We start from the raw sequence: 115,343 nt of genomic DNA on the forward strand, positions 1-115,343 counted from the left end.
AAGTCGAGTAATACTGAGTTTAGGCTTTGGATTATTGCCATTTGCTACTCATCTATTATTAATGATGCCTGTAGGAACAACAGTAAAAGTATTACTGTGTGATATTGGTCTTGCCGTTTTGAGTTTGACAGTTGCAGTACGTATTATCTTTTATCGTTCTCCACAGTCAGATCATCACACTTATATGCTATTTACCTACTGGTTTTGTCTAACCCTAGTTAGTGCAATCTTGATTTTGTAACCTTACTCTCTTAGTACTAGTAGTCTGCCAACCCAAAATTGCTAGGTTTGGACCGGGAAAAGGGGACTGGGGTCGGGGGAAGGAATTAAAACCTTTTCCCTTTTCCCCTTACCCTTTACCCCGCCAAGTTTCCTTGGCGAACTACTAGTAATACTTCAAAAGAAAGAAACAAAACATTTAGCAAAATTTCTGGATAACATTAAATGCAACTACCTAATCGTCTGAAAACTCCCTCTATTTTACAAAAGCTTCAATGGATTATTGATCCTGTTAAGTATATGGAAAGCGCCGTCCAAAAATATCCTGATATTTTCACTGGTGAAGTGATTGGTTTCGGCGATACCTTGGTATTCATAAATGATCCCCAAGCAATAAAAGAAATTTTAACCAACGATAAAAAGAAGTTTGTAGCCTCCAGTAAAGAGAATGGAATTTTGCAACCCATAGTAGGTGACCATTCACTAATGATGTTGGATGGTGAGTATCATAAACAGCGACGACAATTGTTGATGCCCTGTTTTCATGGAGAACGGATGCGGGCTTATGGTCAGCTAATTATTCATCTGACAGAAAATATCTTTAGTCCGTTACCCTTAAACAAGCCCTTGTCTGCACATTCTGCAATGCAAGAAATTTCCTTGCAAGTTATATTACAGGCTGTTTTTGGTTTTTATGAAGGAGAACGTTGTCAACAACTCAAGTATTTAATACCAAACTTAGTTATGGAGTTGTTTCGATCTCCATTGATTTCTAGCTTTCTGTTTTTTCGCTTCCTGCAACAGGATTTAGGATCTTTGACACCTTGGGGAAAATTTCTACGCTTAAGAGAGCAAGTTGATGAATTGCTTTATGCAGAAATTGCTGAACGTCGGCAGAATCTTCTTCCAGATCGGATTGATCTTCTTTCCTTGCTGATGTCAGCAAAGGATGCAACTGCTGAAGGAATGACAGATCCGGAGTTGCGCGATGAATTGATTAACTTAATGGTTTCCGGGCATGAAACTACAGCAACAGCAATTGCTTGGGGATTATATTGGATTCTCAAAAAGCCAAAAGTCTATGAAAGAGTTCTCGACGAACTCGATAGCTTGGGTGATTCTCCAGACCCCATGAAAATTTTCCAGTTACCTTATCTCACGGCTGTCTGTAATGAAACTATGCGGATTTATCCTATAGGGATAATGACACTTCCCAGGGTTGTGCAAGAACCAGTTGAAATACTAGGACATCAGTTAGAACCTGGTACAAAAGTTATTGGCTGTATTTATCTTGCTCATCAACGTCCAGATTTATATCCGCAACCTAAGGAGTTTAAACCAGAGCGCTTTCTAGAACGGCAATTTTCTCCCTATGAATTTCTGCCCTTTGGTGGTGGCGCCCGTGGTTGTATTGGTCAGGCTTTAGCTACATTAGAAATAAAGTTAGTATTAGCAACAATAATCTCTAAGTATCAAATGGTACTGGCAGATCAACACCCAGAGAAACCTAAACGTAGAGGTGTTGTGGTTGGACCTGGAAATGGTGTCAAGATAGTAATTACAGGGCAGCGGATACGTCAACAGTCTCCAACTGCTATGGTAACTACACCAAACTTATTAGTCTGAGACTTTTTCACCAAAATAGTAAACTTGTCTTTGTTCGTGTAGCATCTCCAAGAGTGATGGAAGAGCGATATCGATCGCAAATTGAAGGTTAAAAAACCCAGCTTTTACATCAAAACCGGATTTTTTAGTAATGGTTAATTTATTTCTGAACAGTACAACAGGGTAACAAAGGCTTGTTTGCAACTTGTTTAATGTCTACTGAATTTAACAAATCTTCCCAATATTTCTCCACTTCGGGATCGTTAGGACGTTGACGCCTTAAAATAGCTAAAGTTCTCAGAGCATCTTCCCAAAATCCAGCGGTGGCAAACAAAACTGCCCGATCTAAGTCTGTGTTTGGTTGTTGTAGCTGAAGGGATAGATTTTCGTCTTGCGATCGCACTATTGTACCTTCTACATATGAGTCTTTATCGGGGTTAAGAGGATCGCAACTCATTGAAAAAACCCAACTATATTCTTTGCCGATTTGGAGAGATGACTGATCGGTAGGTACAGTCACACTAACAATACCATTTTGTCCAATAGGTTTGAAAGTTGCTTTATACAATGGGTCAATACTCTTATCATCCCGCAAAACAAATTTTAGTGCTTGTAGTGTTGCAGAAGTTTGAGGAATGTAGAAGAAAAATGTAGGATGTTCTGCTGTAGTTCGTTGAGCTTCCTCATCTGTCGGTGTCAGAGGAATGATAGATTCTTCAATTTTTTTAAAGCAACTTCCCCGTGTTCCTGCCGATCTCACTCTACCAGGTTTACCAGGGACGAAGGCGATACGATTTCTGCTACTGCCACGTTGAATGTAACTTGTAACATTTCTAATTGCAGCAGTGGCATACCTATCTCCAGGACGTAATCGTTCTGCTTGCTGAAAATATCCTAAAGCTTTTCGATAGTTTCTTCGTTTGGTTTCATTATAACCAAGTTGCATATATTGAGTATAAGCAGCTTTAGATTGTGCCAGTTGATAAACTGATTCTGTTGCTAAGACCTGAGTCATACTTACAGTTTCTAAGGGCAGAAATGCTAAAGCAGCAAGTAGATAACTTGCCCAAAATCGATGTTTCATGATATCCATATCCAGTTGTAGTACATTGGTTGGGTTTATATAATACAATAGCCTAAGCTTGACAGCGAGAAAGCTTTATGTGTGCTACTTTGTGGGCGGACTGAAGTAGCTTTCTAAGGAAATATCAAAAAATGATGAAAAAGCGATACCTGCGGAAAGCTACGCTAACGCACCTTTCAGTTCTAACTTTACAGGTTTAAGCGATCGCTCCATGAAACTCAATTCTGACGACTGACGCCAATATTGCTATTTTGATAAATTAAACTTGCTATCAGAATCATTAATTGGTCAGCACGCAATACTTTTCGGGTTAAGGGGGAAAGGGGAAAGGGAAAGGGTTTGAATTTCCCTTTCCCCATTACCCTTTAACCTTTCCCCAGACCAAAAGAGACATTATTGGGTTTAACCGAAAAGTATTGGGTCAGCACAGACAAATAATTAGTTAATTGACGATATTACTGTACATTAACTAATTATTTGTCAATTTAACAAAATATTGTCATAAAATTAAAAATACCTAAACCCCTGATATAGCAAGGATTATATCAGGAGTTTTGCTATTGAAGACCCTAATACCCCTCCAAGTCAGTATTAACAAACTAGATGTCAAATAGCTGAAATTTCGCATTTTAATTGTCACTTCCCAGAAACCTGAAAAATATGGTTTTGCATAAATTAACAAATTATTTGTCACCAAACTAGTATAGTACAACTATGTTTTAATAAAACATAGTATGCAAAATACAGAATCTTCTACAAGTTGGGCAAGCTCCGCAGATGTTAATAACAATCTTGCTGAAGCAAACGTTATTGTTTCTAAACTTTCAGATGAAGCTTTGCTGAAAATGGAGGTGATTCAAAATCTTTTAGACAATAGCGATCGCACTACATATACTCAAAAGCTCAAGGAAGCGGCAGAAAAGCTTGGTAAATCAGTACGTACAGTGCGACGGCTGGTAGATAAATGGGAACAGGAAGGTTTGGCTGGACTGGCGCAGAATCAACGGATGGATAAAGGGAAGCATCGAGTTGATGAAGACTGGCAAGAGTTTGTATTGAAAACTTATAAGGAGGGTAATAAGGGAAGTAAAAGGATGACTCGCCAGCAGGTATTTATTAGAGTGAAGGCGAGAGCAGACGAACTGGGAGTTAAGCCTCCTTCCCACATGACGGTTTACCGGATTTTGCAACCGTTAATAGATAAAATTGAGCAAGCTAAAAGTATTCGTAGTCCGGGTTGGGGTGGTTCGCGGCTATCAGTTCAAACCCGTGATGGAAAAGATTTACAAATAGAACACAGTAACCAAGTTTGGCAGTGCGACCACACCCTTGTTGATGTTTTATTAGTAGACCAGCATGGCAAAATTCTAAGTCGTCCTTGGTTAACAACGGTTATTGATAGCTATTCGCGTTGCATTATGGGGATTAACTTGGGCTACGATGCACCAAGTTCTCAAGTTGTAGCTTTAGCGTTACGTCATGCAATTTTGCCCAAGCAATATGGTTCAGAATATGGGCTTAATGAACAATGGGGTACTTCTGGTTTACCGCAACACTTTTATACAGATGGGGGTAAAGATTTTCGTTCCAACCATTTGCAGCAAATAGGAGTGCAGTTAGGGTTTGTTTGTCATTTGCGCGATCGCCCATCTGAAGGTGGTAGTGTTGAGCGCCCGTTTAAAACTCTAAATACAGAATTATTCTCAACTTTACAAGGATATACAGGTTCAAACGTTCAAGAGCGACCAGAGGAAGCGGAGAAAGAAGCTTGCTTAACGTTGCGGCAGTTAGAGCAAATGTTGGTGCGTTACATCGTTGATAACTATAACCAGCGACTTGATGCTCGAATGGGCGACCAGACAAGATTTAAACGCTGGGAATCTGGTTTAATTGCTGCACCCGATTTACTTTCCGAGAGGGATTTGGATATTTGCTTAATGAAGCAAACACGGCGACAAATTCAACGCGGGGGATATCTGCAATTTGAAAACTTGATGTATAGAGGTGAACTCTTAGCGGGTTATGCGGGGGAAAGTGTTGTGTTGCGATATGACCCCAGAGACATCACAACGGTTTTGGTTTATCGCATAGAAGGGGATAAAGAAGTATTTATTGCTCGTGCTTATGCTCAAGATTTGGAGACAGAGGAACTATCTCTAGATGAAGCAAAAGCTAGTAGCCGTAAGGTCAGAGAAGCGGGTAAGGCTGTGAGCAATCGCTCAATTTTGGCTGAAGTTAGAGAACGCGAAACATTCCAAACTCAAAAGAAAACTAAAAAAGAGCGTCAGAAAGTAGAACAGGCTGAGGTCAAAAAATCTAAACAACTTATACCTGTTGAGTCAGAGTCATCAGTAGAAGCGGTATCTATTGATAGCGAACCTGAGCCAGAGATGCCGGAAGTTTTTGATTACGAACAAATGCGTGAAGATTACGGATTTTAGAAAATGACTTTACAAGAAGCGCAAGCAATCGCCCAACAATTGGGTGATATTCCCGTTAATAGTGAAAAATTACAGGCGGAGATTCAACGATTAAATCGTAAAGGTTTTGTCCCGCTTGAACAAGTGCAAATTCTTCATGATTGGTTGGAAGGAAAGCGCCAATCAAGACAATCTGGGCGTGTTGTAGGTGAGTCGAGAACGGGAAAAACAATGGGTTGTGATGCCTATAGACTTAGGAATAAACCCTCTCAAGTTGCAGGAAAACCCCCAACTGTACCTGTAGCTTATATCCAAATTCCCTAGGAGTGTGGTGCTAAAGAATTCTTTGGGGTAATTATGGAGCATTTAAAATATCAAGTAACTAAAGGAACAGTGGCAGAAATTCGAGATAGAACACTGCGGGTTCTTAAAGGTTGCGGCGTGGAGATGTTGATTATTGATGAAGCTGACCGCTTTAAGCCGACGTGAGTTCGACGGGCTGAATTGACCATAGTTACTGGTTAGGGCTTCAATAAAAGAGGTGGCGATCGTGTAATACTGTTATGGCGTATCTACAATCTCGCTTGGATATCACAAACGTTTTTTGCGACTTAGACGACTTCTGCCAAATTTTTGAATCAGGATGGAAGGAAGCACACCTACCGCAGATGGCAGGAGAGAAATTAAGCAAGTGTCGAATGTGTTTGAGCGAGATCATGACTATCGTCATTGCATTTCATGGATCTGGGTATCGCACATTTAAAGATTTTTATACATTGCAAGTTCTACCTCATTGGAAGAATGCCTTCCCGAATCTAGTCAGCTACAACCGATTTGTTGAAATCATGCCTTGGAGTCTAATGGCATTGTGTTGTTATCTACACAGCCGTCGAGGAAATACTACTGGGATTAGTTTCATTGATTCAACTCCGATTAGTGTTTGCCATAAGTGTCGTGCAACCTCACACAAGGTATTTAAGGAATATGCTCATTGGGGTAAGAATTCTGTTGATTGGTATTTTGGTTTCAAATTACACCTAATTATCAATGAACAGGGGGAATTAATCGCTTTTAAACTGACCTCAGCTAATGTTGACGACCGTGCGCCAGTTCCAGATATGACACAAAATATTGTTGGTAAATTGTTCGGTGATCGAGGTTATATTTCACACAAACTTTTTGAGGAGCTTTACGAGCGAGGTTTACAGCTAATCACAAAGCTCAAAAAAAATATGAAAAATAAGTTGGTTCCCTTGATGGATAAAATCTTGCTCCGTAAGCGGGCTGTAATTGAGTCGGTCAATGACCAACTTAAGAACATTTGCCAAGTCGAACACTCAAGACACCGCAGTGTACTCAATTTTATGGTTAACCTTTTAGCTGGACTGGTCGCTTACACCTACCAAGAGAAAAAACCTTCTTTAGATATTAACCCTAAAGGTTTACCTGCTTTGCCTGCTGCGGCTTTTTAGGTTCGTCGAACTCACGTTAAGCCGAAAACTTTTGCGGAAGTGCGTGATATCTTTGACAGGTTAGAAATAGCAGTGATTTTGGTAGGAACTGATCGCTTAGATGCAGTGATTAAGCGGGATGAGCAGGTTTACAACCGTTTTCGGTCTTGTCACCGTTTTGGAAAGATGTCAGGGGAAGATTTTAAGCGAACGGTGGATATTTGGGAGAAACAAATACTGAGATTGCCAGTTGCTTCCAACCTTTCCAGTAAAACGATGTTGAAGACGTTAGGGGAAGCAACTGGAGGTTATATCGGTTTGATGGATATGATTCTCCGAGAGACTGCAATTCGGGCTTTAAAAAAAGGACTGCAAAAAATTGACTTGGAAACTTTGAAGGAAGTAGCTGCTGAGTACAAGTAATGGAAGTGGAAAATATTAAGCCTTGGCTGTTTAGAGTTCAACCATATCAAGGAGAAAGCCTAAGTCATTTTTTGGGACGCTTTCGACGGGCAAATGATTTAACCCCTACTGGGTTAGGTAAAGCCGCAGGGCTTGGAGGTAGGGTGTTGACTTTGTGAGAAATTAGCCCAAAAATTTTCATGCAATTTCTGTGTCGTTATTTGGCATAGATTGACCGAAAACTTGATCGGACCAAGCTTCAAGATCAATATACCGAACTGTTTCCAAGGCAAGTTTTACAACAGATCCTGTCAACTTCATAGTAGATAAAGAAATGCTCAAAATCATCTGACCTATCTGTTTAAGAGGACATCGAGAAGAAAACTGTTTATATTTGCCAAAAAGCGATTCAATTACATCAGAAGTAGCAAGGATTGTCTGTTCTGAATGAATTTTAGAACTTTCAATTGTCAAATAATCTATAATTTTTAGTTGGAAATTAACTAGAGAATTGGCTCCTATAGTTAATTGCTGTAACTTCAAGACGCTGCTTAATTTTTGATTCAGCCCACAAGTTTTAAGGTGAGTCTCTACAGTTCGAGTCATTTGAACCATTTGGCTCCAAATACTAAGCGGCTCTTGATAATTGATTAACCATCCTAATTTGGATTTTAATTTTTGCCTCAAAATGGCAGGTTCAATATTTGGTACCAGTTCTACCCTGTATGTCTATTGGAGAATCTAAAAGTTTAATAGCCCAATTAATTAGCCTTTCGATATTGAAATAACGACATTGAGAACGTTGAGATGGTGGAGATAAAAAAGATAGCTCTGTTTGTTGTAGTTGTTGTCGGCATCGTGTACATTGCTCGATGAAAGACTGATATTTTTCATCGGCTACTAGCTCATGCTTGAGCAGTAAAGCCATTGCATGAGTCACATCATACGTGTAAATCACTTCTGGATAATTCTCTTGGTACAGCTTGATACCTTTTTGGATATCACTGCCGCGATCAGCTATTATTTGTAATGGACGACCAACTTTTGAAGTTAGCTCAGAGAGCTTCTGCGATATGTATTCTCCCTTAGTGGAGTACATAATTTCCAATGCAAGAAGTTCTATATCTTGATGTCCTAATCCTCGTTTTAAAGGAAAAATTTCTGATTCAAGTAGTTGTTGTGGAACCCCCAAAATTACCAGAGCTTTTTCTGCCCCTAGTTCTACAGTCAAATCTACAATAAAGATCCAATCACTTCGATATTCTTTTTCTCTATTGAGTTCGTACAGACCAATTCGCCCTAACCATTTTCTAATACTACTAAAGCTTGGAGTACCCTGGTTACAAAAATCAGCGTACAATTCAAAAGTCTTTTCGACTCCTCGCAAACTACTACCGCACTTGATAACTTGTTCTAATGATATTTGAATTGTTTCGACTGAATAATGATGTCCCTTCGCTACCTTGTTAAGAGCCTGTCCACTTGTTTGCAACTTAGTTAGAGTGTTTGAAATTAACTCAACTCTTTTTTTTTCCCTCGCTCGTCTCGATGTTCTGTTTGAGTAGCTTTGATTCAGCAATTTTTGCTCTGCTTTTCCAATAGTCTCGTGAGGTTGATAAATCTCTGACTTTTATTTCTAATGCTCTGAGTTTTTTCTGTTTTTCCAAAGCTCTCTCTTTCCAATTGTCTCGACCATTGCGAAACAATCTTGCTAATCGGCTGGTTGGGCTTTTAAACTCTTGCATTAACTTCTATGCAGCTACGTACTTCTTGCATGAAAATTTACCACTTTAAAACCCTCAGAGTCAACACCCTAGCTTGGAGGTGCGATCGCTCGTTGGGAAAAGTTTCGCTTTAATCCCCCACCGTCTCGGCAGCAGTTGGAAGCATTGGCTGTTGTAGTGGGGGTTGATGTCGATAGCTTAGTGCAGATGTTGCCACCTGTTGGGGTGGGAATGAAAATGGAGCCGATTCGGTTATGTGCTGCTTGTTATATCGAGTCGCCTTGTCACAAAATTGAGTGGCAGTTTAAAGTGACTCAAGGGTGTCCGCATCATAATTTAAGTCTGCTGTCTGAATGTCCTAATTGCGGAGCTAGGTTTAAAGTCCCGGCGTTTTGGGTTGATGCTTGGTGTCAAAGGTGTTTTACGCCGTTTGGGAAAATGGTAGAACGTCAGAAAATAATTTAGGATATCGAGAGTGATCGCCCTACGAACATTATCTATAGCAAAAATGCTATAACCCTTTACTAACAATTGTTTTACCTTGTATACATATCTATAAAGTAAAGCCCTTCTCAGCTATTCGACAAATTAAATATACAAATAACATTGACCACTATCTACCTGTAAAAATTCGTAGTAAATAGTGTCTATGCAGATTTATTAATAAATTTACATTTCTTTATCAGAATGTTTTACACTAAAACAGGAAACCTTCTTGCGTCCAATCAATTTATTGATTAATATAAAAGGTTTTGCCTTTTACGAGACTTCAGTTTTACATAGAGTCTTAAACAGGCTGGCACAGTTCTTCTCTGCGCCACCTCTTGATTTGAGTACAAGATATTCAAAAAAAGGGGCAGCCATCACCCAAGATAAAGTTCCAGAATGTTAAGTTATTGCTGAACAGGCAAAAATTTTAAGAAAAAGTATCTTGAGCTAATATTTGTGTCAAGAATATTTACCTTTGGAGGCTATTAGTGGAGTCAAATTAGATTAGTACTATTTTATACAATAATTTTACTTCGGTCAGGGCATTTTGTGCAGATAGGTGTGTAATTATGTTAAATGCAGTTAACATTGCTCAATACTTTCTTGAGAAAGGTGAAGGATCTGTAACTCAGCTTAAGTTACAGAAACTTGTTTATTATGCTCAAGGTTTTTACTTAGCAAAAATTGGTAATCCTTTATTCCCTGAAGTTATTTATGCTTGGGATATGGGGCCTGTTTTAGTGGAACTCCGTCGAGAATATGGAGCCTATGGTAATAGACCTATTCCTACTGCCAGCATATTACCCCTAGACTTTTCAATAGAAAAAAATACGGTCAGATACTTAGATAATATATGGATATGTTTTGGTCGCTATACAGCAATTCAGCTAGTAAAAATGACTCATCGGGAACAACCTTGGATTGAAGCATACCAAGGAAAAAGAAGCAGCGCAATCATTAGCCAAGAAACCATGAAAAACTACTTCTCTATGCGCTTAAATGAACTAGAAGAAGTTGCTGCCTCTAATAGCATTTTTTGTGAAGATAGTGATATTTTAGACCTTAGTGATTTAGAAGAAGTAATTAACTGCATTGAAAATACAGAAAAATCTTTTGATAGCCAGTATTCACCAGAATTTATTGAGTTTTCCAAAGATATTGCTGAAAAAGTAAAGGCTCAAATGAATCAAGAAGCTTCCGAAGATTATCTGAGTAAATTAGCTAAATATTTAGCGAGTCATACAGATTAAGGAATTGGAATTTGTTGCAAAATATACTTATGCAATGATTCTTTATCTCCATTTTCATATAACCTAATTAAGGTCGTGTAGGGTGGATCTAATGGTCTTGGGTGTATAGTCCAATTTTTTGGCTTGTAACCATAGTTTATTAAGCTAGATATTAGTAAAAATCTACCCATGTGACCATTGCCGTTAGCGTAGGGGTGTATATTTGTTAGCTTAATAAATGCTGCACATGAAAAACTAACTGTTTGAATTAATTTTTTATGTAAAGGTTCTTCTGATTCATGTAAAACATCCAAAGCATTTAACGCTCTATCAATAGAATTGCCAAACTGAACCATATATTTTGGAACATTTTTAGATGGACATCCTACACTTAAATTTCCAGGAATGCCAACCTCGTAATTGTAAAGAAGAGGATAATTTTCACCTCTATAATTTCCTGCAAAATATTCATGCCCAAAAGGAGTTAAATCCTTGAAAAAATGCCGATGTATGTCCCTGGTGTCAATCAAAGATTTTTTGATATCAATGGTTCTACTCCACAATTGTTTTAGCAATTCATAACTTTGTTCCTCTAAAATTACTGAATATTGAGGATAGTCCTTGTATTCCCAATTAAAACTTTGTGGGATTTTCTGAGTTAACATAAATTTCCTGAACTCTCCTCAACTGCTAAGAATAGAACTAGCCACTAGGTAACGGGAAATACTTTGTAGTTTTAGTTGGTACACAACAACCTATTGGATTTTGGTTAAAATCTTACCTATTGCCGCCTTTGAGCGCATAAGCCAAGCAGATATATGCTACTGCTATGTTTAGATTTAGCCAAATGATTATTGGTTGATAATCAACATATATTCTTAAGAATCTGTCTTATTAATTTAATGGCATTAATTTCAGCAACCTTTTTTCATTCCGGCATTAATACCATCTAAATAATCGCTGCGTTTTATCAGATATTAAGCCTGACACTTGACTTTTACGTTCTTTTTCATCTAACATAGAACTATTCATGAAAAAAATGTCTTCCTACTGTGAAGTGGATGATAACTAGTTCAAAACATTAAACAAACGAAATAACTGCCTGTGTTTACATAGCTTGCACTCTGAAGCATAGTTCCCCAACTTTTCAGATAGCTAATAGGCTAAACACAGACTTAATTGAAATTAGAGGTAGCAAAAAAGTAGCTACCTTTTTTATTTTAGAAGAACTTTTCTTAACAAGCAAGATATTCATTTTTTTCCATAGATTTAATATCTGTATTATCCCCAGTATTTGTTGCATTTTGCGTTATCAATAGTAGCATTATTAACTCAGTCAGAAAGTAGCTTAAGTATTTTAACGTATGGCAGGTATTTATCCTTTTACTTAAAATTCGTTGTGTCTTATGATGAAGATATTGTGGACGGCAGGGGATATCGAACCCCTCAGCACTGAGTTTAGGAGACCCGTCTGGCACCAAGCGCCGCCCATAAGCTAAAGCGGTGAGAGTAATATCTCGCCGCTTTTAGTTAAAGGTTGTCAGAATACAAAGTAGTTATCAACGCTTCAGCTTGTTCGCCGCCTATATCTCTGAGACTGTCTGCAATATTTTTTTGCTTCTGGGCAATCATGCTAGCTTGTTGACGTAAAATCAAAAATTCTGTAACCATTGCCATGACTTCTAAATTTCCGTTAGATTCAATCTGAAGTTTAGTTTCTTGCTCAGAAGATTCTTTTTTCATAGAATCGGATTTATTATCTTTCAAAGTTTCGTGATTAACAAAACCATTGCTGGTTGTAAAGTCTTTTGAGTCCGGTTTTGACTTAAATATTGACTCTTGTTGAGATTGGTTGAAAACTGCATTAATCAAACCAGGTGTCAGAGGATCGTTCAAGAAATAAATGTATCCACTCCTACCAGCCTTATCAGATGATACTTTTGGCTTGCGATTCAAAATACCTAAGTCATAAAGCTTTTTAAGAGGTTTATGAGCCGTTGTTTGGCTACACTTCAACTCTTGAGCAGCATTTGAAGATGTAGTTTCCGGTTTTTTGGCAAATAATCTTAAAGCTCTTTGTTCATTCGGCGCAAGTCTCTTTATATCTTTCTGAAAACGTGCAAGCTTTAATACGTAGCCATTTTCATCTTTGCCATCGATAGAATCTGTTTTAGGAAGATTCATTGGTGTAAATTGTTCTATCTTTGCTGAATTAATGGGAATATAATTTCCCTGTGCTTGATATTCAATTGCCAGCTTAATCAAATCTTTTTCAAGAAAAAGCCAATCTGAAAGTCGGAATAAGTATGTTGGCTTTATTCCGGTTTTGGCGCTTGCGATTTCTTCGCAAGATAAGCAATCTATTGCAACTGATTTCTTGCAATACTCCAAAACAGACCACCTTGATAGATGAATTCTTTCACCTATAAGTTTTGCGCTTATACCTGTATCATTTTCAACAGACGCGGCTTGCCAAATTTGCAAGTATATGCGGGGGAATCCTGCAAGCGCAATTATCTTTGCGCTTTTATCTGTTTTTCTTTGGAATAAATCCCTCAAAACGGCTGCTTGACTTTGCAAGACAGACTCCTCTAGACTTAAGCTAGTAAGTCTAGACATAGTAAACCTCCCAATACATCGGGGTTTATCTTCTTCTACTCAAGGTAGACAAAGTGCGTGAGTCCGCGAAAACTTAACATCACTTGTCTACTTAAAGTAGAGTTTTTAGTTTTACAGGAAAAGACCCTCTTATATCTAAGTAGGGTCTTTTTCCTATTACATTAATATCACACATCAATCTAAAATAGATCGTGAAAATTTTTAAAAACTAAGGTAAGTTTTGTTTACTTTGTCTCGTTTTCGCCTCAAAACCAGATTTATCTTTGCTTGGGTATTTTTGAACGCAAATACCGAAGTGTCCATTTTGACGAGAATTCCTCAAAGGGGAACCACTGACCAGTATTTTCTTGAACCGAGATAGAGCCGTTGTCTTCTTTGCGACTACCAATTACAATCCCAAACTCTCTAGCCAAATCATACCATTCACTAAATAAGTCTGCTGGATGGCTTTTTTGTCCAAGGGGTTGATTAGGTCGCCACGCACCTTCAATTGCTTTTTTCAGCCAACCCCCAGGTTTTGGAATCGCTTTATGTCGTAATTGCTCTTTTAATGCCTCAATAGCAGTTAAAACTACTTCTTCGTCAGTGTTCTTTATCGTAGGAGCAAGGGTGGTGTTCAATTCAACACCTAAAGCATCTAGTTCATCTTTAATAGTATCGCTAATCCCATCTTGGATTTTTTTGTTTGAAAGAGATGGAACATTAGATTTTTTTGACACAGAAGGCTTAGGTGAGTGAGAAAGACATTCCTCCAATTCTTTCTTTAACCTTGTGTTTTCTGCCTCCAGTCTCTCCAATTGATTTTAGTGTACGCACATAATTTAATACTTCTTGTGCATCTCCTTCGGGTGGAGCAGGGAGAACACCGGGGAGTGAGAGTTGTCCTGTTTCATAAGCATAAAGATTGGCTATATTTGTTTGCGTTCCTTCAATCCGTGAGGAAAGAACGGCTTCTCGGCGAATAAATAGACGTATGAGCAGAGTCGGATTTGGCATAGTGCGCCCTAATCCAGCAAGTTCGCCTAAAGCGCGATCGGCATCTGAAAGAGTACGCCAAATTTCTATATCTAGTTCAATTACTGGTGGTAGGGGGTTAGGAACAAAAGCATAACAAGGGTTTTTACCTTCTTCTATTTGTACTAATCTACCTGTAGGACTATTTTGAAAGTCTTCAGCGTTCATACTAGGTTTTGATGTTTCTCTAAAATCTGGACATTAAAACTAAGTTTCTGGAAAATAAAAATTTCAATGTAATAACACTGAAAGCTTATCCCTTAATTCTTGTCCACCACCAATAACAGACAAAATAAGATGTAAATCATCGGGATACTTGGATATTTGAATACCTTTTTTCGGAATACTTTTTTTATCAGCTAGGCGATATCTTGGGCAACTCTCCAGAATTTCATTAACTTTGGAAATTATAGACGGATTACCATAAGATTTTAGGTCTAAACGCAATAAAATCGCTAAAGTTCCTAAAGTCCGCTCTGCTGATAGTGCATCTTGCCACTTTGATTGAAACAAGAGTTCCCCGTAATCTAAAAGATCGCAAAAAGCTTCGATGCAGTCACTTTGAGCAATACTAAGTCTAAGTAACTTTGCAGAGTGAAAAAAGTCGTTTCTTAATTCACGCCGTGCTTTCATCCGACTGTGTAGATTGTCAACTATCGAAACTTCAGTACTACGTTTATTATTAAAAACATCGTGAACATCTTGTAGGACACGATGATAATTTTTAAAACGATCTCGCCCTGCACCTTTAACCAATTTCTTTAGATCGTCGGTGATCGGAACTGCACTACTTTTGATAGCGGTATCAACTCTTGTTTTTGCATCTTCAAATTTTTTCATTTCGGTTTCATCGGTATCTGACCAGGTAGGATCATCTTCGATTAAGAAAAGTTTAGAAAGTAATTCGGTGTAGTTATCACAGAGAACAAAAGCAGATTTGATGAATTGTCCAGTTGTTTTACTGCTATAGAAGATTTCTACCCCCGCTCCAATTTCGCGCATTAGGTAAGTTAGCTGGCTCATATTTTAAGCCTCCTCACCCAATAGTTTGCGTTCAAAGCGAGTTTTGGCAGCTTCCCATTCTGTTTCAGCTTCCTGTCGCAGTCTCTTCATTGTTAGTCTTGTATGATCTACCTGCTCTATTACTGAGCATTGTATTTCCAAAGGAGGAATCAAAATTAAAATTTCACCAATTTCTTCTAAGTTGATATTTGCTCTTGCGACTGGGCGTTTGAGATAGTCAAGGATAGCTTGCCCTATTGGAGATGATAAAAACCATCTTACAAAATCAGGTAAAACTCGGCTATTATCTAACCTGACGGCTGCAATTGCTTGATTAATATTCGCACTGGTTGGAAGATTATACACGCCTACTGAACCTATCGTTGCACCAACAATAGCAATCAATAAATCACCTTGTTGTAATTGAGAGCGACGCATTAAACCTTGATGAATTTTTGGCTTAATAAAAATAGCATTATCTTCTGTAACTCTCCCATCTTTCGTAATTTCACCACTGCGTATAAAAGGAATACCTTCTAATTTATTATCGGTATATGCGTCACCGCCAGATTTTGGAGTAGTACCAGAAAATATGTCAGTAGCTAAAGAGCTAAGTTTTAAAACAGGAAATCTATGGGATTGTAAAAGCTGAATTAATTTACGAAAACGTGGTTGATTAGAATGTGAATCTAGTCTTGATTTTATCTGGTCTAAGCGAATTGCAAATACTTGTCGATCAATCTCTCCTGGAATATTTAACCCAAGTTGATCAAGTAAGTACACATCAAGACGAGAAAGTAATTCATCTGCTTGTGCTAGTTTTTGTTTTCGGGTTTGTCGGGCTGCTTCGATTTCGGCAACAAGCAATATTTGAATTTCAAGTGGTGGTAAAGGTATCTTTATTTGAGATATTTCTTCATTATTAAGATTGTTTTGTGCTGCTCCTTTACCAATAAATTGAATTTGTCTCCGTGCAACATTTAAGTCAAAAAAGTAACAAAAAAAGTCTTTATTTACTTTATTTGTATCTAAATCAAGCCTTACTAAAGCCGAATTGAGGTTAGCTTCTTGTATAAAATCAGGAATTATAGAAACTGTCCCTAAATTATCCTTTGTACCGCTAATTGCAAAAATAACATCTCCTCGCGTTACTTTGGTTCTCTGTAAAGTTTTTTCATGTACTTCTCTATGGATATACTTAACATCTAATAAATCAATACTATGTTCTTTTAAGTTATTAACTCTCAAAAAATAAACACCGTTAACTTCATCATCTGTGTAGAAACCTGTTCTTGGGCCATCTCCTCGATTCCATGAAACTATCAAACTGCCCACAGAAACACTTTTCCCTTCTAGGCATTCATTTAAGGCTATAAATTCTGGATTGTAAAAGTATGGATCAAACCTTCTTTTATCAAGGTTGCCCCGTCGAATTGCAAAGCAGTAAGCCTCACTTTCAACGGGGCTTAGACGAAAAAAGGTTGAGGATTCTGCTGAAATTTACGGTACTGTGCCAGAATTCCCGAATCTGGTATAACGCTATCTGGTTCTGAAATCCATTGATCGCCCTCTTTGTGATACGGTACTCGACGATCAAACAAATCACATCGCTGAATCTCCGTTTTTTTGTCGCCCTCCTCCTGAGTTTCCACCACCTTCATAGTTTTCCGTCCAGTCGCGTCATAACCAATATTTTCCGCTACTGCCATAAATATCGCTTCTTCATCGCTGGCTTTCTCACTCGGCTTTCGCTTTCGCAAAAACACCAAACTGGCTTTTACTCCTGCCCCAAAGTGAGAAAATGCTGTCTGTGGCAAACTCACCACTGCCAACAGTTGAAAATTTTCTAACAGCCAATCCCGCACACCCTGAAGCGAAGAATTGGTGAGAATACCATCAGGTAAGACAATAGCAGCACGACCATCAGGTTTGAGAAACCGATGCACTCGCTCACAAAATAAAATCTCTGTCTTTACTGAAGTTTTTGCTTTTACTGCTTTTTTACCTGTCTTAAAGTCAGATTTTGTAGATTTTTTAACTGTATAGGCAATGTTCGCTATCTCATAATCTTCGAGGTAGGGTTTTTCCTCCTGTTTAATCATTGAGCCAAAGGGCGGATTAGTCAGCACCAAAGTAAAGCGGTTTTCAGCAAAGCCTTTGTTATGAGCCGTTAATTTTTCAATTGGTTCGAGGGCATCCCAGCCAATTACATTTGTATGTCCGTCATCGTGTAAGATCATGTTCATCTTGGCGACACGGGTAATCTCTTCGTTAATTTCAATCCCAAACAACCGCCTTTCAGCAAAATCATGCCAGTGCTTGTAATGCTCCTTGCTATCTGGTGCATAATACTCACTTGCCTCTCGCCGCACCGCATCCAGCGCATACAGCAAAAATCCCCCAGAGCCACACGCTGGATCAAGCACAATATCTTCGTGAGTTGGTTCCATCATGGCAACCGCAAACTCAATAATTTCTCGTGGTGTGAAATATTGCCCAAAATCTCCCTTAAAAAAACCATCCATGAACTGCTCAAAGGCGAGTCCTTTTGTATCCAGATCGGTTTTGTTCAGGTTGATGCTTTCCAAGTGCAGCACTATTGTCCGAATGATGCTGTCATCTACTTTGATATTTTCAGTAAAAACCTCTGGATCTTTTGCCTGTTGAGTTTCATACAGTGCGCGAATCCTTTCAGCTAAACGGCGGCTTTCCTCATGGGTTTTAATCTGAAACTCGTAGGGTTCCCCTTTCTTACGTGGGGCTTGCTCATCACTAATTTTAACGAAAATAAGCTTACACAATTCCCCAAAAGCTGTTGGAGGCGATAACCGACCACCACCCCACAAAGTTTGATGACACTTGCGAATTGCCAGAATTAATGCTTCCTTAGTAACAGGCTGAATATCTAGCTGGCTACCCTTTTTGTATTTGTATTCTTCTGGCTTACCGTACTTGATAGGCAAGTCTGCAACGATGTTTTTATCTCGCTCCAGTGCGCCATACTTATCCGTACAATCTAAAACGCGCCGAGTTGACCCCGCCACCACCATCACATAATCTGCCCGGAACTTTGCCCAAGTACCGTTTCCATAAGCCTGTTCAACCGCTTGGTTAAACTCTGCGTCTGTGATTCCATCCCGTTTACACTCAATCACAGCATAGGGACGCTTGCGTTCATCATCCTGAAATACAACTATATCAGCCCGATCTGATGGAGTGCGATCTGGGACAATTATTTCAATTCCTACTCGCTGCGGCTCGTACTGATATCGGTAAACTAATTCTGCCCAAAATTCAGCCCGGACTTGTTCTTCTGGATCGGCATAACGCTCTGTATGATCGACAGCTTTGTAAATAATCTTCTGTTGTTTACCTTCACCTACAATTTCAGCGTGTCCGTCTTTTATAGCGCGTTCAATATAAGTCACGTTAAGGATTCCTTTAATACCAATAATTCTTATGATTTTGGGTGCATAAACCCTACTGCGTCAACTTACTCGATAACCGTTGGTAAATTTCGTCTAACCATACGGGAATCACGGGTTTACCTGCATCTAAAGATGCGATCGCCTTTTTTCTGTCAAACTCCACAAGCTCAAGCGAGCGCTCCTGTGCTTGGGACAACAACATAAACCGCTTACCTTTACCTGAAGTAAATAACTCCGGCTCTTGGTCTTTCAGCTTTTTAAGCGTGGTACTGGCTATGTCAAAACTTAACCCCACAGATAGCCAATATGACATTGCAGCCAGTTCCAACAAATTAGACTTTGAGTAATAAATACTACGTCCTGTCCCAGTATCACTGATTACAGGAACAATCACCCCCCTCTCTCGCCAATACTGTAGCTGACGAAGGGTGCAGCCTGTGATTTCAGCAGCTTCCTTGCTTGTAAAAAATGTCTCCTGCATACAATTTATTTTACAGAAGACTTGTTTAATACAATTGTGTTAGTATTAAACAATATTGTTTTAAAACAATGAGCCAAATCACTATTCAGTGTCGTCTTGTAGCCTCAGAATCATCACGCCACCACCTATGGAAGTTGATGGCAGAGCTAAATACGGCACTGATTAATGAACTATTACATCAGGTAAGTCAACACCCAGAGTTTGAGAGTTGGCGACAAAAGGGCAAACACCCGACTAGTGTTGTCAAAGAACTCTGCGAACCTTTGAAAACTGACCCTCGCTTTATTGGTCAGCCTGGACGGTTTTATACGAGTGCGATCGCATTGGTGAACTACATATATAAATCATGGTTTGCGCTAATGAAGCGATCGCAGTTCCAACTAGAAGGCAAAATTCGCTGGTTGGAAATGCTCAATAGTGATGTTGAATTAGTAGAAATTAGTGGTGTCAGCTTAGATAGCCTTCGCACTAAAGCTGCTGAAATTTTGGCTCAATTTGCTCCTCTCAATACTGCTGAAACTCAATCAACGAATGGGAAAAAAGCTAAAAAGCGCAAAAAATCTCAAAATTCAGATAGCGATCGTAGTTTATCAAAGAATTTATTTGAGACTTACCGCAACACAGAAGATAACTTGACTCGTTGCGCCATCAGCTATTTACTCAAAAATGGTTGCAAAATCACTGATAAAGAGGAAGACACTAAAAAATTTGCTCAACGCCGCCGTAAACTTGAAATTCAGATTGAACGCCTCAGAGAACAGCTAGAAACAAGAATTCCCAAAGGTCGAGATTTAACATCTGCCAAATGGTTAGAAACCCTTGTCGTTACCACTCACAACGTTCCAACAAATGAAGCCGAGGCCAAATCTTGGCAAGACAGCCTTTTAAGACAATCTAGCAAAGTACCTTTCCCAGTAGCTTACGAAACTAACGAAGACATGACTTGGTTTAAAAACCAGTTTGGGCGCATCTGTGTAAAATTCAACGGTTTGAGTGAGCATAGTTTTCAAGTGTATTGTGATTCTCGCCAACTTCACTGGTTTCAACGCTTCCTAGAAGATCAACAAATTAAGAAAAATAGCAAAAATCAACACTCTAGCAGCCTGTTTACCCTCCGTAGTGGGCGTATTGCTTGGCAAGAAGAGGAAGGCAAAGGCGATCCTTGGAATGTTAATCGTGTAACCCTCTACTGTTCTGTAGATACCCGCCTATGGACTAGTGAAGGAACTAATCAAGTAAGGGAAGAGAAAGCTGAAGAAATCGCTAAAATTATCACTAATACAAAAGCCAAAGGCGACCTTAATGAAAAACAGCAAGCCCACATAAAACGGAAAAACTCCACCTTAGACAGAATTAATAACCCTTTTCCTCGCCCCACTAAAACTTTATATAAAGGACAATCTCATATTCTTGTTGGAGTTAGCCTCGGCTTAGAAAAGCCTACAACGCTAGCGGTAGTAGACGGTACTACAGGTCAAATAATTACCTATCGCAGCATCAGACAACTACTGGGTGATAATTACAAACTGCTAAATCGACAGCGACAGCAAAAGCATTTTTTATCCCACCAACGCCAAATAGCTCAAACGCTTGCTGCACCAAATCAGTTTGGAGAATCGGAGTTAGGGGAATATATAGACAGATTACTAGCGAAAGAGATTATTGCGATCGCTCAAACTTACTCTGCTGGAAGTATTGTTCTACCTAAGTTGGACAATATGCGAGAGCAAGTTCAGAGTGAGATTCAAGTCAAAGCCGAGCAAAAATCAGAATTACTAGAAGTCCAAAAACAATATGCCAAACAATATCGAGTTAGCGTCCATCAATGGAGCTACGGTAGATTGATCTCTATCGTTCAAAGTCAAGCGGCTAAAACCGGAATTGTCATAGAGGAGTCAAAACAGCCGATTCGAGGTAGTCCACAGGAGAAAGCGAAAGAATTAGCGATCACAGCTTACCATTCCCGCAAAATAAACTGATTGAAAAAACACCGAACCTTGACAATAAAATAAGAAAATTCAACAGCGCCGCAGTTCATGCTTGTTACAAGCCTCTGTGCTGTGTAAATTTGGGTTAGTTTGACTGCTGTTAAACAGTCTTGCTTTCTGACCCTGGTAGCTGCCCACCTTGATGCTGCTATCCCTTGTGGATAGGAATTAGGTGCGCCCCCAGTAATAGAGGTGCGGGTTTACCGCAGTGGTGGCTACTGAATCACCTCCGACCAAGGAGGAACCCACCTTAATTATTTTTTGGCATGGTAAAGCGGGGGCGATTTCCCTGGGACTCCTGCCAAAACTTTAAATCGCTTGTTTAATAAGGTTTATAGCCTTTAGTGTGTCAGTTGATTTCTTTTTTAAGTATTAACTGACGGGCGATTTTGGGAGACGTGACAAAAATGCCTTCATAACTATTGGTAAATCAAGGGTTTGAAGCGCAGAGTTTCAACACCCCTCCCAGCTAGAGGTGGGTTGAAAGCGACTCCCATCATTTCCTGCCACTTGGCTTTGAGTTTCAACACCCCTCCCAGCTAGAGGTGGGTTGAAAGACTATCTCTTCACCTCGCTTCTTTACTTGGCTGCTAGTTTCAACACCCCTCCCAGCTAGAGGTGGGTTGAAAGTTGCATAACTGGCACGCATGACCTGCCCTTTCAATTGTTTCAACACTCCTCCCAGCTAGAGGCGAGTTGAAAGAGTCGAGTTAGTCAATTAATCAATCAATTAAATTTGATTTTCAAAAGCAATGTCAGAGTAGGGTGGGTTGAAAGATGGGGCAAATTGAGAATAGAAAAGTTAAACACAACGTGAGCTTTAAAAGCTATGTTATTGTGTGCCAAGTTTTATACATCACACAACACATCACGCTGAAAAGTTTAATAAGATTATTTTATTAATAGTTAGCCAACACAATTTGAAGACAAAAAGTTTGTTAACGTGGACATTAATTAGTTAAAAATGACATTATTTTGTTAACAGTGACAAATAATTAGTTAATGTACAATTACCCATCCAGATTTTGCAAACCCATCGCAATCTTACTATGTTTCTCAATTTGCCCCATCACTTGTTTTGCTCTTTGAATCACGACTGCCGGTAAACCTGCTAATCTTCCCGCTTCAATTCCGTAGGATTTATCAGCGCCTCCTGGTTGAACTTGGTGTAAAAAGATAATTTGATCGGGTAATTCTTTCACTGTCACCTGATAATTAGCTACATTCGGCAAAATGCTAGCTAGTTCATTTAACTCGTGGTAATGAGTAGCAAAAATCGTCCGGGCGCGAATATCTACAGCAATATATTCTGCCACTGCCCAAGCTATAGAAAGACCATCAAAAGTTGCCGTTCCCCGGCCAATTTCATCTAACAATACCAGCGACCTAGATGTGGCATGGTTGAGAATATTTGCCGTTTCATTCATTTCCACCATAAACGTAGATTGACCAGTTGCTAAATCATCAACTGCACCGACACGGGTGAAAATGCGATCGCATGTTCCCAACTTAGCAAATCTCGCTGGTACAAAACTCCCAATTTGCGCCATTAACTGAATCAATCCCACCTGACGCAAATAACAACTTTTGCCACTGGCGTTTGGACCGGTGAGAATGATTAAATCGGGATTGTCACTGGTCATTTGTTCTTGGTCATTTGTCCTTTGTCCTTTGTCCTTGGTTATTTGTCCTTGGTCATCTGCTAATGACAAATGATTAATGACTAATGACTCTTGCCCCAATTGTGTGGAATTCGGCACAAAGAATCCCGCAGGTAAAGACTGTTCCACCACTGGATGACGACCATCAACAATGTTAATTTCCCTACCTAGTAACATTTCTGGACGACAGTAACCTTGCTGCACTGCCAATTCAGCCAAACCACACAACACATCAGCCGCCGCTACTGCACGAGATAGATTGCGAATTACCTCCGCCTGTTCTGCGACTTCTTCCCGCAACGCCGTAAAAATCTCATATTCTAACTGATTTAAATCATCCCGCGCCGTGAGAATTCGGGCTTCCCGTTCCTTCAAATCTGGGGTGATGTAACGTTCCTCATTGGTCAAGGTTTGCTTGCGGATGTAATTAGCGGGTACTTGGTCAGCTTTGCTACGGGAAATACTAATGTAGTAACCAAAGGTTTTGTTAAATCCTACCTTCAACGTGGAAATTCCCGTCTTTGCCCTTTCGTCAACTTCTAAATTGGCAATCCATTGCTGATCTCCTTCTACAGTAGCCTTCCTCTCATCTAACAGGGTATTAATACCAGGGCGAATTAATCCGCCTTCCTTAATATATATTGGTGGTGACTCTACAAGATGAGCGTGTAATTTTTGTGCCAATTCTTCCAAAATGGATGGCACTTTTTGCAAAGCTTTCAAGAATGGAGAACGAGTCTGAGCAACTAAATGGGATAATTCCGGTAAGCGTGAGAGGGAATCTGCCAAAGCTACTAAATCTCTAGCATTTGCAGTACCGGAACCCGCCCTTCCCGTCAGTCGTTCCAAGTCATAAATTTGCCGCAATAACTGCCGCAAATCCTGACGTAGGGGTGTATTTTCCATCAATTCTTGGATGGTATCTTGCCGCGCCCGAATGCCTTTAATATCGAGTAATGGTTGCAATAACCACCGCCGCAAAGCACGGCCACCCATTGCTGTATTCGTTCTATCTAATGCCCAGAGTAGAGAACCGTGAAAAGTACCATCCCGGACAGTTTGAGTAATTTCCAGATTGCGGCGAGTTTGATTATCTACAATCAAATAGTCAGTGACGGTATAAGTGCGGAGTCTTTGCAGAGAGACTGGGTTTTCTTTTTGGGTATCTTCCACATATTCTAGAAGACCGCCAGCCGCACGCACAGCTAGGGGAAGATGATCGCAACCGAGTCCTTCGAGCGATCGCACTTTAAATTTCTGCAATAATTTAGGTCTAGCTTCGCCTTGAGAAAATGGTACTTGCGATCGCAAACTATAACAAAATGATGGTGGCAAACACTCTGGCAGATGTGGCGAAGTTTCTCCTGGACGCAGTAAACTACCTAAATCCGGCGCATTTGTGGGAACTAGCACCTCCGAAGGCTGCAAGCGCATTAATTCTTGTGTCAAATGTTCTAAATCACTGCCTTGAGTAGTCAAGAATTCCCCTGTGGAGATGTCTGCATAAGCTAACCCCCAATGATTTGCGGCAATTACTACTGCTGCCAGGTAATTATTGCGACTTGATTTGAGCATTCCCTCTTCTAGCAAAGTGCCAGGAGTGAGGATGCGCGTTACTTCCCGCCGCACCAATCTACCAGTAGCTTCGGCTGCATCTTCTACTTGGTCGCAAATTACGACTGCATAGCCTTTTTCTACTAACATCGTCGCGTAGCGTTCCCAAGCGTGGTGCGGAACACCAGACATCGCCACTCGTCCCTGTTCCCCAGCTTGCTTGCTAGTGAGAACTAATTCCAATTCTTGGGCTAGTTTGACAGCATCTTGGAAATAGCATTCAAAGAAATCTCCTACCCGATACAGCAATACCGCGTGGGGATATTTATCCTTCGTCTCGACATAATGCAGGTACATTTGACTTAGTTTACTGCGATCGACCTGTTGATGGTCAGAAATAAATGTACTTGCATCAGGCTTGGTAGATGGAGTTTCAGAGTGAGAGGCGGTCATAGATGCTATCGATTTACGCACGGAAATTCCACAATACCCGATGATAACGTGATGTGAAAGTTGAATGGCGATCGCTCAAGGATATTTTACGATTTTTGGCGATCGCTTCGACGCGTAGGTGCTGGGGTAGCTGGCTCATAAGCCTTGAGTCCCCCATCGCCCGTAAAAATTTCCACTTGAAATGTGCTACTGGTTTTGGCGTAATATTCAGCCACAGTTTTAATTGTCGCATCTCCGATAGAAATCTTTCTAGATGCTAGAGTAGGCCATTCAGTCGCTAACTGTTTCAATTGTTCTGAATTCCAAAGTTCACCCACTTGAGTTTCAAAAACTCCCCAAGGTATAACTCCATCTGCTACTTTCACTAAAATATTACCGAAAGCTTGAGCAATTTCATATCGCTTAGAGTTAGCTTGTGAAATGTGATTACCAGTGACGATCGCTCAAGCATTTTTACCCTTTTGTTGCGATCGCTTTTCCACGTAAGCTAGAGCTTTCTATATCCTCATCAACCAGAAAATACCAAAGCCAGTTAGATAGAGTAAAAAACTGCGTAATCACTCTATCTAACTGGCTATATTGGACTAATACCAATTTGAAATTCACCACCCAGTTTCTCTAATGGTTAAAATAGAGAATGGTTGAATCACAAATAAAATTTTCTGATTTGGTGCGGGTTTTTGTTTACGGCACGCTTAAACCAGGTGAAGTTAACTATAAAAGATTCTGTGCTGACAAAGTTGTAGATGTTAAAAGAGCTTTTGTCCAAGGCAAATTGTTTGCTTTGCCAATGGGCAACCCAGCAATGACGCTAGGGTATACCCAAGTTCACGGATATTTACTTTCCTTTCCCAACCCAACGATTTTAAATCACCTAGATGCGTTAGAAGATTACCAACCCGCTAGACCAATGTCAGAAAACCTCTATAATCGGAAAACTATCGAGGTTTACGAAGGACAGTCGCTTTCTCTGGGTTGGGCTTGGGTTTACTTGATGAGTCTAGAGCGAGTTGAGGAATTAGGAGGTTTTCTTCAACCTGATGGTTGCTGGAGTGGCTCCGGTTTAACCCCAAACTAGAGTTATAATTTCTCAACTATTAACTTTGCAATTAATTTATGTTGTCTCTGGGGTTTTGGGATTGGGGCTGTATCTGATAAATTGAATTATCGGGAGAGGCTACTGCCGCTTTCGGAATTTCAATTACCGGGTTATTTAGTCCCACCATCAGCGAGGAAGGAGGTACTATAGACGCCGAAGACGTTTGTGCCGGTTCTATTTCTGGTCGTTGTGCCAATTGTGGTACCTTTGTACCACCAGGTAATAAACCAGATACTGCGCCAATCACACAAGCCGCTGCGGCTGCGCTTCCAACCATCCAGTTTAAGCGAGAACGGCGGCGCAAACGCGTTAATACTTGCTCAACTGTCGCTTCTGGGCACTCTTGGACTGTTGGCACTGGGAGAGTCCGCAAGCCTTGTCTGAGCTTTAATAGTCGGGCATACAAACATTGAACGGAGGCATCATTTGCCAGCCATTCTTCTACTTGCTTGCGTTCGGCTGCTGTGACTTCACCATCAAGATAAGCACTCAGTAACTCGAAGCGATCGCGCTTCACCATATCCATAAAACCCGTTGATTCATTGGTATACTCAACCACTCCATCCGACAAATCTTCAGGAAGTTGCAAGGGGGAATGATCATAAAACTGAGAATCAGTAGTCATCTTAACATTATTACCAATTCATACACGGGTAAAGTGAACATAAAATTTGGACAAATTAGTCAATTTTCCTCCTAAAGACAGAAATAATGTACATCTTGCTAGCAATTCTTAATCAATGCTTAAATTAGGCCATTGGGTAGAAGCAAAGTACTGTAAATTAGGAGTCTAGATAATTTTGCAACTGAGCTTGTAGCCTGGATCTCGCTCTGGCAATTCTTGACTTAACAGTTCCCAAGGAAACTCCAGTGATTTCAGCAATTTCTTCGTATGCCATACCTTCAATTTCTCTCAGGACAATAGTAGTACGAAAAACTTCTGGTAAATCAGCGATCGCTTCCCGCAATTGCTCGTAAAATTCTCTGGTGGTCAATTCTTCTTCAGGCCCTGGGGTATCGCCAGCAATTTCCCAATCCATCTCACCATCCTCTACTGAGCGGGGAGCATCAAGTGACAAAGGACTCACAACCCGCTTGCGTTTTCGCAACTCATCGTAAAACAAGTTAGTAGCAATCCGGCTTAACCAGCCCCGAAATTTAGCAGGCTCTTGTAATCGGTTAATATTCCGATATACTCGAATCCAAACTTCTTGAGCTAAATCAGCCCTGTCCGGCCAATCTGGGGCTAAATGGTATAGAACTCTATCAACTTGACTTTGATAGCGGCGTAACAATTCTGCAAACGCAGCACGATCTGGGCGCAGTCCGGCTTGACAGCGTAAAATTAAATCGTGGTTAGGAAGTTTGTCAACTTGCACTGATGCTTCTGGATACTTTGCATCAACCGTTGACCAGGATACAGTAATCGACTGACTCATAGATCGAACTGGCTCTAAATCATCCCTATCTATTAGACCTGGTAATGAGGCACAAGTTCCTTGGCAAGGTGACGGATTTATGACTGGAACACTGAAGCACAGAATTTTAGATAAATTTCTAGCAATCAGAAGAGTCTATTTCTGCTTATACTTTGCATATTTCTCTTTTAGCCATCTGCAAACAAAGGCGCATTAATTATGCACATTTTGTTACTTTTAGCAACTGGGTATATACGCTTGATCGAGATAATTAAATTTGGTTATAAGGATGAAAATGGGAATTTTGTAATTCTGACTTCTTGATACCTTTACAATTTAGGCAATAATTCTGGAAGTTGGGTTGCTCTGGTTAGGATGATGATGATTTATTTTTTGGATTCTGTTACCAGAATGGTTGCTGATTGTTCTGGTTGTAGCCCGTAAGTAGCACCAGAGTTATTTTGCTCTGGAAGGTGAACTTGAAAAAAGAAATTGAGGGAAAATGTAATCGTGGCTGCTAGCAATAGTTTTTCAAACATGGTTTTTCTCCCACCCACACCATTAATGATTGATTGCTGCATTTCAAAAGTTCCACAAGAAAGTCCAACTAGAGGCTTTCGACCTCCTGAACTTTGGAGGAATATTCCTCACTTGGAGTTTTGCTGCTGGGACAATCCGTATAGCCTTAGTTTGCCCAGAGCTATTGGCAGATTTATATCAGAAATGATAAGTATTGATAAATTTTTGATGATCGGATGATGAACCCATCCAATTTTTCAGTTGGATATGTCAGGGATAAACAATAGGCGATAGCAATGGTAAGAAACGAATCTGTAGGGCGTATGGTAATGTTGCTTTGTTTTGGCACAGCATTTTTGTCTTTAGCTGTGCATTGGCGCATTACTACGGCGGGACGGCAGTTTGAAAAGTCGGCATCTGCTTCGATGCGGCGAGGTTCTAGCCTAACCAACCCTCAGGGAAGCCGCCGAGAGGAAGTCTATAAGAATTTCTCACCAGTGAGTTTGGGAGAAATTGCCCTGGGTGCATCTGCTTCTCCTGGTGAAAACACCCAAGGCTCAACTACAAAAATGACGTTGACACCAAAATCTTCGGCTATTGGGTCTGGTACTAAGTCGAAAATAATTAAGAAGAATCTAGCGAAAGGAACAGTTCGGAAGTCTTCTCGGCTCAATCCTCAAACGCAGTCAAAAATAATTAAGAAGAATGTAGTTAAATTAACTCAGAAGGCTTCTACGCTCAACTCTTCTGCTGTGAAGTCTGAAAGTAAGTCCCAAACAATTAAGAACAATATAGCTAATCCTACAGAGCTACCAACGAAAACGCGGTTGGTGGCGCAAACAGAAACACAAAATCCAATTGTGAACAATTGGCCAAAAACTCTATGGTCTCAAGCTTCAGCCCAACAAATACCATCTAATAAGCTTGTATCTGCCAAAACACAAGTGATAGTTGATTTAAGCGATCGCCGCACATACGTATACGCAGGAGACGAGGTGATAGCAAGCTACCCGATTGCTGTCGGTAAGAAAGGTTGGGAAACGCCCACGGGTTCTTTTCAGGTGATACATATGCGACATTATCCAGTCTGGCGTCACCCGATTACTGGTCAAGTATTTAAGTCCGGTACGGATAGTCCTTTAGGAGACAGATGGATTGGCTTTTGGTCAGATGGACGCAATGAAATTGGCTTTCATGGCACACCAGATATTGACCTTGTAGGAACGGCTGTATCTCACGGGTGTTTAAGAATGCGTAATGCTGATGTCAGATTGTTGTATGAGCAAGTGACTATAGGGACAACAGTGTTAGTGCGTGATTAATTAGGTGAATTCTAGTAATAAATTTACCATAGCGTTGGTTTCGACTTCTCTGCGAGACGCTTTGCGAACGCTCAACCAACTGACTGGTCGAGAGTTGAGCGAAGTCTAAACTCGTCAACACAGGTATTTTTTTATGAGAAATCACTTTAAGAGTCGTTTGTTTGCAGGAGTTAGAAGGTAGTCCCGATGAAACAAGTTTCACACGCAAGAATAGACATCTCCGAAAAAGATTTAGATACCACAAATTTGCACCCAGACCTAACCCCCCTTCCCCCCTTCCCTACGTTCGCGTAGCGGCACGAAGTGCGGGAAGGGGGGTTTTAAAGCCTCTCTCCGTTTCGGGGAGAGGTTTGGAGAGGGGTCTTTTTTCTTTTCTGGAGATGTCTAATGAAAGAATAACTGGAGACTGGTATTTTTACTCAGCACTCAGGACTCAGCACTTTTAAGGCAGAAGGTTTTATTTGAGTTGGGGATTCAGACCCTTCCTGAATAAGAACCACCAAATTTTTAATAATGAGCGTCTGGCAGTTTTCTTCGTGCCTCCTGCCTCCTGCCTTCCTCAAACAAATGACTAATGACTAACGCTGTTTTTTGACCAAGCTACAGTCTAATTTTCTCAGTTATAGATAGTTAGGTTGGGTTTCGTAAAGTATTAACCCAACCTACACCTAGATTCACAAAAACCTATAAAAATAAAGGTTTCTAATTTTTATTTAATGAGAGTAATAGAAAAGGCCTAATGACCAATGACCAAATTAGAATTTTTGCTCAAAATTAGGTGCAGATGCTCTAAGTAAAGCACCAAGTTGGTCAAGAACTTCATTCCCAGTGCTTTTGCCCAAAGCTTGTCTTTCTGGGAAGAAATTAGGTCTATCTAGGTAACGATCGATCGCTTCATTTACTTGCTGGGAAATTAGTTCTTGGAGTTCTGCTTGAGCGCGTTGGCGCTGGTAGTTAGCTCCTTCTTCTGTAGTCGCATACAAGGGTGGTAGACGATTGAGAGCGTAGGCTGCAATATCGCCAACATCTAGGGAACTTTCACTGGTGGCTTCAATTTCTGCGACTCGGGCGATCGCTTCGGTTAGTACCAATTCTTCCATGACGTTAATGAATTGTTTACGAGGTACCGCCACTACCTCACCAGTTAAGAGCGCCCCCATTAGGCGATCGAGCGCCATGTACTCTTCAATTGAGAGCTCCGAAGCATTGTCACAGATTCTACCAACTTCTGCTTCCATTGCTGGTGTTAAATAACCATCTTGGAGAGCTTGTTCTACAATTTTTTCGATACTCATAATGCTTATCATCATTTATGTTAGCAAAGCTTGGTAGGGACGGTATCAATCCAACTTATTTTGCCTAATTCTCAGCAAAAAAAACACAAATTATGCACAGACGCGATCAATTCCGCCTCTACTAGTTAACAACCTTAGTTCGCCAGAGTGTTGGATCAACAGATTGTCCGTTGACGTACAAACCCCAGTGTAAATGCGGTCCTGTGGCGGCACCTGTTGAACCTACTGCACCAATTAGTTGACCAGCTTTCACAAAATCACCTTCTTTGACGTTAATACGACTCAGGTGCATGAATATACTGGTTACTCCTTGACCGTGGTCAATGCCAACTACGTTACCGTGAATCCGAAACCCTTGGGATACCCTACCTACCAAAGCAACTCGCCCAGCGGCTGGAGCAATTACGGCTGAACCGGCAGCGCCAGCATAGTCAAGGCCACGATGATAGTAGTCTTTTGCAAATGTACCATTATAGTAGCGACGTACACCATAGTTTGTACTCATCCGCCCAGCATTGGGCTTGAGAAATACTCCACTCCAGTATTTTTCTGGGGTTTGCAGTGCCTTAAAAGCTGCAACGCGCTTGAGTTCATACTCTGTGGCGTCTACTCCAGCTTTGCCTGGTGGTAAAGTAATGCGTTGTATGGGGAACTTACGATTTTGCACATTCACCGCTAAGTTTTGCACCTGTCCATCTCCGGTAACCTGAAGTGCCCTAGTTCCAGCTTTTTCAAGTGGAGTTGTGGGAACAAAAGCCCGATACTGATTTGGTGAAACTTCAAATGCTGGGTATGTGTTTTTACCAGTAGCTACGGTTGGATTTGTACCATTCTGAGGATTATCTAAATTAATTTCTACCGAGAGTGTATCTCCTAATCTAGGATTAGTTGGAATAACTTTCACTTGCAAAGCATCTACAGGCAATGCCAAGGTGATGGGGAGAATAGCAAACATTCCCTTTAACAAATTTACTGCACGGCGATTAAATGTCAACTTTTTGACATTAAAACCAAGCAGGTTCTTGTTTGAATTAATAGTGCGATTCTCAGTAATCATAAAGCTGGAAAATTCCCTTGGTTGTGTTGGAAAATAGACTAGCTCACTACTACTAGTGTTTCATTTTTACACCAGATGTGTTGAAAGCCATAAATTTAGCACCCGCTTTAGGTGCTAATGGACACAAAGGAAACGAGGAACGGGGGCTAAAGAAGAATGATTTGTAACTGTAATTTTGTGAATTTGTATTAACTGTAATAACCAAGCCGTATCACATTGTGATTGTTCGTAAAATTTCACTTGATTTATGGTAAAAACGCTCCTACGGGCTTTCATAGCGATCAATTGTTAGGCAATAAAAGAAACCTTTGATAGTTAAAGTCACTACATAATAGTACTTGAAGAAAATCTTGGAATCAACTGGACACTTATTCAACTGGACACTCATATGACACTATGAGGTTGAAGTCAGTTTGCGTAAATCAGGCAAATTTAGCTAAGTCAGAGGCAAAGTGCCAGAAATAACCCAAAAAAAATGAAGGAGATTAAGATTTTACACAAACCTGGTTTTGTCTATGTAATCCCGAATCTCTATCTACAGAGTGATAACAACAGTGATAACAGATTTTATTACTGTTGGTAAAATATATAAAATTTCAGTAATTTTACTGAGTTTTTTGTTTTGGTATTTAAGCTTGAAGTTTTGAGTTCTCAAGTTGTAGTGATGGAGTCCTAAATTCTAATTTTGGTCAGCGATCAAAATTTAGATCAATTTCAGCAGATTAACTTTAGGTAGAGAGTTTCTCTTTTGACTTGAGCTTACCATCTTCCATGTGAACGATGCGATTGGCAATGTCTAGGATACGGTTGTCATGGGTAACCATTAAAATGGTGCAGCCTTGTTCTTTTGCCAGTTTTTGCATAAGATTGACTACATCTCGTCCAGATTGACTGTCAAGGGCAGCAGTAGGTTCATCTGCTAGGATAATTTGAGGATGACTGACTAAAGCGCGAGCGATCGCAACTCGTTGTTTTTGTCCTCCAGACAGGCGATCGGGATGGTAATGCAGGTGATTTCCTAATCCTACCTGTTCTAGCATTTGGGCTGAGCGAATTCGCATCTTTTTTAACCCAAGATTATGTAATTCCAAAGCCATTTTGACGTTTTGGAGTGCCGTTAAACTACCATGCAAGTTATGCGCTTGAAAAATATAACCATTACGGCGTCGCGCCTGGACTAGTTGTTGGGCATCAGCACCACACAGTTCTCGTCCCAACACGCGCAAACTACCAGATTGGGTAGAACGCAACCCACCCACTAAAGTTAGCAAAGTAGTTTTTCCAGAACCAGATGGTCCGGTCATAATAATAATTTCACCAGCATTAATCTCTAAATTGATATTACATAAAACTTGCTTGCGGAGTGAGCCGTGACCAAAGTGGTGGTCAAGATTTTTAATAGAGATAACGGGAAGCATAAGGGGATTGGGAAAAAGGAGGCAGGATAGCGCAGCCTTAGCGAGTCGGCTTACTCTGTAAGAGTTGCAAGCTACGCTTTTAGCGTCTTGTAGAGAGCGTCATTTTGAATTTTGAATTGATTTGCCCCATGCCCATTTTCTAGAACATGTCAGCGGGATCGGTAGCTTGGAGTTTGCGGGTGGCGATCGCCCCGGAAATTGCACACATAATTATGGTCAGTACTAATACCTGTAATGCCCGAATTGCAGTTATGTACATGGGTAAATTTGTCGCAGTGCGAGTCAGTTGGTAAAGTACTAAGGACACTCCCAATCCGGGAAAGAAACCCAGCGCTGCCAATATCAATGACTCTTCAAACACCACACCTAGAAGGTAGTAATTGCGATATCCCATTGCTTTGAAGGTTGCGTATTCCCGAACATGGGCATTAACATCGGTGGAAAGGACTTGATAGACGATGATCACGCCCACTACAAACCCCATCGATACACCCAGGCTAAAAATAAATCCAATTGGGGAATTTGTTCTCCAGAAGTTATTCTCAAATTCAATAAATTCTGCGTGAGTTAACACTCTGACATCATCTCTCATGTAGGCTTTGAGCATTGCTGCTACTTTTTTTGAGTCATAACCTGGTTTTACCTGAATCAAACCTAAACTGACACTACCGGACTGTCGCCCCGAAAATAGCCGCAAAAAATTTTGATCGCTGGTAATTAAGTTGCCTTCGGCACCAAAAGAAGCCCCAACTTGGAATAAACCACCAATAATAATTGTGCGGCGTTCTATTTCTGCAGTGACGATTTTACCTTGGTCAATTTGGGCGATCGCTTTTTGATAATCTCCTCTGGCGCCACGGTCGAATAAGGCAACACCTGGTAGCTTGATTACTTGCAATTGCTGATTAACATCTGGTAAATCAAAAGCTGGCTTGTCTGGGTTGAAGCCGATAACTAATACCCCCGCCTCACAGTGTGTTTGGGGATTTTTCCAGATTGTATTGTTGAAATACATCGGTTCTGCTGATTTCACCCCTGGTATATCCATCGCTTGGTAAAGTCGCCGTCGAGAAAACGTAGACAAGCTTGGCAAGTTACGGGCTTGGGGACTGGTTAAAACAATGTCTGCTTGTAAACTCCGATGTAGTCTAGTGTTACTGTCATACAGCGCAGTCTGAAAGCCTAGCTGCATGAACATCAGCAGATCCGCAAAGGCAATGCCTGACAAAGCCACCAATAGACGGCTTTTTTCATGACTCAGTTGCAGCCATCCTAGAGGAGTTCGCCGTCGCAGTTGTTCGATCAATCCCATAATTAGGTACTGGGGGTTGAGGACTGGAGACTGGGTACTGGGAATTAGGGATTGGGGGTTGGGATTATTCTTCCTCAGTCCCCAATCCCTGATTTTTTACAATTCAATAACTGTTTTAACTTGCATATTGGTTAGGTTTGCAGCTTTTTGGCTGGAGGCTTGATCTAGTCGGATATGGACTTCTACGACTCTGTTATCGATATTGCTGGCCGGATCGGTGTTAATGACATTTTGCCGCCGCACTTGCAAGCCTTTACGATCTACGATTCCTTGCAGTTCAATGGCTAGGAAATCGCCAAAGATTCGGACTTTTTGCCCTGAATGTACTTTGCCGATGTCACTTTCATAAACTTCGGCAATGACATACATCTGGTTAGTTTGCCCGATATCAGCAATGCCATTATTTGATACTATTTCTCCAGGATGGGTATGAATCTCGAATATCTGTCCATTTTGGGGCGATCGCACTTCAGCTTGTTGTAAATTGGCTTTCGCTAAATTCATGGCTGCTATGGCACGATTGACTTCTGCTTGGGCAGCTGCTAGATCTACACCTCGCACTTCGCTGATTTGATCGAGTGTTCCTGTGGCTTCTTTGATTTGTTGTTGGCTAGTTAATTGGGTGCGATTTAACTGTGCTTGGGCTTCTTGCAGATTTTTTTGGGCTGTTTCCAAATTTAAACGCTTGGTGTCTCGTTGGGATGCCGAAATTGCCCCTTGTTGATATAGTTCCTGATAACGTTGGTTTTCGACTTGGGCATTTTGCACTTCGGCTTGGAATTTGGCAATTGTCGCTGTTTGCGAATCAATATCGCCAAGGCGTTCTGCGTTGAGACGGGCGATGGCAGCTTTTTGGGCGCTAATTTCACCGCGTTTGGCACCGGCTTGGGTGCGGTTTAGGTTTGCCTGGGCTACTTTAACTTGTTCCTGCGCCTCTTTTAGTGCTGCTTGTAGGCGATCGCGGCTGTTCAAAATGGCGATCGTTTGTCCTGCTTTTACCCTATCTCCCTCCTTCACCAACAACTTTTCTACTCGACTTCCTTCCGCAGACACCGCAGCAGACAGTTTAATTACCTCTCCTTGTGGTTCGATCCTTCCTAAAGCTGTTACCGTTTTTAACTGTGGCAATTGTGTTGCTGACACTTGTGCTTCTTGAGTTACAGAATTTTGCCAGCGTTTTACTGTATAAAAACTTATTCCGCCAACCAATAAAGATGCAATTATACTTATAGCAACAGATGGACGCAGAATAAACTTAGGGAACATTCTGTACCCTAGCTTTGAGTTTCGCACCATAGATTACCTCTTAACTAGTGGCGCAGAAAAATGTCAGACTTCTGAAGTCCGAATAATTAAAAATTCAGGAAAAAAATAACAAATTGAAGAATAAGTCAAAATTCAGATATTGTTCATTTATCACTTGAAATTCCTTCACAAAATTGGTAATTTTTGAGATTTTACTGAGATCGGATGATTTAGACAGATAGGAGAACAAGAAAATTCTCTACTAAATCTGAGGTTTATGTTCTGACTTAACTACTTTTGTTTTATGAAAGTACCAAGGTATAGTAAACGTTTTTAAAATTACGCGTTGTAACAGCGCCAACAATCAGATATAAATTAAGTAAAGTATCTCGAATACAGTTCGATTAAAGGCGAAAGGTTTTGAATACATCCTTGACCCTTTATCCCTTCCGTTTTCGCCAGATTGCAAGAAAAGTGAAAAATACTTATCCAAACCGTATTGATAGTGTCTCTAAAAGAGCGTCCGCAATTCTGACTTCTCTTTTAATTATTTGCAGATTTTATAGGTTTGGTATCCCTGAATACTTGATTTAAGGACATAAGCCATAGAAGACTAATTGTGTCTTTAAATACTAAAAACATGAAAAAAACTAGGCTTTTTAAATTTCTGCTGCCTTGTGTAGCTGTAGCACTACTTGTAGTCTTGATTGGATATTTACGCCCAACTAACGCACAATCATCAAGTGTGCATTTAACCTTAGGTAATCCAAGTAACGCAACAACAAATGTCTCATATCCAAACAACTATTTATTAGTAAAACCCCAGTATGCAATGAGTTACAGTCGTGACAGAGGGACTCCAAATTGGGTGTCTTGGCAGTTAAACTCCTCGTGGCTTGGTTCGACACCAAGACAAGACGATTTCCGCGCTGATACGACCCTCCCTACAGGATGGTATCAAGTAGGTGGTTCTGACTATTCTGGTAGCGGGTTTGATAGAGGACACATGACACCTTCCGCTGACAGAACAAAAACAGTAACGGACAACTCTGCAACTTTCCTGATGACAAATATGGTGCCACAGTCACCAGATAATAATCAGGGGCCATGGGCTTCATTAGAAAACTACTTAAGAAGCTTAGTAACTGGGGGAAAAGAACTATATATTATTTCTGGTGGCTACGGTAGTGGTGGAACTGGCTCCAATGGAACAAAATATACAATTACTAATGGTAGAGTTCAAGTTCCTAGTAGAGTTTGGAAAGTGATTGTAGTAAATAATCCTGGTGCTGGGGCATCTGGAGTTACCACTAGCACAAGAGTTATAACTGTTAATATGCCTAACATACAAGGCATAAGAAACAATGATTGGAAAACATATAGAGTTTCTGTTGACTCAGTTGAAGCGTTAACAGGCTTCGATTTCTTATCTAATGTGTCAACATCTGTTCAATCTGTGATTGAAGCTAGAGTTGACAATTTGTAGTTAAATCAAAACCACACAATCTAGTGAATAATCTGTAATTCGTAATTGGTAATTCGTACTTCAAGTAGCTAGGAGTAAATAAATTAAGGCGTTTAGTCAGGAATTTATTCCTGATAAGCATTGCAGGACTACTAACTACTATGTACCTCATGTAATTACGAATTGCTACAAGTGGCTCATGAATTCCCTGTAACTAAAACAAAGAATAAATTTGTTATTCCTAATCAAGAAAATGAATTCATCCGCCAATTAATTACGAATTACGAATTATTCGCTAGGTTTCTATAAGTTTAGTCGAAAGCCCTGCTAAATCTCCAGATGGTGTCTTGCCGATAATATAGACATCAATATTTATCGTACCTATGCGATAAACTTTGATTTCATTGAGGTTATTTTTCAGCGTCTCTAGAAGTGTTTGAAATTTTGTAACATTCTGTTTCTGCTGTTCGTCGTGCCAGTCTTTTTCATAAGCACAATTCCGAAATAAATAATCTAACTCGACTTCCTCAACCTGAGAATCTTGGGGATGATTTGTTAGCTGGAGTAATTTTTGAGTTGTCAGGTTGTGAGCTTCACTAGTCCAACAAATAACCTCAAAAGGGTAGTCTGACTCACTCATCATTAACAAATTAACAGAAGACTGTTTTAATTTCTCAGTTATTTCATTAGTCATTAGCTATTAGTTTTTGATAACTTTTGATTGGAAATTGATTTAGAACTGGGAATCTCTTTTTTCGTGCCTATTGGCTTATCCCAACTATAAATATTAATGCTAAGTAAGTAGTGCAACGGCACGATCGTTTACTAGTTTGCCATCTTCCATGTGAACAATGCGATCGGCAATATCTAAAATGCGGTTGTCATGAGTCACTAAAAGAATTGTACAACCTTGTTCTTTTGCCAGTTTTTGCATCAGGTTGACTACATCTCGTCCCGATTTACTATCAAGGGCGGCGGTTGGTTCATCTGCTAAGACAATTTTAGGACGACTGACCAACGCACGAGCGATCGCTACTCTTTGTTTTTGTCCCCCCGACAAGTCATCAGGATAGTAATTGATGCGATGTCCTAATCCTACCTCTTCTAACATTTGGGCTGACCGGGTTTTCATTTCTGCCGGTGAAATATTATTATGCACTTCTAAGCCCATTCTGACGTTCTGGAGTACTGTCAGGCTACCGTGCAAGTTGTGCGCTTGGAAAATATAACCGTTATTACGTCGCACTTGGGTAAGTTGTGCTGTACTAGCACCACAAAGTTCTTGTCCCAATATCTGCAAACTACCAGATTGAGCAGAACGCAAGCCGCCTGATAAGGTGAGAAGTGTAGTTTTACCAGAACCAGAAGGCCCAGTCATAATAATTATTTCGCCAGCGTTAATATCCAGGTTGATATCAAAAAGAACTTGCTTACGAAGTTGACCATTACCAAAATAGTGGTCGAGATTTTTTACAGAGATTACAGGAGGCATACTAATTTTAGATTTTGAATTGGTGATTAGGGACTGGGAACTAGGAATTAAAAGTTAATATTCAACACCCAGTACCCAGTCCCCATTTTTTAAAACATATCTGCGGGGTCAGCGGATTGTAATTTCCGAGTAGCGATCGCACCAGAAATAATACACATAATCATAGTTAGTATTAGCACTGTGGTGGCTCGTGCTACGGTCATATAAAGTGGTAAATTGGTGGCGTTGCGAGTTAAAGCATAAAGTCCTAAAGGTGCGATCGCTCCTGGGATAAAGCCCAAGATTGCCAAAATTATCGCCTCTTCAAACACCACACCTAATAAGTAGACATTGTTATATCCCATTGCTTTAAAGGTGGCATATTCTTTCATGTGGGAATTCACATCTGTAGAAAGAACTTGATAGACAATAATCACGCCTACCATAAATCCCATTGCTACACCGAGGCTGAAGATAAACCCGATGGCTGTATTTTTTTTCCAATAATCTGTTTCAAATTCGATAAATTCTGTTTTGGTTAAAACTTTAACATCATTATCTAGATGAGATTCTAAAGCTGCTTTTACTTGTTTTGCATCATAGCCTGATTCTAATTGAACCAAACCGATACTGACACTGCTGGCTTCTCGTTTAGGAAATAGCCGCAAGAAATTCTGGTCGCTGGTAATCAGGTTACCATCAGCCGCAAAGGAAGCACCGATTGAAAATAAGCCGCTAATGGTAATCGTCCGACGGTCAATTTCAGTCGTTACAGGTTTGCCTCCATCAACTTGGGCGATCGCTTCTTGATAATCTCCTCTAGAAGCGCGATCGAACAACAGGGTATCTGGTAGCTTCACCCGATCTATCTGGTTGTTTACATCTGATAAGTTGAAAGCTGGCTTTTCCGGATTAATCCCAATAACTAATACAGATGTCTTTTGCCGTGTTTTAGGATTCTTCCAATCGACAATGTTGACATACATTGGTTCTGCTGACTTCACCCCTTGTACATCCATTGCCTGATACAATCGCCGCCGTGTAAAGGTGGACGCATTTAACAAGTTACGGGCTTGAGGACTAACTAGTAAAATGTCGGCCTGTATACTCTTGTGCAGTTTAGTATTACTGTCAAACAAGGCGGTTTGAAATCCTAACTGCATGAACATAAGAACATCTGCGAAAGCAATGCCTGACAATGCCACCAAGAGACGGCTTTTTTCATGGCTCAGTTGCAGCCATCCCAGAGGGGTTCGCTGCCGTAATTGTTGAATAAATCCAATCATAGTTCAATTACCGCCTTTACTTGCAGATTGGTAAACTTGGCAGCTTTGGCAGTAGATGCTTTGTCTAATCGCACATGAACTTCTACTACTCTGCCGTCAATATTGCTGGAGGGGTCACTGTTGACTAGATTTTGTCGCTGCACCTGCATCCCAATCCAATCAACGGTTCCTTGTAATTCTCCAGGAAGGGAATCGCTGATTACCTTTACCTGTTGACCCGATCGCACTTTGTTAATATCACTTTGATAGACTTCTGCGACTGCATACATCTGGTCGGTTCGACCTAGTTCTACAATTCCGTCGTTAGAAACGGTTTCTCCAGCTCGTGTATTAATCTTCAGAATTTGTCCTGCTTCGGGTGCGCGGACGTATGCCTGGTCGAGTTGGGCTTTAATTTTTCCTACAGTGGCTTGAGCGCTGTCTACTTCTGCTTGAGCGTTGGCAATATCTGTAGGACGAACTTCAGCTGTTTCGTTAAGGGTGGCTTTGGCTTCGTTAATCTGCTGTTGCAAGCTAGCGAGGGTTTGATTGCGGTTCGCTTTGGCTTCTTTAATCTGCTGTTCTAAAGTAGCGACAGTTCTTGTCTTGTTGGCTTGGTTTTCAATTACCTGCTGAGTAGAAGTTTCTGCACTCAAGCGTTTTTGATCGGCTTGCTGACTGGAAATTGCCCCTTCTTTGTATAAAGCCTCATAGCGTTGCACTTCTACTTGAGCGTTCCGCTTTTCGGCGGCGACGCGATCCACTGTTGCTTGTAAACTCTCTCGTTGTCCTTGTAAGTCTGCTTCTAGGCGATCGATTGTGGCTTGCTGAGTTTTGATATTTCCCTCTAGTTCGACTTCTAGACGGCTGACAGCAGCTTGTTTTGCTCCAATTTCTCCCTGTTTTGCTCCCGCTTTTACCTTGTTAAGGCTGGATTTGGCAACTTCAACTTGTTTTTGGGCTTCTACTAAACTTGCTTGCAAGCGATCGCGACTATCCATAATTGCAATTACCTGCCCAACTTTGACGCGATCGCCTTCTTTTACCAATAGTTTCTCAACCAGACTTCCCTCAGTAGAAGAAGTTGCAGACAGTTTTATCACTTCTCCATTTGGTTCTAAGCGTCCCAATGCTGTGACTGTTTTTATAACTGGCTGAACATCTACTGGTACTATTTGCTTTTCATTAGCGGTAGCCTGAAACTTTTGCACGGTGTAAACACTAGCTCCACCTATGGCTAGAGATGCAATTATTGCTAGTGTCGTAGGCGATCGCAAAAGATTTTGGGGAGACTTTAAATCCTCTAATTTCCAGTTCTGCACCATAGTGTTCACCTTTCCCCATTCACAATTTGTACTAAACTGTTCAGTTCAATTCATGCTAAACTAAACGGAGTAGTTTAGTCAAGAGTAAAAAGTAAAACTCGGCATTGGGGATTGAGGATTGTGGCTAAAAAATGCTGTAAATGCCGATTAAGTTATTAAAATTCTTTATAAGAGAGGATAATTAATAAATGGTACGGATTAAAACTGACGAAGTCGATCGAGATAATTCCGTTGATAAAGTAGAGCAAATTCTGCAAGGCGCAATGCAGGAGTTTCTGCAAAATGGCTATGCTGGTACAAGTATGGATCGGGTAGCAGTAGCGGCAAGTGTTTCTAAAGCGACAGTCTACAGCCACTTTCAAGATAAAGAAGGACTTTTTAAAGTACTGATAGAGTACTTGGCACATGAGAAGTTTAACTCTCTGTTTGGCACGGAACCGATGGAGGGAGAACCAAAAATCGTACTGCGCCAATTAGGAACCAAATTATTAGAACAAATGAATAACGACCAGGAACACAGTGCATTTATGCGAGTGCTAATTGGGGAATCTGGTCGTTTTCCAGAATTAACTCAGATTTGTGTTCGGGCAATGATTAAACCAATGCTGGAAACGATCGCCCAGTATTTCGCTGTTCACCCAGAACTAAATATTACCGATCCAGAGGCAACAGCAAGAATTTTTTTAGGTACATTAGTTAATTTTCATGTTACTCAAGATGTGATGCATGGGAAGGATATTATACCAATGGAAAGCGATCGCCTCATTGAGGCCTTAACAAACCTGATTGGTAAATCTGCTGAATGAAACTTCGTTGCAGACAACAAGGAATGAAGAATAGGAAAACTATTAATGGACAAGAAGACAAAGTGAAAAGGGGGTAAACCTCTCTTTGTCCTCTTGTCTCTTTTTTGAGTCATATCATGACTGTACGTTCGCTCATTTTTGAAGGGAGAGAGGAGTTAATACCTTGAGAGGAAAGGAATAGGAGAATTTTCCAACCCCATCGCGTAACACTGACCATTTCTCGGTAGTGTAGAGAACAGCCATAGGGCAATTTTTGACGCCTAGTAGTCTGCCAAGCCAAAATTACTAGGTTTGGACTGGGAAAAGGGGACTGGGGTTGGGGGAAGGAATTAAAACCTTTTCCCTTTTCCCTTTTCCCCTTACCCTTTACCCCACCAAGTTTCCTTGACGAACTACTAGAGCGATCGCGCTCTTGATTGGGGTGCGAGTATAAAGAGAAACAATGGAAATATATTCTCAGCGAATTGATGATATTCCGGTGATAGTGAAATGGCTTAAACAGATAGACATCTCCAAAATAGTATCATTCTGTGATAAAAGAACATTAAAGAGTTATTTTGAGACAGAAGCATGAGCAATATACACAATTACATTGAAGAGAATCCTAAACAAAGACAAAGATTAATAGATAAATGCTTGTCAATAATCTAACTCGTTCAATTTTTCAAAACTGCAATATTCCTTATTTCCATTTTTCCTCTGCCTAGAGTGAGAAAAGAGGGTTATTTTACCTGATGCTAGCGATCGGCTATATCATCAGGTTGAAAGTATTGGATATAACTAAATATTTTTATCTAATTATCAACAGCAAATATTTCAAAGTCTTATTTTCTCGTACAGACTAGCTAATCTAGGATGATTGCATTTACGGGCTACAGCCTAGCCAAACAAAGGCTTTAACTGTTTTCGGAGATGTCTACTGATGTCAGATTGATTGTAAATCATAAGCTTGTAAAACAATGCACAAAACAAAATCTTCAAAGACTTACTCATCTATCTATTGCAATTCCTCGACACCAAACTCACACCCTGAATTAGCGTATAGACCGTTTGCTAGTCAGCCCCCAAAAGTATCAGATGCAGCAAAGACATCAACTGATATAGAAGATGTTGCCTTTGCTGAACAACAGATGGAGGCAACTGGACTTGAAATACAAGCCAAGTATGGTTCAATTACACCCGAAGGACAGGAGCGCCTAACAGTTTTACAAGCCAAGATGGACGGACTATTGAATTCTCGATTGTCACACGCCCGTCGTTTTGGTCATAATATCGTCAATATTCCACTTCATAGACCAGATACACCAACACCAATTCAACCAAAACTGACGATTGGAGAGCCTGGCGATAAGTATGAACAGGAAACTGACGAAACGGCCCGTCAGGTCGTGCAACGAATTCATCAACCACAGACCAATCAAATTCAACGCAAGGTACGACTCGATCAATTTGAAAACGAGCTTCGTTTTAGTAAAGGTAAAGAGCAAGAAGAATCCACTGTAGAAGCTACTGCTGAACCAATACAAGTCAAAGAAGTCGAAAACCCCAATCAAACTGGATTACCGGATAATCTCAAAGCAGGGGTAGAAAATCTCTCGGGATATTCGTTAGATGATGTCAAAGTTCATTTTAATTCGCCTAAACCTGCCCAATTACAAGCTTTAGCTTACACCCAAGGGACAGAGATTCATGTCGCATCTGGACAAGAGGAGCATTTACCCCATGAAGCTTGGCATGTTGTTCAACAGATGCAGAGAAGGGTTAAACCGACGATGCAGATGAAGGGAATGGTGCATGTAAATGATGATACTGCGTTAGAGAAGGAAGCGGAAGTGATGGGTCGGAAAGCAGCACAAAGAGATAATCAAACTACAATGGGGGAGTACTATCTGAATCACCGACTAAAATCTAGCCCAGTAGTCCTAGCTGCAACAGAAAAGTCACCAGAGAGTGTTCAGATGGACACAGCAAATAACCCCAGTTCATCTGTTTGGGCTTCTAGGGAAAAAGTAAGTTTGATTTCTTCATCCATCATAAAAGATCGCCAAGATCGCCAATATATCCCTGTTGTTCAAAGGATGTTGGGAGATGGGATCGCGATCGCCCGTAAGACCAATCTCTATAAGAAAAGATCAAAGACTTCCCAGATCATTAAAGAACTTGATGTCGGAACTGCATGTCAGGAACTCGATAGCGGGTCAAAAAAATGGGTCAAGGTAAAGATATTTGGCGAAGATCGGGAATATACAGGTTTTGTCAACTCGCAAGATACCAAAACCCAGCCTGGTATAGCGGGCAAAAAAAATGAAGAATTGGACTACACGCCAGAAAAGTTTGTACAACTGGATCGCGATCCCTTTGTGGGCGAACCCACAAGCAAGGATATTGAACAGGGGGCTATTGGTGACTGCTGGCTTCTTTCCGTACTCGCTTCCATTGTAGATACATCCGAAGGCAAAAAAGCAATTAAATCAATGATCGCTCCGACGACGGCAGCTGATTCCTGGAGGGTACGTGTTTTCCTGCGGAATTCAGTGGAATCAGAGGAAACACGGAAGGTCGAAGTAACTGTTAACAATTGGTTTGCTGCCAATGAGAGTGGGGAATTGCTTTTTGCCCAGGCCTCTGAAACTCAAGGAATCTGGCCTCAGATCATCGAGAAAGCAACTGCATCTATCAAAGGTGGATATGAGAACATATCAGGAGGGTCAATAATAGAGGCATTCCGGTTGGTTACCGGCAACATTCCCAAGGGCTATTCATCCAAGGAGCATCAGTCTGATTTGGATGCCTCCACAGCAACAGCCGAATCAGAGATGATCGGCATCTTGAACCGGGCGATCAAAGACGGAAAACCTGTAACCTGCTGGATTCCTCCCAAGAAAGAGACCGCTACTATTAAGATGGTAAAATTTGACGAAACAGAATACATGGTATTGGTTCCGCATATCGGAGTCCTGGAAGGAGGTATCCAGGTTAAATACTCAACAAAAGGTGGTGATGTCACAAGAAAAGGTTGGGATGGCAAGACCACCTTACAACATCTTAAAGAACAGGGTTTTACGATAATTTCTGTTAAGCTTGATGAAAATGGCCCGCCATATCCAAAGGATGCTGAGGTCACCTATACTCACACCAGTTTAAAGAGTAAAGGCAAGGAGATCGACGGTGGACATGTCTATCAATTTTTGTCTCTAAACTACAAAAACAAGAAGGCATTTCTCCACAATCCACATGACACAGAATTCGTTACATCGGTAGAGTTCAGCAATTTGTATAATACACTTGGTGCCCGCTTTTATATAGGCGATGGACTGATAAGAGACTAATAGACATCTCCGAAAACAATCAAAGCCTTTCTGTAATTAACCTGTAGCCCGTAAATGCAATCATCCTAAATTAGTTAGTCTGTCAATACCTTCAGCAAAAGAAGAGGATGAAGAGAGAGGGCGGTCTGTAGAGTAGATTTGTTGTCTTCCCAAACGACCTAAAACTAAGGATTATGCAACTTGAAGGCGGATTAGCTGACTACAGACACGTAGTAATAATTGCTCAAATTTATATAAGTATAAACCATACTAAACCGTACCTTTGGGATGTTACAGAGTATAACTTCATGAAAACTTTAACTTTTGAGAAGTATATTGACTATTATTTAAGTATTTTTAACGAGAAATTCATCATTTTTTTAATTGTAATATGCGATATTACATGTATCCAACAGATTTGATCTGTACAAACCCAAAAGGTATATATTATGGCGACTATTGCTGGTACTCCCAACGATGATTTTTTGTTGGGCACAGTTAATGATGATGAGATTTTTGGTGCTGGAGGCAATGATAATATCTCTGGTGGTCTGGGAAATGACACCATCGATGGTGGAAAAGGTAATGACAAATTAGCTGGTAATGGCGGCAACGACATATTTGAAGGTAGTCAAGGGAATGACAGCATTGATGGTGGTGATGATACTGATACAGCAGACTATAGCCACTTAGGTAAAAGTATTACCCTCTCAGGTGTGGGAACAATTACGAAATCTGGTGGATTCGGACAAGACCAAGTATTTAAAGTAGAAACGGTTATTGCTGATACGACTGTTTCCAACAATACTATAGATGCATCTCAATCATTGCCAGGGGTATCTGCCACTGCTGACCTCGAAGCTCAAACTATCTCTGCTAATAATGTCCCTGGTTTAGGAACATTAACATTCAATGTAATCAACTTTGATAATGTCATCGGTACCAATGTTAGTGACACTATTAAAGGTGATGGACAAAATAACCAATTATTTGGTAACGATGGCGATGACATCATTGATGGTAGAGGTGGCAACGACCTTATTGATGGTGGAAAAGGCAATGACAATTTAGCTGGTGGTAGTGGTAATGACACCTTCAAGGGCAGTCAAGGAAACGACAGCATTGATGGCGGCGATGGTAGTGATACCGCAGATTACAGCAAACTAGGTCAAACCATCACCCTCTCAGGTGTCGGGACAGTTGAAAAAGCTGGTGGATTAGGACAAGACCAACTCTTCAAAATAGAAACAGTTATTGCTGATGCGAAAGTTGCTAACAACACCATAGATGCATCTCAATCGTTGCCAGGGGTATCTGCTACTGCTGACCTCCAAGCCCAAACTATCTCTGCTAATAATGTTCCTGGTTTAGGAACATTAACATTCAATGTCATCAACTTTGATAATGTCATCGGTACTAACATCAGTGACACTATTAAAGGCGATGGACAAAAGAACCAATTATTTGGTAACGATGGTGATGACACCATTGATGGTAGAGGTGGCAACGACTTTATTGATGGTGGAAAAGGCAATGACAATTTAGCTGGTGGTAGTGGTAATGACACCTTCAAGGGCAGTCAAGGAAACGACAGCATTAATGGCGGTGATGGCACTGATACCGCAGACTACAGCAAACTAGGCCAAAGCATTACCCTCTCAGGTGTCGGGACAGTTGAAAAAGGTGGCGGATTAGGACAAGACCAACTCTTGAAAATAGAAAAGATTATTGCTGATGCCAGTGTTACCGACAACACCATAGATGCATCTCAATCTTTGCCAGGGGTATCTATCATTGTTAATCTGCAAACTCAAAGCTTGGCTGCCAATAATGTTCCTGGTTTAGGGACATTGCCATTTACAGTAATCAACTTTGATAATGTCATCGGCACAAACGCAAGTGACCAAATTACTGGCGACAAACAAAGTAATAAATTATCTGGTAATGCTGGTGACGATCTATTCAATGGCAGTCGAGGAAATGACAGCATTGATGGCGGAGATGGCATTGATACCGTAGACTACAGCAATCTGGGTAAAAAAATCACCCTCTCAGGTGTCGGAACAATTACCAAATCTGGTGGATTCGGACAAGACCAAGTATTTAAAGTAGAAAGAGTTATTGCTGATGGGAGTGTTGCTAATAACACTATAGATGCATCTCAATCGTTGCCAGGGGTATCTGCTACTGCTGACCTCCAAGCCCAAACTATCTCTGCTAATAATGTTCCTGTTTTGGGAACATTAACATTCAATGTAATTAACTTTGATAATGTCATAGGTACCAATGTCAATGACACTATTAAAGGCGATGACCAAAATAATCAACTATTTGGTAACGATGGTGATGACATCATTGATGGTAGAGGTGGCAATGACCTTATTGATGGTGGAAAAGGCAACGATAATTTAGCTGGTGGTACAGGCGATGACACCATCAAGGGTAGTCGAGGTAACGACAGTATTAATGGCGGCGATGGTATTGATATCGCAGATTACAGCAAATTAGGTAAAAGCATTACTCTGTCAGGTGTTGGAACAGTTCAAAAAGCTGGTGGATTCGGACAAGATCAACTCTTGAAAGTAGAAACAGTTATTGCTGATGCGAGTGTTGCCAACAACACCATAGATGCATCTCAATCTTTACCAGGAGTATCTATCACTGTCGATCTAAAAAACGAAAACTTAGCTGCCAATAACGTTCCTGGTTTAGGGACATTATCATTTACGGCAATCAACTTTGACAATGTTATCGGTACTAATGCAAGTGACCAAATTGCTGGTGACAACCAAGACAACCGATTATTCGGTAATGATGGGAATGACACGATCTTCGGTGGCTCCGGTAATGACTTCATTGCTGGTGGATTAGGTAATGATAGTCTTATAGGTGGATCTGGTAAAGATACCTTTTTCTTCAGCAGTGTTTTGGATGGTCTTGATACTATTAAAGATTACAGCTTTAGTCAGAACGACATCATTCAACTTTCTAAAGTAGGATTCGGTGCTAGTAGTATTAACGACTTTTCTTACAATGCCTCTACTGGTAGTTTGTCTTTTGGCAATACTCAATTCGCTTTTCTTGAAAATACCCCATCTAATGTGAGTTTTAAGTTGGTCTAAAACTAGCAAGATTCACAAATTACTGACAGGCTAAAAGTAGACTGTCCCAATCATTTTTCCAATTGCTATTAGACAAGAGACGGAGTAGGTAGAGACGTGATTAATTGCGTCTATAAGAAGTGATGTTGTTTACAATAATTTTCAATTAATTCAACTACATCACTCCCTACTCCTATCTCATTTCTGGTCTAAATAGCTAAAAATTTGTGTAATTACTTGAAAAATAATGTAGTACTTCCAGAAAACAGTAACAATCTTGTGCGGCAGATATTGTACTTAAAAGAGATGAAAGATGGAATTTTTATAGAAAATAAAATTTAAATATTCTCAGTCTATATTGTAAGATTATTTAATAAATAACCAAAAAGTTAGTTTGGTGTAGATTCAAGAGTTAAGTCTATGCTATAGACGATACTATTTTGACGCTCTTATTCTCAGAAATTCAGGAGTAAGCCTTGTGCAATTTAGGATAAATCAATTATTCAAGTTCTCGGTCAAATATTTACCAGCAATTACAGCTTTAATAACAGTTATTTCATTACCAGTTAGAGCAGCTACATTTTTAGTCACCGATCGCAATGCTTTTGGTGGCAATGATGAAGTTGATTGGTCAAGTTTAGGTCCTACTTCTACTTTTTTACCTAATTCTTTTTCAGCAACGTCTCAAAGTGGTTTAGGGTTGGATGTTAATATAGCTCCAAGTAATAATCCTTTGATTAGCAAACCATTTGTCTTTCAAACTTCACCTCCTCCTGGTATTCGCACTAACTTTGCCAATGGTGATTATGTTCTCTTCGGAGGCATAGACGTAAGAGCTTTTGGACCTAATGCTCCTTTTCCTATCGATGGTAACGGTGGACCTTTGGCCATTAATTTTGATCGGCCTGTTTTTGGTGCTGGGACTCAGATAACTGTAGACGATCGCTTTACATTCAATGCATTTGTTTCGGCTTATGATAGCCTCAATAACCTTTTGGGTACTTTCTCGGCTCAAGGGACTTCCTCGCTACTCTTGGATAATTCCGCACTTTTCTTAGGAGTTCGTAGTGATGAAGCAAATATCTCACGACTCGTTTTTAGCAGTTCTTTTCCAGAACAAGGCTTGGCTATCAATAAGGTAAGCATTCTTGCAGTTCCCGAACCAAGTTATAGCTTTGCGATATTAGTTTTTGGTGTTTCAGGTGCTGTTTTGAAACTACGCCAACGCAATTGATGCTCCGACGTTGAAATAGCTAGATACTCATGGGGACGTATCTATGCGTCCCCATGAGTATCTCATTCAAATCAGAACCAGTATATTACGTCTTGATAGGTAAACGGGAAATTGTCCATAAGACGAGGAGGAACATGAAGTAAATCATACCCACCAGTCCAAACTCAATCAGAGGGATGTAGGTTACTTCGTAAATTCTGCCCAACCCACGTTCGCTCAATCCATAAACACCCAGTACACTCACTAAGAAGGTTCCGTAGATAGTACGTTTAGTCCAAATACCGAGAGGTAAACCGTGGAGTTGGGTAAGTACTAAAATACCAAGAAAACCAAAGAGAAATGTTGGCCATTTACTCTGTCCCAGCATCCAGGAGACAACTACACTATGCAAAAGCACTGTAATTTCTAAAGTGAATGTCCACCAACGGTTTGTATGGCTGCGGTTAAAAATCAACGACGATTGGAGTAGCAGCAAAAACATATAGAGAAAACCAATTAAGTGCCCCAAAGTCGCTTCCATTGGATGATACCAGAACGTATAGATAGCGGCAAAGGAGAAAAAGTACCCGTGGTACAGCTTGATAATTTGCAAAAACTGTTGATGAAATGGAACAGAATTACCAAAAAACAAACCACGTCGAGGCGTTTCTAAGATCAATACGAAGATCAATAGAAGTACAACTGCACCTTGAGAAGCCCAAATTGAAGTATCTTGAGCTAAAGCATCGTACCAAATATAGGTCTGAAGGAAGTGTAAAGCGATGAATGCAAAATTGATGGCAAGCATGATGTAATTAATCGGGTGCAAGGCTGATTTGTATTTCAGCTGGGTTTGCTGCGCCCACCAGATACAACCCCAGATGCTAAACTGATGCCCAAGGTACATACCCCAAGCCGTGGCTCGACTCCAAAAAGTGGGGTTGGGAAGTTTCCAGTAGTACCAGTTTAATCCTTGGTCAGGAAGTTTGATGATACTTGCAGGTATACTCCCACCGAGCCAAATTGCGTAGGTAAGAAGGATGCTTACAAAGATGCCTAAAAATAATACTCGGCGACCTGTCATAGTAATTTGTAATCTAAGAGGATGTTTGAAAAGTAGTGGATGATGTATCAAAAAGTTTAAATCCTCGTAAATCCTTGCTTTTAAAGATGACTTTGAGAAGGTTATTGCTAGCTTATTATGGCTTGATATGGGAAATCGCAACACGTTCTATTTTTGATTTAGGTAAACTACTTTTAGTCACTCGCAAACTAAGAATCAAAGCTACCAGCACTACTAACGATCCGCTCAAAAAAGGAGCAGAAGTCCCAAATTTCATAAAGCTAGCCCCTGCCCACGTTGGTCCAAGGATGCGGGCTAACGCAGAGGAAGAACTGGCAATTCCTAATATTTGTCCTTGCTCCTCTGGGTTTGCCATCTGAGAGATTAAGCTGTTTAATGTTGGTTGGCTAACACTAATTCCCCATGCGATAAGTGTGGTGGCAATTAACAGTGAAATTAAGCTTTGTGAGAATCCAATTAGCAGTAATCCTAAAGCTAATCCTAATATTCCCAAGATAAGTAACTTGATTTCACCTAAATATTTTTTGAATAATCCGATGAGTCCTCCTTGAATGATTGTGCTGACAATGCCCATGAAGGCAAAAAGATAACTAGTTTGTTGAGGACCCCAGTTTAATTCTTGCTTAGACCATAAAGCCAATGTAGAGTCCATAGCTGCAACAGCAAAGGTCACTAAAAAGTAGATTCCAATGAGGATACAGAACTGTGGACGTTGTGAAAGCTCTTGCAAGTTTAGCTGTCGTCGATGATGTTCACGAGCTTGGATTTTGGCTTTGCTCTCAGAATTGAGAGATTCTGGAAGTAATATCAAAGCACAAAGAAATGCTAATAAAGATAATCCAGCTGCAAATAAAGATGGTAGATGAAAGTTAGCATTGTGGGGATCGGTTCCTGTCAAAATGCCTCCAATGGCTGGGCCAAGAATGAAGCCAAGACCAAAAGCTGCTCCTATTATCCCCATACCACGAGCCCGATTAGCTGGAGTGGTGATATCTGCTATGTAGGCCTGTGCAGTAGCAATATTCCCTGCCATGATGCCAGCAAGACTACGAGCGATAAACAAAATCCACAATGAGTTGGCAAGGCCTAGCCCTATGTATGCAATTACAGAACCAAATAAAGTCAGTAATAAAATTGGACGACGGCCGTAGCGATCGCTCCATTTGCCCCATAATGGTGCAAATAAGAACTGCATTAACGAATAAATAGCTACAAGGAGAGTAGCTTCACTTGGTTTTGCAGCCAATTGTTGGGCATATAAAGGCAGTATTGGCAGGATAATTCCGAAGCCAAGTAAGTCTATAAATACAGTTAAAAATAAGACGAACATAGCCCTGCTATTATTTTTACTCTCCATCGGTGCAATTCCCTTTTACAAAAAAAATATTTAATTAATACTGCTTCGTAAAGAAGCAGCATATATTTACCTTGCAGTTATGTCTTTCCCTCAATGTTTTGGAGAGATTACAGGCTGACAAGTGTAAGTTTTCCAAATTTAGTAGAAAAAAGCTAATTTTTTCCTTCAGAAATTTCTCTCGGTGTCTTTGCGTACCCAAGTTCCCACGTCAATCAAAACGCACAATCTAAAAAACCTAGACTTGTCAGGGGATTACATTGGGATCTTGTTATATACATCTTCATAGAGAATTGGTATAACTTGCATTAGTGTTATGAACATCAGGGAACACTTGATAATAGGGATCTCTAGAAAGTAACCACTAATCAGTTCAACCAAAGATTTTTAATTTGAATGTGGTTGAGCCAAATAGCGTGGAACAAACCTACTATAAAAACCAAACCAATAATACTACTTATGAAAGCAACTATCATCTCGTGCTTCCGTATAGCTTTCTGTATCTTCGCATCTATGATGTCTTCTAATTCTTCGTATGACATTGACTTGTATTTGATTTAAGATAAAAATTATCGGGTAACTTATGTAAATACATACAGAAGTTTGGGTATATCGGAAAACTCTAACTTAACTTGCTTAATTGGAGTTAAGCTAAAAGAACTTAACTCCAATTAAGCGTAGTACCAATTTTTGCACAAAGGTACACATATAATAGAAAATCAGGATGAGCAAATGGGTAAGTAATATGGCAAGCTTATACAAAGCTAGGACTTAAAGAGACTGTGGCAGAACTCAAAGTATACTAGACTAATACAAAACATCATCAGGAAAATAATAGACAACACTTAAGCTAGACATTTTAAAATTTTAAAAGTCTGCAACTGTATTGTTTGGTTCAAGGTCACTTACTTACACAAGGCTACTATTTGTACAATGTGTAATTCCCATATTACTATAATAATACATTTTGCAAAATCTAGATAGTAGGTTTGTAATTTTATTAATACTCATTAATCAATTTAGTAATAAACTATACATGCAATACTTGTCGGTTAAGGGGAAAAGGGGAAAGGGAAAGGGGAAAGAAAAAACCTTTAACCTTTACCCTTTAACCTTTACCCCAAACCCAATTCCGAGTTAAAAATGCAAAACCCGAGCAGTATTGACTATACATGAATATGTAATTATTATTTCAGAATACATATATATTACCTCGAAAAATTTTTTCTTAAAGGATAGTTCAGTAGAGTTCTATAGCAATCAGATATGATACCATTTCACTTAAAAAATGATACACATAGGCAAGCAGAGGAAGCAAAGGAGTAGAGGAAGTGATTTGTATCAATAATTTCGTGAATTGGTATGAGTCTAATCTCTTACCCATTAATAACTACAACTAAGCTGTTAGGTATACAACTTATATTTTCAGGGTGGGGAAGATGCCCACCCATAGGAGTTGTGTTTAATTGGGTTATGCAAATTGAGATGTTTTTCAGCTAACTACAATTAACCCAGCGCTGACTTTAACTCAGTTTGCGCTTGTGCCAAAGCCTCTGGTAGTTTACTCGCATCTCTACCGCCAGCTTGGGCTAAGTTCGGTCTGCCACCACCGCCACCACCGCAGATTTTAGCGATCGCTCCCACAAATTTACCAGCTTGCAGTCCTTTTTTGTTCACTTCTGGACTAAAAGCTGCAACTATACTCACTTTCCCTACTTCGGGAACAGAACCCAGTACCACTGCACCATTACCGATTTTTTGTAGCAAACGTTCGGCTGCGGTTTTCAGTGATTCTGGATCAACATCTTCTAATTGGGCGACAATAATTTTAGAATCGCCGACAACTTCCGCTGTTTGCAGCAAACTGTCAGATTTAGCGATCGCCAACTGTCCTTTCAACGATTCTAGTTGCTTTTCGGCTGTTCGCAGTTCGCTTTGCAGACTTGTGATTCTGTCTGGTAGTTCTTCGGGTTTAACTTTAAAGCGATCGCTCAAATCCTTAACGACTTTATCCCGGACGTTGAGATAATCTAATATTGCCGGTCCGGAAACAGCTTCAATGCGCCGCACTCCAGAAGCTACTCCTGCTTCGGAAATAATCTTAAAGACGCCAATCTCAGTAGTATTACTGACATGAGTCCCACCACATAGTTCCATTGATACGCCAGAAAAGTCAACTACTCGCACTTCATCTCCGTATTTTTCGCCGAACATGGCAACGGCACCTCTAGCTTTGGCCTCTGCTAAAGGTAATACTTCCACTTTTGCAACATATGCTTCCGCAATCCAAGTATTTACCTGTTCTTCAATTTGTTGCACTTCGTCTGCTGTCAACGCACGGGGACAGTTGAAGTCAAAGCGCAATCTGTCAAAGGAAACTAGGGAACCAGCTTGAGATATACCATCATCGACAATTTTCTTCAAAGCGGCTTGCAATAGGTGCGTTGCAGTATGGTTAGCTTGGGCGCGGCGGCGACAAGCAGGATCGATTTGGGCGGTGACGCGATCGCCTACGCGCAGTGTACCGCGTTCCATGCGTCCGAAGTGAACAAAGAAATCAGATTCTTTCTTCACGTCTTCGACGCGAACAAGGATACCATCACCAGAGATATAACCGCGATCGCCGATTTGTCCCCCGGATTCCGCATAAAATGGCGTTTTGTCAAGGACTATTTGCACTTCTGTCCCCGCTTCTGCTTCCTCTTGGCAAACGCCTTCGACCAAAATTGCTTCGACTTTCGCCGTCGTCGCAGGTTGGGTGTAGCCTAAAAACTCGGTAACTTGGATGTGTTCTGCTAATTTGTCAAGAGAACCTTGCACAGTTAAATCGATGGTTTCGTGTGCGCCTCTACTTTCTTGTTGTTGGATTTCCATTGCTTTCTGAAATCCTTCAACATCAACTGTTAGGTTGTTTTCCTCAGCAATTTCTTGAGTCAGTTCAAAGGGGAAACCGTGGGTATCGTAAAGAGTAAATGCACTTTCACCGCTAATAGAAGTTTTCCCTTGCTGCTTCACCTCTTGGATAATTTCTTCTAGAAGTTTTTCCCCTCTATCCAGAGTTCTGAGGAAATTTGATTCTTCCCGTTGCAACTCCGCTTTAATTGCTGCTTCCCGTTGCCGCACGTTAGGATAAGCTGATTCGGAAAGAGCGATCGCAGTTTCAGCAACTTGGGTAGTAAATTCGCCAGAAATGCCAATTAATCGCCCATGACGCACCACCCGCCGGATTAATCGCCGCAGTACGTAACCCCGTCCGACATTGGAAGCGCGAATTTCATCAGCAATCATGTGAATGACAGCCCGAATATGATCGCCAATGACTTTTAGCGAAGTTTTGGTTTTTTCATCACTTTTGTGGTAATTAACACCAGCAATTTGCCCTGCTGTTTGAATGATAGGGAAAACCAGGTCAGTTTCGTAGTTATTGGGTACTTTTTGGAGAATTTGCGCCATTCGATCCAAACCCATGCCGGTGTCGATATTCTTGTTTTGCAGTGGCGTTAAATTGCCGGAAGCATCCCGGTTATATTGCATAAAGACGAGGTTATAAAACTCGATAAACCGGGTATCGTCTTCTAAATCAATGTTTTCGTCGCCGCGTTCTGGGTGGAAGTCATAATAAATCTCCGAACAAGGACCACAAGGCCCAGTTGGTCCAGACACCCAAAAGTTATCATCTTCGCCCAAGCGTTTAATTCTCGCTACCGAGACACCGATTCGATCGCGCCAAATCTCAAAGGCTTCATCATCATCTTCAAAAACGCTGACAACGAGGTTTTGGGGAGAAAAGCCAAAGACTTGTGTAGAGATTTCCCAACCCCAGGCGATCGCTTGCTCTTTAAAATAATCACCAAAGCTGAAGTTACCCAGCATCTCAAAAAACGTGTGATGCCGTTTGGTGCGCCCGACGTTTTCGATGTCGTTGGTGCGGATACATTTTTGAGAAGTAGTAGCCCGTTTAAATTCTGGTGTGCGCTGCCCCAGGAATATCGGCTTAAATGGTAACATCCCCGCGATCGTCAGCAGCACGGTTGGATCTTCTGGCACGAGGGAGGCACTTGGCAGAATTTGGTGACCCCGTTGGGCAAAGAAGTCGAGAAATATATTACGAATTTCGTTACCGCTGAGGTATTGGGGATTTGAAGACATGGGTATTTTTAACTTTACTTTTAACTGATGAGGATTGACTGATGACGGTTGACTGATGACAGTTGATAGTTAATGGTCAACTGTCGACAGTTAACTATTATCTGACTTCCGCCTTAGGTCACTAGGTGTATTTCCATAAGCAGCTTTATATATTTTTGCATTTTGTTTGGTATTGCTGCCAGTCATTCAGCTTAATGCAGCGATTATGATGCTTCTATACCACTACATTACTCTGGTAGGATGTGCGATCGCTAGAGACTCCTTTACATTAATTCTTAAGAAATAATTTAAAAATTCCATATAGAGGTAATAAATGGCACTAAAACTGAAAGTATCAAATATTGCTTGCGAGGGATGTGCAGACACAATTACTGAATCAATCCACGTTATGGAACCTGATGCAAAGGTGGATGTAGATGTTAACGCTAAAACTGTCACGGTTGAATCCGAAGCTTCTGAGGAGTCAATCAAACAGGTAATTGTTGCTGCTGGTTACGCTATTGAAGGTTACTAAATCTGATTCTAACCTTTCACCGAGGCTGTTGCCTCCCAGACAACAGGGTTGGGGCAATAGGGAACAGTAAACTTCTGTTCCCTTGTCCCTTGTGAAGCCTCCTTTTTTAAAGGGAAAAGGAATTGGGAGAGGTCTAAATCCTCTTCCAATGCACTCCCTTTTCCCTGTTCACTTTAAAAAATAAGATTTTAATATCTTTAGGGGACGCTAACAAAATTTTTTCTATTAGTTCCGCCCGTTTTGTGGACGGAATACTAATTTATCTAAATTAGGTGCATATTTTGACATCTAATTTTTTATTTACCTTTGTTTTGTAAATTGATGTATTTCTCGCAGATAAAAAATGTCAATTAAATAAATAAACAAAGAAAACTGCAACTAGAAATTGTTTTCTCGTAGGATATTGTTTCAGACCTAAGTTAAATTGTGAATTTCTTGCCCTACGAGTTAACTCTGTAATTCTCAGGTATAATTATCACCTACAAAAGTTAATCGTCTAATACTTTATGAAAAATACCCTCTCAGTGAAAAGCCTGAAATAGTAAAAAACTAAGTAATTCAACCGAAAAAAGCATAAAACAGACCTAATTCACTTATCCAATTCTTTGTGAAACTGAACAAAATGAGGCTTTGTGAGAAAAGTTGCTCAAATAACTTGTTCTATCCACTGTCACAGATAACTAGTAGTCTGCCAACCCAAAAATGCGCTTGTGAGGACTGGGGAAAGGGGAAAGGGAAAAGGGTAAGAGATTTAAACCCTTTCCCCCTTACCCCTTACCCTTTACCCCGCCAAGTTCACTTGGCGAACTACTAGTATTAGGGAAGCTCTCAGGGAAAGTCAAAGCCTCACTCCTTTTAGAAGTAAGGTTTAGAGATACAGCGGATTTCAAGTTGGGTGTTGTAGCACACTAAGTCTTTAAGCTATGTATAAAGCTTATTTGTATGTTGTTAGCAATATCGAGCTTAGCCCATTCTGACTGATTTTGTTTCAGTTACTTAGCATTTTCATATTCATGAAACTTCGGCTTTTACGGTTGAAATTAAGATTGATAAAATTTTTCTTTTTCAGATATAGGGAATTTTGCTGTCTTTGGGATGATTAAAAAATATTTATTCTGGTAATTACCTCAGGTAAATAACACTTAATAAATTACAGCAATAGTTCTTGCACATGTACAAAATATTCAGTGTTTGTACTGTTTTAAAAACATAATGTAAATAAGACATTAGTGATTAGAAAACGATATTTTAAGAAACTGTCTTACTAGAAACAAAGTATTAAGAGGAGATTAAAATTGTGATTTTTTTATAGATATAGGGCTAGAAAATATATATCAAAAAATACAAGTCCGCCGAAAATATCGGTCAAATTAGTATTAGATAACAAGAGCAAAAAGTTTTAGTAGTTTAATCTCCTTAAATTTAAATACTGTAAAAAATGAATATTTCGATTTTGGTCTTTGGAAATAATAACTTTCGCAGCACACTTCCAGAGCAGATACGTTATACGATCGCTTTTAATGTAGAAGCGATCGAAAATCTTAATCAGGCTGTGTCGTACATTCAAAGTACACCGCCCGATATAATACTTGTCCAGGCTAGCCTAGATGGAAGTATGGAATTGTGCAGTTGGTTGAAAGACCAAACAAAGCTATCGTGGATATACTGTATTCTTTTTGAGGATCGTCCCCAACAGCTGACTCAGAAAAATAAGTATGGTTGGCAGAGGGAATTAGAGATGACTGCTGCTGTCTTAAAACAAGGAGCTGATGCTTATATTTGGCATCTTATTGATGAAAAAACAGAGCATAGCTTGGCAGAATTGACTGCCAATCATGGACTAATACTTGCTCAATTGACTGTTGGTTTGCGGAAAGCGCAAAAATACCGAGATTTGATTCGGACAAATGATATGTTATCAGCGATCGCCTTAGCAGATTCATTGACAGAATTAAATAATCGCCGTGCTTTAGAATGGGATTTACCCAGGCAAATTAAAAAAGCTAGGACTCAGAAAACTTCCCTGAGTTTGATTATTCTGGATGTAGATCATTTCAAAAAAGTTAATGATACTCATGGGCATTTAGTTGGCGATCGCCTTTTGCAGGTGCTATGTCAGCGTCTAAAACACAATCTACGCTTTCAAGATACTGCATTCCGCTATGGTGGTGAAGAATTTGTGATTCTTCTGGCTAACACTACCGCAGAAGAAGCACTAATCGTAGCCCGTCGTCTCAATCGCGTAGTCGGCGAAGAACCATTTTCACTCAACAATAAACTAACAATTAATGTCACCATTAGCCTTGGTACGGCCTGTCTAGAAGCTAACGATGACGATCGAGGAGAAAGTCTCCTATATCGCGCCGATCAATGCTTACTACATGCTAAAAATTCTGGGCGGAATCGGGTTATTGACTCTAACTACTTATCTCGTGTTCCACATCTAAAAGCTGTATCTTCTTAAAAGTGAGCATGGGGCGTTAGGAGTGCTGTTAGCGATAGTGGGGCGTTTAGCCCGTGCTGAGTTAAGAGTTAGGAGTTTTGTTTATCTCCTTGTCCCCTTGTCCCCTCCGCCTTCACTCCCCCAACTTTGCATGACAATCTTCTACCGAACTGCGTTGTCGCATAGCATTAACTAAAACCTCGTAGCTAGACCAATTTTCTTGCAGTAGGGTTTTTGCCTGGAGGGCATGAAAGCGCAGTTTTTGTTGAGAAGCTGATTCGGAAAAACCTAAGATTGTTAAGACTTTGATCGTTTTGTTTTTATCATCAGATCCACCCTCAGCATTATTAAAAACTAGGGTTTCCGCAGCAATACCCGCCATCCAAACAGTGCAGTAGCGGTCTAACATTTGGGCAGTCATTTTACCCACTTCTAGTTGAGATGCTAATTCACTATCATCAAAGGTAACACCGCCAAGTCCACCTTGCCCCCGTTTCCAAGCTTCCCAAGCACTGAGAGTATAGCCAGTAACGGGTATACCTAACAGGTAGGCAACTAAGAAATGTCCCGCTTCATGGTGGATAATGCGATCGCGGTGTTCGCTTGAAAAACCAGCAATCCAATCTACAAAGATCGTACCACCCTTGCCCTGCAAGCTAAAACTGTCAAAAGTTGCTATTCCTAAGATAGCAAAGGTAGCGATCGCTGGTACTGCGGGCGATAAGTTGAAGAATGGTCCCAGCAGTACCGATAAGGTCATAAGAAAAATAGATATTGCAATTAAATTTAGGCTAGTCTGGCTCATTGAAAGTTTTATGAGTATCTGCTTAATCTTTTTTCATTATGAGGCAATGTCTACCAAGGGCATAGGTAAACTCAAATCTTGCACCAACCGTAGTTATCCGTACAGATCGGGTAAACCAGCCTTTAAATGTAACAACAGTTGAACGTCTAACTTCCCTTGCACGTAGTTGTGGTTTTGATATTGAAATTTCCAGGTGCAAGATGTGAGGCGATCGCGCTGATAAAATTGCTTCTACATGGGCAACTATCTTAGCAAAGCGCGAAATGGGAGAATCATTACAGGTCATAGCTCAAGATTTAGAAATGCCTTATGCAACCGTGAAAACTTACGTAAAGTTAGCCCGTCGAGCGCTGAAGCAAGTGAATGAAGGGGATTAGTACCGCCATAAATTCAAAATGACGCTTGTGGACTCGCTCTAAGCAAAGCTATGCCGTTGGCGTTAGCGTCTCTGAAAGAGAAGGCTTTACACTGCGCTAACAAAATTCCAGCATTTTAGAACTCCTGCCTTATGCCTCCTTTGTCCCAATGCTTTATACCCTAAACCTAATTGCAACTATAAACTTCTATCAGGAAAAATGTGTGCATTTATACAATAAAATATTGATAATTGTTATAGTTTTATAAGACCCTTTACTTTTATACTTTTGGCGAAACTTCACCGCCAAAAAAGCACCAGAGCGATAGGAAATTACCTGTGAACAAGTGCGATTGATGCTTATCAAACGCAAAGCTTGTTTAGTTGAACATATTCCTGTCAGCAGCATAGGTTGCTTCCTACGCCCTGGTTATTTACTTATTTTAATCTTGCATAGTTGTGAAGTTGGTTATTAGCGAGGATGTAGTAGCCAATACCATCCAGAACCTTCACGGGTTAGCCAAGAGTCATCAAATTCATTATGATTGTTATTTAGGTCAGGATGATAGATGGAGACATCAGAAAAATCTGAATCGTCTTGAACGTTAATCCTGAGATTACGACAACTTTCATTTACTTCAATAGTTACAGCGTAATTGCGATCGCTAAGAGTAGGTTGCAGAAGGCTATCTCTAATAATCTGCCGCTTACTATCTAGTTGTGGACTATCTGTAGAAAGACAACGCACTCTTACTAATGAGTTTTCATTGGGATTATTTAACAGATAGGGAAGAATTTGAGAGTCATGAATTGTGGGATTTCGGTTGTTTGGTCTTGCAGTTTGTCCATTTGCTAAAGATGGTATAAACAAAAATATGGTTGTAGTCAGGGCAATAATTCTCCCTCTTAGCCTGTATTTCATCGTTTCTCCTAAGGTGAAATTAAAATCAAGTTCAAATAAGCCCAAAACCCTCATGTAGAGACGCGATAAATCGCGTCTTCTCTAGACCAATTATCTACACCAATAACCCTTAATCCAAGGGTATTGGGCTAAATCAACCAATTGTCCGCTGTCCTTTTGAAATCACGAATGAAAACGGACAACGGACAATTTTTACAAATAAGTATGCAATTTAAATCCGTAACAGTTTATTTATTGTCCAGTAATTGATTAACTTGTTGTCCCCGACGAGTAGTTTTGATTTCATAGCGGCGGGTAAGGTTGTCTTCGTAGTTCATATCTCTAGCAGCGGCGGAGTTAACAAAAGCATCACAATTCCTACCTTGTACTACTGTTGAGGAACTACTGATATTTTCTTCTGTGCGGTTACTGCTTTGATCGTGGGCATCACTGTTATTTTTAGTACCTTGGGTAGAACCACTACCGCTGGCACCAATACCGAAAATACTAAAACCACCACCACCGCCATCATTGTGGCTGCTAGAAGAACTCGAACGAGTATTGTTAGTGTTTGCCAAGGCAAGCTTGTTAGAATTGTTGCGAGTATTGTTACCTAAGCCAACGTCACTGCATAAAGCGCGGGGGTCTTTTGCAAGGGTTTTCGGATCAACCCAAGATTGATGGTCGCCTAATCCTTGAATTTCCGTATTACCAACTGCATTGCTAGGTGAGCCAGGAACTGGAGTGCTAGGAACTATATTCCCTACACCTACTCCGGGGTTGATATTAACAGGTTTGAAGATACCAGTAGAGTTGACATCAAAAGGCGCGGCGAAAGATGGTAATGTGCTGGTTAGAAGTGCAGTAGCTGTTAACAAAGAACCAGTTAAGTGACGGAATTTCATCGTCATTCTCCTCATGTTTAAGTGTTAGTGTGTTTTGGGTTTTAACCCTTTCACTTACCTAATAGGTTGACCTTTATTTGTTTATGCACCCTTGTCCCAAATTTTTTAACTCTAGGATTAATGTTAGTTTTTCCCTAAAATTGGGATTAATAGGGTGATAATTTTCTTGTTTTCCCCAAAACTATGCAGTATCCTCTGGAACTCACCTTTAAACTCTGGACATTCGCACCACAAATGTCTGTTGTTGATGCTCAAGGGAATTTGGCTTTCTATCTCAAGCAGAAACTCTTCAAGCTCAAGGAAGCAATTACAATCTTTGCTGATGCTGAGCAAACTCGTCCGATATACTACATCAAAGCAGATCGCATTATTGACTTCTCAGCACGCTATGACTTTACCGATAGTAACGGTACTTACATTGGTTCAGTAAAACGACGCGGATTAAAATCTCTTTGGCGTGCGCGTTATGACATCTTTGATGGCGACACGACTACTTTGAACATCCAGGAGAAAAATCCGTGGGTGAAAATTGCTGATGCTCTCTTTGCAGAAATCCCAATTGTAGGTATGTTCACTGGTTATGTTTTTAACCCAGTCTACTTGGTCAGCCAAGCTGATGGCACCATTGTGATGCGTTTGGAGAAAATCCCCACTTTCCTCTCCAGAAAATTTATCATCAAAGTTGTGGATAAAATCAGCGATCGCCAAGAGCAGCAAATTTTGTTAAGTTTGATGATGATGATACAGCTAGAACGAAATCGTGGCTAATCCGACTCAAAATTCTGTGCGCTTAAGCGCCCCCACTGAACCTTTACTCAGGTCAGTGGTGGGTAGTTTACGCTTTACACTTCCAACAGCTTTAGTCTAACCAATTAATTTTTGCCAGCTAGCAGGTCCGACAATCCCATCGGCATCTAAACCATTTTGCTTTTGAAAGTTCTTAATTGCAACCTCAGTTTGTGGGCCGTAAACGCCATCAGGATCGACACCTACACGGTATTGTAAGTATCTAACAACTGAACCGCCAGCATGGTTTGGTCGGATAATTCGTTTTGCCAAAATTAAATTTATGGCATCCCATGTAGCCGTGTCAGCAACTCCAGTTGACTGAACCCCAACAATAGTCTGAAACTTTTCTGTGGCAGATTTTGTGTTCGCCCCGGTGAAGCCATCTTCCACTAATGTCTTACCATTTTTATCAGTTATTTTCAGTTGATTTAAGGCTTTTTGCAATCTCTGAATAGTCTTATCTATATTCTGCTCTTCATCTGGTACGGGGTTAACAGGAGTAGTTGGAATTTTACCAGTTAAGCCTTTGACGATGGCATTTGCCATTGCTTCTGCATTAAAAAGATTCATATCTTTTGCCGAATCGATAAAGCAACCTTCTACTAAAATCGCTGGCATATCTGTATTTTTCAAAACATACAAGTGGGAACCACTCTTAACACCACGATTGAAAAATCCTAATTTCACGATTTCATCTAATACAGGTTTAGCGATTTTTGTTCCTGTATCGCTAGTTGCATAGACTTCTGTACCGTTCGCTTGGCCGTTAAAACAGTTAAAATGAATCGAGACGTAAATATCTACTTTATTTGTATTAGCTGTAGCACATCTTTTTGAAAGTGATTGAGTTACTGTACTAGCACTACTTGGTCTACATACGACGACTTCGTTTCCCAAAGCCCTTAACTTGGCTATAACTCTATTACCTACATCTAGAGTTAAATTATCCTCAAATTTAATCCCGCTGGCTCCTGTATCTGGGGGACAATTGTGGCCGCTATCAATTCCAAATTTCATGATTTAATCCTCAGCCTACTTATTTTTACACTATCAAAACTCTTAAAAATTATACATAGAAAGTTTTGCTAATAAATTTGTTGAAGTATTTCTTGGTAATGGTTACATTATTTTAATCATTACTACGTTGACAGAAAAAAGAAGTTTTTCCCCGAACCGGAACAGCAGCTTTCCCGTGGTAAAATCCGCTGATTCAAAGGTAATTTATCACAAAAAAACAGAACCATCATAATTTATCAAAATTGGGAATAAACCAGTAATTCTTGCAATAAATTGAAATGCAGCGATCGCCGCCATTATTCAGATAATAACGCTTACTAAAAGTGAAAAGCTATGAAAAATGTACCTAGTACACTTTAGCCGAAGTTTGCCTACCTTTAGCAAGGGGCTTCGGTCATTAGCTACTATGACAAGAACTCTAACGATCGCGATTTGTGGGTAGATATTTAATAATCAGCCTGAAAGCATGTTTAAAATTTAAGTAAAGAAATATTTCGTGGCTTATAGGGATGAAACGCATCGTCTTAGTTGCTGGATTTGAATCGTTCAACGCTGATTTGTATAGAAAAGCAGCTTTTTTGGCTAACTCTCGCTGTCCACAGTTGGATATTCGGGTATTTAGCGATCGCGATCTTATCAGTCAACGTGCCGAGGTAGAAGCAGCACTGCATGACGCTGATGCGTTTTTTGGTAGCCTACTATTTGATTATGACCAGGTTGTGTGGTTGCGCGATCGCATTTCCCAAATTCCCATCCGCCTAGTCTTTGAGTCAGCCTTGGAATTGATGAGTTTAACTAAGCTGGGTGACTTTGCTATTGGCGACAAACCCAAAGGAATGCCCAAACCAGTTAAATTCATCCTCGACAAATTTAGCAACGGACGAGAAGAAGACAAACTCGCTGGTTACATCAGCTTCTTAAAAATTGGCCCCAAACTCCTGAAATACGTACCAGTGCAAAAAGTTCAGGACTTACGCAACTGGTTAATTATCTATGGTTACTGGAATGCTGGCGGTTCAGAAAACGTCGCTTCATTATTCTGGACACTAGCAGAAAAATACCTGGGTTTGAAAGTTGGCGACATAGCCCCACCAATAGAAACCCCGAATATGGGATTACTCCATCCAGACTATCAAGGGTTTTTTGAATCGCCAAAAGCATACCTAGAGTGGTATCAAAAGAAGGGAATAGGGACAATTTCCCACTCCCCAGTTGTCGGAATTCTTCTCTACCGCAAACATGTCATTACTAAACAACCCTACATTCCCCAACTGATTCGCCATTTTGAAAAAGCCGGCTTAACTCCTTTACCCATCTTCATCAACGGCGTGGAAGGACACGTAGCGGTACGAGATTTAATGACAACCGACTATGAAATTCACCAACGACAGCTAGGTAATATAGAGACTCCCTCACTTTCTAGTGAAGCAGTAAAGGTGGATGCGATCGTTTCGACAATTGGCTTTCCTCTGGTAGGTGGTCCGGCTGGTTCAATGGAAGCTGGCCGTCAAATAGAAGTAGCAAAGCGCATTCTTACTGCCAAAAATGTACCTTATATTGTTGCCGCACCACTATTAATTCAAGATATTTCCTCGTGGACGCGCCAAGGTATCGGCGGATTGCAAAGTGTGGTGTTGTACGCCTTACCAGAACTGGATGGCGCTATTGATACCGTTCCCCTCGGCGGTTTGGTGGGCGAAAATATTTATCTGGTTCCCGAACGGGTGCAGCGATTAATTGGTAGAGTGAAAAGTTGGGTCGCTTTACGGCAAAAACCTGCATCGGAACGCAAAATAGCTATTATTTTATATGGGTTTCCTCCTGGTTATGGTGCTGTTGGGACAGCTGCATTATTAAATGTCCCGCGTAGTCTTTTGAAGTTTCTTCACGCACTCAAAGAACAAGGTTACACCGTCGGAGATTTGCCTGATGATGGCGAAGAATTGATTCGCTGGGTAAAAGAAGCAGATGAAGCTAATCCTCTTGTGGGGTGGGCATCTTGCCCGCCATTGTCTAGGGGCGGGCAAAATGCCCACCCCACAAGTAATGTCAATGTCCGTACCCTAGAAAAATGGCTAGGATATTTGCAAACATCTCGCATCGAAAAACAATGGAAATCTCTCACGGGAACTGGAATTAAAACTTATGGCGATGAATTCCAAATTGGCGGCGTGCAATTAGGCAATGTGTGGATAGGTGTACAACCACCTTTGGGAATACAAGGTGACCCCATGCGCTTAATGTTTGAACGAGATTTAACGCCGCATCCGCAATATGCTGCTTATTATAAATGGCTACAAAATGAGTTTCAAGCTGATGCTTTAGTTCACTTTGGAATGCATGGGACGGTAGAATGGTTACCTGGTTCTCCTTTAGGTAATACGGGTTATTCTTGGTCGGATATACTGTTAGGAAATTTGCCTAATCTATATATATATGCAGCGAATAATCCATCTGAATCGATGTTGGCGAAACGTCGCGGTTATGGTGTGTTGATTTCTCATAATGTACCGCCTTATGGTCGTGCAGGTTTATATAAGGAATTGGTGGCGTTGCGTGATTTGATTTCGGAGTATCGGGAAGATCCACAAAAAAATTATGTTTTAAAAGAAGGGATTTGTAAAAAAATTGTGGGCACGGGTTTAGATGCAGATTGCCCGTTTGAGGATGCGAAAAAGTTGGGTATTGCATTTAGTCCGGAAAATATTCGGATGTTTAGCGCTCATGTTTTTGATGATTATTTGGTGGAGTTGTATGAATATTTGCAAGTTTTAGAAAATCGGTTATTTTCTTCGGGGTTGCATACTTTGGGAGAAAAGCCGAGTGAGGAGGAGTTGGGGTCGTATTTGGAGGCTTATTTTGGGAAGGAGGAAGGAATAAACGAACCGCAGACGCACGGAGAATACAGAAAGGAGGAAAGACTAATAAGGGATTTGTTGATGCAATCTACGGATGAGTTAACGAATTTGTTAAGGGGGTTGAATGGGGAATATATTCCGCCTGCGCCTGGTGGGGATTTATTGCGGGATGGGGCTGGTGTGTTACCAACTGGGAGGAATATTCATGCTTTAGATCCCTATAGAATGCCTTCACCTGCGGCGTATGAACGAGGAAGAGAAATTGCTCAAAAAATTATCACCCAGCATTTGGATGAATATGGCAAATATCCGGAAACTGTGGCGGTGATGTTATGGGGATTAGATGCAATTAAAACTAAGGGTGAATCTTTAGGTATTCTGTTGGAATTGGTGGGGGCTGAACCTGTTAAGGAAGGAACTGGTAGAGTTGTTCGTTATGAATTAAAACCGTTGGTGGAGGTTGGACATCCCCGCATTGATGTGTTGGGTAATTTATCTGGGATTTTTCGGGATAGTTTTGTAAATATCATCGAATTGTTGGATGATTTATTTCAACGGGCGGCTGATGCTGATGAATCGGAAGATGAAAATTTTGTTAGGAAACATGCTTTGGCTTTGAAAGTCCAAGGTGTGGAAAATGCATCAGCGAGATTGTTTTCTAATCCGGCGGGTGATTTTGGTTCTTTGGTGAATGATAGAGTGGTTGATGGGAACTGGGAATCTGGTGAGGAGTTGGGGAATACTTGGCAAAGCCGCAATGTATTCAGCTATGGCAGAGAAGATAAAGGTCAAGCTAGACCGGAAGTGTTGAATACTTTGTTAAAAACTAGCGATCGCATTGTCCAAGAAATCGATTCGGTAGAATATGGTTTAACCGATATTCAAGAATATTACGCCAATACTGGCGGGTTGAAAAAGGCCGCAGAAAAACAAAGCGGTAAGAAAGTTACAACCAGCTTTGTGGAAAGCTTCTCGAAAGATACTACACCCCGCAATTTAGACGATTTACTCAGAATGGAGTATCGCACTAAGTTGGTAAATCCCAAATGGGCGCAAGCAATGGCGAATCAAGGTTCTGGTGGTGCGTTTGAAATTTCCCAACGGATGACGGCGTTGATTGGTTGGGGTGGTACTGCCGATTTTACCGATGATTGGGTTTACGATCAAGCCGCTGATACTTATGCTTTAGATGCAGAAATGGCGGAGAAATTACGCAAGGCAAATCCTGAAGCTTTCCGCAATATTTTAGGCAGAATGTTGGAAGCACATGGGCGGGGTTTTTGGCAAGCTGATGCTGATAAATTGGATAAGTTGCGTCAATTATATGAGTTGACAGATGAGGAATTGGAAGGGGTAACAGTTTAGTAATTAAGGATAAATTATGATTAATAGCTAAAATCCCTTCTCGGAAGTGATTTACTGCTGTCTACAACCAAATTTTGTTTTTTTGAACCTACGAAACTTTCTAATTCATCTAATTCTCCAACGGATGGAAAAATACTGAAGTGGTGTCAGGCACTAATAACCATCTGGATGAGCGCGGTACGCCTGAAGCTGTGGCTACTCACGCCAATTATCTTAGCCTGTTTACAACCTCCTCTCAAAATCCTAGAGGCTGAGTCTTTGCGTAAATCCTGTAACCCAAAGTTACACCCGATCTAAGCCCTAGCAATAGCCGTTTCTACGTCTAAAGATACAATTTCATTTAATTTTGAGAGATTAATCACAGATTAATGAGATATTAAGTTGAAAAACAAATTCAGATAGAAACTTATGACAACCGAGCAAGAGCTTCAATCTCTTTTTAATACCTTAGATAGCGATCGAGATGGCAAAGTATCCATTAATGATCTTTTTTTAAGTCCTGGCTTAAGTGCAATTATTTCATCTGAAACAAATACCACTAGTCCCCAGGAATTGCTAGTAAATTATGATTCAGACAAAGACGGCAGTATTACCTTTGAAGAGTTAAAGGAAGCAGTTGAAAAAGCAAATAATTTAAACTAGCAGCTCAATCCCTAACACTCAATACCCAATACCCAAAAATCCCTCTCTAGTCCACGCTTTGAGGGATTTGCAATTTTCATGGTTATTGGTGACTCGCTAGCCCAAAAGAGATGACCTTGGAGGTGAAAGGCTGGCTTTTTGCGATTCTGAGAGGGAAGAGGAGCGATCGCATCTACAGAATTTTGAAAACTAAAAAATTTACTATCCACTCGCGCCAATACTTTGGCAATAGTAGCGAATTGCATTAGCTCCAGGAATGCTCCCCGTGCAGGAATTTCGTCTAGTTACTTGTTTGAGCTTAACTTGACACCATTTGAGGAATAGACTCTAGTTCCAACAATCCAAAGTTTATCATCGCCACATAAAGTCCGATGTTATGGATAACTTCAATTCTCATAAAGTAGCAGGTATCCGAGAAGCTATTGAAAGTGTTGGCGCGAAGCTCGTCTACTTGTCTCCTCTCACCTCGTGATTTTTCACCAATTGAAAACTGTTGGTCTCAGGTCAAAGAGTTTTTGCGTTCGCTTGCTACTAGAGGTTATCAAGAATTAGATCGAGCGATTACAGACGCCTTCAATACTGTGACTAAAAAAGACATTATTGGGTAGTTTATCTACTGCCGTTACTATATTGTACCCAACTGAGAACCGCTATATTTCCCATGTTGTGCATTGGTTTGAGCCTTATTTCTGTCTCAAAAATCTTTCAGTACCGTTATAAAAGTCAAGTATTAAACCTCACTTGTGTCGGGTTTTTATGTTTAAAGTCAAATTTAATTATTTCTAGAAAATAAATTTGATAAAATTCTCAAAAATTTTTCTGAAGATTGCATAAAAAGATCCAAGTAAACCTATTGGCTAAGTGAAAGGCGAAAAACATGAAATGTAAGTAGCCTTACACACTTGACAATTCAGCCACAGTAAGAAAACCAAGAAATAAACTTAAAGGGAAATCAGAATGAAGATTACAAGTTCAACTTCTACACGTTTAGCATTAGTAATGGGTTTAGCAATTGCTAGTTCAATTATTAGCACTGTAGCTAAAGCTGAATCTATCCCACAAGTAAATTCTCATAATAGCGTATCCAATAAGCCTTTTATTAGCAATGCTGCCCGTCGCGATACTCTTTATAATTTGAACCAACGACCGTTGAATAGTATCTTAGAAACTGACGGTGGTAAAACAAAAGAATCAAGCGATAAAGGCAAAGATTCTAGCGATAAAGGTAAGGATAGTAAAGAGACTTGCGAAAGTGGTAACTGTGGTGGTGTTCTTATAGATAGAATTAATCCAGTTATTTTACCAGCAGATCAGCTAAAAATACCTGTACTACGAAATGGGCGTCCTCAAACTTTAATTAAAGTTAACAAGCCAATCTTCTAAAGAATAGAGATTCTGAAAAAATAGATTCCCGGCTTATTCAATAAGTTGGGAATCCAAGCCTCCAATGAGAAAAATGATGGACTAAATATTATGGATTTATTAATTATTGGTTCGAGCGATGACATTTTTTGCCAAGCAGTTAACGAATTGGTGAGAGAAAAAGGTTATACGAGTGAAGTTTTAGATGTTTGCAATGCTGCAAGAATGTTTTCTATCAGTGTTACTTCTGAAAAACCAGAAATTAAACCAGAAATCCCAGTTATTTTACGAATTCCGCCACAAATGCCGATTCGCACTAGTTTTGATGATTCTTTTATTTATGATGAGTGTCTTGCTACTTTATGGGCAGCGATGACATTATCTAAATCACCAGTAATTAATCGTCCAACTGCAAATAGTCTTTGGGGTAATTTATCATATTCTTCTAACTTGACTAAATTAAAGGCTGGTTATAGTAGCAATCTAGAAGTATTCTCTTCGCAAGTTCCATCATCACCGCAAGCATTACTCGATAAACAATGGTATCTCCAAGATTTAACTACTTATAATACTGCTGCGTATCCAGAAATCCCTGAAGGGGTGGGGCCATTTCGCGCAAGTTGGGTTTCGGCGAACCTTGAATATGAAATTGTTGTTGTTTTAGAAGATAAAGCATGGCGTTGCACCAATACATCTCTAGAACATTTGCAGCTAGAAGAAAAAAGTATTTCGCTGCTGAGAAATTTAGATTTGGTATTTGGCACTGTAACTTGGAGTATTGATAGCAACTTAGAGAGTGCCAATATTGCTCGGATTAACCCTTATCCATCGCTGGAAGAAATAGAGTTTGTTTGGTCAGATTTTGCTCCCGCACTTTTGGAGACTATTTTCTCATGATTTATGCAATTGGTCTTGATTCAGATCGCACTTTTTGCCATTTTGTTAACTATGCTGAATCTCGTGGTGTCGAAGTCCAAGTAATTAATTTACGCGAAGTGATTCAAAATGGAGATTGGAGGCTAGCATTACCTGATGATAATCAAAGCTGGATAAGTTGTTCTAGCCAAAAGTATCTATTAAATCCTCATGGTTCTTATTATTGTCGTTTGATTGACCTTTCAACCGTACAATCAGATGTACAAGATGCGATGCGATGGAAAAGTCTTCTTGCTGGACTTTGCTGTTGGCTAGAACATATTCCCGGTAACGTAATTAATCGTCCTGGTGCTGGCGCAAATAATTTCTCAAAACCGCTTCATGAATTTCATCTAAAATCTTTAGGTTTTCAAGTTGCTGATAGCGTTACTAGTTCCAATCCAGAAGTTCTAGCTGAGTTTGCTAACGCTGGATTAACAATTGTTAAGACAACATCGGGTGTTCGTGCCGATAGTAGACTGGTAAAATCAGAGGAGTTTCTCGATTTTCACCCAGACGCTGGCCCAGTTCATTTGCAAAGATATATAAAAGGCGCTGATGTGCGGGCGCATGTAGTAGGTGATAGAGTTCACGCAGAATTAATAAAATGTCCACAAGTAGACTATCGCCATTTTCATGAAGAAGCTGAGTATATCGAGTGGGAGTTACCAGAAGCTTTACATCAAAAAATTATTAATGCAACTGCTGCGTTGGGGTTAAAGTTTGCAGGTTGGGATTTTAAAGTTACTAACGATTTAGAGTACTGGTGTTTAGAAGTTAATCCAATGCCGGGATACGATGGATATGATATTCGGGCAGATGGGAAAATAACCGACTCGCTATTAGCTTTGCTTACAGAAGATATTGCAGTCAATAGTATTAGTTGGTATACAGATTCGAGTAATGAAATTTTCTCAGAACAAATTGTGACATCTGAACAGTGTAATGATATTTGTTCTGTAATTCATAGTTTAAGAGAATTTTGGATAAAACGAGGGAACTCTCCAAAGTTTTTCTATACTTTAGGTACAGCTAGTTACTTAGATTTCTTAAATCAACCTAATTTTTCTAAGGATTATTATACTATAGCTCAGGAATATAATTTACTTCTAGAACTACACTTAGGTTGGCTTTATAAGTTAATCAAAGAATATTTAGAGCAGACGCTTATCAATCCTGTAAGGTATAAACCAGATGCCGCGTTGCCCGGTTTTCATATTTGGCAAGATTCTAATCTTATCACTAAACCAAATGCTACTACACACTTCGATTTGCAATACCGAAACCTCAAATGGGATGAAGGTAAACTCGATACTTTAAATACAATATCCTTTACTTTACCAATTAAACTGCCGAAAAGTGGGGGTGGGTTGAATGTTTGGGATTTCAACTATATAAATGATTATAGTCAAGCGATCGCAAGTGATGTAGAGATTCTTAAACGATTTAGAACCAAAACTTTTCATGATTACAAAGTTGGTGAAATTGTCTTGCACAGTGGACACACACTTCATCAGATTGCACCAACTACTTGTATTTATCCTGACGATGAAAGAATAACTCTGCAAGGTCATGGATTGTTTTGCGATGGTGAATGGTTACTCTACTGGTAATACATCTCCCAATCTCTGACAAGTCTTTGTATAGAAAATTTATCGGCTTGGGACTGCGATTCAGTTTTTATTAATTCTGGTATATGAATTTTATCTGAGTTGTAAGTTTATGCTAATTTTATCCTCAAGTACAAGTTACAGAGTGTTAGAGATGAAGCACTTTTTGAGAAACTTTTAGCATCTTTGCGAATGTTTTACTGTTGTTAAGCGGTTATTTAACTTATTGAATAATTATCAACAATTTGATTTTCTTAAGTTACAACAGTATCTACCTTGTTTACAACGTATTTAGGACTACTGTAATGCCACCAATTGGGATCGCTAGTCGCTCAACTTCAGTCAAACAAACTACAACTCCTAAGCTATGGCTAATGTTGGTGGGAGTCAATCAATATCAAGATGACGGACTACCCAGCCTGAGTTATTCAACAGTAGATTGTCAGGGTTTAGCAGAAGCATTGGTAGATGCTTCTGCACAATTCACTCAAACAGAGGTAACAATATACCATGATTTTGCACCGCAACCACCATCTTTAGAAAACATCCGTGCTAGTCTACGGCAAATTACCACTGCGGCTCAATCTATTGATACTATTCTATTTTATTTTTCTGGACATGGAATTGTAGAACCAAACACGCAGCAAGCATTTTTGTGTTTAGCAGATACTCAAAAATCTCATCTTCAAAACACAGCTTTAGCTTTGCAAGAACTTTTGCTATTTTTGGGTAATAGCGGAGTGCAAAATCAGCTTGTTTGGCTAGATGCTTGTCATAGTGGCGGGATGACGCTCAGAGGTACAACAATAGAATCATTGCTGAATGCTACACCAAAAATGGTTGAAGTATTACAGCAGCGTGCTGCTAAAAGTAAAGGTTTTTATGCTTTGCTTTCCTGTGATGCTAACCAGCAATCTTGGGAGTTTCCCGAATTGGGACATGGTGTGTTTACTTATTATTTAATGAAAGGATTGCAAGGTGAGGCAGCAGATAGCCAAGGCTTAATTTATGTAGATAATTTGTATCGATACGTATATCATCAAACTCTCCAATATATAGATAAAAGTAATCAACAATTGCGGCTGATTAATCAGCAGAAAAAAACTAAAGGAGAAACTCAACTTTTTCGAGAATATCCGTTGCAAACTCCTAAACGAATTGTTGAGGGAGTTGGAGAACTAATTGTAGGGAAAAGATTAACCCAGGCAAATTTTGGAGTGCATCGCCGGATAGGAATAGTAGTAGAGGGATTATCAGTCAGCAAAACAACACTAAATATTAGCAAATTTCTCGGAAGTGCTGGAGATTTTGCACTAGAGTATTTGCCAGCAACAAAAGTATCTGCCGATCGCATTAAAGAAGCGATCGCTCGTCATCTACAACAACCAGCATCAGAAGTTATTCTGCTTTATCTGCGAGGACGAATTGAAGAAACCGATACAGGCGAATGGTTATTGCTGGGAGAAAATATCCGCATCAAGCGTTCTTGGTTGAAACAACAGCTACGCCTCTGTAGCGCTCAACAAATTATTATCCTCGATTGTCCCGTAGCTAATACATCCTTGCAAGATTGGGTAGAAGATTTGCAAATTGACTCCCACCAAGGACAATGTTTAATCGCCTACGCCTCACCTGCTGAAGAACCAGAACGCTTTGCCCAAAAATTTCTCGATACTTTGATGGCGGCAACCCATACAGATGGACTCTCAGCCGCCGGAGCGATCGCTCAACTACAATTATCCTTAGCAGGTAGCGGTGTGACTCTTTCCATCTGGCTATCAGGCACACAAGGCATTATAGAAATTCTCCAAGCAAAAACTTACACGAATACACCAGAAACAACCACAGGATTGGATTTGGGGGTATGCCCATACATGGGACTAAATGCTTTTTTGGAAGAAGATAGTCAGTATTTTTACGGCAGAGAAGCTTTAACTCAGCAGTTAATTCACCAACTACGCGATCGCTCTTTCCTAGCCGTCATCGGTGCTTCTGGAAGCGGCAAATCTTCAATTGTGCAAGCCGGTGTAATTCCCCAACTGCGATTGGGTAAACAAATACCCAGCAGCGAACAATGGTGGATTACAAGCATTCGTCCAGGGGCAAATCCGCTTGAGGCTTTAGCGCGGCGGCTTGGGGGAGCGGGGGGGCAGGGGAGCAGAGGGGCAGGGGAGGCAGGGGAGGCAGGGGAGGCAGAGGAGGCGGGGGAGGCAGGGGGAGTAAAAGAGCAAAAGAATTATTCTTACCCTTTTCCCAATCACCAGTCCCCAATCACCAGTCCCCAATCCCCCTATCTCTTTTTAGAGGGAATATTTCACCAAGGGGTGGAGGGATTTGTTTACTGGATACGCAACCAACCCCATCGAGTTGTGGTGCTAGTGGTAGATCAGTTTGAGGAACTCTTTACTCTGGCTCCAACCGCAGACAGAGAGCTATTTTTAGAATTATTGTTGGGAACGGTGCAATATGCTGGCGATCGCTTCAAATTAATTATTACTTTACGGGCAGACTTTATTGCCTCCTGTTTGGAAGTACCAGCACTGGCTAAAGCTTTGCAGGATTTGAGCGTCTTAGTTCCACCGAAACTAAGTTTAGATGATTATCGGCGGGTAATTCTCAATCCGGCTCAACAAGTCGGGTTAAAAGTAGAACCAGAACTGGTGGAAGTATTGTTGCGGGAGCTAAATCACTCGCCAGGAGATTTACCGTTACTGGAATTTGTTTTAGAACAATTATGGCAACATCGAGTTGCTGGCGAGTTGACTTTACAAACTTATCAAGAGCAACTAGGGGGAATTCAAGGAGCATTAGAGCGATCGTCTCAAGCTGTTTACGAAAGTTTAGATCCCCAAATGCGGGAGTGTGCTAAATGGATTTTTTTATCTTTGACACAACTAGGTGAGGGTACAGAAGATACTCGCAGACGGGTACATAAATCAGAGTTGATAGTCAAAAAATATCCAGCCACATTGGTAGAAAAAACCCTCAACGCCTTAACCACTGCCAAGCTAGTGGTGATGAATTTAGAAGAAGATACAAATATTGCCGAGGGTAGCAAAGGAGACAACAGAACAAGTACCCAACCAGAACAACCAAAAACTTCCTCTCTGTCCCCCTTGTCCTCGTTGTCCCCCTTGTCTCCCTTGTCCCCCTTGTCCTCTTCCCTTTCCCCCATAACAGTAGAAGTTGCCCATGAAATTCTCATCCGTCATTGGTCAACTTTACGCTGGTGGTTAGAAGAAAATCGCGATCGCTTGCGAAAACAAAGGCAAATTGAACAAGCTAGTCAATTATGGCTGCAACGTAGTCAGCAAGCTGATTTCTTGTTGCAAGGAGTACGGCTTGCAGAGGCAGAAGATATCTATATCAAATATACCGACGAACTTTCGGCTGATGTGCAACGGTTTATTGAAGCTTGTTTAGTACAAAGAAAACAACAGCAACTACAAGAGAAAAGCAGACTCAAGCAAGCTCAAAGGGCTGTAGTTGCACTCAGTGTTTTGGGATTAGCGGCTGTCTGTTTCGGCTCTTTAGCCTATTGGAAATCCCAAGCAGCTCAATTGCGAGAAATTGAAGCATTAAATGCCTCATCTCAAGCTAATCTTTTATCGCATCAGCAGTTAGAAGCATTGATTGCCAGTGTCAAAGCAGGTAAACAGCTAAAAAACACTTTTGGCGCACCAACCGATTTGCAAACTCAGACTCTCAATGTTTTACAACAAGTAATTTCTGGAACCCAAGAGCGCAACCGCTTAGAAGGGCATAGCGCTGAAGTATTGAGTGTGAGTTTCAGTCCTGACGGCAAAACAATTGTATCGGCTAGTAATGACAAAACGGCCATAATTTGGGGACGGGATGGCACAAAGTTACGAACATTAACAGGGCATACTGATATTGTGCGGAGTGTCAGTTTCAGCCCAGATGGTCAAACGATCGCAACTGCTAGTTTCGATCGCACCGTGAAGCTGTGGAGAACTAGCGACGGTGGTTTAATTAGAACACTAAACGGTCATACTGCTGAAGTTCTGAGTTTATCTTGGTCTAGGAACGGTAAGACGATCGCTACTGGTAGCGCCGATGGCACTGCTAAAATTTGGCAAGTTAACAATGGTCATTTGCTGAGAACTTTTAGCGGATATAAGGATTTTGTTAATAGTGTCAGTTTTAGCCCTGATGGTGAAATTTTGGCGATCGCTAGTGCAGACAAAACTGTTAAACTTTGGAGTGTTAGTGATGGACTGTTGCAAAAAACACTACTTGGGCATAGTGCCGGAGTTTCCAATGTCGCTTTTAGCCCCGATGGTCAAATTCTAGCTTCAGGCAGTGAAGATAAAACCGTGAGACTGTGGCGCAGAGACGGCAGCTTGTTGAGAATTATTGCAGCGCACAATGCAGAGGTTCTGGGCGTCAACTTCAGTCATGATGGTCAAACCCTCGCTTCCACCAGTGCTGATAGCACAATCAAACTTTGGAGTTCTTTGGACGGCTCTTTACGCCAAACTTTACTAGGACATAGCATTGCAGTCTACAGCGCCAGTTTCAGCCCTGATGACCAGACCTTAGTTTCGGCTGGCGCTGATAAAACTGTTAGACTTTGGCAGCGAGATGATCCTCTATTCAAAACTCTGACAGGACATCAAGGTAAACTCTATAGTGTGAGTTTTAGCCCCGATGGGCAAACTCTAGCCACCGCTGGTGAAGACACTACGATCAAACTTTGGCAGCGTGATGGAACTTTGCGCCAAACCCTGGAAGGTCATAGTACTTCAGTTTATGGACACAGTAAGGATATCTACGGTTTAGCCTTCAGTCCTGATGGCGAGACATTAGCCTCAGCGAGTCTTGACTATTACATTAAACTTTGGCGGACTCGTGACGGCTATATGATTAAAACCCTGCAAGGGCATCGCCGCGAAGTCAATAGTCTCAGTTTCAGCCCTAATAGTCAAATTCTGGCAAGCGCCAGTGCTGATATGACTATTAAACTTTGGAATATTCAAAAAAAAGTTTTAATTAAAACTCTCCAAGGACATTCTGCTGAAGTTTTGAGCGTTCGTTTCAGCCCTGATGGTCAAGTACTGGCTTCATCTGGTAGAGATAACAAAGTTTTACTTTGGAGAGTTTTGGATGGCAAATTACTGTTTACTTTGCCAGGACATACTAACGCTGTCAACGCCATCAGTTTTAGTCCTGATGGTCAAATACTCGCCTCGGCTAGTTCCGACAAAAGTATCAAACTTTGGCAAGTTAGCGATGGAACTTTACAACAAACTCTTACGGGACATACTGATGGCGTCTACAGCATCAGCTTTAGTCCTGATGGCAAGATGATAGCCTCAGCTAGCGGTGATGGAAGCATCAAACTTTGGAACCGTCATGGCAGAGAACTCAAAACTCTTCCAGGTCATACTGATGCAGTATTGAGCATCAGTTTTAGCCCTGATGGTCAATTTTTGGCTTCTGCTAGTTTTGATGGTACAGCTAAACTTTGGCGTCTTTTTAGCACAGAACTGCAAACCCAAGATTTAGATAATCTACTGGTTGGCAGTTGTCATTTACTAAAGGATTACCTCAAAACTAACCCTAAGATTAGTAACCAAGAACGGGGTTCTCTATGTTCAGATTTACGGGGCTAGAGTCGATGGTATTTTGTAAACCTGTACCCAGGTTTTGTAACAAGAGATCTTTGCGAGGAGGTCTCGGACCTGGGCCTTTTACCGGTCTGCCACTACCTGTTGGTCCTGGGGATTGCCCATCCTCTGGGTTTGTAAATTGATTTTTAATTGCAGGAGCTTGAAACTGTGGTTGTAGCAAAACTGGTTGGAAATTACCAACTTTGGGTATAGTAGGTTCTATGGGATTTGCCAAAGTGGGTAATGCGATCGCTAAATTCAAAATTTGCTTTTGCATATCAAGCCTTTTTCCTGTTTAAATATACTTTTAGCTGAACTACTAGGGAGCCTGTACCGTAGATACTTAGCTACAAAAGCAAGCAATAGCATTCCAGATTATCAGTTTAAAACCCTTCAGTGACTTAATAGATCCAGTTGAGTTTTTTTATGCAGTTTTCTGAGTTGTGTTTCCAAAACTCATATCCATTAAATATAAAATTACCAACAGGATGACGGCTGCTTTTAAAGCCGTCCGTCGCCTGATATGCTGTGTATCCTGCTTGGTAGCTTCGGTCACTGGCTAAGAGTAAGAAATATGGGACTTCCAACTAAAAAAATATCTCATCGTTTCGGTGAGTAGGGGACGCAGGGGAGGAAGAATCTAACAATCATCTTCTGTGGCAAAATTGAATAATTTAATTTCTGGAAGTCCCTATAAGGCTACGCCAAATCTAGTAGTTCGCCAAGGAAACTTGGCGGGGTAAAGGGTAAAGGGTAAGGGGTAAAGGTTTTAATCCCTTCCCCTTTCCCCTTTTCCCAGTCCAAACCTAGCAATTTTGGGTTGGCAAACTACTAGTTTGAGAGTATTGTGCCTTCAGTACAATGAACTGACCAATAAAAATAGGGCGATCGCTGCGTCTGGAAAACTTGCGATCGCCTTTTTACCCCAAACAAGAGGTATTTCGGCGTTACTGAATTAAAGTATAAAATTTAAAATTCTAATACTTAAAACCTTTACCTTTGCGTCTTTGCGCTTTTGCGCGAAATCAAATTCATACTCATAAGCAACGCCGATATTTCTAATGATGACCAAGCTTCAGCCCCTAAGCTAACAAAAGATCTGATTGAGCGTTTATAACTTCCTCTTGCTGCTTGAAATATTGAATTTTGGAAATTGCTTTATCATTCATTAACGGGGTAATATTGTCGAGAATACCTTGGTTCATTACCAATTTAAAACATCAAAGATTCCCGACCCCATACCCCAGAAAAAAGAATCAATTGTATGAAACCCTTATCCAATCAGGACTTTGATTCTTGAGTACATAATTAATACATATTAATAGACGCAAATTTTCAAATGAGATACTAATATTTGTAGTATTTATTGAAAGTTAACTTAATAGCAAAAGCAGGTAAGAGGTAATTGGGAAACAGCTTACTATCTTTAGTTTGTTTTGTACTGAGTTGTTTCAACAATCACACCGGATTCTTATAACTGGGGCTGGTACTATTGACTGTTTCAATTAATCATTCTTTGAAACCAGAGGTAAATTCTATCATTAGAGGTGGGGACAAAAATCAAATTATGAACAAAACCTTTGCAACTATCGACGGGAATGAAGCTGTTGCCCGTGTTGCTTACAAATTAAATGAAGCGATCGCCATTTATCCTATCACCCCCTCTTCAGCAATGGGTGAATGGGCGGATGCTTGGTCGGCGGAAGGTCGTCCCAATCTCTGGGGAACTATTCCCAGCGTTGTGCAGATGCAGAGTGAAGGAGGAGCCGCTGCTGCTGTGCATGGAGCATTGCAAACAGGTTCCCTGAGTACCACCTTCACGGCATCCCAGGGGTTATTGTTGATGATACCAAACCTCTACAAAATTGCTGGCGAATTAACTAGCGCTGTGGTTCACGTTGCAGCTCGTTCCCTGGCTACCCATGCTTTATCAATTTTTGGTGACCATAGCGACGTGATGGCAGCTCGTGCTACTGGTTTTGCCTTGCTGTGTTCTGCTTCGGTGCAGGAAAGTCAAGATTTTGCTCTCATCGCCCATGCTGCTACCCTAGAGACGCGAGTCTCGTTTATGCATTTCTTTGATGGTTTCCGTACCTCCCATGAAGTGCAGAAAGTTAAATTGGTGTCAGATGAGGATTTGCGATCGCTCATTGATGATAATCTCATACTCGCCCACCGCCGTCGCGCTCTCACCCCAGACCGCCCAGTATTGCGCGGGACTGCCCAAAACCCCGATGTCTACTTCCAATCTCGTGAAGGCGCTAACTCTTACTACAACGCCTGTCCAGAAATTGTCCAGGGCATTATGGATAAATTTGGAGAACAAACAGGCAGACACTATCAAATCTATGAATATTATGGGGCTAACGATGCCTCCCGCGTCATTGTTCTCATGGGTTCAGGCTGTGAAACCGTCCATGAAACAGTAGATTATCTCAACGCCCGTGGTGAAAAAGTTGGTGTGTTGAAAGTGCGACTTTACCGCCCCTTTGATGTCAAAAGGTTTGTTGCAGCCTTGCCAACTAGTGTACAAGCGATCGCAGTTCTCGATCGCACCAAAGAAGCAGGTAGCGCCGGTGAGCCATTGTATTTGGATGTTGTGGCTGCCATACATGAGGCATGGGGAGATAAGGGAGCAGGGGCAGAATTCCTCACTCCTCACTCTTCACTCAGCACTCCTAAAATCATTGGCGGTCGTTATGGTCTTTCATCTAAAGAATTTACACCAGCGATGGTAAAGGGTATTTTCGATAATCTTGCTCAAAGTCAACCGAAAAATCATTTTACTATTGGTATTAATGACGACGTTACTTATACTTCTCTCAGCTTTGACTCCGGCTTCTCCACAGAACCGGAGTATGTTGTTCGGGCAATGTTCTATGGCTTAGGCGCTGATGGGACAGTTGGGGCTAACAAAAACTCCATCAAGATTATTGGTGAAGAAACCGACAATTACGCCCAAGGCTATTTTGTCTACGACTCCAAGAAATCCGGCTCAATGACCGTTTCTCATTTGCGCTTTGGTAAAGAGCCAATTCGCTCCACCTACCTCATTGACCAAGCTAACTTTATTGGCTGTCATCACTGGGGATTTTTGGAACGCATAGATGTTTTAAAAGCTGCTATTCCTGGAGCGACTTTACTGCTTAACAGTCCCTATGATGCAGATGCCGTTTGGGAAAATTTGCCACTAAAAGTCCAGCAGCAAATTATCGATAAGCAGTTGAAATTATACGCGATTAATGCCAGTCAAGTTGCCCGTAAAAGCGGCATGGGTGGCAGAATTAACACCATTATGCAAGTATGCTTCTTTGCCTTAGCAGGTGTCTTGCCAGAAGAAGAAGCGATCGCTAAAATCAAACAAGCTATTGAAAAGACCTATGGTAAAAAAGGTGCAGAAGTTGTCCGTATGAATCTGCAAGCCGTAGACAACACCTTGGACAACTTACATCAAGTAGACATCCCACAGACAATCAACAATTCAAACTCCCCACTCCAAACTCCTCACTCTTCACTTAACTCCGCCCCCGAATTTATGCGGGAAGTTCTCGGTAAAATCATGATTTGGGAGGGAGACGATTTACCTGTCAGCACCTTACCCCCTGACGGCATCTTTCCTGTAGGTACAGCCAAATGGGAAAAACGTAACGTTGCCCAAGATATACCTGTGTGGGAGACAGATGTCTGCGTTCAATGTGGTAAGTGCGTGATGGTTTGTCCTCACAGTGCTATCCGTGCTAAGGCTTATCAAGAAGATGAGTTACTCAATGCACCAGAAACCTTCAAATCAACTGCTGCCAAAGACAAAGACTTTGCCAATCAAAAATTTACCATTCAGGTAGCTCCAGAAGATTGTACGGGATGTGCCATTTGTGTAGAGATTTGCCCTGCCAAAAACAAATCTGAGCCATTGCGGAAAGCAATTAATATGGCACAACAGTTGCCATTGCGGGAACAAGAGCAGAAAAACTGGGATTTCTTCTTGAGTTTACCGAATCCTGACAGGCGATCGCTAAAATTAAATCAGATTCGCCAACAACAACTGCAAGAACCTTTATTTGAATTCTCTGGTGCTTGTGCAGGTTGTGGTGAGACACCTTATTTAAAACTATTAACACAACTGTTTGGCGATCGCGCCGTCATCGCCAATGCTACAGGTTGCTCCTCAATTTACGGTGGTAACCTCCCCACCACTCCTTGGACAACCAACGCCCAAGGACGCGGCCCCGCATGGTCGAATAATCTATTTGAAGATAACGCCGAATTCGGTTTTGGCTTCCGCCTCTCCCTCGATAAACAAGCTGAATTTGCAGCGGAACTTTTGCAACAGTTGAGCAGTGAAGTAGATGAAAACCTTGCCTATTCTATCCTTAAAGCCGAACAAAAATCCGAAGCTGACATTTGGGAACAGCGGGAAAGAATAGAACTGTTGCAACAGAAGTTAGATGAAATCGTAACTTTCGACCCAAATCTAAAATCCAAAATCCAAAATCTCAAATCCCTTGCAGACTACCTGGTGAAAAAAAGCGTCTGGATTGTTGGCGGTGACGGTTGGGCTTATGATATTGATTTTGGTGGTATCGATCATGTGATTGCAAGTGGTCGGAATGTGAACATTTTAGTTATGGATACAGAAGTATATTCCAACACAGGCGGTCAATCTTCCAAAGCCACGCCAAAAGCCGCAGTTGCTAAATATGCCGCCAGTGGCAAGCCTGCGCCAAAGAAAGACTTAGGTATGATTGCCATGACCTACGGTAATGTCTACGTAGCGAGTGTCGCCCTTGGTGCTAAAGATGAACATACCCTGAAGGCATTTTTGGAAGCAGAGGCTTATGATGGTCCATCAATAATTATTGCTTACAGCCATTGCATCGCCCACGGCATTAACATGACCACAGGGATGAATCATCAAAAAACTCTGGTAGAATCAGGTCGTTGGTTGTTGTATCGGCATAATCCAGAGTTGCTCAAACAGGGTAAAAATCCCTTGCAATTGGATATGCGATCGCCAACGCAACCTGTAGAACATTCAATGTATCAAGAAAATCGCTTCAAAATGCTCACCAAGAGTAAACCCGACGTTGCCAAACACTTGTTACAACAAGCTCAAGCCGAGGTAGATACACGTTGGCAAATGTACCAATATTTAGCAAAACGCGATATTTTCTGAACATCTGCGCTGGTTGTTAGTTATAAACATCGTGATTTTCATCATTAAAATCACGATGTTTATGACACAATACAGTTCAGATAAGACCAAAAAACTTGTAGAGACGGCGATTTATCGCGTCTCGAAAACCCAAAATTTTGTACCAGTAGCCCTTAACTGAACCGTATTGGTTTATGACAAATATTATAATTTTCATTACAAAATCACAAGCTTGGTGATAAAAATTGCGATTTTCATTAAAAGCATTATGATTTTTTTTTTACTAAGGCTGTAGTTTAAGTTGTGTTGAACTAGAACTTTAACCAAAAAACACGCAAATGTTGGGTAAAGTTGCTCAACACAGTAAGAACAGAGGAATGTCTACGACGGGCTACGCCTACCCAAAAACTTTACTTGGCACTTCTTAAAATTCACTATAACTTTACGAAAACGACGCCCAGCCTATTGACACTGTTTATAGCTTCATAAGAGTATTCAAGTAGTTTAACGGTTATCAAAGTAATTTTTGTTTACAAGGTCAAACCGATTGAATAGCTGACACCAAAAAACTGCTATCAATACAATTCGTAATTGTAAACTTTGTAATTCGTGATTAAATTTCCTAATTACGAATTACGAATTACGAATTAGAAATTATGCCTTGCGGTACTAGTGTCTTTGCGAATGACTAACGAAAAATAACTCATAAAAACTAACACTGGAGAAATGATGGCGAATTCAACTTTTAACCTTTCGGATCTCAACGGCACTAACGGTTTTGCCATCAACGGCATCAATCCAGGTGACGAATCAGGCTATTCTGTCAGCAGTGCGGGAGACATCAACAGCGACGGCATCGACGACCTGATTATCGGGGCATTTGATGCCTCCCCCAACGGTAAGAAGTATTCAGGGCAGAGCTACGTGGTGTTTGGCAGCAAGGGGAGTTTTGACGCCCAACTCAACCTCTCCACCCTCAATGGCACTAATGGCTTTGCCATCAACGGTATCAATGCAGATGACTATTTAGGCTATTCTGTCAGCAGTGCGGGAGACATCAACGACGACGGCATCGACGACCTGATTATCGGGGCATCAGGTGCCTCCCCCAACGGTATCAACTTCTCAGGGCAAAGCTACGTGGTGTTTGGCGACAAGGGGAGTTTTGACGCCCAATTTAACCTCTCTACTCTCAACGGCACTAATGGCTTTGCCATCAACGGCATTAATACACGTAGCCTAATAGCCATCTCTGTGAGCAGTGCGGGAGACATCAACGGCGACGGCATTGACGATGTGATTATCGGGGCACCAGGTGCCTCCCCCAACGGCTCCTACGACTCAGGGCAGAGCTACGTGGTGTTTGGTAGCAAGGGGAGTTTTGATGCCCAACTCAACCTCTCCACTCTCAACGGTACTAATGGCTTTGCCATCAACGGCATCAATGCACTTGATCTTTCAGGCTTTTCTGTGAGCAGTGCGGGAGATATCAACGGCGACGGCATCGATGACGTGATTATCGCAGCATATGATGCCTCCCCCAACGGCAAGTATTCAGGGCAGAGCTACGTGGTGTTTGGCAGCAAGGGGAGTTTTGACGCCCAATTCAACCTCTCTACTCTCAACGGCATTAATGGCTTTGCCATCAACGGCATTAATGCGTATGACTTCTCAGCCATCTCTGTCAGCAATGCAGGAGACATCAACGGCGACGGCATCGACGACGTGATTATTGGGGCAGCAAATGCCGACGGTATCAACGGCTCAGGGCAGAGCTACGTGGTGTTTGGCAGCAAGGGGAGTTTTGACGCCCAACTCAACCTCTCCACTCTCAACGGTACTAATGGCTTTGCCATCAACGGCATCAATGCAGGTGACCGATTAGGCTTCTCTGTGAGCAGTGCCGGAGATGTAAACGGCGATGGCATCGACGATTTGATTATCGGGGCACCAGATGCCGACCCCAACGGCTCCTACAACTCAGGGCAGAGCTACGTGGTGTTTGGCAGCAAGGAAGGTTTTGATGCCCAATTCAACCTCTCTACCCTCAACGGTACTAATGGCTTTGTCATCAACGGCAGCATTAATGCACCTTACTTAAGTAACACCCCTGTCAGCAGTGCGGGAGACATCAACGGCGACGGCTTCGACGACCTGATTATCGGGGCACCAGGTGTCAATGTCAACGCCAACGGCTCTTACAACTCAGGGCAGAGCTATGTGGTGTTTGGGGGGAAGAATATAGGCAGTGGCAGCATTAATCTAACGGGAACCCCTAGCGCAGATACTCTTGTAGGCACAATTGGCAACAACATCATTGACGGCAAAGCCGCTAACGATACCCTCACAGGCAACGGTGGTCAAGATAAGTTTATTATTCGGCGAGGCGATGGCAATGACATCATCACCGACTTTGGCGGTGTAGGTAAAGGCTCAAATCCATCGATCGCAGTAATCGCTAATGTTGATACACTGCAATTTACAGGTAATAGCTTAACTGCCCGAAATCTCCAATTAACTCAACATGGCAACAACTTAGAAGTCACCTTTGAAAATGTGGCTAACACTAAAGTCACTCTGAAAAACTTCCAATTAGAAAACCTGGATAACTTGCCAGCAAGTTTTTCAGAACCAGCTATCGGCAATATTCTGTTTAATGGGCAGACCAGCATCGCCGACAGCTTTGATGTGATTAATGCCAACTCTACTCAAACTAGCATTTTCAACAAAAACACTGTCACTTTCCTCAATGACTTAAACAATAACATCGCGGGTTTTGACAAATCGAATGATGTGATTAATGGTCAAGGAGGTAATGACAAAATCGACGGCAAGAGTGGCAACGACCTGCTGCGGGGTGGTAGTGGCAACGATACTCTTATCGGTGGTGCAGGACATGATACTCTTGTCGGTGGCGCGGGTGCTGACAGATTTCTTTACAATACCAATGCTGCTTTTGCTAGTTCTGCTGTTGGTGTAGATGCGATCGCTGACTTCAAACACTCCCAAGGTGACAAGATTATCCTAGATAAAACTACCTTTAATGCAATTACTTCTGCTGCGGGAACGGGTTTTAGTAACGCTACTGATTTTAAAATCAGTTCTCATGCGGGAACCAGCACAGCAAAAATTGTCTACGACGCTGTGACTGGTCAATTGTTCTACAACCAAAACGGCAGTGTGGCTGGTTTCGGTAGCGGCGGTCTATTTGCCACCCTTACTGGTGCGCCGACTCTCACTGCCTCAGATTTTGTGGTGCAAGCATAGTTCACATAAATACATAACCCGGATTTCTCACCACATTCCTCAAAGCCTTTTGCTCTTGAGCAGGGGAGCAGGGGAGAAGTTGCAGTAAGTTTTTCCCCTCTGCCCCTCTGCCCCTCCGCCCCTCTGCTCCATCAAACGTCTGAAGCTTGTGAGAAATGCGGGATAAGTAGGGACGTACTGTATGCCCCTACCTATGTTCAGTTAATTAAACTATTTTTATTCTGGTGAAATTTCCCGATAAGCTTGCCGACACTGCTCATAGTTGTCTGGTAAAATCTCGGCATTACCAAAACATAATTGTTCGTGAGTGGTAATTAAAGTTTCATAAGGCTGTATGGGACTCACAGACGATCGCAGTAATTGCAAATATTCTCCATCTGTACGGCTGAATTTGTGAGGTGCGATCGCTTGCTGATGCAACTGCTGTAACATTGCTAAATAAATACAACGGCAAGCTTCACGATAGTTACCCTGACGATAAAATTGTTGCGATCGCTCCAGCAAAACAGCAATAGATAATTCACTAGAAGGAGTTTTTGCACCCAAATCACTAAAATTGCCCCGTCTACTCAGCCAAGAATATAGATAAGGACTGAATTCTCGCCATAACCGCCAAACTATCCAAGCTATAAATACGCCTAATATCCCCCAAAACAAGAATTTCAGGAACTCACCTACCCAAGGGCTAATTGACCATTTACCAGGCAATTCTGGCAAAGCTTGTTCCAAGCGGTAAAACTGGTATTCCCACCATTCACCCACTTGTTGTTGGAATTGAGAAAGCTGCCAATTCCCGCTATTTTTTTCAAATGCATCTGTAGACATAAAGGGGGAGCTATGAGGGGGAATGGAGACAAGGGGACAAGGAGATAAGCAAGGAGATAAAGAATACTCCTCACTCTTAACTCAGCACTCTTTTGCCTAATGCCCTATTCTTGAATAACTGTTGACTCTTTTTTTATCATTATCCAGCCAATAACGGCAAGTAGTGCCCCGAATGCAAGAAATCCTAGATCCCAAACTAACTGATTTGGACCTGGTTTAACATGATGGATACCGAGAATTTGGTGGTCAATTAATCCTTCAACTAAGTCAAATAACCCAGCACCAATAAGTATTGAACCAATAAAGGTTTGTGATGACCAAGGAACATCATCACGCCCTCCGGCACGCCATAGCAAGATTATTCCTACTACGGTCACTACCCAGTCAAAGGCATGAAATAAACCGTCCCAGAGCATATTCAAATCTTCATTAGCAACATTTGTCAGAGGTCGAATGTTGCTCAGCATATGATGCCATTGGAGCAGCTGATGCAGTAAAATCCCATCAAGAAACCCTCCAAGACCCAAACCAAGAACAATTCCAGCAAGAATTAGGGGTGTTCGTCGGTTGAGGGTTTCGTTCTTCGCCACTATTGTCAACCTCATACATTCGCTTTCTTACCAAAATAGAACTCTTTTGGCAAAAATATCTTCTATCTTGAGGTAAATGCGATCGCTAAAAATGTAAGTTAATAAGCTTAAGTGAAGGCTCTATCGTCCTTCACCCTCTTTAAAAAGGAGGCAATTGAGCAAACTTTTTTAAGTCGGTTGGGGGTATTTTTTGAGGCTGAATATCACTAACCTCAGCGTATTGCCTATGAAGGTAGGCTAGGCGATCGCTTATTAAACAGTAACAATTACTCACCACTCGCCACTCTCCAATGACTCGGAAATCAGCAAGGATGATAATTCTTACTCTTAATCTTTCCTAGATGTAATACATCAGTTCCTTCTGTTGTCGGATTGCTCTTCGTTCACAAAGGTCTTGGAGTGTATATTTTTCTAATACCGAGTTAGCAGCTTGACGTGCTTCCAGCCAAACTTCCTGAATTAGCTCACCTTCTACAGTGTTGGGAGTCGGCTCACAAGTAGAAGCCGCAGCATCTGACCCTTCCATACACATAAAAGCATCCAGTACTGTTATTGCTCGAGGATCTCGTGCTAAAACATAGCCACCTTTAGCTCCGCGTATACTCTTGATCAAACCTCCACGCCTTAACGTTGCGAGGAGTTGTTCTAAATAGCGGTTCGGGATGTCTTGTAATACTGCTATCTCTCGAATTTGTAAGGCGTCACCGTTAGGGTAGCAGGTTGCCAACTCTAACAGGGCTAGAAGTGCATATTCTGATTTGTTAGAGATTACCACAGGCGTAATGTTTTAAACTGACACCTAAAATATACAAAGTTATAAAGTCTATTTCCCTAAGCTACTGCTAAGAAAAACTTTACAATCAACTTATTGTTGACCGGCTAACTCTACTTTAAAGACTATGAGGAATAGAAACAATTGCTTTTTTTTGTTAAATCAATAAATAAAAGTGATGAATGAGTGTAGGTTTGACTACTTTGAGACTAACAGAAATTTTATCTTTATCTTTGTATAATTTATAACTTAATATTGTACCACCTAAAATTCTTGGCTTAGTCAATACTTCGCCAAGCTTTCACTGTCCCTTTGGCAATTTCGCTATAAACAGTTTGACCTACTTTCATCTTTTGCTTCACTGAGTCGAGCATCAGCGTTGGCATAGCCCACCGTAGATAAGCTGATGCGCGTCTAAAGTAGATAAACACTCTTGATGGTCGTTAACTGTTAACTGTTGACTGTTAACAGTCATCAGGTAAATGTACAAATTAAATGCGTAACAGCTCATCGATTTTTTAGCAGATTATTCAAAATGCCTGCGACATAGCCACAGGCAATATTGAAACACAAAAAGTTGGTTTTCTATTTGAAAGCTAGAATTTATTTCCTAGCCTTTTGAATTAAGGCATTTCAACAGTGAGAAGATTAAGGAAACCATTTTATTTAAGAGCTGCTAAAGTCCGATGTCCAATTATTCCGTCTGCTCTTAATCCTTTAGACTTTTGAAATTTTATCACCGCTGCACGAGTCTTGTTATCAAATACACCATTCACATCTGCTGTATAAAATCCTTGCTGCTTTAGAGAACTCTGAGCAGTTTTCACTGCTTCTCCTCTGCTGCCTACTGTAAGCACAGTACCAGTGGTGCGTCTTGCCATATTATTGGCCTTGTGCTTGGCACTAACTTTTGGTACAGCATTAGGTTTTTTCATGGTGTTGCCTTGCTGATTACTTTGAGCTACGTGGGTAGTAGTAGCCGTATTTTGGCTTTTATTATTAGTTAAAGAGTAAGCAGGTAAAGCAGTAGCTAGAGTCAGAGCAGGGAGCAAAGCAAGTACTTTCCAATTCATCTTCTTATTCCTTCCAACTATATGAGATTTTGCAATTTTGATTTGAAGAGTCATTTTTATAAGGGCTTATACCTTATAGTGATTCTCCTAGCTTCTGATGTAGGATGAAACTGAATCCTAACGCCAGAGCTATAGCATCACACGTTCTATTGACAAAGCTATTGCAAAATTGTGACAAAATCATGACTAAATGTATTAAAATTTATGTCGCATGAGTTTGCACTCTTGATTTATGAAAATTACTCTAATATTTTTCTGCAATGAGAAAATTGTAAGCTGATGCGCGTCTAAAGTATATAAACACTTTTGATGGTCGTTGAATGTTAACTGTTGACGGTTAACGGTTAACAGTTAACATTCATCAGGTAAATCTACAAATTAAATGCGTAACAGCTTATGTCCCTCGGCAGCTTTTACTAAACAATCTTGTCATTGCCTATAAGCAAATGAGCTATCTACAAACTACATTTAGTTTTTTGGATATGCTGAAAATTATTTACACCTAATTCCGTTTTTGTTCTGATTTATCCAGCATTCGGAGTGTTAGAATTTGCTGGTTGTGTCTCGATAGGATATGTATTTTTTGGTTGCCTGACAAAACCCAAAGTTACTCTTTTCATAATCCAGTACAGCCCAACAAGTATCACAAAACTGATAGCAATAATCACCAATGGCTGTTTTCCAAGAATTTCCTCAACACCTTTGGTTATTACGGCATCAGGTTGAGTAATAAAATCCCAGCTGTTGAAACGTAAGAAACGTCCCCAATACACACCAACAGCGCAAAGAGCATGGGTAATTAACTCAAAGCGCCAAATCCATTGACTCTTGCCGATGCGATGCAAGTAGTAACCCCAATTAATTAACGATATTACATAAGCTTCAAATCCAGCCAGAATTACTAGCAAATACACAGGAATTAATACTAAAGTAATTATCCACACCGATTGAATCGTGCGAATATCGTCTATCAAGTGAATGACATCGGTCAATAAATACGGTGCATTCGGTAAGAACGCGTAGAAAACTAAGAATCCTAGCCACCAAAGCCAAGTGCCACCACGCTTAATGCGAAATAGCCAGACACTCAAAGCTAAAGGTATAAAAGCCAGAAACAAATTCCAAGTCATCCAATTCATATTAATTTTCAAGACCTGTACAACTCTGGCTATCAATTCTTCTTTCATAGGTGCTAACTCAGAAGACGTTTGATTGTTCTAAATCTAGTTTGTAGTGTTAAAAGAGAAGTCAGAAATTAGTGGGAGATTTTGACCTGCCACTGTCTTGTTGACCACCAAATTGAAAATTTGGTGTAGTTTTTCACTGTTTATCCTGTCTTCTTAACCTGAGTGATTGACTGATAAAGTTTTTCTAGTCCCTCAGAAAATTTATTTCCTCCAACAGCAAATAAGGTTTTTGTGTCAGTTAAAAGTAAATGCACGCTGATAGATGTCCCAAATATAGAATTTTTCTGTGTTTGATGTTGAGGGATGAAATTTGTCAATCAATAGGCTTAAGCCACTAGTATAGCCAGAAAATTATCAGGCTAAAATCTACCGCAAAAAGGAATATGACCAGCAAAACGGCAGAGAATACCTCCTGGTGGACTTTTTTAAGTGGAATATTACCCCGTCCTGGCTATTATATAGATTTCATTCTGCCTTGGTAGAGTTCCAGAAGCACCGCAAAGTTTTAGGAAGGGGGAGTCAGTGGAGAATAGTTTTTTCATCATTAAACATCTAACGCAATAGCACTCGGCTCCGGGGACCGATCGCTTGTTTGGGTGCAGAAGGTTTTGTGCAGCTATTGACAAAATCTTTGGAACAAGCAGCTTGAGCAAGAGTTGCAGGGTTGATAACTACTTGATTGACTGTTGGAGAGTTACCAGTACTAAATTCCATATTAGGTGTAGTAGAGAGTGATGGGGAATTAGAGCCAGATGTGTGGCTTGTAGTCATCGGCGAAGCGATCGCACTACCACTATCAACGATTGGTGCAACAGTCATCGCACTACCACTATCAACGATTGGTGCAACAGTCATCGCACTACCACTATCAACGATTGGTGTAACAGTTATCGCACTACCACTATCAACGATTGGTGTAACAGTTATCGCACTACCACTATCAACTATCGTTGGGAGAGTGGGTGTGCTACCACCACTAACCACGGGTGCAGGAGTGGGTGTGCTACCACGACTAACTACTGGTGCAGGAGTGGGTGTGCTACCACTACCAACTACTGGTGTGGGAGTGACGAGAGTTGCAGTTGCAGGTACTTTAATTTGTATTCTCGCCAGGGGAGAATTAGTCATTTCCAAAGATGTCACCTTTGGCGAACCTGGGAGATCGGATTTGAAATCAAAGACTGTGGGGGTTTTACCACCATTGCGATCGCTATATCGCACTCCATATCCACTCACTTCAAAAGTCCCCTGATACTGGTTTCCAGTTTTTGGATCGGTGACAGTACCAGTGTATAAGGCTTTTGTGAGATTAAATTCATCTTGAACTACTCCTTGAAATGTAGTTCCTGCCAATTGTCCTTGGTATTTATAAGGTGTCAACACACCCCCAGACAGAACAGGCGAAGTCAGAACGCCATTAAAGGAAACAATAGGAATTCCTTTAAAGTCTACATAGTACTGTAAACTTCCATCATTACGTGTTCTTACTTGCACATAATCTGATTTGTATATGGGAACGTAATTAGGATTGTTGTTTGTACCTAAGTTCCGAGAGTAAGTGCCCGTATTATCTGTATCAACACGAGTAATGCTTTTATTGAAATTGGGATTATTTCTGGGAAGTTGGATAGTTCCTGATAATGTGCCAGTGCTTTGAATTGTGATTTGAGCTAAAGCACTTGTTCCACCTAAAGCAATCATGACTGCGGCTAAACTGCTGCTGCTAACAAGAACACAACCCAACCGAGTTGATGAATGTAATTTCATAAAAAATTTGCTCCTTTAATCACCTATGAAAAAATACGCACGAATTTTCCTTGCTTACATTGGCTGATGCAAGCATCTAACTACTGAATGACTCAGTAGGAAAAAAGCATATTTAATTACATTTACATTGGTATAAAATTAAAACCGGAAAGTTGCTCTGAGTGCGCCAACAACTAAAGTATCGTTAGCAGCATTGTGATCGGGATTAAAAATGACGAATAAGCCAGGAGTCAACGCGATATTATCGCTCAACTGGGCGCGATAAAAAAGTTCTACGTGAATTGATGTATCAGTGCGTCCACCTGCTGTCCCCCCGTCAGAAAAGTTGGGAAAATTAAATCCCTCAGGTAAAGTGCTAGAAGTAATTTTGGGCGGTTGTCCGACAAGAACACCCCCTAAATTTCCACTACGCAGCAAATTGGGAAAAGCTGCGAACACCATCCAGTTAGTAGTTTCGACACTTCCAGAAAGATGGAATGGTTTGGAGGAAGTGAAGCCACCCCAACCACCCAACTGGAAGTTAGGGTTAATTCGCCAAGCAACAGTACCGCCAATTGCTTGGGTATCAAAAGCTGTAGTCGCTGCAAAAGGCGAAATCAGTTGAGCATCGCCAATACCAGTTCCCAGTAAGCCATCTGGGGAGTGAGAATAAAGATAATGTATGCCGATATCAATGTTATTGGTGGGTGCTAAACTTAACTGAGCGCCAGCAGTAAATCTACTGCCAAATAATCCGGCCTGATTTATATTGCCAGGAAAATTAGGAATTTCTGCACTATAAACGCCTTGCAAACTAAGGCGATCGCTAATTTGCCAATCAAAGCCTATACCACCAGTGCCGTTACCAATACTTAAAATCGGGTTACGCTGACCAAATAGAGAAATTGCACCGTCGCTAGAACCTTCTAAAAGGCTAATACCGCGAAATGTGTTGATGGGGTTGACTCCCGCCGTACCGACGACAATTCCTAATTTATCGGAGACGAGAAATCGATAAGATAAGTCACTAATAACTAGATTGTTGTCTGTATTAGACTCGAAACCCAACCGCCCCATATTGGTAGATACTAACGATGCATTAGAACTCAAATTACCAGCAGATAGGCCTGTTAACAGCAAATCTCGCCCGTTAAATGAAGTTGCTAACGTTAATTGGGCACTACTTGTGAAAGTCAGATTCGTTTTTCCCTTAGTTTCAGATATTCCATCTCTAGGAAACAAATCCACATCGGTGCTATTGGTTCCCTGAACGCTAAAAACGGCTTGACCATATAATCTGGTAGTTGTGGAAAACCGATCGCTTTGTAATTCACTAGTCCGGTTTTCTACAGCCTCGACACGCTGCTGTAATTGTTGCAACTCTGCTTTGAACTGGCCTTGCAACGTTTGCAGCAAGATTAAATCTTGATTGTTAACAGTGTTAAGTTTATTGTTAACGATGGCTTCGTTAATCTTCTCTAAGCAAGCATTTAAACCCACCGCAAATTCATAACGGCTGATGGTACGATTCCCCAGATAAGTACCATCACCATATCCCGCAATGCAGCCATAGCGTTCTACCAAAGATTGCAAAGCTCCAAAAGCCCAGTCTGAGGGTTGCACATCCCCAAGTTGTGACACCGAGTTGATTTGAGACATTTTATTGTCTGAGTCTGAGCCAGCATCGTCAGATTGGGAAATTGGGAGAGGTGGAGACGGGGAGATAGGGAAATGAAGATGATTTTTATCGAGGAAGGCAGGAGGCAGAGGGCAGGAGGCAGGAGGAAAACTGCGCTCTGTAACAGCCGGCGACCCAATAGAGCAAGGGTTTAAGACCCCCACTGAACGAGAGTTCAGTGGCTCTAAATCATTAGGGGATTCGACCCCTACTGATTTACTCCTTCTGCCTTCTGCCTCCTGCCTCCTGCCTCCTTCAACAGGTTCTTCTGTTACAGGTTGGCTATCTTTGAATTCAGGGGAGCTAAGGTTATTTCTCGATTGAATTTTCTCTCTACTTTTTCTCAGTATATTCTCGTATTTAGTTTTTGTACCGGAAGAAGGGGTTATATCTGGCTCTACAAATTCAGGTGGTGTAATTTCAGGAGGTGAGACAACTTGAGATAAAGTTTCTTCTCTTGACTCCTGTACAAGATTATCTGACTTAATTACTTGTTTTTCTGGTAAATTGAGCGCAGATATTGGCGCTGTTGCTAGCAGACTCGCCATCAGTAGACTCATATCACTCCTGGTATTTCATTTGACTTGCACCAACATTTCTTTTGACAGAGAAAGTTGGTGTACATCAGGAATATTTAAAAAAAAGAGTGATAAAAGTTACTATGATTCTCAAAGGCGATCGCTATGTCAGCCGAAGTTGGGAGATGAGTTTTTTCCCTACCCAATCCCCAATCTCCAATCCCCAATCCCCAATTTAGTTATTGTGGCTGCTGGCAATACTTATTCATCTCATTAACTAACGTATCTGACTGCTTGCCAACAGTTGTAGCGGCTGTTGTCAGTGTTGAGTCAATTTCGGCTCTCGCCTTTTGGATTTTTTCTCTACCAGATGCGGAGGCTTCTGCTGTCTTGGTTGCACCAAGCGCCTTACCTGCTTTGGCGATCGCTTGACTGAGATTCTGAAAAATCTTCACAAAACCGCTTTGAAATTCTTTCAACTTGGGGTCTGTTAAATTGAGTTCATTAATTGACTTAGTAATAAATTCCAAATCTTTAGATAGCTGTATGCTAGTTATCACCTGCGTTCCTTTATTTTTATCAATCAGTGATGTTCCTTCATTCACAACTCGAACCAGTCGTTGGCACTGGGAGACTTTACTTTCGCTGCAACTAGTAATTAACAAAGCAATGCTCAGGCTAACAGGAGCAAGAACAGTATATTTATGTGAAACAGACATTAATACCCCAACAGCAATAAAACTGAGAATATAGTATCCAATATTACTAGCAAATGAGGCATTGGGTATTGGGAAAAGACTTACTATAAATTTCCTTGATCTATCTCATCTACCTTGTTGCTGATACGGTACGGCTAAGCTTTTGAGGGTAATGGCGAAACTGTGAGGCGGTAAGGTTAACAAAAAACTATTCATGGTAACCAGATAAATCAGGGAACGAACCAGCAACAAACTAAGTCGCTTCCATTCCTAAGACAATGCCATCAATGACAACAAAATCAACTCTGTGCGGAGTAATTTTCCTAACTGACGAGTTTGTACGCGCAACAACCAAGCTGAGAAAACTGCGATCGCACCATATACACATTAAACAATCTTGCTTATAGTTTGTTTTCGCATCAATGCCAATCAAAAAATAATATATTTCTCGCATAATTGCTAACTTATTAGCATTAGTAATATTAAAAAGTTCTTAAAATAAGATTTATCAATGGTATATTTGTTTACTTTCTTAAGTTGGTGGTACACTGTGTAGATGTTGATATAAAAAATACGTGAGTGACTATACATTACCGTAAAAATAGCTGTTAAAATGTAAAATTTAAATGAACTTTGGAAAAATACTGGAAATTAAGGTGCGGGAATTACTAAACTTTCATCATAGTAAGTTGTAACAAAAGTAATCAGAAAGTTTTGACCAAACCATATTTAGTCAATCAAGCCAGCAGATGAACGGCTACATCAACCTTAGTATTTACACATCCTCCTTCTGCTATTTGAAATATGAACACAAACTCATCCCAATCACTATTAACAGTTCCAACTGGCCCACTAAAAATTTCCGAATTGCCCCCTAGCTATGGGGATGTAGATAGTGGATATACTCATCTTTCTCTAGTAATTCCTACGTATAAAGAACGTGACAATATCGAGAAAATAGTTAGTATATTGAGTCAATTACTAGATGAATCGATTCCAGGAAAATATGAACTGATTGTAGTAGACGATGATAGCCCGGATCGGACTTGGGAAGTAGCACAATCGTTGATGAAAGAATACCCGCAATTGCGGGTGATGCGACGCCAAGATGAGCGAGGGCTGTCTTCAGCGGTGATTCGTGGATGGCAAGCAGCTACAGGGAATGTGTTGGGGGTAATTGATGGAGATTTGCAGCATCCGCCAGAAGTGTTGATGCAACTTTTGCGTAGTGTTGAGCAGGGAGCGGATTTAGCAGTAGCGAGTCGTCATGTGGAAGGAGGCGGTGTCAGTAGTTGGAGTGTTGTTAGGCGTTTCTTGTCCCGTGGCGCTCAGTTGTTAGGCTTGGTTATCTTACCAGGGGTACTGGGTAGAGTTTCTGACCCCATGAGTGGTTATTTTATGGTGCGTCGGAGTGCGATCGCTAATGCAAAACTCAATCCCGTAGGATACAAAATTCTCCTAGAGGTAATCGGCCGGGGAAAGGTAAACCAAGTTGGGGAAGTTGGGTATGTGTTTTGCGAACGCAAAGAGGGTGAGAGTAAGGTTACCTGGAAGCAATATATAGATTACATCCACCACTTAGTGCGGTTGCGGCTTTCTACAGGAAGAGTAGGACGATTGAGTAGAAAAGTCAATTTCCCAATTGGTCGATTTATCCGTTTTGGGTTTGTTGGCTTGAGTGGTGTGTTTGTCGATTTAACGGTGTTTTACTTGCTGCGTACTGTGATTCATTTAGGTTTAACTCGCAGTACAATTCTTTCGGCTGGAGTGGCAATCATCAATAATTTCCTCTGGAATGATTTATGGACTTTTGGTGATATTTCTCAAAGGCAAGGCTCGCCGAATCAACGTTTGAAGCGATTCTTGAAGTTCAGCGCGATTTGTTTGGCTGGAGTTATATTACAAGCTCTAATAATTAACTTTCTCTTTAATGTTTTGGGGATAAATGAGTATTTAGCTAAGTTGATAGCGATCGCAGTTGCTACCATCTGGAACTTCTCGATTAATTTGAAACTCAGCTGGCGTGTCACCGATGTGAAATAATCACAACGAGGGATTTGAGATTTTGATTTTTGTTTTTAGATTTTAGAACAAGCTGAAATCTAAAACGTCAAATCTACAAATCTATGAGTGTGAGGCTGCGCTATGAGAGTTTTTTTTGGGGATGTATCCTATTTTTGCCAAAAAATTATCTTTTTGTTGCCTGTTTATGCTGTACGTCTTATGCCTCGATCGGGCAAAAAATATGCCCAACAACAGATGCGCTTGCATAATTGGTATGCGTCCCTTCCTCCTAGCTGGCTCGATCCTTTACTGTGTTTTATCTGGTTAGTTGTTGGTATTGGCTTACGCCTAGCCAACTTGACTGCAAAACCTCCTTGGACTGATGAGTTTTCCACCTTGGTGTTTAGCTTGGGGAATAGTTTTTTATCAGTACCCTTAGATCGAGCGATCGCACCAGATATCCTATTACAACCACTACAACCACAACCCAGTGCTGATGTTCAAGATCTATGGGCACACTTGAGTTATGAAACCAACCATCCTCCACTTTACTTTGTCTTAACTCACTGGTGGCTCAAGTTATTTCCGACAGAACAAGGTCTTGTATCGTTATGGGGAGCGCGATCGCTTGCTGCTCTTTTCGGTGCCGCATCGATCCCAGCTATTTATACCTTCAGTTGGCTCACTTTTCGCTCCCGCTTAGTTAGTCATTTAGCTGCTGCCATGATGGTAGTATCACCCTACGGCATCTTTCTGGCACAAGAAGCGCGTCATTACACTTTGGCAATTTTATGGGTGATTGCTTCCCTCAGCTGCTTAGTAATTGCCACACGTCATATCCAAAAACGAACACAATTACCCATTTGGCTTATGCTCTCTTGGGTAGTAATTAATGCTTTAGGTATTGCAACTCATTACTTCTTCATCTTCACAATCGGCACTGAAGCGCTGGTTTTAATTTTTCTTGGTTGGCAACACAGCAAACAGAAAAAACCTCATCATCTCCTTTCCCCTCCTTGGCAGCGCATTTACACCGTTTTCATTGGTAGCTTAGTCGCAGCTGTAATTTGGTTGCCAGTATTAATGGGTAATTTGTATGGGAGTAAGTTGACAGAATGGATACAGATGGAATATCCGCGCGTAGGAATTGCCTGGATTAGCCCAATTTTTCAGGCTTTAGGAACATGTATCACAATGATTTCCCTCTTACCAGTAGAATCTCCACAGCTATTGGTTGTGATTGCTTCTGGACTAGTGATGCTGATTTTCTTTATTTGGGCAGTACCAATTCTGCTAGGTGGGATCGAGGTTCAAATACAGCAACCAGAAACTCGGATTATGATTCAGGTACTTGCTGGAATTGCCATCGGAGCGATCGCTTTATTCTTGAGCTTTACATACTTTTTTGGGATTGACCTAACCAGGGGCGCTCGCTATAACTTTGTTTACTTTCCTAGCATCATTGTTTTAATAGCTGCAAGTTTGGCAGCTTGTTGGCATCCCCCCAAAGAATTAGTTGGAACAGAACAAGGAAAAAAAAGCACAGGTAGATGGGGAATCAACGGGAAAAAAGCTGTGATATTAATTTGGTTAATGGGATTTGTCAGTGCAATTACAGTATTCTGCAATCTCGGCTATCAAAAATATTATCGGCCTGACTTGTTTGTACAACTAATTCAACAAATATCCCCAGTACCAGTATTGATTGCCACTACCCAGAAAACTCATGTACATATTGGGGAAATGATGGGCATAGCTAGGGAGTTTAAACTTGGAAATTCCCCACCAAATCCTCTGTTTCTCCTTGCCCATCAGGATCAAGACCCAAACACTTCCAGCATTGCTCTAGAAAATACTTTAAAGACACTAGCACGACCTTTTGATTTGTGGCTGGTAAACTTTCATGCCCCCATAGCAGAAGCCGTTAAAACATGCGTTATATCTGATACTCAATCTTTACCAAGGGTGGACGGCTATGAATACCTACTTTTTCATTGTCAGGAAAGTTAATTTACTCACAAACCCTAAGGAATAAGAATTAAATAACATACAATTTATGTCCCTGGCTTACCTCACCCTCAATCCCTCTCCTTAATAAAGGCTACCGTGTACACACAAGTTATCGAATCACTACCAGTCCTCGAATTACCCCACCCTAACCCTCCCCGTATGTATTGGGGAGGGAACTGGATTTTATTGTTTCCCCCCTTTATAAGGGGGGATTAAGGGAGGTAAAACCCTGATCTGAAAAGAAATGCGACTTGTGTGTACACCGTAGCCTTTATTAAGGAGAGGGAAGCTAGAGACAGGATGAAGTTTTGCATCTTATTTAATCTACGTTCCTAAGTAGGTCGGCCACCAATACTTCTCGGTTAAGGGGAAAAGGGGAAAGGGAAAAGGGAAAGAAAAAACCTTTAACCCTTACCCTTTACCCTTTTCCCCAAACCCTAACGCTTGCAATGAGTGTAAAAATTTTTGTCCGACTACTTATTATTCATTTATTCATCAGCTTCATAGAGAAGAAACCACCACAACTCTAGCCCAATTAAGGCTAAACCAGCGATCGCCACACCAACTTTCAAGCCTAAAGGTTGCTCTATGTATTGAACTGGGCTACTTTCCTGTGAGTGGACTGGCATTTCTGCTAGGGCTACAGCTGATGTTCCAGTCAAAAGGACTAAACCAGCCAAACTTCCCCAAAGCATTTTTTTGCTGAACATTTGTTAAACCCCCCTGGAATTTCTCAGGTAACTTTTGGTTGAAAATTACGCAATCTTAAAGCATTACTAACAACAGAGACCGAAGAAAGAGCCATCGCAGCACCGGCAATAATGGGATTGAGTAACCAACCAAAGATCGGGAAGAGAATTCCAGCGGCAATGGGAATGCCGATAACGTTATAAATAAAAGCAAAGAAGAGATTTTGCCTGATATTGTTGATAGTAGCCCGGCTGAGTTCAATAGCCGTGACAATTCCTTGTAAATCTCCAGAAATGAGCGTGATATCGCTAGCAGCGATCGCCACATCTGTTCCCGTACCAATGGCAATTCCCACATCAGCCTGTGCGAGAGCTGGGGCATCATTTATACCATCCCCTACCATTGCTACCAGGGATTGGGGATTGGGTACTGGGGATTGGGTACTGGGAAGAATTTTCCTTAGTCCCCAGTCCCTAGTCCCCAGTCCCTCTTTTTGCAGAGATCGAATAATCGCTGCCTTTTGATCTGGCCGGACTTCGGCAAATACTCGCTCGATGCCAACTTCTTGAGCGATCGCCTCTGCTGTTTTATGATTATCTCCGGTCAGCATAATTACTTCTAAACCTAGCTTCTGTAGTGCTTTCACTACTGCTGTGGATGAAGGTTTCAGGGCATCGGCAATACCCATTACTGCTTCAATTTCACCATCTACCGCAATCAAAATGACTGTTTTTCCAGCGGCTTCCCATGCATCTTTATACTGCTGGAGAGTCGTAGTGTTAATTCCGAGTTCTGTAAACCAGCGTTCGGTACCAATTTGCACCAGATGATTTGAAACAAATGCTTCAACACCACTACCTGCGATCGCTTGAAAGTTCTTTGCTTCCGTTAAACTTACTTCTTGAGACTGGGCATATTTCACCACTGCTGCCGCTAAAGGATGCTCAGAATTATGTTCCACCGTTGCTGCAAGCTGTAAAACCTTGAGTTCGTTACCATTAGCTGTGCCGTTAACAGTTACAAAATCTGTAACCGTAGGTTTACCCACAGTCAGAGTGCCAGTTTTATCTAAAACGATGGTTTGAATTTTGTGTGCTAGTTCTAAGCTGTCTGCACCTTTAATTAAGATGCCATTTTCTGCACCTTTGCCCGTCCCCACCATTACAGAAGTCGGGGTAGCTAAACCCAAAGCACAAGGACAAGCGATAATCAGTACGCCTACCGTCGTCATTGTGGCTAAGGTGAGGTTGCCTGTGAAATTAAACCAAATGACAAAGGTGGCGATCGCAATGGCAATCACAGCTGGTACAAACCATCCCGTCACTCGATCTGCTAAGCGCTGAATTGGTGCTTTAGAACCTTGCGCTTGTTGCACTAATTTAACGATTTGAGCTAAAAACGTATCTTTTCCGACTCTTGTCGCCCGAAACTGAAATGCACCAGCACCATTAATCGTCGCCCCAATCACCTCATCTCCCGCCTGCTTTTTCACTGGGAGACTTTCACCCGTCACCATCGCTTCATCTACCGTGGAAACTCCTGCAACTACTTCGCCATCTACAGGAATCTTTTCACCAGGACGTACTAAAATCACATCGTTGATTTTGACTTGGGCGATGGGAACATCAATTTCCACACCATCACGGATGACTCTCGCATCCCTAGCTTGGAGTCCCATAAGTTTGCGGATAGCTTCAGAAGTTTGTCCCTTGGCGCGATTTTCTAACAACCGCCCCAGCAAAATTAAGGTAATGACAATGGCGGCGGCTTCATAATAAACATGAGGAATCAAGCCTTGGGCAATAAGAAATCGAGGGAAAACAGTAACAAACAAAGAATATAGATAAGCTGTACTTGTACCCAAAGCAACCAGCGTGTCCATTGTCGCGGTATGGCGCTTAAAAGTTTTCCAACCATTTCGGTAAAAAGATCCACCGCACCAGAAGACGACAGGTGATGTTAATAGTAGTTGCACCCAAGGATTCTGAAGGAAATTAGGAATCAACGGCAAATTTACCCCAATCATCATCGGCAGCGACCCCAAAAATAGGAAAATGCTGATTACACTTCCTACCAGTACTTTGAGGGAAAGTTCGCGTTGTTTTGCTTGTCTACTTGCTGTTTCCGCATCATTGTCTTCCGGGAGTATTTCTTCGGAGAGTGAGTCGGAAGAGTATCCCGCAGATGCGATCGCACCTTGGATTTTTTCTAAACTGGTGAGAGAGCGATCGTAATTAATGCTGGCTTGCTCTGCTCCAAAATTAACGTTGCAGTCAATCACCCCACGAACCGAACGAATCGCCTTTTCAACGTTATTGGCGCAAGCCGCGCAACTCATGCCTCGAAGTTTAAGTGTGAGAGTATCCATGCTGGGGATTGGGGATTAGGGATTTGGGACTGGGAATTAGGGATTAGGGATTAGGGATTAGGGATTGGTTATTCTCCCAGTACCCAGTACCCAGTACCCAGTACCCAGTCCCTAGTCCCCAGCCCCCAGTCCCTAAGAAACTGGATAGCCAGCAGCAGCTAACGCTTCTTTAATCGCTGTTTCTGATGCTTGAGTTTCTACGTTGACAAGCTTGGTCGTTGGATCAGCCTGAATGCTAGCATTGGCATCGACTGCCTGAAGTGCTTTAGTGATGGTATTTGCACAAACAGAACAAGACATGTTGGGAACTGTGAGTTGGAAAGTCATAGATTTACGGGATAAAATGAACAACCTCGCCAGACCAAGCTGGATGACTGGGACGTATATCTTACACATCAGAAACCAGAAGTTTCTGTCTAAAGAATCGCCTTGAATTTATCCTAGACTCTCCAGCTGGCTAGAGAGTCTAGAGATTTTTAAAAGTTTCAAAAATACAAAACACTACAAAAACTTGTCATCGGATGAAAGTGTGTGCTATTAAGGTGATATGGGACTAGTATTTCCCCACAATTCTGGAAAACTACCCTCCCCACCACTTGAGACGCGGCTGCTGAACCTAAGTCTCCTTATCTCTTCACAACAAAGAGTCTTTTTTAAGACTTTATTTGGAGTTTTCATGCAGCCAAAAAACTTAAAACGTCTCCTGCGTGCTTTAGAGCGGCAGGGTTTGGATGTAACTTACAATAATCAGACTTATTCTGTTCGTCTAGTTAATTCTCCTGATGCTCCTGTAGCAGAAGTATTACTGCCGGAAGGTTTTCCCGTAGAAGCCAAGGCGCTCAAGCAGTTAGCAAATTTAGCAAGTGTCCGTCACCCATCTGGTGGATGCGTTTGTCGTGCTTGTGCTACGCCTGACTTTCACCCAGGTGATGCAGGGGTCGCCATTGGTTCAGTTGTAGAAACTGTGGGTCAGGTGATTCCTGGTGCCGTCGGTTCTGACATCAATTGTGGGATGCGCTTGCATGTTGCTGATTTGACAATCGAGGAATTCCTGGCAAAGCGCGACCAATTCGTAGAACGGATGAAGGGAGATTACTTCTTCGGCACGCGTGATGTAACGATGACTGCTCAAGCAATGCAAGCTTTGTTTCAATATGGGGTTCCCGGTTGGTTGGATGCCATGCTAGATAAGCCTACGGGCAGTGTAGTTAAGTCTGATTTGCAACAACTTGCCGAAGAAAGCGACGCCATCTTCTTAGGTGGTTCAATGGATGGTAACTGGAAACTCGCACCAGAAGAATTGGTTCCTCATGCTGGACTAGTGCGCGATGGCGGACTAGCAACCATTGGCGGCGGCAATCATTTTGTCGAAGTGCAGCGAGTCGATAAAGTCGAAAATCGCACACTAGCCCACGCCTGGGGAGTGCGTGAGGGACAGCTAGCTTTTATGATTCACTCTGGTTCTCGAAACGTTGGTAAATACATCGGCGGAATGTGGCGAGATAAAGCCAAAGCAGCTTGGCAAAAAGGTCTGAAATACCCAGATTTTCAGATTTTTCCCCTTTCTACTTCTTCTCACCCCGAACTAGTTGCCAGTTACCTGCAAGCTGAGGCCACAGCCGCTAACTATGGCTTTGTTAATCGCCTCATGTTAGCGGAATTACTACGTCTGCGTTTGCGGGAAGTATACAAAGATGTGGAAGCACCTCTAGTTTATGATTTGCCGCATAACATCACCTTACCAGAAGGTGAAGGATGGGTAACACGCAAAGGCGCTTGTCCCGCCCATACAGGACAACCAGTAATTATCCCTGGTTCAATGGGTGCTTATTCCTATCTGATGGTGGGTAAAGGCAATCCAGCATTTTGTAATTCCGCCTCACATGGGGCAGGAAGAATTCGTTCTCGTTTCGACCTCAATCGGCGAGGTGCATCTCAAAGTGAAGCAGAACTGGGATTAACCGGAATAGACTGCATTACTCTCCGTGAAGAACGGCGAATTGAAGAAGCACCCGCCGCTTACAAACCGATTCAGTCTGTGATTGATGTGCAGGTTGAGGCGGAAATGGTTGATGTTGTGGCGCGGTTGAGTCCGGTGTTGACGTTTAAGGCGTGAATTAGTCAAAGGCAATTAATTATTGCAGTTAGATTTATCTAAATGTAATTTAAGAGTTAATAGCCATCTAACTGAACGATAAAATGTAATTAGGGGAGTAAAATAAATTTCAGCTTTTACAACCCTATCTCTTGAAATAAGGAACAGTAATTTTTATGCAGATGCTCGATATAAACACAGCTAGTCCTCCCCTATCAGTAGTTCGCATTGAAGTAGAACGACTCTTTGGTAAATATACATACACTTTAGCAAAAAAAGATAATAATCCTCATACAGATTCTTCACTAATTATCCTTTATGGTGACAATGGTTCTGGTAAGACGACTATCCTAAAAGTTTTATTTCACCTCCTATCAACAGGTCAAGAACTAGAGCATCTTACTTTTTTAGCAAAGAGTAACTTTGGCAAATTTTCAGTTTTTCTGGCTGATGGAACAAGTATTATTGCTAGTCGAAAAAATGATAATTTTATTGGTTCATTCCATCTGGAATTATTAGAGCACGATCATATTATTTTTGAGATGGAATTTCAAGCAGATGCTGAAAATGATGTCAAAAATATACCCAAGAAAAATATACGGAAATATAACTTTTATCAAACTTTTATAAGAATGCGATTAAGCCTGTTTTTTTTGGGTGATGATAGAGTTTTAGACAGTGATATATTTCATGAGCAAGAAGCTAAGGATAAACAAACATCTGTATCACTTTACTTTTCAATGTTTGATAGTTTAAGAGAAAAATCTAAGTCTATATTTAATAGAGAATTGACCCTGAGAACATCTATTCATAGAACTGAAGAATGGATTCGTAACCAAGCATTAAAAGGAGCTAATCAAGGAGAAGCAAATGTTCATAATATATACGAAGAAATTATTACAAGAATTTTTCATGCTTCAGGAGATTTAATCGAAGAAGAATTATCACAATCAACTGAAATGCTAATCAGTGAGCTAAAAGCGCATGAGGATCGTAGTAAAGATTTTTCTCGGTTTGGGTTAATGCCACCATTAGACACTCAAAAAATTGTTAACATACTAAAATTTAATACTAAAACTGATTCTTCAATTATATCAAGAGTGTTGAAACCTTATTTAGATAGTGTAGCGGCACGTTTTGATGCTCTCCAGGATACACAAAATTTATTGACCATTTTTGAAACGACAATCAATAAGTTATTTTTTCGTGATAAATATATAAGGTTGCATGTCAGAGACGGACTAAAAATATTTACTGAAGAAGGAAAAGAATTATCTCCAGAAACGCTTTCTTCAGGAGAAAAGCAACTCCTACTACTTTTTTGTAATACTCTAACGGCGAGAGATAAAGCAACAATCTTTATTATTGATGAGCCAGAAATATCACTAAATATCAAATGGCAGCGTCAACTTATTCGTGCATTGCTTGAACTGACAAAAGGAAGCCAAGTTCAATTTATATTAGCGACTCATTCAATTGAATTACTTTCTCAGTACAACAACAATGTCGTTAAGCTTGTGAAGTTGGAGAAATAATTGAGAAATGGAGAATGAAAGACGACGCACGCTTGACGAGCTTATAACTAGATATGAACTTGAACCGGATCTGTGTGATATATATGTTGAAGGTAGGACAGATAAGCTATTGATAGAATGGTTTTTAGACTATAAAGAACATCAAGATTTTGCTGTTTATGAAATTGATACAGTTGAAATTCCTGCCCAATTACTATTTCAACTAGGATTAAAAGACAATAACCGAAGTCGTGTTATTTATCTTGCCCTATATATAAAAGATAAACTCTCAGAAACTCCTCTACATATTACATGTATTGCAGATAAGGATTTTGATTGGCTATTTGGACAAGAATATCAATGTGATTTCCTATTATTTACTGATTATTCGTGTCTGGAGATGTACCTATTTAACGAGGTTGTTTTAGATAAATACCTGCGTTTAGGGCTACGTTTGTCTCAGCCCAAAGCTAGGGAAATACTTAATCAAGTATCTAGAGTCTTAGAGGATTTATTCTTAATTAGGGCTACGAATGAAGCACTTGAATTAAATATGACATGGTTAGAAAAGTTTGGTGACTGCTGTAAATTGAATAAAAATAATAATCAGGTTCAGTTCGATTTAAAAACTTTCATTACTAAATATTTAAATAGTAATGGTAATAGCTCACAGCAATCGAAATTCATAACTAAACTTGAAGAATTACGTGCAAAAGAACTGATAGAAATACGATATAAAATTCATGGGCATGATTTTACTGAGCTTTTGTGTTGGTACATCAGACACTATCTTAGGAAAGAAATCAGGAATTCTTACAACTCAGAGATTCTTGCAGGGAGCTTATTAGCATGTATTGATGCTGAAAAATTGTCTGAAGAAGGTCTATTTCTGCGCTTACTGGCTCGTGTTGACAGATAATTCAGCCAGCCTCTTTACCTTTCGCTGAAGAATGAGTGCGTTGCAGGTGCGAGTCAATCGTGGCAGTTTAAAGCCAAATAAAAAGCCCCTGGTCAAATCAACACCAGGGGTAAGTATCCATCTTTATTCCCTGATATTAGAATCGCATCTATTCGGCTATGTTGCATGGGCACTAATGTAAATATTGCATAATATTGATGATACTTTTGCAATCAGATGTTTAATTGGTTTGTGATTAGCGATCGCAATACGAGAATTCATCAAAAAAAGCTTAGCTGAGTGCTAAACCTCGATATATTTAGTGCTTTAAAATACATCAAAAATTAATTAAGACTGGCTTTTCACTCAATTAATCTTTCTATAGGCTGTGTGCAAATATCTTGAAAACTGATAATCATAATAAAAGGCTTGGCTTAGCCAAGCCTTTAAATATACCAAGCATTTACTACACCAAGATTAATGTATACTTGCTGTTACTTTTCTTCATCTCCCTATAGGCTGTGTCCAAATATTCGTAAATCTGATATGACGTTTCCTCGTTACTTATGCAACTGACAAATAAAAAAATACTCAACTATTATTAATTAGCGTCTTGATTGCACGATAATTAAGGGCGGGCGAGGGGCTGACAAATAGTAGTAATTTCTCATACTTCCCTTAATGAAAAAAGTGTTGCTCGAAACCAAACCTCAATAATTGATTTCCTTAATAAGAAACTAAATTAATTTAGAGAATATTAAATATTTTTAGGTAATTGCACAGTAAATAAACTGCCTTTACCTATTTCTGAGGTGACTTGGATAGTTCCTGCGTGAGCTTCTACGATTCGGTGTGATAGATGTAGTCCTAAGCCACTACCTGAGCGTTTGTTTCTACCTTGGCGAAATCGCTCGAAAATTGTTGCTTGATCTTCGGGCGCAATTCCATATCCTGTATCTTCTACCTCAATTGTTATCCAATCTTGAAGGTCAGGATTTGGTGATTTTTCCAGAATGCGGATTGTTATCCCTCCTGTATCTGTAAATTTCATGGCATTAGCAATTAGGTTATATAATACTCGCCTTAATTCCAGTCGATCGCCCATAACTATGCCAGCATTTTTATCCAGTGAATCTAATTCACTCACGTCTATTTCTAGAGTCAAGTCTTTTTCATTGGTTAAAGGTGTTATTTCACTCACCACTTCTTCAGCGATTTCTCGCAAATCGCATACCTCCCAATTCAAGGTTTTTTTACCTGCATCAAAACGATAGACTTCTAGGAGGGTGTTCACCATCTGCATCAAATTTTCGTTACTGCGAATCATTACTGCGATCGCCTGTTTCATTTCCGGCGAAATTTTGCAGAATGTTTCCATCTCGAACAAATTCAACATACGATCGGCGGCTACCAAGGGAGTTCGCAAATCATGAGTCAAACGGGAAACAAAGTCTTCTCGTTGACGCGCCATTTTTTGTTGTTCGTCCAAACTGTGCTTGAGACGTAAGAGCGATCGCACTCTTGCCAATAATTCATCAGTATCAAATGGTTTGCGAATAAAATCGTCAGCACCAGCATCTAAACCTTCCACAACGCTAGATTCGTGAAAGGCAGTAATCAGCAAAATTGGGATATAAGTACTAATTGCGCGGTTATTACGAATCCGACGTGTAACTTCATAACCATCAATCCCCGGCATCATCACATCTAGTAAAATCAGATCCGGTGGAGATTGTTCAATTTGCCGCAAAGCCGTTATCCCATTTGCAGCCAAATCAATTTCATATCCCTCACATTCTAAAATTGTTTGAACCAAAATTAGATTATCTCGAGTATCGTCAACTGCGAGTATACGATCAATTTTATAATTTTCATTTCCAGACATGATTTATCAACTTTTATCGGGGTTTTAAAGTAATTTATAGTTTATTTAGGATACCCTATTGGTGCTTTATTAGCTTGAGAAGATGATTGATGTGGATTTTGAGCAGAACAAAAAATTTGCTCCTGTTCCCCCTTCTCCCGCTTTAAAGTCGGAGTTTCGATTGCTAAAGTTGGTGATGTTACTCGACGAGGTAATTCAATTCTAAACAATGAACCAACCCCCACTTCACTCTCAAGAAATATTTTCCCACCCATCATCTGTACCAATGAATCTACAATTGCTAAACCCAGACCTGTGCCGGGGTATTTGCGAGTAATACTTTGATCGACTTGGCGAAATGCTTCAAAAATATGTTTGAAATCTTTAGGTGCTATACCAATACCTGTATCTCTAATGATAATTGCCACTCTGTTTCCAGGTAGCTCCTTAAGCTCAACCCAAATGTCCCCAGACTCTGTGAACTTAATTGCATTGGAGAGCAAGTTAATTAAAATCTGTTTGATACGAACTGGATCGTTAAATCCCAGAGGATTTTGTAAATCAGTTTGCACCAGCAATGAGAGATTTTTTACCTCAGCTAATGAACGCATTTCACCAACAGTAGTATTTATTACTTTTGATATATCAAATATTTCTGGTTTTAAGTCTAATCGCCCTGTCTCTAGCTTGGAAAAGTCGAGAACTTCATTTAGCAACATCAATAACTGTTTACCATTATTCAAGATACGTTCAATCATATCCGCTTGCTGATGCGTTAGTTGACCGAACTTGGGACGCAACAGTATTTGCGAAAAACCAATTATTGCATTCATTGGTGTTCTAAGTTCATGGGACATAGTAGCTAAAAAATGCGATTTTAACCGTGATGCCTCCAATAACTTGAAGTTTTGCATTTGAATTTGTTGCTGTTGTCTTTCCAATTCTTGGTTTTTATAAATCAGTTGTTCATGACTTTCTCTGAGTTGCTGGTTTGCCAAAGCTACCTGCATTTCAGCATGATAAACTCGAATAGCATTTCGCAAAACATGTGCTAAAGTTTCCGCAGATATTCTAGATTTAGAAAGATAGTCTGTAGCACCAGATTTCATTAATTCAACAGCGATTTGTTCATCTCTTTGACCAGTCAGAACTATTAAAGGAACTTTGATTTCCGAAGAGCGTATGTGTTGGATTAGGGTTAATCCGTCCTGGTCTGGTAAGCGATAGTCGAGGAAAACACAATCATAGCTAGTAGTGTTTAAGGCAGACAATGCTTCATTAGCATCAGATACCTCAGACAGATCCATCTCAATACCTGCTTTCGTCAGGGCACGACGTACTGCTATCCGGTCTACTTCGTCATCGTCTACAACCAAAATTTTCAGCGTCTCTTCCATCGGTTTTTATTTTCGCCGTAAAACATAGGTTGATATATAATATTTATCTTTTCAGATTATCCTATTAAATAATGTAAGATTTTCTGATATCTAAAATCTGTAACTTAATTAACTAAGGGATTTTTGCCCAATATTGAATTATGAATGTCTGCTTGACATTTATGACATTAATTTTATTCTCTTATTTTGGTGTATTTATTCCTCATTTAGCCATTTTCTGAGATTAATTGGGTCTGTTGTATCCTCAATCTAGTTAATTGACTAGGTATTGAAATTAAACTTATAGCTCGCCCCCAATGCCTGTAAAATGAGTTACTAATTAAAAACTTAACCCTATTTAACTGGCTACAGTAAACAGGGCTTGTATAAAGTAAAATAAAATACTTTACTAAGCTTAAAACGATTGTAAATGAGTGAGTCCCTGCCCGTCGTCAGTCATTGGTGAGAGTTATACATTATTATTGTGTACCATAAGCTTGAGCAGTTTTACCTATCAGATTGATTAGACTGAGTAAATAGCAAATTACTCTCTGTGTTTATTGGTAAATTTTAAGTAATCTAAAGCTCCTTAAGTTTCAACATTTTTTTTAACGATGACCAGATCGATATTAGTGTTTTCGTGGAGATCGCTAACTTCCAGAGTTGGCAAAATTATAAATTGGGCATTGGGCAAAACAGTTCTGTTGGTGCTAGCAGGGGATTTAGCCCTAAGTCAGGAGGTTTTTATCTCCTTCTCTCTTGTGTCCTCTACTCCCCAGGTTTAGGATACCCATCAGATTCATCGAAACAATCAAGAAAAAAGGTGTGCTTACAAAGCCCTCTAAGGGTAGTTCAGTTTTTCGTCAGGTAACCTCAATTTTTCCAGTTTTGTCTAAGATAATCGTAAATAACTAACAGAGCATACCAAGTGAAAGCTGAATTTTGAGTAAGAGGCTGTAACTTGGTATTCGTATCAATGGTTCATCCTTTTTGTACAAGTAGCCATATATCTCCAGCTAGATTTGTACTCTATCTAAATACTAAATAATAGGACATTGATTATTTCTATCGGTGGATGCAGACTGGTTAAAAGATCATCTATCTTAGGTTTGGGAAATAAAAGATATTGCAAAAGGTAATACTTTGAAAGATGCCAACAGCGTAAAAGCGAGTGTAGCAATGAGTGAAATTAGCATTATTTTAATTGAAGATCACGACTTAACGCGAATGGGACTAAGGGCTGCATTACAGTCTCATAGTGCATTAAAAGTAATTGGCGAAGCCGCAAATGCTACCCAAGGATTAAAACTTTTAGAAACGGCAAAGCCAGATGTAGCTGTTGTAGATATTGGTTTGCCTGACATGGATGGCATTGAACTGACCCGTAAATTCAGACGCTACCAAGCTGAAACCGGGCAATCAGCAACAAAGATTCTCATCCTGACAATGGATCACACGGAAGATGCTGTACTTGCAGCTTTCGCGGCAGGAGCAGATTCTTATTATATGAAAGAGACAAGTATCAGTAAGTTAACTGAGGCTATACAAGCGACTCACGGCGGTAACTCTTGGATCGATCCGGCAATTGCCAATGTGGTATTGCGAAAGATGCGCCAAGGAATACCCGGAGAAAGCCAAGGCTCTGATAAGCCAAAAACTGTCAAAATTGAGGCGCTGGCCACAGAATATGAGCAAGTTCTAGAAACATACCCCTTGACTCAACGGGAATTAGAAATTCTCGAGTTGATTGTAGCTGGGTGTAGCAATGGGCAAATTGCCGAGAAACTCTACATTACAGTTGGTACTGTCAAGACTCATGTGCGGAATATTCTTAATAAACTTTGTGCTGATGACCGTACCCAAGCAGCTGTTAGGGCTTTGCGTTCTGGGTTGGTAGCTTGAGTGAGTGCTGAGTGCTGAGTTAGGAGTTTTATTTCTCCTCCGTCCCCAATGCCCAATCATCCTAATTGTTCCTGCAAACATTCAGCAATACGTAATGCTGCACCTGGTTTTCCCATACGTAGCACACCATTTTCGGCAATAATTTGCAAATTATCAGGATCTTTGAATAAAGACTGTACCATCTTGGCAACTTCTGCTGGCTGCTCAACTAAAATCAAAGATGACCCTAAAAGCCGACTTTGAGCTTCAGCAAAGGCAGGGTTATATTGAGGCCCATTACCGGGAATAGCGATCGCTGGTTTCCCTAAACCGATAAACTGTTCTGTAGCAGTACCAGCCATTGCGATCGCTAAATCTCCCAAATGCAAACAGTCGTTATAAGCTTTTTGTGTTAATAACAAATATGCATTTTTTTGCTTAAATGTCAATAAATTTGTATCGGAAATTGAGAGCGGGGATGTTGCTTCCCTTCGCCAGCCTTGGGATTGCACGCTTTTAGACAAAATATTACAGTCTAGACCAGGAGCGATCGCACCTAAAAATACCACTGTACCAGAAGTGTGGAATAGAGAACCTCGTTGCTGGAAACTTGTCATTAACGCAGATACGGCAATCATAATTGTTTCCCAGTTGGCGTATGCCTCTGGCGCACGGGAACCAGGTAGAAGAGTCACCACAAAAGGCCGGACTGTTTCTTGCTCTTGAGTATCGGCACTGTAAAATTTTTGGCGGGAAAATGTTGGTTCTAAACCATCCATCATCGGATTACCCAAATTGAAAGCTCGAATTGGCCATTGTTTTAATGTTTCCGTCGTCAGCGCATCTCTAGGGAACACCGCCTTACAACGGCGACGACTCATTAACCAACGTTCCCAAGGATGGTAGACTGAACCCGAAAAGTTTTCCCAACGCGCACCTTTGGATTTTCGTGGTAATAATCCAGCTTCATCTCGCACATAATATTCTGATTTTGCCGTACCAACAAAAGCATAATTAGCACCACTAAAAGTAGCAAACAACAACGGGACAATATCTCCCACAGCTAAAATCGCTCTCTTGTTACCTAATTTTTTTTGGGAACTCACCCAACGGCGAATAGCTTTAATTTGGCTAAGAGTAAGTTGTAACAAACCACCGCGTACATCCCGCGCCAATTGGCGCCCATCCATGTAAATAAACCCACCAGAAGGCATAGTGTGTACTGAACCGATGAAGGGAATATCCAATTGTTCGTAAGCACGTCCTTCACCCACCAGAGGTAAAGCAAAGATTTCTGGTGGGTTTGATTGTCGTTGGAGCTCTTGTAAAATCCGGACTGCAATCATATCTTCCCCATGTCCGTTACTCAAAACCAGCAACTGCAAAGGAGAATTTGCACCTGGGGAATTAGAAGCTTGGGATAATCGAGATACATTACTCATAGAACCTCGCAATCAGTATTTTGAGTATCAAGGGATGCTGATATCATGCCATGAAGAGTGGTGAGTGCTGAGTTAAAGACTGCTCACAGGGGGCTAAACGCCACGCTATTCATGTACACCACTCAGCACTGAGTCAGATCAATTCTTAGCCATTCTAAAAGTAAAATTACCTGTTGCGATTGTCGTTGTGACTTGCGATACGCCAACCAAATGGAGTTAGTTACGGCTTTTGTGGGTTTTAAAATCAAGGTTAACCGACCATCGGCAATCCAGTCAGTGCAGAGGTAATCAGGTAAAACACTGTAACCGACTCCTTGGGCGATCGCTTCCCGAATACTTCGTAAATCTGGAATCACCCATTGGGGATTCACATCCAAACGCCGACCAAATATGACCCGCCAAAATCGGCGAATAATCGGTAAGTCTTCGCTGTAAGCAATCCACGGCTGAAGTTTAAGCCACTGTTCTAGAGACGTTAAATCAGCTTGCATGACATCTTGCGATATGGGAATTGCGATCGTGGGTGGTGCAACGAGCCAAAAAGTTTCCTCAAAAATCAGTTGATATTCAAGCTCTGGCTGGGAGATTTTTTGAGTAGCGATCGCACAATCAATGCGATCGGCTAATAGTTCCTCGATCAGCTCTTGCACCAGCCCAAATTTGACTGTAAATAGGCTTTTTTCTCTTTTGGGTAGACGTTGCAAAACATATTCACTGAAAAATTCTGTCGGAGTTCCTAAACGAATCAGTAAAGGTGCATCTGCTAAGGCAGTTTTGGGAGGAATTGATTCTAGCGTTTCGATCGCCGCAGCAACGCGAGTATATAATCGCTTTCCGGCTTCAGTGGGAAGCATTCGACGGGGCATTCGTTGGAATAGAGAAGTTCCTAAAGTTGATTCTAGAGCTGCAATGTGCTGACTGACAGCAGGTTGAGTTAGATGTAAGATTTCGGCTGCACCAGACACAGTACCTACTCGGTACACTTCGACAAAACTGCGATACCATTCCAAACTAACCATAAATTTAATTATGGTAAAGTCAAAAACTCATTATTTGTATTTTCTACAGGTTTACCGTAGTATAAAGTTATAGAAATCCAACTTAATTCTTGCTAGATATACTGAGAACTAAACATTTATACGGTAAGTTCTTAGCTGATTTAGTTTTTCAAAAATCAAGTAGGAGTTCTATATCAGTTAACACAAACTCTTTGAGGGTTTGTCTCATAAGCTGTTACGCATTTAATTTGTACATTTACCTGATGACTGATGACTGATGACTAATGACTGAAAACCTGTCAACAGTCAACCACCATCAAGAGTGTTTATATACTTTAGACGCGCATCAGCTTACCAATCTTTGATTGAATAATGGGAAGTAACTTTATGTCTCAGAAAGTTCTAGTTGTTTTAACGAGCCACAACACCTTAGGGAACACAGGCAAAGAAACTGGATACTACTTGCCAGAAGTGAGCCACCCAGTTGCCGTCTTTGATAGTGCTGGCTTGACTGTTGACTACGTTAGTCCTAAA

87 protein-coding genes and 4 pseudogenes (2 of these 91 running past the window's edge) are annotated in these 115,343 nt (G+C 40.8%); 37 read left to right on the plus strand and 54 right to left on the minus strand.

The window, feature by feature from the left end; translation table 11 throughout:
- Positions 1-241 carry the final stretch of a UbiA family prenyltransferase gene (locus ACFG4S_RS32105; protein WP_392532897.1) on the plus strand. The gene continues 674 nt to the left of window position 1, outside the view, so the window shows 241 of its 915 coding nt (coding positions 675-915); the start codon falls outside the window, past its left edge; it ends in the stop codon at positions 239-241.
- A gap of 203 nt (positions 242-444) precedes the next feature.
- Positions 445-1,845 carry a cytochrome P450 gene (locus tag ACFG4S_RS32110; RefSeq protein ID WP_392532898.1) on the plus strand — a complete coding sequence of 467 codons (1,401 nt, stop codon included), beginning with the start codon at positions 445-447 and terminating at the stop codon, positions 1,843-1,845.
- Positions 1,846-1,984: 139 nt separating this feature from the next.
- Here the strand turns inward: ACFG4S_RS32110 and ACFG4S_RS32115 are convergent, their stop codons facing one another.
- The gene (locus ACFG4S_RS32115; protein WP_392532899.1) at positions 1,985-2,908 is read right to left on the minus strand and encodes a DUF928 domain-containing protein; all 924 of its coding nucleotides are present in this window, start codon (positions 2,906-2,908) and stop codon (positions 1,985-1,987) included.
- Positions 2,909-3,642: 734 nt separating this feature from the next.
- On the opposite strand from ACFG4S_RS32115, the gene ACFG4S_RS32120 reads away from it, so the two are divergent.
- The 5 genes and pseudogenes from ACFG4S_RS32120 (at position 3,643) to ACFG4S_RS32140 (ending at position 7,360) form a co-directional block, all read left to right on the plus strand.
- Positions 3,643-5,349, plus strand: coding sequence for a Mu transposase C-terminal domain-containing protein (locus ACFG4S_RS32120; protein WP_392532900.1), 1,707 nt, complete (start codon positions 3,643-3,645; stop codon positions 5,347-5,349).
- A gap of 3 nt (positions 5,350-5,352) precedes the next feature.
- Positions 5,353-5,817 (plus strand): annotated as a pseudogene (locus ACFG4S_RS32125) (TniB family NTP-binding protein).
- Between the two features lie 95 nt (positions 5,818-5,912).
- Complete coding sequence (locus ACFG4S_RS32130) at positions 5,913-6,800, plus strand: IS982 family transposase (RefSeq protein WP_392535975.1); 888 nt, start codon at positions 5,913-5,915, stop codon at positions 6,798-6,800.
- 39 nt (positions 6,801-6,839) lie between these two features.
- Complete coding sequence (locus tag ACFG4S_RS32135) at positions 6,840-7,202, plus strand: TniB family NTP-binding protein (RefSeq protein WP_392532901.1); 363 nt, start codon at positions 6,840-6,842, stop codon at positions 7,200-7,202.
- Positions 7,202-7,360: a hypothetical protein gene (locus ACFG4S_RS32140; protein ID WP_392536155.1), complete on the plus strand. Its 159-nt coding sequence runs from the start codon at positions 7,202-7,204 to the stop codon at positions 7,358-7,360. Before ACFG4S_RS32135 ends, ACFG4S_RS32140 begins: the two co-directional genes overlap by 1 nt.
- Before the next feature lie 19 nt (positions 7,361-7,379).
- On the opposite strand, the gene ACFG4S_RS32145 is transcribed toward ACFG4S_RS32140, so the two are convergent.
- Together ACFG4S_RS32145 and ACFG4S_RS32150 are read right to left on the minus strand one after the other, a co-directional pair.
- Complete coding sequence (locus ACFG4S_RS32145) at positions 7,380-7,787, minus strand: hypothetical protein (protein WP_392532902.1); 408 nt, start codon at positions 7,785-7,787, stop codon at positions 7,380-7,382.
- Positions 7,788-7,878: 91 nt separating this feature from the next.
- Complete coding sequence (locus ACFG4S_RS32150; protein WP_392532903.1) at positions 7,879-8,673, minus strand: hypothetical protein; 795 nt, start codon at positions 8,671-8,673, stop codon at positions 7,879-7,881.
- Positions 8,674-9,070: 397 nt separating this feature from the next.
- On the opposite strand from ACFG4S_RS32150, the gene ACFG4S_RS32155 reads away from it, so the two are divergent.
- The gene (locus tag ACFG4S_RS32155) at positions 9,071-9,370 is read left to right on the plus strand and encodes a hypothetical protein (RefSeq protein WP_392532904.1); all 300 of its coding nucleotides are present in this window, start codon (positions 9,071-9,073) and stop codon (positions 9,368-9,370) included.
- 593 nt (positions 9,371-9,963) lie between these two features.
- Positions 9,964-10,644, plus strand: coding sequence for a Panacea domain-containing protein (locus ACFG4S_RS32160; protein ID WP_392532905.1), 681 nt, complete (start codon positions 9,964-9,966; stop codon positions 10,642-10,644).
- Here the strand turns inward: ACFG4S_RS32160 and ACFG4S_RS32165 are convergent.
- From ACFG4S_RS32165 to ACFG4S_RS32200, 8 genes are all read right to left on the minus strand, one after another.
- Complete coding sequence (locus ACFG4S_RS32165; protein ID WP_392532906.1) at positions 10,641-11,288, minus strand: Fic family protein; 648 nt, start codon at positions 11,286-11,288, stop codon at positions 10,641-10,643. The genes ACFG4S_RS32160 and ACFG4S_RS32165 overlap by 4 nt on opposite strands.
- An 865-nt stretch (positions 11,289-12,153) precedes the next feature.
- Positions 12,154-13,242, minus strand: a complete 1,089-nt coding sequence (locus ACFG4S_RS32170) for a hypothetical protein (protein ID WP_392532907.1) — start codon at positions 13,240-13,242, stop codon at positions 12,154-12,156.
- 257 nt (positions 13,243-13,499) lie between these two features.
- A complete protein-coding gene (locus tag ACFG4S_RS32175) occupies positions 13,500-13,961 on the minus strand; it encodes a hypothetical protein (protein ID WP_392532908.1) in 462 nt (153 codons plus the stop codon).
- 7 nt (positions 13,962-13,968) lie between these two features.
- Complete coding sequence (locus ACFG4S_RS32180; RefSeq protein ID WP_392532909.1) at positions 13,969-14,424, minus strand: Fic/DOC family N-terminal domain-containing protein; 456 nt, start codon at positions 14,422-14,424, stop codon at positions 13,969-13,971.
- 63 nt (positions 14,425-14,487) lie between these two features.
- Positions 14,488-15,279 (minus strand): hypothetical protein, encoded by a 792-nt coding sequence (locus ACFG4S_RS32185; RefSeq protein WP_392532910.1) that lies wholly within the window; start codon positions 15,277-15,279, stop codon positions 14,488-14,490.
- Between the two features lie 3 nt (positions 15,280-15,282).
- On the minus strand, positions 15,283-16,593 hold the full coding sequence (locus ACFG4S_RS32190) for a restriction endonuclease subunit S (RefSeq protein ID WP_392532911.1): 1,311 nt from the start codon (positions 16,591-16,593) through the stop codon (positions 15,283-15,285).
- Between the two features lie 131 nt (positions 16,594-16,724).
- Positions 16,725-18,686, minus strand: a complete 1,962-nt coding sequence (locus ACFG4S_RS32195) for a restriction endonuclease subunit M (RefSeq protein WP_392532912.1) — start codon at positions 18,684-18,686, stop codon at positions 16,725-16,727.
- 52 nt (positions 18,687-18,738) lie between these two features.
- Complete coding sequence (locus ACFG4S_RS32200; RefSeq protein ID WP_392532913.1) at positions 18,739-19,167, minus strand: MerR family transcriptional regulator; 429 nt, start codon at positions 19,165-19,167, stop codon at positions 18,739-18,741.
- A gap of 68 nt (positions 19,168-19,235) precedes the next feature.
- Here ACFG4S_RS32200 and cas12k point away from each other — a divergent pair, with 68 nt between their 5' ends.
- Positions 19,236-21,146, plus strand: a complete 1,911-nt coding sequence (gene cas12k, locus ACFG4S_RS32205) for a type V CRISPR-associated protein Cas12k (protein WP_392532914.1) — start codon at positions 19,236-19,238, stop codon at positions 21,144-21,146.
- A 1,019-nt stretch (positions 21,147-22,165) separates the two neighbouring features.
- Here the strand turns inward: cas12k and mutS are convergent.
- From mutS to ACFG4S_RS32225, 4 genes are all read right to left on the minus strand, one after another.
- Positions 22,166-24,823: a DNA mismatch repair protein MutS gene (gene mutS / locus ACFG4S_RS32210; protein ID WP_392532915.1), complete on the minus strand. Its 2,658-nt coding sequence runs from the start codon at positions 24,821-24,823 to the stop codon at positions 22,166-22,168.
- A gap of 13 nt (positions 24,824-24,836) precedes the next feature.
- A complete protein-coding gene (locus tag ACFG4S_RS32215; protein ID WP_392532916.1) occupies positions 24,837-24,962 on the minus strand; it encodes a hypothetical protein in 126 nt (41 codons plus the stop codon).
- Positions 24,910-25,188, minus strand: coding sequence for a hypothetical protein (locus ACFG4S_RS32220; RefSeq protein ID WP_392532917.1), 279 nt, complete (start codon positions 25,186-25,188; stop codon positions 24,910-24,912). The genes ACFG4S_RS32215 and ACFG4S_RS32220 overlap by 53 nt, the downstream gene beginning before the upstream one ends.
- A gap of 88 nt (positions 25,189-25,276) precedes the next feature.
- Positions 25,277-25,432 (minus strand): hypothetical protein, encoded by a 156-nt coding sequence (locus tag ACFG4S_RS32225; protein WP_392532918.1) that lies wholly within the window; start codon positions 25,430-25,432, stop codon positions 25,277-25,279.
- Positions 25,433-25,460: 28 nt separating this feature from the next.
- Here ACFG4S_RS32225 and ACFG4S_RS32230 point away from each other — a divergent pair, with 28 nt between their 5' ends.
- Complete coding sequence (locus ACFG4S_RS32230; protein WP_392532919.1) at positions 25,461-25,901, plus strand: gamma-glutamylcyclotransferase; 441 nt, start codon at positions 25,461-25,463, stop codon at positions 25,899-25,901.
- Positions 25,902-25,932: 31 nt separating this feature from the next.
- Here ACFG4S_RS32230 and ACFG4S_RS32235 read toward each other — a convergent pair whose 3' ends face one another.
- The 3 genes from ACFG4S_RS32235 to ACFG4S_RS32245 all read right to left on the minus strand — a co-directional run bounded on the left by ACFG4S_RS32235 (position 25,933) and on the right by ACFG4S_RS32245 (position 27,921).
- The gene (locus ACFG4S_RS32235; protein ID WP_392532920.1) at positions 25,933-26,547 is read right to left on the minus strand and encodes an anti-sigma factor family protein; all 615 of its coding nucleotides are present in this window, start codon (positions 26,545-26,547) and stop codon (positions 25,933-25,935) included.
- 157 nt (positions 26,548-26,704) lie between these two features.
- The gene (locus tag ACFG4S_RS32240; RefSeq protein WP_392532921.1) at positions 26,705-27,361 is read right to left on the minus strand and encodes a sigma-70 family RNA polymerase sigma factor; all 657 of its coding nucleotides are present in this window, start codon (positions 27,359-27,361) and stop codon (positions 26,705-26,707) included.
- A 365-nt stretch (positions 27,362-27,726) separates the two neighbouring features.
- Positions 27,727-27,921: a hypothetical protein gene (locus ACFG4S_RS32245; RefSeq protein WP_392532922.1), complete on the minus strand. Its 195-nt coding sequence runs from the start codon at positions 27,919-27,921 to the stop codon at positions 27,727-27,729.
- A 234-nt stretch (positions 27,922-28,155) separates the two neighbouring features.
- Here ACFG4S_RS32245 and ACFG4S_RS32250 point away from each other — a divergent pair, with 234 nt between their 5' ends.
- Entirely contained in the window at positions 28,156-29,181 is a 1,026-nt protein-coding gene (locus ACFG4S_RS32250) for a L,D-transpeptidase (RefSeq protein ID WP_392532923.1), read from the plus strand.
- Positions 29,182-29,936: 755 nt separating this feature from the next.
- Here ACFG4S_RS32250 and ACFG4S_RS32255 read toward each other — a convergent pair.
- The 5 genes from ACFG4S_RS32255 to ACFG4S_RS32275 form a co-directional block, all read right to left on the minus strand.
- Complete coding sequence (locus tag ACFG4S_RS32255; RefSeq protein ID WP_392532924.1) at positions 29,937-30,476, minus strand: late competence development ComFB family protein; 540 nt, start codon at positions 30,474-30,476, stop codon at positions 29,937-29,939.
- Between the two features lie 121 nt (positions 30,477-30,597).
- Positions 30,598-31,533, minus strand: coding sequence for a M23 family metallopeptidase (locus tag ACFG4S_RS32260; RefSeq protein ID WP_392532925.1), 936 nt, complete (start codon positions 31,531-31,533; stop codon positions 30,598-30,600).
- A gap of 728 nt (positions 31,534-32,261) precedes the next feature.
- Positions 32,262-32,951 carry a DevA family ABC transporter ATP-binding protein gene (locus ACFG4S_RS32265; RefSeq protein ID WP_392532926.1) on the minus strand — a complete coding sequence of 230 codons (690 nt, stop codon included), beginning with the start codon at positions 32,949-32,951 and terminating at the stop codon, positions 32,262-32,264.
- Positions 32,952-33,090: 139 nt separating this feature from the next.
- Complete coding sequence (gene devC, locus ACFG4S_RS32270) at positions 33,091-34,263, minus strand: ABC transporter permease DevC (protein WP_392532927.1); 1,173 nt, start codon at positions 34,261-34,263, stop codon at positions 33,091-33,093.
- A gap of 96 nt (positions 34,264-34,359) precedes the next feature.
- The gene (locus tag ACFG4S_RS32275) at positions 34,360-35,556 is read right to left on the minus strand and encodes an ABC exporter membrane fusion protein (protein WP_392536133.1); all 1,197 of its coding nucleotides are present in this window, start codon (positions 35,554-35,556) and stop codon (positions 34,360-34,362) included.
- A 592-nt stretch (positions 35,557-36,148) separates the two neighbouring features.
- Between ACFG4S_RS32275 and ACFG4S_RS32280 the strand changes: the two genes are divergently transcribed.
- Positions 36,149-36,994, plus strand: a complete 846-nt coding sequence (locus tag ACFG4S_RS32280) for a DNA/RNA non-specific endonuclease (RefSeq protein WP_392536134.1) — start codon at positions 36,149-36,151, stop codon at positions 36,992-36,994.
- Between the two features lie 274 nt (positions 36,995-37,268).
- Here the strand turns inward: ACFG4S_RS32280 and ACFG4S_RS32285 are convergent, their stop codons facing one another.
- From ACFG4S_RS32285 to ACFG4S_RS32300, 4 genes are all read right to left on the minus strand, one after another.
- Entirely contained in the window at positions 37,269-37,667 is a 399-nt protein-coding gene (locus ACFG4S_RS32285; protein WP_392532928.1) for a nuclease A inhibitor family protein, read from the minus strand.
- 99 nt (positions 37,668-37,766) lie between these two features.
- Positions 37,767-38,465 carry a DevA family ABC transporter ATP-binding protein gene (locus tag ACFG4S_RS32290; protein ID WP_392532929.1) on the minus strand — a complete coding sequence of 233 codons (699 nt, stop codon included), beginning with the start codon at positions 38,463-38,465 and terminating at the stop codon, positions 37,767-37,769.
- Between the two features lie 89 nt (positions 38,466-38,554).
- Positions 38,555-39,730, minus strand: a complete 1,176-nt coding sequence (gene devC / locus ACFG4S_RS32295; RefSeq protein WP_392532930.1) for an ABC transporter permease DevC — start codon at positions 39,728-39,730, stop codon at positions 38,555-38,557.
- A complete protein-coding gene (locus ACFG4S_RS32300; protein WP_392532931.1) occupies positions 39,727-41,034 on the minus strand; it encodes an ABC exporter membrane fusion protein in 1,308 nt (435 codons plus the stop codon). The genes devC (ACFG4S_RS32295) and ACFG4S_RS32300 overlap by 4 nt, the downstream gene beginning before the upstream one ends.
- 188 nt (positions 41,035-41,222) lie before the next feature.
- Between ACFG4S_RS32300 and ACFG4S_RS32305 the strand changes: the two genes are divergently transcribed.
- The 4 genes from ACFG4S_RS32305 (at position 41,223) to ACFG4S_RS32320 (ending at position 49,483) form a co-directional block, all read left to right on the plus strand.
- Positions 41,223-41,840 carry a TetR/AcrR family transcriptional regulator gene (locus ACFG4S_RS32305; RefSeq protein WP_392532932.1) on the plus strand — a complete coding sequence of 206 codons (618 nt, stop codon included), beginning with the start codon at positions 41,223-41,225 and terminating at the stop codon, positions 41,838-41,840.
- Positions 41,841-42,799: 959 nt separating this feature from the next.
- Positions 42,800-45,169 (plus strand): C2 family cysteine protease, encoded by a 2,370-nt coding sequence (locus tag ACFG4S_RS32310; RefSeq protein WP_392532933.1) that lies wholly within the window; start codon positions 42,800-42,802, stop codon positions 45,167-45,169.
- A gap of 428 nt (positions 45,170-45,597) precedes the next feature.
- Positions 45,598-48,270, plus strand: coding sequence for a beta strand repeat-containing protein (locus ACFG4S_RS32315; protein ID WP_392532934.1), 2,673 nt, complete (start codon positions 45,598-45,600; stop codon positions 48,268-48,270).
- A 457-nt stretch (positions 48,271-48,727) separates the two neighbouring features.
- Positions 48,728-49,483, plus strand: a complete 756-nt coding sequence (locus ACFG4S_RS32320) for a hypothetical protein (protein WP_392532935.1) — start codon at positions 48,728-48,730, stop codon at positions 49,481-49,483.
- Between the two features lie 85 nt (positions 49,484-49,568).
- Here ACFG4S_RS32320 and ACFG4S_RS32325 read toward each other — a convergent pair whose 3' ends face one another.
- The 3 genes from ACFG4S_RS32325 to alaS all read right to left on the minus strand — a co-directional run bounded on the left by ACFG4S_RS32325 (position 49,569) and on the right by alaS (position 56,049).
- On the minus strand, positions 49,569-50,546 hold the full coding sequence (locus ACFG4S_RS32325) for a hypothetical protein (RefSeq protein WP_392532936.1): 978 nt from the start codon (positions 50,544-50,546) through the stop codon (positions 49,569-49,571).
- Positions 50,547-50,661: 115 nt separating this feature from the next.
- A complete protein-coding gene (locus tag ACFG4S_RS32330) occupies positions 50,662-51,903 on the minus strand; it encodes an MFS transporter (protein ID WP_392532937.1) in 1,242 nt (413 codons plus the stop codon).
- Between the two features lie 1,503 nt (positions 51,904-53,406).
- On the minus strand, positions 53,407-56,049 hold the full coding sequence (gene alaS / locus ACFG4S_RS32335) for an alanine--tRNA ligase (RefSeq protein WP_392532938.1): 2,643 nt from the start codon (positions 56,047-56,049) through the stop codon (positions 53,407-53,409).
- Positions 56,050-56,362: 313 nt separating this feature from the next.
- Here alaS and ACFG4S_RS32340 point away from each other — a divergent pair, with 313 nt between their 5' ends.
- Together ACFG4S_RS32340 and ACFG4S_RS32345 are read left to right on the plus strand one after the other, a co-directional pair.
- On the plus strand, positions 56,363-56,563 hold the full coding sequence (locus ACFG4S_RS32340) for a heavy-metal-associated domain-containing protein (protein WP_392532939.1): 201 nt from the start codon (positions 56,363-56,365) through the stop codon (positions 56,561-56,563).
- A gap of 1,438 nt (positions 56,564-58,001) precedes the next feature.
- A complete protein-coding gene (locus ACFG4S_RS32345; protein ID WP_392532940.1) occupies positions 58,002-59,027 on the plus strand; it encodes a GGDEF domain-containing protein in 1,026 nt (341 codons plus the stop codon).
- Between the two features lie 112 nt (positions 59,028-59,139).
- Here ACFG4S_RS32345 and ACFG4S_RS32350 read toward each other — a convergent pair whose 3' ends face one another.
- Complete coding sequence (locus tag ACFG4S_RS32350; RefSeq protein ID WP_392532941.1) at positions 59,140-59,811, minus strand: ATP-dependent Zn protease; 672 nt, start codon at positions 59,809-59,811, stop codon at positions 59,140-59,142.
- Positions 59,812-59,833: 22 nt separating this feature from the next.
- Positions 59,834-60,097 (minus strand): hypothetical protein, encoded by a 264-nt coding sequence (locus tag ACFG4S_RS32355; protein ID WP_392532942.1) that lies wholly within the window; start codon positions 60,095-60,097, stop codon positions 59,834-59,836.
- Here ACFG4S_RS32355 and ACFG4S_RS32360 point away from each other — a divergent pair.
- Positions 60,018-60,188, plus strand: a pseudogene (locus tag ACFG4S_RS32360) (CRISPR-associated endoribonuclease Cas6); the annotation flags it as partial. The gene ACFG4S_RS32355 and the pseudogene ACFG4S_RS32360 overlap by 80 nt on opposite strands.
- 450 nt (positions 60,189-60,638) lie before the next feature.
- Here the strand turns inward: ACFG4S_RS32360 and ACFG4S_RS32365 are convergent.
- Positions 60,639-61,088, minus strand: coding sequence for a hypothetical protein (locus tag ACFG4S_RS32365; RefSeq protein WP_392532943.1), 450 nt, complete (start codon positions 61,086-61,088; stop codon positions 60,639-60,641).
- 227 nt (positions 61,089-61,315) lie between these two features.
- Positions 61,316-61,972, minus strand: a complete 657-nt coding sequence (locus tag ACFG4S_RS32370) for a hypothetical protein (RefSeq protein WP_392532944.1) — start codon at positions 61,970-61,972, stop codon at positions 61,316-61,318.
- Between the two features lie 183 nt (positions 61,973-62,155).
- Between ACFG4S_RS32370 and ACFG4S_RS32375 the strand changes: the two genes are divergently transcribed.
- The gene (locus ACFG4S_RS32375) at positions 62,156-62,740 is read left to right on the plus strand and encodes a hypothetical protein (RefSeq protein ID WP_392532945.1); all 585 of its coding nucleotides are present in this window, start codon (positions 62,156-62,158) and stop codon (positions 62,738-62,740) included.
- Positions 62,741-62,836: 96 nt separating this feature from the next.
- Here ACFG4S_RS32375 and ACFG4S_RS32380 read toward each other — a convergent pair whose 3' ends face one another.
- Positions 62,837-63,778, minus strand: coding sequence for an N-acetylmuramoyl-L-alanine amidase (locus tag ACFG4S_RS32380; RefSeq protein WP_392532946.1), 942 nt, complete (start codon positions 63,776-63,778; stop codon positions 62,837-62,839).
- A gap of 509 nt (positions 63,779-64,287) precedes the next feature.
- On the opposite strand from ACFG4S_RS32380, the gene bchH reads away from it, so the two are divergent.
- On the plus strand, positions 64,288-68,001 hold the full coding sequence (bchH, locus tag ACFG4S_RS32385; protein ID WP_392532947.1) for a magnesium chelatase subunit H: 3,714 nt from the start codon (positions 64,288-64,290) through the stop codon (positions 67,999-68,001).
- Positions 68,002-68,065: 64 nt separating this feature from the next.
- Here bchH and ACFG4S_RS32390 read toward each other — a convergent pair.
- Positions 68,066-68,138 (minus strand): annotated as a pseudogene (locus tag ACFG4S_RS32390) (IS1 family transposase); the annotation flags it as partial.
- A gap of 271 nt (positions 68,139-68,409) precedes the next feature.
- Between ACFG4S_RS32390 and ACFG4S_RS32395 the strand changes: the two are divergent.
- Positions 68,410-68,643, plus strand: a complete 234-nt coding sequence (locus ACFG4S_RS32395; protein WP_334939127.1) for an EF-hand domain-containing protein — start codon at positions 68,410-68,412, stop codon at positions 68,641-68,643.
- 11 nt (positions 68,644-68,654) lie between these two features.
- Here the strand turns inward: ACFG4S_RS32395 and ACFG4S_RS32400 are convergent, their stop codons facing one another.
- On the minus strand, positions 68,655-68,888 hold the full coding sequence (locus ACFG4S_RS32400) for a hypothetical protein (protein WP_392532948.1): 234 nt from the start codon (positions 68,886-68,888) through the stop codon (positions 68,655-68,657).
- Positions 68,889-69,600: 712 nt separating this feature from the next.
- Here ACFG4S_RS32400 and ACFG4S_RS32405 point away from each other — a divergent pair.
- The 4 genes from ACFG4S_RS32405 (at position 69,601) to ACFG4S_RS32420 (ending at position 78,166) form a co-directional block, all read left to right on the plus strand.
- Positions 69,601-70,026, plus strand: a complete 426-nt coding sequence (locus ACFG4S_RS32405) for a hypothetical protein (RefSeq protein WP_392532949.1) — start codon at positions 69,601-69,603, stop codon at positions 70,024-70,026.
- A 90-nt stretch (positions 70,027-70,116) separates the two neighbouring features.
- Positions 70,117-70,902, plus strand: coding sequence for a hypothetical protein (locus tag ACFG4S_RS32410; RefSeq protein ID WP_392532950.1), 786 nt, complete (start codon positions 70,117-70,119; stop codon positions 70,900-70,902).
- Complete coding sequence (locus tag ACFG4S_RS32415) at positions 70,899-72,533, plus strand: RimK family alpha-L-glutamate ligase (protein ID WP_392532951.1); 1,635 nt, start codon at positions 70,899-70,901, stop codon at positions 72,531-72,533. The genes ACFG4S_RS32410 and ACFG4S_RS32415 overlap by 4 nt, the downstream gene beginning before the upstream one ends.
- Positions 72,534-72,835: 302 nt before the next feature.
- Entirely contained in the window at positions 72,836-78,166 is a 5,331-nt protein-coding gene (locus ACFG4S_RS32420) for a caspase family protein (protein ID WP_392532952.1), read from the plus strand.
- On the opposite strand, the gene ACFG4S_RS32425 is transcribed toward ACFG4S_RS32420, so the two are convergent.
- Positions 78,120-78,440: a hypothetical protein gene (locus ACFG4S_RS32425; protein WP_392532953.1), complete on the minus strand. Its 321-nt coding sequence runs from the start codon at positions 78,438-78,440 to the stop codon at positions 78,120-78,122. The genes ACFG4S_RS32420 and ACFG4S_RS32425 overlap by 47 nt on opposite strands.
- A gap of 538 nt (positions 78,441-78,978) precedes the next feature.
- On the opposite strand from ACFG4S_RS32425, the gene ACFG4S_RS32430 reads away from it, so the two are divergent.
- From ACFG4S_RS32430 to ACFG4S_RS32440, 3 genes are all read left to right on the plus strand, one after another.
- A complete protein-coding gene (locus ACFG4S_RS32430) occupies positions 78,979-79,122 on the plus strand; it encodes a hypothetical protein (protein ID WP_392532954.1) in 144 nt (47 codons plus the stop codon).
- Between the two features lie 608 nt (positions 79,123-79,730).
- Positions 79,731-83,336, plus strand: a complete 3,606-nt coding sequence (gene nifJ, locus ACFG4S_RS32435; RefSeq protein WP_392532955.1) for a pyruvate:ferredoxin (flavodoxin) oxidoreductase — start codon at positions 79,731-79,733, stop codon at positions 83,334-83,336.
- 708 nt (positions 83,337-84,044) lie between these two features.
- Positions 84,045-86,582 carry a hypothetical protein gene (locus tag ACFG4S_RS32440; protein WP_392536135.1) on the plus strand — a complete coding sequence of 846 codons (2,538 nt, stop codon included), beginning with the start codon at positions 84,045-84,047 and terminating at the stop codon, positions 86,580-86,582.
- A gap of 216 nt (positions 86,583-86,798) precedes the next feature.
- Here ACFG4S_RS32440 and ACFG4S_RS32445 read toward each other — a convergent pair whose 3' ends face one another.
- From ACFG4S_RS32445 to ACFG4S_RS32485, 9 genes and pseudogenes are all read right to left on the minus strand, one after another.
- Positions 86,799-87,407: a DUF4129 domain-containing protein gene (locus ACFG4S_RS32445; RefSeq protein ID WP_392532956.1), complete on the minus strand. Its 609-nt coding sequence runs from the start codon at positions 87,405-87,407 to the stop codon at positions 86,799-86,801.
- 104 nt (positions 87,408-87,511) lie between these two features.
- A complete protein-coding gene (locus ACFG4S_RS32450; protein ID WP_392532957.1) occupies positions 87,512-88,012 on the minus strand; it encodes a DUF2243 domain-containing protein in 501 nt (166 codons plus the stop codon).
- A 322-nt stretch (positions 88,013-88,334) separates the two neighbouring features.
- A complete protein-coding gene (locus tag ACFG4S_RS32455; protein ID WP_392532958.1) occupies positions 88,335-88,772 on the minus strand; it encodes an RrF2 family transcriptional regulator in 438 nt (145 codons plus the stop codon).
- Between the two features lie 659 nt (positions 88,773-89,431).
- Positions 89,432-89,842, minus strand: a complete 411-nt coding sequence (locus ACFG4S_RS32460) for a peptidoglycan-binding protein (RefSeq protein WP_392532959.1) — start codon at positions 89,840-89,842, stop codon at positions 89,432-89,434.
- Positions 89,843-90,366: 524 nt separating this feature from the next.
- Positions 90,367-91,029 (minus strand): DUF1361 domain-containing protein, encoded by a 663-nt coding sequence (locus ACFG4S_RS32465; protein WP_392532960.1) that lies wholly within the window; start codon positions 91,027-91,029, stop codon positions 90,367-90,369.
- A 552-nt stretch (positions 91,030-91,581) separates the two neighbouring features.
- Positions 91,582-92,796, minus strand: a complete 1,215-nt coding sequence (locus ACFG4S_RS32470) for a hypothetical protein (protein ID WP_392532961.1) — start codon at positions 92,794-92,796, stop codon at positions 91,582-91,584.
- A 138-nt stretch (positions 92,797-92,934) separates the two neighbouring features.
- Positions 92,935-95,001: an iron uptake porin gene (locus tag ACFG4S_RS32475; RefSeq protein WP_392532962.1), complete on the minus strand. Its 2,067-nt coding sequence runs from the start codon at positions 94,999-95,001 to the stop codon at positions 92,935-92,937.
- Between the two features lie 209 nt (positions 95,002-95,210).
- Positions 95,211-95,690, minus strand: coding sequence for a hypothetical protein (locus tag ACFG4S_RS32480; RefSeq protein ID WP_392532963.1), 480 nt, complete (start codon positions 95,688-95,690; stop codon positions 95,211-95,213).
- A 126-nt stretch (positions 95,691-95,816) separates the two neighbouring features.
- Positions 95,817-96,050: pseudogene (locus ACFG4S_RS32485) on the minus strand (energy-coupling factor transporter transmembrane protein EcfT); the annotation flags it as partial.
- A gap of 423 nt (positions 96,051-96,473) precedes the next feature.
- Here ACFG4S_RS32485 and ACFG4S_RS32490 point away from each other — a divergent pair.
- Complete coding sequence (locus tag ACFG4S_RS32490) at positions 96,474-97,712, plus strand: glycosyltransferase (RefSeq protein ID WP_392532964.1); 1,239 nt, start codon at positions 96,474-96,476, stop codon at positions 97,710-97,712.
- Between the two features lie 216 nt (positions 97,713-97,928).
- Positions 97,929-99,683, plus strand: a complete 1,755-nt coding sequence (locus ACFG4S_RS32495) for a glycosyltransferase (protein ID WP_392536136.1) — start codon at positions 97,929-97,931, stop codon at positions 99,681-99,683.
- A gap of 488 nt (positions 99,684-100,171) precedes the next feature.
- Here the strand turns inward: ACFG4S_RS32495 and ACFG4S_RS32500 are convergent, their stop codons facing one another.
- From ACFG4S_RS32500 to ACFG4S_RS32510, 3 genes are all read right to left on the minus strand, one after another.
- The gene (locus ACFG4S_RS32500; protein WP_392532965.1) at positions 100,172-100,393 is read right to left on the minus strand and encodes a hypothetical protein; all 222 of its coding nucleotides are present in this window, start codon (positions 100,391-100,393) and stop codon (positions 100,172-100,174) included.
- Positions 100,394-100,416: 23 nt separating this feature from the next.
- Positions 100,417-102,741 carry a heavy metal translocating P-type ATPase gene (locus ACFG4S_RS32505; RefSeq protein ID WP_392532966.1) on the minus strand — a complete coding sequence of 775 codons (2,325 nt, stop codon included), beginning with the start codon at positions 102,739-102,741 and terminating at the stop codon, positions 100,417-100,419.
- A gap of 132 nt (positions 102,742-102,873) precedes the next feature.
- On the minus strand, positions 102,874-103,068 hold the full coding sequence (locus ACFG4S_RS32510; protein ID WP_392532967.1) for a heavy-metal-associated domain-containing protein: 195 nt from the start codon (positions 103,066-103,068) through the stop codon (positions 102,874-102,876).
- 349 nt (positions 103,069-103,417) lie between these two features.
- Between ACFG4S_RS32510 and ACFG4S_RS32515 the strand changes: the two genes are divergently transcribed.
- From ACFG4S_RS32515 to ACFG4S_RS32525, 3 genes are all read left to right on the plus strand, one after another.
- A complete protein-coding gene (locus ACFG4S_RS32515; protein ID WP_392532968.1) occupies positions 103,418-104,857 on the plus strand; it encodes an RtcB family protein in 1,440 nt (479 codons plus the stop codon).
- A 155-nt stretch (positions 104,858-105,012) separates the two neighbouring features.
- The gene (locus ACFG4S_RS32520) at positions 105,013-106,371 is read left to right on the plus strand and encodes an AAA family ATPase (protein ID WP_392532969.1); all 1,359 of its coding nucleotides are present in this window, start codon (positions 105,013-105,015) and stop codon (positions 106,369-106,371) included.
- 7 nt (positions 106,372-106,378) lie between these two features.
- Positions 106,379-107,269, plus strand: coding sequence for a hypothetical protein (locus ACFG4S_RS32525; RefSeq protein WP_392532970.1), 891 nt, complete (start codon positions 106,379-106,381; stop codon positions 107,267-107,269).
- A 736-nt stretch (positions 107,270-108,005) separates the two neighbouring features.
- Here ACFG4S_RS32525 and ACFG4S_RS32530 read toward each other — a convergent pair.
- Together ACFG4S_RS32530 and ACFG4S_RS32535 are read right to left on the minus strand one after the other, a co-directional pair.
- Complete coding sequence (locus ACFG4S_RS32530; RefSeq protein ID WP_392532971.1) at positions 108,006-109,133, minus strand: sensor histidine kinase; 1,128 nt, start codon at positions 109,131-109,133, stop codon at positions 108,006-108,008.
- Positions 109,134-109,174: 41 nt separating this feature from the next.
- On the minus strand, positions 109,175-110,509 hold the full coding sequence (locus ACFG4S_RS32535) for a hybrid sensor histidine kinase/response regulator (protein WP_392532972.1): 1,335 nt from the start codon (positions 110,507-110,509) through the stop codon (positions 109,175-109,177).
- 1,158 nt (positions 110,510-111,667) lie between these two features.
- On the opposite strand from ACFG4S_RS32535, the gene ACFG4S_RS32540 reads away from it, so the two are divergent.
- Positions 111,668-112,390, plus strand: a complete 723-nt coding sequence (locus ACFG4S_RS32540) for a response regulator (protein WP_392532973.1) — start codon at positions 111,668-111,670, stop codon at positions 112,388-112,390.
- 56 nt (positions 112,391-112,446) lie between these two features.
- Here the strand turns inward: ACFG4S_RS32540 and ACFG4S_RS32545 are convergent, their stop codons facing one another.
- On the minus strand, positions 112,447-113,811 hold the full coding sequence (locus ACFG4S_RS32545; RefSeq protein ID WP_392532974.1) for a lipid-A-disaccharide synthase-related protein: 1,365 nt from the start codon (positions 113,809-113,811) through the stop codon (positions 112,447-112,449).
- A gap of 122 nt (positions 113,812-113,933) precedes the next feature.
- Entirely contained in the window at positions 113,934-114,830 is an 897-nt protein-coding gene (locus tag ACFG4S_RS32550; protein WP_392532975.1) for a LysR family transcriptional regulator, read from the minus strand.
- Positions 114,831-115,196: 366 nt separating this feature from the next.
- Between ACFG4S_RS32550 and ACFG4S_RS32555 the strand changes: the two genes are divergently transcribed.
- A protein-coding gene (locus tag ACFG4S_RS32555) for a type 1 glutamine amidotransferase domain-containing protein (protein WP_392532976.1) crosses the window boundary here: on the plus strand, positions 115,197-115,343 show its start. Its footprint extends 567 nt past the window's final position; the window shows 147 of its 714 coding nt (coding positions 1-147); its start codon is at positions 115,197-115,199; the stop codon falls past the right edge of the window.

This window comes from Nostoc sp. C117 (genome assembly GCF_043099735.1).
GTDB lineage: Bacteria > Cyanobacteriota > Cyanobacteriia > Cyanobacteriales > Nostocaceae > Nostoc.

Coding starts and splice junctions, on each gene's coding strand:
- ACFG4S_RS32110 (WP_392532898.1), top strand. CDS start 445: ATGCAACTACCTAATCGTCTGAAAACTCCCTCTATTTTACAAAAGCTT.
- ACFG4S_RS32115 (WP_392532899.1), bottom strand. CDS start 2,908: ATGAAACATCGATTTTGGGCAAGTTATCTACTTGCTGCTTTAGCATTT.
- ACFG4S_RS32120 (WP_392532900.1), top strand. CDS start 3,643: ATGCAAAATACAGAATCTTCTACAAGTTGGGCAAGCTCCGCAGATGTT.
- ACFG4S_RS32140 (WP_392536155.1), top strand. CDS start 7,202: ATGGAAGTGGAAAATATTAAGCCTTGGCTGTTTAGAGTTCAACCATAT.
- ACFG4S_RS32145 (WP_392532902.1), bottom strand. CDS start 7,787: ATGACTCGAACTGTAGAGACTCACCTTAAAACTTGTGGGCTGAATCAA.
- ACFG4S_RS32160 (WP_392532905.1), top strand. CDS start 9,964: ATGTTAAATGCAGTTAACATTGCTCAATACTTTCTTGAGAAAGGTGAA.
- ACFG4S_RS32165 (WP_392532906.1), bottom strand. CDS start 11,288: ATGTTAACTCAGAAAATCCCACAAAGTTTTAATTGGGAATACAAGGAC.
- ACFG4S_RS32170 (WP_392532907.1), bottom strand. CDS start 13,242: ATGTCTAGACTTACTAGCTTAAGTCTAGAGGAGTCTGTCTTGCAAAGT.
- ACFG4S_RS32180 (WP_392532909.1), bottom strand. CDS start 14,424: ATGAACGCTGAAGACTTTCAAAATAGTCCTACAGGTAGATTAGTACAA.
- ACFG4S_RS32185 (WP_392532910.1), bottom strand. CDS start 15,279: ATGAGCCAGCTAACTTACCTAATGCGCGAAATTGGAGCGGGGGTAGAA.
- ACFG4S_RS32200 (WP_392532913.1), bottom strand. CDS start 19,167: ATGCAGGAGACATTTTTTACAAGCAAGGAAGCTGCTGAAATCACAGGC.
- cas12k (WP_392532914.1), top strand. CDS start 19,236: ATGAGCCAAATCACTATTCAGTGTCGTCTTGTAGCCTCAGAATCATCA.
- mutS (WP_392532915.1), bottom strand. CDS start 24,823: ATGACCGCCTCTCACTCTGAAACTCCATCTACCAAGCCTGATGCAAGT.
- ACFG4S_RS32215 (WP_392532916.1), bottom strand. CDS start 24,962: ATGAGCCAGCTACCCCAGCACCTACGCGTCGAAGCGATCGCCAAAAAT.
- ACFG4S_RS32230 (WP_392532919.1), top strand. CDS start 25,461: ATGGTTGAATCACAAATAAAATTTTCTGATTTGGTGCGGGTTTTTGTT.
- ACFG4S_RS32235 (WP_392532920.1), bottom strand. CDS start 26,547: ATGACTACTGATTCTCAGTTTTATGATCATTCCCCCTTGCAACTTCCT.
- ACFG4S_RS32240 (WP_392532921.1), bottom strand. CDS start 27,361: ATGAGTCAGTCGATTACTGTATCCTGGTCAACGGTTGATGCAAAGTAT.
- ACFG4S_RS32245 (WP_392532922.1), bottom strand. CDS start 27,921: ATGCAGCAATCAATCATTAATGGTGTGGGTGGGAGAAAAACCATGTTT.
- ACFG4S_RS32250 (WP_392532923.1), top strand. CDS start 28,156: ATGGTAAGAAACGAATCTGTAGGGCGTATGGTAATGTTGCTTTGTTTT.
- ACFG4S_RS32255 (WP_392532924.1), bottom strand. CDS start 30,476: ATGAGTATCGAAAAAATTGTAGAACAAGCTCTCCAAGATGGTTATTTA.
- ACFG4S_RS32260 (WP_392532925.1), bottom strand. CDS start 31,533: ATGATTACTGAGAATCGCACTATTAATTCAAACAAGAACCTGCTTGGT.
- ACFG4S_RS32265 (WP_392532926.1), bottom strand. CDS start 32,951: ATGCTTCCCGTTATCTCTATTAAAAATCTTGACCACCACTTTGGTCAC.
- devC (WP_392532927.1), bottom strand. CDS start 34,263: ATGGGATTGATCGAACAACTGCGACGGCGAACTCCTCTAGGATGGCTG.
- ACFG4S_RS32280 (WP_392536134.1), top strand. CDS start 36,149: ATGAAAAAAACTAGGCTTTTTAAATTTCTGCTGCCTTGTGTAGCTGTA.
- ACFG4S_RS32285 (WP_392532928.1), bottom strand. CDS start 37,667: ATGACTAATGAAATAACTGAGAAATTAAAACAGTCTTCTGTTAATTTG.
- ACFG4S_RS32290 (WP_392532929.1), bottom strand. CDS start 38,465: ATGCCTCCTGTAATCTCTGTAAAAAATCTCGACCACTATTTTGGTAAT.
- devC (WP_392532930.1), bottom strand. CDS start 39,730: ATGATTGGATTTATTCAACAATTACGGCAGCGAACCCCTCTGGGATGG.
- ACFG4S_RS32300 (WP_392532931.1), bottom strand. CDS start 41,034: ATGGTGCAGAACTGGAAATTAGAGGATTTAAAGTCTCCCCAAAATCTT.
- ACFG4S_RS32305 (WP_392532932.1), top strand. CDS start 41,223: ATGGTACGGATTAAAACTGACGAAGTCGATCGAGATAATTCCGTTGAT.
- ACFG4S_RS32310 (WP_392532933.1), top strand. CDS start 42,800: ATGCACAAAACAAAATCTTCAAAGACTTACTCATCTATCTATTGCAAT.
- ACFG4S_RS32315 (WP_392532934.1), top strand. CDS start 45,598: ATGGCGACTATTGCTGGTACTCCCAACGATGATTTTTTGTTGGGCACA.
- ACFG4S_RS32325 (WP_392532936.1), bottom strand. CDS start 50,546: ATGACAGGTCGCCGAGTATTATTTTTAGGCATCTTTGTAAGCATCCTT.
- ACFG4S_RS32330 (WP_392532937.1), bottom strand. CDS start 51,903: ATGGAGAGTAAAAATAATAGCAGGGCTATGTTCGTCTTATTTTTAACT.
- alaS (WP_392532938.1), bottom strand. CDS start 56,049: ATGTCTTCAAATCCCCAATACCTCAGCGGTAACGAAATTCGTAATATA.
- ACFG4S_RS32340 (WP_392532939.1), top strand. CDS start 56,363: ATGGCACTAAAACTGAAAGTATCAAATATTGCTTGCGAGGGATGTGCA.
- ACFG4S_RS32345 (WP_392532940.1), top strand. CDS start 58,002: ATGAATATTTCGATTTTGGTCTTTGGAAATAATAACTTTCGCAGCACA.
- ACFG4S_RS32350 (WP_392532941.1), bottom strand. CDS start 59,811: ATGAGCCAGACTAGCCTAAATTTAATTGCAATATCTATTTTTCTTATG.
- ACFG4S_RS32355 (WP_392532942.1), bottom strand. CDS start 60,097: ATGACCTGTAATGATTCTCCCATTTCGCGCTTTGCTAAGATAGTTGCC.
- ACFG4S_RS32365 (WP_392532943.1), bottom strand. CDS start 61,088: ATGAAATACAGGCTAAGAGGGAGAATTATTGCCCTGACTACAACCATA.
- ACFG4S_RS32370 (WP_392532944.1), bottom strand. CDS start 61,972: ATGAAATTCCGTCACTTAACTGGTTCTTTGTTAACAGCTACTGCACTT.
- ACFG4S_RS32375 (WP_392532945.1), top strand. CDS start 62,156: ATGCAGTATCCTCTGGAACTCACCTTTAAACTCTGGACATTCGCACCA.
- ACFG4S_RS32380 (WP_392532946.1), bottom strand. CDS start 63,778: ATGAAATTTGGAATTGATAGCGGCCACAATTGTCCCCCAGATACAGGA.
- bchH (WP_392532947.1), top strand. CDS start 64,288: ATGAAACGCATCGTCTTAGTTGCTGGATTTGAATCGTTCAACGCTGAT.
- ACFG4S_RS32395 (WP_334939127.1), top strand. CDS start 68,410: ATGACAACCGAGCAAGAGCTTCAATCTCTTTTTAATACCTTAGATAGC.
- ACFG4S_RS32400 (WP_392532948.1), bottom strand. CDS start 68,888: ATGCAATTCGCTACTATTGCCAAAGTATTGGCGCGAGTGGATAGTAAA.
- ACFG4S_RS32405 (WP_392532949.1), top strand. CDS start 69,601: ATGAAGATTACAAGTTCAACTTCTACACGTTTAGCATTAGTAATGGGT.
- ACFG4S_RS32410 (WP_392532950.1), top strand. CDS start 70,117: ATGGATTTATTAATTATTGGTTCGAGCGATGACATTTTTTGCCAAGCA.
- ACFG4S_RS32415 (WP_392532951.1), top strand. CDS start 70,899: ATGATTTATGCAATTGGTCTTGATTCAGATCGCACTTTTTGCCATTTT.
- ACFG4S_RS32420 (WP_392532952.1), top strand. CDS start 72,836: ATGCCACCAATTGGGATCGCTAGTCGCTCAACTTCAGTCAAACAAACT.
- ACFG4S_RS32425 (WP_392532953.1), bottom strand. CDS start 78,440: ATGCAAAAGCAAATTTTGAATTTAGCGATCGCATTACCCACTTTGGCA.
- nifJ (WP_392532955.1), top strand. CDS start 79,731: ATGAACAAAACCTTTGCAACTATCGACGGGAATGAAGCTGTTGCCCGT.
- ACFG4S_RS32440 (WP_392536135.1), top strand. CDS start 84,045: ATGGCGAATTCAACTTTTAACCTTTCGGATCTCAACGGCACTAACGGT.
- ACFG4S_RS32445 (WP_392532956.1), bottom strand. CDS start 87,407: ATGTCTACAGATGCATTTGAAAAAAATAGCGGGAATTGGCAGCTTTCT.
- ACFG4S_RS32450 (WP_392532957.1), bottom strand. CDS start 88,012: ATGAGGTTGACAATAGTGGCGAAGAACGAAACCCTCAACCGACGAACA.
- ACFG4S_RS32460 (WP_392532959.1), bottom strand. CDS start 89,842: ATGAATTGGAAAGTACTTGCTTTGCTCCCTGCTCTGACTCTAGCTACT.
- ACFG4S_RS32465 (WP_392532960.1), bottom strand. CDS start 91,029: ATGAAAGAAGAATTGATAGCCAGAGTTGTACAGGTCTTGAAAATTAAT.
- ACFG4S_RS32470 (WP_392532961.1), bottom strand. CDS start 92,796: ATGAAATTACATTCATCAACTCGGTTGGGTTGTGTTCTTGTTAGCAGC.
- ACFG4S_RS32475 (WP_392532962.1), bottom strand. CDS start 95,001: ATGGCGAGTCTGCTAGCAACAGCGCCAATATCTGCGCTCAATTTACCA.
- ACFG4S_RS32480 (WP_392532963.1), bottom strand. CDS start 95,690: ATGTCTGTTTCACATAAATATACTGTTCTTGCTCCTGTTAGCCTGAGC.
- ACFG4S_RS32490 (WP_392532964.1), top strand. CDS start 96,474: ATGAACACAAACTCATCCCAATCACTATTAACAGTTCCAACTGGCCCA.
- ACFG4S_RS32495 (WP_392536136.1), top strand. CDS start 97,929: ATGCGCTTGCATAATTGGTATGCGTCCCTTCCTCCTAGCTGGCTCGAT.
- ACFG4S_RS32500 (WP_392532965.1), bottom strand. CDS start 100,393: ATGTTCAGCAAAAAAATGCTTTGGGGAAGTTTGGCTGGTTTAGTCCTT.
- ACFG4S_RS32505 (WP_392532966.1), bottom strand. CDS start 102,741: ATGGATACTCTCACACTTAAACTTCGAGGCATGAGTTGCGCGGCTTGC.
- ACFG4S_RS32510 (WP_392532967.1), bottom strand. CDS start 103,068: ATGACTTTCCAACTCACAGTTCCCAACATGTCTTGTTCTGTTTGTGCA.
- ACFG4S_RS32515 (WP_392532968.1), top strand. CDS start 103,418: ATGCAGCCAAAAAACTTAAAACGTCTCCTGCGTGCTTTAGAGCGGCAG.
- ACFG4S_RS32520 (WP_392532969.1), top strand. CDS start 105,013: ATGCAGATGCTCGATATAAACACAGCTAGTCCTCCCCTATCAGTAGTT.
- ACFG4S_RS32525 (WP_392532970.1), top strand. CDS start 106,379: ATGGAGAATGAAAGACGACGCACGCTTGACGAGCTTATAACTAGATAT.
- ACFG4S_RS32530 (WP_392532971.1), bottom strand. CDS start 109,133: ATGTCTGGAAATGAAAATTATAAAATTGATCGTATACTCGCAGTTGAC.
- ACFG4S_RS32535 (WP_392532972.1), bottom strand. CDS start 110,509: ATGGAAGAGACGCTGAAAATTTTGGTTGTAGACGATGACGAAGTAGAC.
- ACFG4S_RS32540 (WP_392532973.1), top strand. CDS start 111,668: ATGAGTGAAATTAGCATTATTTTAATTGAAGATCACGACTTAACGCGA.
- ACFG4S_RS32545 (WP_392532974.1), bottom strand. CDS start 113,811: ATGAGTAATGTATCTCGATTATCCCAAGCTTCTAATTCCCCAGGTGCA.
- ACFG4S_RS32550 (WP_392532975.1), bottom strand. CDS start 114,830: ATGGTTAGTTTGGAATGGTATCGCAGTTTTGTCGAAGTGTACCGAGTA.